The organism is Pseudomonas baetica, assembly GCF_019733355.1.
GTDB lineage: Bacteria > Pseudomonadota > Gammaproteobacteria > Pseudomonadales > Pseudomonadaceae > Aquipseudomonas > Aquipseudomonas baetica_A.
In genome coordinates this window covers 57,672-173,014 of sequence record NZ_JAIHLQ010000011.1, presented here as the reverse complement: position 1 = coordinate 173,014, position 115,343 = coordinate 57,672, and the positions used below count along the sequence as shown (strand labels likewise).

General features: G+C 59.6%; 98 protein-coding genes, 1 tRNA gene and 1 pseudogene (2 of these 100 cut by a window edge). 48 read left to right on the top strand and 52 right to left on the bottom strand.

Annotation, left to right across the window (positions count from 1 at the left end):
* The 3 genes from K5E40_RS12775 to K5E40_RS12765 form a co-directional block, all read right to left on the bottom strand.
* Nucleotides 1-42 carry the beginning of a 2OG-Fe dioxygenase family protein gene (locus tag K5E40_RS12775; RefSeq protein ID WP_221731058.1) on the bottom strand. It extends 705 nt beyond the left edge of the window, so 42 of the gene's 747 nt are visible here — the first part of the coding sequence; the start codon lies at nt 40-42; the stop codon falls past the left edge of the window.
* Between the two features lie 231 nt (nt 43-273).
* The gene (locus K5E40_RS12770; protein WP_221731057.1) at nt 274-1,560 is read right to left on the bottom strand and encodes an OprD family porin; all 1,287 of its coding nucleotides are present in this window, start codon (nt 1,558-1,560) and stop codon (nt 274-276) included.
* A 297-nt stretch (nt 1,561-1,857) separates the two neighbouring features.
* Nucleotides 1,858-2,526: a DsbA family protein gene (locus tag K5E40_RS12765; protein WP_221731056.1), complete on the bottom strand. Its 669-nt coding sequence runs from the start codon at nt 2,524-2,526 to the stop codon at nt 1,858-1,860.
* A gap of 256 nt (nt 2,527-2,782) precedes the next feature.
* Here K5E40_RS12765 and K5E40_RS12760 point away from each other — a divergent pair, with 256 nt between their 5' ends.
* Nucleotides 2,783-4,876: a TonB-dependent siderophore receptor gene (locus tag K5E40_RS12760; RefSeq protein WP_221731055.1), complete on the top strand. Its 2,094-nt coding sequence runs from the start codon at nt 2,783-2,785 to the stop codon at nt 4,874-4,876.
* Nucleotides 4,877-5,061: 185 nt separating this feature from the next.
* Here K5E40_RS12760 and K5E40_RS12755 read toward each other — a convergent pair whose 3' ends face one another.
* The 4 genes from K5E40_RS12755 to K5E40_RS12740 form a co-directional block, all read right to left on the bottom strand.
* Nucleotides 5,062-5,274, bottom strand: coding sequence for a hypothetical protein (locus tag K5E40_RS12755; protein WP_221731054.1), 213 nt, complete (start codon nt 5,272-5,274; stop codon nt 5,062-5,064).
* A gap of 245 nt (nt 5,275-5,519) precedes the next feature.
* Entirely contained in the window at nt 5,520-6,626 is a 1,107-nt protein-coding gene (aguA, locus tag K5E40_RS12750; RefSeq protein ID WP_221731053.1) for an agmatine deiminase, read from the bottom strand.
* A 5-nt stretch (nt 6,627-6,631) separates the two neighbouring features.
* On the bottom strand, nt 6,632-7,510 hold the full coding sequence (gene aguB / locus K5E40_RS12745; RefSeq protein ID WP_221731052.1) for an N-carbamoylputrescine amidase: 879 nt from the start codon (nt 7,508-7,510) through the stop codon (nt 6,632-6,634).
* Nucleotides 7,511-7,812: 302 nt separating this feature from the next.
* Nucleotides 7,813-10,725 carry an aminotransferase gene (locus K5E40_RS12740; RefSeq protein ID WP_221731051.1) on the bottom strand — a complete coding sequence of 971 codons (2,913 nt, stop codon included), beginning with the start codon at nt 10,723-10,725 and terminating at the stop codon, nt 7,813-7,815.
* Nucleotides 10,726-10,872: 147 nt separating this feature from the next.
* Between K5E40_RS12740 and rfbC the strand changes: the two genes are divergently transcribed.
* Genes rfbC through K5E40_RS12720 form a run of 4 tightly spaced genes read left to right on the top strand, consistent with a single transcriptional unit; the run spans nt 10,873 to nt 15,103 of the window.
* Nucleotides 10,873-11,418 (top strand): dTDP-4-dehydrorhamnose 3,5-epimerase, encoded by a 546-nt coding sequence (rfbC, locus tag K5E40_RS12735; protein WP_221731050.1) that lies wholly within the window; start codon nt 10,873-10,875, stop codon nt 11,416-11,418.
* A 42-nt stretch (nt 11,419-11,460) separates the two neighbouring features.
* Entirely contained in the window at nt 11,461-13,269 is a 1,809-nt protein-coding gene (locus K5E40_RS12730) for an ATP-binding protein (RefSeq protein WP_221731049.1), read from the top strand.
* Nucleotides 13,266-14,651, top strand: coding sequence for a sigma-54 dependent transcriptional regulator (locus K5E40_RS12725; protein WP_221731048.1), 1,386 nt, complete (start codon nt 13,266-13,268; stop codon nt 14,649-14,651). The genes K5E40_RS12730 and K5E40_RS12725 overlap by 4 nt, the downstream gene beginning before the upstream one ends.
* Nucleotides 14,648-15,103 (top strand): thioesterase domain-containing protein, encoded by a 456-nt coding sequence (locus tag K5E40_RS12720; protein WP_221731047.1) that lies wholly within the window; start codon nt 14,648-14,650, stop codon nt 15,101-15,103. Before K5E40_RS12725 ends, K5E40_RS12720 begins: the two co-directional genes overlap by 4 nt.
* A 64-nt stretch (nt 15,104-15,167) precedes the next feature.
* Here the strand turns inward: K5E40_RS12720 and cysQ are convergent, their stop codons facing one another.
* Together cysQ and nudE are read right to left on the bottom strand one after the other, a co-directional pair.
* Nucleotides 15,168-15,995, bottom strand: a complete 828-nt coding sequence (cysQ, locus tag K5E40_RS12715) for a 3'(2'),5'-bisphosphate nucleotidase CysQ (protein WP_221731071.1) — start codon at nt 15,993-15,995, stop codon at nt 15,168-15,170.
* Between the two features lie 11 nt (nt 15,996-16,006).
* Complete coding sequence (gene nudE, locus K5E40_RS12710) at nt 16,007-16,573, bottom strand: ADP compounds hydrolase NudE (protein ID WP_221731046.1); 567 nt, start codon at nt 16,571-16,573, stop codon at nt 16,007-16,009.
* 88 nt (nt 16,574-16,661) lie between these two features.
* On the opposite strand from nudE, the gene yrfG reads away from it, so the two are divergent.
* Nucleotides 16,662-17,324, top strand: coding sequence for a GMP/IMP nucleotidase (gene yrfG, locus K5E40_RS12705; RefSeq protein WP_221731045.1), 663 nt, complete (start codon nt 16,662-16,664; stop codon nt 17,322-17,324).
* A 94-nt stretch (nt 17,325-17,418) separates the two neighbouring features.
* Here the strand turns inward: yrfG and lysM are convergent, their stop codons facing one another.
* Nucleotides 17,419-17,868: a peptidoglycan-binding protein LysM gene (lysM, locus tag K5E40_RS12700; RefSeq protein ID WP_221731044.1), complete on the bottom strand. Its 450-nt coding sequence runs from the start codon at nt 17,866-17,868 to the stop codon at nt 17,419-17,421.
* 143 nt (nt 17,869-18,011) lie between these two features.
* Between lysM and K5E40_RS12695 the strand changes: the two genes are divergently transcribed.
* From K5E40_RS12695 to K5E40_RS12680, 4 genes are all read left to right on the top strand, one after another.
* Nucleotides 18,012-18,899 (top strand): LysR family transcriptional regulator, encoded by an 888-nt coding sequence (locus K5E40_RS12695; RefSeq protein ID WP_221731043.1) that lies wholly within the window; start codon nt 18,012-18,014, stop codon nt 18,897-18,899.
* 92 nt (nt 18,900-18,991) lie between these two features.
* A complete protein-coding gene (gene fdhD, locus K5E40_RS12690; RefSeq protein ID WP_221731042.1) occupies nt 18,992-19,831 on the top strand; it encodes a formate dehydrogenase accessory sulfurtransferase FdhD in 840 nt (279 codons plus the stop codon).
* Complete coding sequence (locus K5E40_RS12685; protein ID WP_221731041.1) at nt 19,828-22,176, top strand: FdhF/YdeP family oxidoreductase; 2,349 nt, start codon at nt 19,828-19,830, stop codon at nt 22,174-22,176. Before fdhD ends, K5E40_RS12685 begins: the two co-directional genes overlap by 4 nt.
* Nucleotides 22,177-22,503: 327 nt before the next feature.
* The gene (locus K5E40_RS12680; protein ID WP_221731040.1) at nt 22,504-22,986 is read left to right on the top strand and encodes a glycine zipper domain-containing protein; all 483 of its coding nucleotides are present in this window, start codon (nt 22,504-22,506) and stop codon (nt 22,984-22,986) included.
* Nucleotides 22,987-23,053: 67 nt separating this feature from the next.
* Here the strand turns inward: K5E40_RS12680 and K5E40_RS12675 are convergent, their stop codons facing one another.
* From K5E40_RS12675 to K5E40_RS12660, 4 genes are all read right to left on the bottom strand, one after another.
* Entirely contained in the window at nt 23,054-23,473 is a 420-nt protein-coding gene (locus tag K5E40_RS12675) for a thioesterase family protein (protein ID WP_221731039.1), read from the bottom strand.
* A gap of 104 nt (nt 23,474-23,577) precedes the next feature.
* Nucleotides 23,578-24,801 (bottom strand): 3-hydroxyacyl-CoA dehydrogenase, encoded by a 1,224-nt coding sequence (locus K5E40_RS12670; protein ID WP_221731038.1) that lies wholly within the window; start codon nt 24,799-24,801, stop codon nt 23,578-23,580.
* A 167-nt stretch (nt 24,802-24,968) separates the two neighbouring features.
* Nucleotides 24,969-26,903 (bottom strand): ATP-dependent DNA helicase RecQ, encoded by a 1,935-nt coding sequence (locus K5E40_RS12665; RefSeq protein WP_221731037.1) that lies wholly within the window; start codon nt 26,901-26,903, stop codon nt 24,969-24,971.
* Nucleotides 26,904-27,066: 163 nt separating this feature from the next.
* Nucleotides 27,067-27,570: a polysaccharide deacetylase gene (locus K5E40_RS12660; RefSeq protein WP_221731036.1), complete on the bottom strand. Its 504-nt coding sequence runs from the start codon at nt 27,568-27,570 to the stop codon at nt 27,067-27,069.
* Between the two features lie 293 nt (nt 27,571-27,863).
* On the opposite strand from K5E40_RS12660, the gene K5E40_RS12655 reads away from it, so the two are divergent.
* From K5E40_RS12655 to K5E40_RS35010, 6 genes and pseudogenes are all read left to right on the top strand, one after another.
* Nucleotides 27,864-28,151: a hypothetical protein gene (locus K5E40_RS12655; RefSeq protein WP_221731035.1), complete on the top strand. Its 288-nt coding sequence runs from the start codon at nt 27,864-27,866 to the stop codon at nt 28,149-28,151.
* A 96-nt stretch (nt 28,152-28,247) separates the two neighbouring features.
* Nucleotides 28,248-29,375 (top strand): hypothetical protein, encoded by a 1,128-nt coding sequence (locus K5E40_RS12650; protein WP_221731034.1) that lies wholly within the window; start codon nt 28,248-28,250, stop codon nt 29,373-29,375.
* Between the two features lie 354 nt (nt 29,376-29,729).
* Nucleotides 29,730-30,029 carry a hypothetical protein gene (locus K5E40_RS12645; protein WP_221731033.1) on the top strand — a complete coding sequence of 100 codons (300 nt, stop codon included), beginning with the start codon at nt 29,730-29,732 and terminating at the stop codon, nt 30,027-30,029.
* A gap of 154 nt (nt 30,030-30,183) precedes the next feature.
* On the top strand, nt 30,184-30,627 hold the full coding sequence (locus tag K5E40_RS12640; protein ID WP_221731032.1) for a hypothetical protein: 444 nt from the start codon (nt 30,184-30,186) through the stop codon (nt 30,625-30,627).
* Entirely contained in the window at nt 30,627-30,899 is a 273-nt protein-coding gene (locus K5E40_RS12635) for a type II toxin-antitoxin system RelE/ParE family toxin (protein ID WP_221731031.1), read from the top strand. The genes K5E40_RS12640 and K5E40_RS12635 overlap by 1 nt, the downstream gene beginning before the upstream one ends.
* Nucleotides 30,900-30,999: 100 nt before the next feature.
* Nucleotides 31,000-31,122: pseudogene (locus K5E40_RS35010) on the top strand (XRE family transcriptional regulator); the annotation flags it as partial.
* A 42-nt stretch (nt 31,123-31,164) separates the two neighbouring features.
* On the opposite strand, the gene K5E40_RS12630 reads toward K5E40_RS35010, so the two are convergent.
* Complete coding sequence (locus K5E40_RS12630; RefSeq protein WP_221731030.1) at nt 31,165-32,706, bottom strand: phosphoenolpyruvate carboxykinase; 1,542 nt, start codon at nt 32,704-32,706, stop codon at nt 31,165-31,167.
* A gap of 181 nt (nt 32,707-32,887) precedes the next feature.
* Complete coding sequence (hslO, locus tag K5E40_RS12625) at nt 32,888-33,790, bottom strand: Hsp33 family molecular chaperone HslO (protein WP_221731029.1); 903 nt, start codon at nt 33,788-33,790, stop codon at nt 32,888-32,890.
* Nucleotides 33,791-33,895: 105 nt separating this feature from the next.
* On the opposite strand from hslO, the gene K5E40_RS12620 reads away from it, so the two are divergent.
* Nucleotides 33,896-34,696 carry a phosphatase PAP2 family protein gene (locus tag K5E40_RS12620; protein WP_221731028.1) on the top strand — a complete coding sequence of 267 codons (801 nt, stop codon included), beginning with the start codon at nt 33,896-33,898 and terminating at the stop codon, nt 34,694-34,696.
* Between the two features lie 158 nt (nt 34,697-34,854).
* Here K5E40_RS12620 and K5E40_RS12615 read toward each other — a convergent pair whose 3' ends face one another.
* Nucleotides 34,855-35,262, bottom strand: coding sequence for an RNA-binding S4 domain-containing protein (locus tag K5E40_RS12615; protein WP_221731027.1), 408 nt, complete (start codon nt 35,260-35,262; stop codon nt 34,855-34,857).
* Between the two features lie 249 nt (nt 35,263-35,511).
* Between K5E40_RS12615 and K5E40_RS12610 the strand changes: the two genes are divergently transcribed.
* Nucleotides 35,512-35,958: an ATP-dependent zinc protease gene (locus K5E40_RS12610; RefSeq protein WP_221731070.1), complete on the top strand. Its 447-nt coding sequence runs from the start codon at nt 35,512-35,514 to the stop codon at nt 35,956-35,958.
* On the top strand, nt 35,955-36,860 hold the full coding sequence (gene rimK / locus K5E40_RS12605; RefSeq protein ID WP_221731026.1) for a 30S ribosomal protein S6--L-glutamate ligase: 906 nt from the start codon (nt 35,955-35,957) through the stop codon (nt 36,858-36,860). Before K5E40_RS12610 ends, rimK begins: the two co-directional genes overlap by 4 nt.
* Before the next feature lie 149 nt (nt 36,861-37,009).
* On the opposite strand, the gene K5E40_RS12600 is transcribed toward rimK, so the two are convergent.
* Nucleotides 37,010-38,323 (bottom strand): ATP-binding protein, encoded by a 1,314-nt coding sequence (locus tag K5E40_RS12600; RefSeq protein WP_221731025.1) that lies wholly within the window; start codon nt 38,321-38,323, stop codon nt 37,010-37,012.
* 114 nt (nt 38,324-38,437) lie between these two features.
* Nucleotides 38,438-39,178: a two-component system response regulator OmpR gene (gene ompR / locus K5E40_RS12595; RefSeq protein WP_221731024.1), complete on the bottom strand. Its 741-nt coding sequence runs from the start codon at nt 39,176-39,178 to the stop codon at nt 38,438-38,440.
* Between the two features lie 358 nt (nt 39,179-39,536).
* On the opposite strand from ompR, the gene K5E40_RS12590 reads away from it, so the two are divergent.
* From K5E40_RS12590 to gshA, 3 genes are all read left to right on the top strand, one after another.
* Nucleotides 39,537-41,861 carry a Tex family protein gene (locus K5E40_RS12590; protein ID WP_221731023.1) on the top strand — a complete coding sequence of 775 codons (2,325 nt, stop codon included), beginning with the start codon at nt 39,537-39,539 and terminating at the stop codon, nt 41,859-41,861.
* A complete protein-coding gene (locus tag K5E40_RS12585; RefSeq protein WP_052032737.1) occupies nt 41,861-42,244 on the top strand; it encodes a PaaI family thioesterase in 384 nt (127 codons plus the stop codon). Before K5E40_RS12590 ends, K5E40_RS12585 begins: the two co-directional genes overlap by 1 nt.
* A gap of 270 nt (nt 42,245-42,514) precedes the next feature.
* Nucleotides 42,515-44,098, top strand: a complete 1,584-nt coding sequence (gene gshA / locus K5E40_RS12580) for a glutamate--cysteine ligase (RefSeq protein WP_221731022.1) — start codon at nt 42,515-42,517, stop codon at nt 44,096-44,098.
* Nucleotides 44,099-44,149: 51 nt separating this feature from the next.
* On the opposite strand, the gene mgrA is transcribed toward gshA, so the two are convergent.
* The 3 genes from mgrA to epsC form a co-directional block, all read right to left on the bottom strand.
* Nucleotides 44,150-45,187, bottom strand: coding sequence for an L-glyceraldehyde 3-phosphate reductase (mgrA, locus tag K5E40_RS12575; protein WP_221731021.1), 1,038 nt, complete (start codon nt 45,185-45,187; stop codon nt 44,150-44,152).
* 379 nt (nt 45,188-45,566) lie between these two features.
* Complete coding sequence (betT, locus tag K5E40_RS12570; protein ID WP_221731069.1) at nt 45,567-47,528, bottom strand: choline transporter BetT; 1,962 nt, start codon at nt 47,526-47,528, stop codon at nt 45,567-45,569.
* Between the two features lie 385 nt (nt 47,529-47,913).
* Nucleotides 47,914-48,840 carry a serine O-acetyltransferase EpsC gene (gene epsC, locus K5E40_RS12565; protein WP_221731020.1) on the bottom strand — a complete coding sequence of 309 codons (927 nt, stop codon included), beginning with the start codon at nt 48,838-48,840 and terminating at the stop codon, nt 47,914-47,916.
* Nucleotides 48,841-49,030: 190 nt separating this feature from the next.
* Here epsC and K5E40_RS12560 point away from each other — a divergent pair, with 190 nt between their 5' ends.
* From K5E40_RS12560 to K5E40_RS12510, 11 genes are all read left to right on the top strand, one after another.
* Nucleotides 49,031-50,023, top strand: a complete 993-nt coding sequence (locus tag K5E40_RS12560; protein ID WP_221731019.1) for a D-cysteine desulfhydrase — start codon at nt 49,031-49,033, stop codon at nt 50,021-50,023.
* A 236-nt stretch (nt 50,024-50,259) separates the two neighbouring features.
* On the top strand, nt 50,260-51,060 hold the full coding sequence (tcyJ, locus tag K5E40_RS12555; protein WP_221731018.1) for a cystine ABC transporter substrate-binding protein: 801 nt from the start codon (nt 50,260-50,262) through the stop codon (nt 51,058-51,060).
* Entirely contained in the window at nt 51,060-51,725 is a 666-nt protein-coding gene (gene tcyL, locus K5E40_RS12550) for a cystine ABC transporter permease (RefSeq protein ID WP_221731017.1), read from the top strand. The genes tcyJ and tcyL overlap by 1 nt, the downstream gene beginning before the upstream one ends.
* A gap of 4 nt (nt 51,726-51,729) precedes the next feature.
* On the top strand, nt 51,730-52,479 hold the full coding sequence (gene tcyN / locus K5E40_RS12545) for an L-cystine ABC transporter ATP-binding protein TcyN (RefSeq protein WP_221731016.1): 750 nt from the start codon (nt 51,730-51,732) through the stop codon (nt 52,477-52,479).
* A gap of 471 nt (nt 52,480-52,950) precedes the next feature.
* Entirely contained in the window at nt 52,951-53,715 is a 765-nt protein-coding gene (locus K5E40_RS12540; protein WP_221731015.1) for a hypothetical protein, read from the top strand.
* Nucleotides 53,716-53,982: 267 nt separating this feature from the next.
* Nucleotides 53,983-55,224, top strand: a complete 1,242-nt coding sequence (locus K5E40_RS12535) for an SfnB family sulfur acquisition oxidoreductase (RefSeq protein ID WP_221731014.1) — start codon at nt 53,983-53,985, stop codon at nt 55,222-55,224.
* Between the two features lie 36 nt (nt 55,225-55,260).
* The gene (locus tag K5E40_RS12530) at nt 55,261-56,454 is read left to right on the top strand and encodes an SfnB family sulfur acquisition oxidoreductase (RefSeq protein ID WP_221731013.1); all 1,194 of its coding nucleotides are present in this window, start codon (nt 55,261-55,263) and stop codon (nt 56,452-56,454) included.
* The gene (locus K5E40_RS12525; RefSeq protein ID WP_221731012.1) at nt 56,454-57,812 is read left to right on the top strand and encodes an LLM class flavin-dependent oxidoreductase; all 1,359 of its coding nucleotides are present in this window, start codon (nt 56,454-56,456) and stop codon (nt 57,810-57,812) included. Before K5E40_RS12530 ends, K5E40_RS12525 begins: the two co-directional genes overlap by 1 nt.
* Nucleotides 57,813-57,937: 125 nt before the next feature.
* A complete protein-coding gene (locus K5E40_RS12520; RefSeq protein ID WP_221731011.1) occupies nt 57,938-58,747 on the top strand; it encodes a MetQ/NlpA family ABC transporter substrate-binding protein in 810 nt (269 codons plus the stop codon).
* Between the two features lie 2 nt (nt 58,748-58,749).
* Complete coding sequence (locus K5E40_RS12515) at nt 58,750-59,874, top strand: methionine ABC transporter ATP-binding protein (protein ID WP_221731010.1); 1,125 nt, start codon at nt 58,750-58,752, stop codon at nt 59,872-59,874.
* On the top strand, nt 59,864-60,508 hold the full coding sequence (locus tag K5E40_RS12510) for a methionine ABC transporter permease (protein ID WP_221731009.1): 645 nt from the start codon (nt 59,864-59,866) through the stop codon (nt 60,506-60,508). The genes K5E40_RS12515 and K5E40_RS12510 overlap by 11 nt, the downstream gene beginning before the upstream one ends.
* A gap of 94 nt (nt 60,509-60,602) precedes the next feature.
* On the opposite strand, the gene K5E40_RS12505 is transcribed toward K5E40_RS12510, so the two are convergent.
* The 3 genes from K5E40_RS12505 to K5E40_RS12495 form a co-directional block, all read right to left on the bottom strand.
* Entirely contained in the window at nt 60,603-63,422 is a 2,820-nt protein-coding gene (locus K5E40_RS12505) for an RHS repeat domain-containing protein (RefSeq protein WP_221731008.1), read from the bottom strand.
* 216 nt (nt 63,423-63,638) lie between these two features.
* Nucleotides 63,639-66,446 carry an RHS repeat domain-containing protein gene (locus K5E40_RS12500; protein WP_221731007.1) on the bottom strand — a complete coding sequence of 936 codons (2,808 nt, stop codon included), beginning with the start codon at nt 66,444-66,446 and terminating at the stop codon, nt 63,639-63,641.
* A 104-nt stretch (nt 66,447-66,550) separates the two neighbouring features.
* Complete coding sequence (locus K5E40_RS12495; RefSeq protein WP_260455750.1) at nt 66,551-67,876, bottom strand: hypothetical protein; 1,326 nt, start codon at nt 67,874-67,876, stop codon at nt 66,551-66,553.
* 526 nt (nt 67,877-68,402) lie between these two features.
* On the opposite strand from K5E40_RS12495, the gene K5E40_RS12490 reads away from it, so the two are divergent.
* A complete protein-coding gene (locus K5E40_RS12490; RefSeq protein WP_221731006.1) occupies nt 68,403-68,762 on the top strand; it encodes a DUF6124 family protein in 360 nt (119 codons plus the stop codon).
* A gap of 161 nt (nt 68,763-68,923) precedes the next feature.
* Nucleotides 68,924-69,550 carry a bifunctional 2-polyprenyl-6-hydroxyphenol methylase/3-demethylubiquinol 3-O-methyltransferase UbiG gene (locus K5E40_RS12485; RefSeq protein WP_221731005.1) on the top strand — a complete coding sequence of 209 codons (627 nt, stop codon included), beginning with the start codon at nt 68,924-68,926 and terminating at the stop codon, nt 69,548-69,550.
* A 1-nt stretch (nt 69,551) separates the two neighbouring features.
* On the opposite strand, the gene K5E40_RS12480 is transcribed toward K5E40_RS12485, so the two are convergent.
* From K5E40_RS12480 to K5E40_RS12465, 4 genes are all read right to left on the bottom strand, one after another.
* Nucleotides 69,552-71,804, bottom strand: coding sequence for a glycoside hydrolase (locus K5E40_RS12480; RefSeq protein ID WP_221731004.1), 2,253 nt, complete (start codon nt 71,802-71,804; stop codon nt 69,552-69,554).
* Nucleotides 71,805-71,893: 89 nt separating this feature from the next.
* Nucleotides 71,894-74,959: an efflux RND transporter permease subunit gene (locus K5E40_RS12475; protein WP_221731003.1), complete on the bottom strand. Its 3,066-nt coding sequence runs from the start codon at nt 74,957-74,959 to the stop codon at nt 71,894-71,896.
* Nucleotides 74,956-76,020, bottom strand: a complete 1,065-nt coding sequence (locus K5E40_RS12470; protein ID WP_221731002.1) for an efflux RND transporter periplasmic adaptor subunit — start codon at nt 76,018-76,020, stop codon at nt 74,956-74,958. Before K5E40_RS12470 ends, K5E40_RS12475 begins: the two co-directional genes overlap by 4 nt.
* Nucleotides 76,017-77,120, bottom strand: a complete 1,104-nt coding sequence (locus K5E40_RS12465; protein ID WP_221731001.1) for an efflux RND transporter periplasmic adaptor subunit — start codon at nt 77,118-77,120, stop codon at nt 76,017-76,019. The genes K5E40_RS12470 and K5E40_RS12465 overlap by 4 nt, the downstream gene beginning before the upstream one ends.
* Nucleotides 77,121-77,274: 154 nt before the next feature.
* On the opposite strand from K5E40_RS12465, the gene K5E40_RS12460 reads away from it, so the two are divergent.
* The gene (locus K5E40_RS12460) at nt 77,275-78,435 is read left to right on the top strand and encodes an AAA family ATPase (protein ID WP_221731000.1); all 1,161 of its coding nucleotides are present in this window, start codon (nt 77,275-77,277) and stop codon (nt 78,433-78,435) included.
* A gap of 392 nt (nt 78,436-78,827) precedes the next feature.
* Here K5E40_RS12460 and K5E40_RS12455 read toward each other — a convergent pair whose 3' ends face one another.
* The 4 genes from K5E40_RS12455 to K5E40_RS12440 form a co-directional block, all read right to left on the bottom strand.
* Nucleotides 78,828-79,625: a MetQ/NlpA family ABC transporter substrate-binding protein gene (locus tag K5E40_RS12455; RefSeq protein WP_221730999.1), complete on the bottom strand. Its 798-nt coding sequence runs from the start codon at nt 79,623-79,625 to the stop codon at nt 78,828-78,830.
* Nucleotides 79,626-79,793: 168 nt separating this feature from the next.
* Nucleotides 79,794-80,726: a sigma 54-interacting transcriptional regulator gene (locus tag K5E40_RS12450; RefSeq protein ID WP_221730998.1), complete on the bottom strand. Its 933-nt coding sequence runs from the start codon at nt 80,724-80,726 to the stop codon at nt 79,794-79,796.
* A 56-nt stretch (nt 80,727-80,782) separates the two neighbouring features.
* Nucleotides 80,783-81,364: an alpha/beta hydrolase gene (locus K5E40_RS12445; protein ID WP_221730997.1), complete on the bottom strand. Its 582-nt coding sequence runs from the start codon at nt 81,362-81,364 to the stop codon at nt 80,783-80,785.
* Nucleotides 81,365-82,103: 739 nt separating this feature from the next.
* The gene (locus tag K5E40_RS12440; protein WP_221730996.1) at nt 82,104-83,174 is read right to left on the bottom strand and encodes a fatty acid desaturase; all 1,071 of its coding nucleotides are present in this window, start codon (nt 83,172-83,174) and stop codon (nt 82,104-82,106) included.
* Nucleotides 83,175-83,274: 100 nt separating this feature from the next.
* Here K5E40_RS12440 and K5E40_RS12435 point away from each other — a divergent pair, with 100 nt between their 5' ends.
* On the top strand, nt 83,275-84,279 hold the full coding sequence (locus K5E40_RS12435; RefSeq protein ID WP_221730995.1) for an AraC family transcriptional regulator: 1,005 nt from the start codon (nt 83,275-83,277) through the stop codon (nt 84,277-84,279).
* A 126-nt stretch (nt 84,280-84,405) separates the two neighbouring features.
* Here the strand turns inward: K5E40_RS12435 and K5E40_RS12430 are convergent, their stop codons facing one another.
* Both K5E40_RS12430 and K5E40_RS12425 read right to left on the bottom strand, forming a co-directional pair.
* Nucleotides 84,406-85,791 (bottom strand): heavy metal sensor histidine kinase, encoded by a 1,386-nt coding sequence (locus K5E40_RS12430; RefSeq protein WP_221730994.1) that lies wholly within the window; start codon nt 85,789-85,791, stop codon nt 84,406-84,408.
* Complete coding sequence (locus K5E40_RS12425; RefSeq protein WP_008080043.1) at nt 85,781-86,461, bottom strand: heavy metal response regulator transcription factor; 681 nt, start codon at nt 86,459-86,461, stop codon at nt 85,781-85,783. Before K5E40_RS12425 ends, K5E40_RS12430 begins: the two co-directional genes overlap by 11 nt.
* A 136-nt stretch (nt 86,462-86,597) precedes the next feature.
* Here K5E40_RS12425 and K5E40_RS12420 point away from each other — a divergent pair, with 136 nt between their 5' ends.
* Nucleotides 86,598-87,083 carry a heme-binding protein gene (locus K5E40_RS12420; protein ID WP_221730993.1) on the top strand — a complete coding sequence of 162 codons (486 nt, stop codon included), beginning with the start codon at nt 86,598-86,600 and terminating at the stop codon, nt 87,081-87,083.
* Between the two features lie 11 nt (nt 87,084-87,094).
* The gene (uraH, locus tag K5E40_RS12415; protein ID WP_221730992.1) at nt 87,095-87,505 is read left to right on the top strand and encodes a hydroxyisourate hydrolase; all 411 of its coding nucleotides are present in this window, start codon (nt 87,095-87,097) and stop codon (nt 87,503-87,505) included.
* A 127-nt stretch (nt 87,506-87,632) separates the two neighbouring features.
* Here uraH and K5E40_RS12410 read toward each other — a convergent pair whose 3' ends face one another.
* Nucleotides 87,633-88,310 (bottom strand): Crp/Fnr family transcriptional regulator, encoded by a 678-nt coding sequence (locus K5E40_RS12410; RefSeq protein WP_221730991.1) that lies wholly within the window; start codon nt 88,308-88,310, stop codon nt 87,633-87,635.
* Nucleotides 88,311-88,393: 83 nt separating this feature from the next.
* Between K5E40_RS12410 and K5E40_RS12405 the strand changes: the two genes are divergently transcribed.
* A complete protein-coding gene (locus K5E40_RS12405; RefSeq protein WP_221730990.1) occupies nt 88,394-88,918 on the top strand; it encodes a DUF962 domain-containing protein in 525 nt (174 codons plus the stop codon).
* 95 nt (nt 88,919-89,013) lie between these two features.
* On the opposite strand, the gene K5E40_RS12400 is transcribed toward K5E40_RS12405, so the two are convergent.
* From K5E40_RS12400 to dibA, 6 genes are all read right to left on the bottom strand, one after another.
* Nucleotides 89,014-90,003 (bottom strand): sulfate/molybdate ABC transporter ATP-binding protein, encoded by a 990-nt coding sequence (locus tag K5E40_RS12400; protein ID WP_221730989.1) that lies wholly within the window; start codon nt 90,001-90,003, stop codon nt 89,014-89,016.
* Between the two features lie 3 nt (nt 90,004-90,006).
* Nucleotides 90,007-90,879 carry a sulfate ABC transporter permease subunit CysW gene (cysW, locus tag K5E40_RS12395; protein WP_221730988.1) on the bottom strand — a complete coding sequence of 291 codons (873 nt, stop codon included), beginning with the start codon at nt 90,877-90,879 and terminating at the stop codon, nt 90,007-90,009.
* Between the two features lie 12 nt (nt 90,880-90,891).
* Nucleotides 90,892-91,710: a sulfate ABC transporter permease subunit CysT gene (gene cysT / locus K5E40_RS12390; RefSeq protein WP_221730987.1), complete on the bottom strand. Its 819-nt coding sequence runs from the start codon at nt 91,708-91,710 to the stop codon at nt 90,892-90,894.
* A 156-nt stretch (nt 91,711-91,866) separates the two neighbouring features.
* On the bottom strand, nt 91,867-92,880 hold the full coding sequence (locus K5E40_RS12385) for a sulfate ABC transporter substrate-binding protein (protein WP_221730986.1): 1,014 nt from the start codon (nt 92,878-92,880) through the stop codon (nt 91,867-91,869).
* A gap of 75 nt (nt 92,881-92,955) precedes the next feature.
* A complete protein-coding gene (oscA, locus tag K5E40_RS12380) occupies nt 92,956-93,138 on the bottom strand; it encodes a sulfur starvation response protein OscA (RefSeq protein WP_041477433.1) in 183 nt (60 codons plus the stop codon).
* 218 nt (nt 93,139-93,356) lie between these two features.
* Nucleotides 93,357-95,276, bottom strand: a complete 1,920-nt coding sequence (dibA, locus tag K5E40_RS12375) for a phosphodiesterase DibA (protein WP_221730985.1) — start codon at nt 95,274-95,276, stop codon at nt 93,357-93,359.
* A 146-nt stretch (nt 95,277-95,422) separates the two neighbouring features.
* On the opposite strand from dibA, the gene desA reads away from it, so the two are divergent.
* Nucleotides 95,423-96,607, top strand: coding sequence for a delta-9 fatty acid desaturase DesA (gene desA / locus K5E40_RS12370; RefSeq protein WP_221730984.1), 1,185 nt, complete (start codon nt 95,423-95,425; stop codon nt 96,605-96,607).
* Between the two features lie 144 nt (nt 96,608-96,751).
* The gene (locus tag K5E40_RS12365) at nt 96,752-97,741 is read left to right on the top strand and encodes a sensor domain-containing diguanylate cyclase (RefSeq protein WP_221730983.1); all 990 of its coding nucleotides are present in this window, start codon (nt 96,752-96,754) and stop codon (nt 97,739-97,741) included.
* A 41-nt stretch (nt 97,742-97,782) separates the two neighbouring features.
* On the opposite strand, the gene K5E40_RS12360 is transcribed toward K5E40_RS12365, so the two are convergent.
* From K5E40_RS12360 to gabD, 3 genes are all read right to left on the bottom strand, one after another.
* Entirely contained in the window at nt 97,783-98,994 is a 1,212-nt protein-coding gene (locus K5E40_RS12360; RefSeq protein ID WP_221730982.1) for a response regulator, read from the bottom strand.
* Between the two features lie 141 nt (nt 98,995-99,135).
* Nucleotides 99,136-100,413 carry a 4-aminobutyrate--2-oxoglutarate transaminase gene (gene gabT / locus K5E40_RS12355; RefSeq protein WP_221730981.1) on the bottom strand — a complete coding sequence of 426 codons (1,278 nt, stop codon included), beginning with the start codon at nt 100,411-100,413 and terminating at the stop codon, nt 99,136-99,138.
* Nucleotides 100,414-100,598: 185 nt separating this feature from the next.
* Nucleotides 100,599-102,041: an NADP-dependent succinate-semialdehyde dehydrogenase gene (gabD, locus tag K5E40_RS12350; protein ID WP_221730980.1), complete on the bottom strand. Its 1,443-nt coding sequence runs from the start codon at nt 102,039-102,041 to the stop codon at nt 100,599-100,601.
* Nucleotides 102,042-102,483: 442 nt separating this feature from the next.
* On the opposite strand from gabD, the gene K5E40_RS12345 reads away from it, so the two are divergent.
* Nucleotides 102,484-102,560 (top strand) — tRNA-Arg (locus K5E40_RS12345).
* Nucleotides 102,561-102,765: 205 nt separating this feature from the next.
* Here K5E40_RS12345 and K5E40_RS12340 read toward each other — a convergent pair.
* The 7 genes from K5E40_RS12340 to K5E40_RS12310 all read right to left on the bottom strand — a co-directional run bounded on the left by K5E40_RS12340 (nt 102,766) and on the right by K5E40_RS12310 (nt 110,239).
* Entirely contained in the window at nt 102,766-103,038 is a 273-nt protein-coding gene (locus tag K5E40_RS12340) for a hypothetical protein (RefSeq protein ID WP_221730979.1), read from the bottom strand.
* Between the two features lie 20 nt (nt 103,039-103,058).
* Entirely contained in the window at nt 103,059-103,628 is a 570-nt protein-coding gene (locus tag K5E40_RS12335; protein ID WP_221730978.1) for a hypothetical protein, read from the bottom strand.
* Nucleotides 103,625-104,206 (bottom strand): RNA polymerase sigma factor, encoded by a 582-nt coding sequence (locus tag K5E40_RS12330; protein ID WP_221731067.1) that lies wholly within the window; start codon nt 104,204-104,206, stop codon nt 103,625-103,627. Before K5E40_RS12330 ends, K5E40_RS12335 begins: the two co-directional genes overlap by 4 nt.
* A 29-nt stretch (nt 104,207-104,235) precedes the next feature.
* Nucleotides 104,236-105,915 carry a VWA domain-containing protein gene (locus K5E40_RS12325; RefSeq protein ID WP_221730977.1) on the bottom strand — a complete coding sequence of 560 codons (1,680 nt, stop codon included), beginning with the start codon at nt 105,913-105,915 and terminating at the stop codon, nt 104,236-104,238.
* Nucleotides 105,916-106,044: 129 nt separating this feature from the next.
* Entirely contained in the window at nt 106,045-107,403 is a 1,359-nt protein-coding gene (locus K5E40_RS12320; protein ID WP_221730976.1) for an OprD family outer membrane porin, read from the bottom strand.
* 76 nt (nt 107,404-107,479) lie between these two features.
* Complete coding sequence (locus K5E40_RS12315; RefSeq protein ID WP_221730975.1) at nt 107,480-108,874, bottom strand: amidase; 1,395 nt, start codon at nt 108,872-108,874, stop codon at nt 107,480-107,482.
* Between the two features lie 51 nt (nt 108,875-108,925).
* Nucleotides 108,926-110,239: an MFS transporter gene (locus K5E40_RS12310; RefSeq protein WP_221730974.1), complete on the bottom strand. Its 1,314-nt coding sequence runs from the start codon at nt 110,237-110,239 to the stop codon at nt 108,926-108,928.
* 237 nt (nt 110,240-110,476) lie between these two features.
* On the opposite strand from K5E40_RS12310, the gene K5E40_RS12305 reads away from it, so the two are divergent.
* From K5E40_RS12305 to K5E40_RS12285, 5 genes are all read left to right on the top strand, one after another.
* Nucleotides 110,477-111,406, top strand: coding sequence for an asparagine synthetase A (locus tag K5E40_RS12305; RefSeq protein WP_221730973.1), 930 nt, complete (start codon nt 110,477-110,479; stop codon nt 111,404-111,406).
* Between the two features lie 65 nt (nt 111,407-111,471).
* Nucleotides 111,472-112,542 (top strand): LLM class flavin-dependent oxidoreductase, encoded by a 1,071-nt coding sequence (locus tag K5E40_RS12300; protein WP_221730972.1) that lies wholly within the window; start codon nt 111,472-111,474, stop codon nt 112,540-112,542.
* The gene (locus K5E40_RS12295) at nt 112,535-113,776 is read left to right on the top strand and encodes an MFS transporter (protein WP_260455749.1); all 1,242 of its coding nucleotides are present in this window, start codon (nt 112,535-112,537) and stop codon (nt 113,774-113,776) included. Before K5E40_RS12300 ends, K5E40_RS12295 begins: the two co-directional genes overlap by 8 nt.
* Nucleotides 113,773-114,228: a cobalamin B12-binding domain-containing protein gene (locus K5E40_RS12290; protein ID WP_221730971.1), complete on the top strand. Its 456-nt coding sequence runs from the start codon at nt 113,773-113,775 to the stop codon at nt 114,226-114,228. The genes K5E40_RS12295 and K5E40_RS12290 overlap by 4 nt, the downstream gene beginning before the upstream one ends.
* A 44-nt stretch (nt 114,229-114,272) precedes the next feature.
* Nucleotides 114,273-115,343: the 5' portion of an acetyl-CoA carboxylase biotin carboxylase subunit family protein gene (locus K5E40_RS12285; protein WP_221730970.1), read on the top strand. 168 nt of this gene lie beyond the right edge of the window; only the first 1,071 of its 1,239 coding nucleotides appear in the window; the start codon lies at nt 114,273-114,275; its stop codon lies beyond the right edge, outside the window.

Here is a 115,343-nt window from a genome sequence, read left to right as displayed (position 1 = left end):
GCGCCGTAGCGATTCGCCCACTTCTCTGTTCAAAACGATCATTACCAAATTCTCCGCTGCGTTGAGCGGCCTAATCTATTAGGTGGAGAATTTGCGTCCATGAGAAAGAATTTCAGGCATTTAAAGCCCTGTTTGAAACGAAGTTTGAAGTGGCTGAAAAACAACTTTCACATGACAAAAACACGGGTTTTTTCTGGTTTTCACCGGAAAACAGTCGAAAAAAAACCCCGACCAGTCGGGGTTTTTCTCAGATGTATTACACCTGTTCGATCATCAGAAGATGTTGATCGGGTAATCGACGAATACACGCACTTCGTTGCCGCTGACGTTGTACTCGCTGGATTTTTGCGAAACACGCAGGATCGAGCTGCGCAGTTTCACGCTCAGGTCTTTGGCCGGGCCGCTTTGCACGACGTACTTGAACTGGTTGAAGATTTCGCGCTCGGTGCCGCCTTCACTGGTGGAGGTGGTGATGTTATCGCCACGCACGTACGCGAAGTTGTAGCTCAGACCCGGTACGCCGAAGGCGCCGAAGTCCAGGCCGTAGCCCAGTTGCCAGCTGCGTTCGTCTTCAGCGTTGAAGTCCGACCAGTAGGAGTTGGCCAGGTAGATGGTGTTGCCGCCGTCGCCGACGCGACCCTGACCTCTCTGATAACCGCCGTAGGCGTAGCCCAGGTTGCTGTCGCCGGTGGAGCGCTGGTGCGCCACGGTGAACGAGTGCGGGCCAGTGGCGAAGGTGGCTGCCAGGCTCCAGATCTTGTTGTCGTCACCGGTTACACCGTTTTCGCGGACATAAGAGTTGTCCAGCTTTGTGCGATAACCGTTGAAGTCCAGGGTCAGGGACTGATCCTTGTCGATCGGGAACACGTAGTTGGCGTTCACGTATTGTTTCTTCAATACGTCTTCGACGTCGGAAGCGTACAGCGCTGCCTTGAACTGTTCGGTGAACTGGTAGCTACCGCCCAGTACGTTGATCGATTTCAGACCACCGCTGTCACGGCCTTCAGCGCTCTTGCGCGATTCGGCGGTGAAACGACCGGCGTTCAGCTCCAGGCCTTTGATCTCTTTAGAGGTGATCAAGGTACCGGTGTAGCTTTCCGGCAGCAGACGCGAGTTGTCGTAGTTCAACACCGGCAGGGCCGGCATCTGGTCACCGTAGGTCAGTACGGTGTTGGACACGCGGAATTTGACCGCTGCACCAAACTTGGACAGATCGTCAGCCGCGTTGCCGCTGTCGCCCTGTTTGAAAAAGTCGATACCACCGGCGCCGCTGCGGCCCTTGCCGCCGTCCAGACGCAGTGCGTACAGACCGAAGGCGTCAACGCCAACACCGACGGTGCCTTGGGTGAAACCGGACGAGAACGTACCGATGGCCGCTTGGCCCCACTCGGCTTTGTCTTTGTTACCGTCTTTGTAATCACGATTGATGTAGGCATTGCGCAGCAGCACTTTGAGGCTGCTGTCTTCTTGAAAACCCTTGGATTCGGCCTGGTCGTTAGCCATGGCCGAAGTGGCGCTCAACATCCCCAGAGCGATCAGGCTGATTCGCTTGTTCAACATTTTGTTTTCCTTATTACGGGTTGAAACGCACTGTGTCGAACGGCTGAAACGGCGCTCATGCGCTCTTTTTTCACCCCGAAACAAAAAGGCCCGCCCACGACAAAGTCGTGTCGGGCCTTCTTATTATTTTTGAGTCATGGCGGTTGGCCACAGGCGTTGGGGCGAATCCTATCCGCGCCCGGAACAATGTGTCAATTTCAAGAATCGTCTTTAAATAGGCAAAAATCGTCTAAGAAACGTAAATTTTCCGCTGACTGGTTGCTCGGAAATGCCCACAGCCAGTGAATCCCGCGTGTATCAGGCGCAACCGTCCAGTCCACAGAAGGCTGAAGACTCGCCAACCCCTTCGCTGCCAATGACCTCACCCAACCATTGGGCAAAGGCCTGCGGCTTGCCCAGCCAAGGACTGATGTCGATGAGCGTGAATTGACCGTCCTTTTCCAACGCAAAAGTCGGAAATCCCTGCCCTCCCAGTTGGGCCAACAAACCACGAGTGGCTTTTATGTGGTGCTCGGTATCAGCCGATTTAACCGTGGCCTGAAAGGTTTCCCCGACGTATCCCATCTGCTGCGCCAGTTCCAGGAGAACTGATTGCTCGGCAATTCGCCGCCCCTCCACGTAATGCGCTGTCTGCAACCGCCCGAGCATCTGCAAACCACGCGCGTCGATGGCCTCAGCGGCCATGACGGCCGCAATCGGTGGCGTCGAATCGAAAACGGCGGTGTGATCGCGCAGCAAACCTTCGAAATACGCCTCGCCAAACGGCTGCCCGGTGTATTCGGCGATGCGCCGGTCGTGGGGCATGACGTAATTGCGCAACTGTGGCGTCACGCGCTGGCGGTTGGTGCCGCTCATCATGCCGCCCGCATGGGCGATTACCGGCAAAACGTGTTGCGCCGCTTGCACCAGCGGTTTGGCGCCGTAACACCAACCGCACAACGGGTCATAAATGTAGTGAAGGATCATCAGAGCGCTCCGGCAGGAAAGTGGGAAAAATCGATGCCGGCAGACTAGTGCTCAAGCTGTTGCAGAAAAACGCCGGAATGGCTTTCACACTGTTTCGTGAATCGGGCGAATGGTGCAAACGATCGGGTGTATCCAGATAGACATAAATTGAAACAATCAGACCAAGGAACTTCTTCGGAATAATTAACGGAAGCAAATGCAAAGCATTACCATTCGCGCGCTCGATATTCTTCCCACCTTTCGGATGCGCTTTTCAATGCCTGCCCCGTTTCGTCTTACGCCCGTAACCCTTGGGCTTTGTGCTTTCCTGTCCAGCGGTTTTGCCTACTCGGCGACTGAACTGCCCGCCACCGCCATCAGCGCTGAAGCGCAAGCGGATGACCCGCGCGTCACCATCAGCAACACCGCGACCCGCACATCGACGCCGGTGCGCTATGTGCCGCAGGCCATCGACTCGATCAAAACCTCGAACGTCGCCCACTACGGCACCAACGACATCGGCGACGCCTTGAGTGGCATGCCCAACGTCAGCAGCAGCGCCGATACCCGTTTCGACAGTTTGCGCATTCGCGGCTTCGACGCCAGCAACGATTTCTATCTGGATGGCATTCGTGACGACAGCCAGTACAAGCGCGACCTGCACAACGTCGAACGGGTTGAAGTGCTCAAAGGCCCGGCCGCCGTGCTGTACGGCCGAGGCAGCCAAGGCGGGATCGTCAACCGGGTGAGCAAAATGCCGGAGCCCGGCCGCCGCTCGACCATCGAAGCCCAGGGCGGCAGCGAGGATCTGCGCAGTTTGTACGCCGACCTCAGCGCCGACCCGAGCGAGAACATCAGCCTGCGCCTGAACATGGGCAACATGGATGAAAACAGTTTCCGCGACGGCGTCAGCGGTAACCGTCAACTGTTCGCGCCGTCGATGAGCTGGCAACTGACACCCGACCTGAACTGGCTGGTGCAGTACGAATACAGCCGCTACAACCGCACGCCGGATCGCGGCATTCCGGGGGTAAACGGACGTCCGGCGGATGTGGGCCGCGACACGACTTATGGCAACGAACACGACTTCATCGACGACAAGACGCAGTCCTTGCGTTCAAAACTCACTTACGAACTCAACGACAACTGGCAACTGCGCCAGACCCTCGGTGTGTTCAAACTCGACAGTGATTTCGACAACACCTACCTCACCGGATATACGCCTGCGACCAACAAGGTCACGCGCCAGCACTGGCAGCAGGACCTGACGACTCGCAACGTCTACAACAACCTGGAACTGGAAGGCGCGTTCGACACGTTCGGCCTGGAGCATCGCCTGCTCACGGGTATCGAAACCGGCAGTCAGCGCCGCGATCCAAAGCTGTATAACGCGGCCACCGGCCGGACGCCGGGCGCGCAAGCTGTGCCAGCGCTTGATCTGTTCAACCCCAATCGCGACCTGCGCCACACCGGCGCGATGCAGCTCTCAAGCAGTAGCCACACCGAAGTCGAAAGCCGCGCGGTGTACGTGCAGGATCAACTGCGCCTGAACGATCAGTGGCAAGTGCTTGCCGGCCTGCGCTACGACACCTTCGATATCGAGTCGACCAACAAACTCAGGAACATGTCCGAAGACCGCGACAGCCACAGCACCAGCCCGCGCGTGGGTCTGGTCTGGACGCCGCTGCACAATCATTCCTTCTACGCCTCGTGGTCCAAGACCTTCTCGCCAGTGGGCGGCGGTCTGATCGGCATCACGCCGGGCGCAGCCGGTAACAGCAACGACTTGAGCCCTGAGCTGACCAAGCAGAAAGAAATCGGCGTGAAGAGTGACTGGCTCGATGACCGTTTGAGCACCACCCTGGCGATCTATGACCTGGAGCTCTACAACCGCCGCACCACCGATCCGAACGATCCGACCCTGACCATCATGACCGGCGTTCAGCGCTCACGCGGGATTGAGCTCACCGGCACCGGCAAAATCATCGGCAACTGGTATGTGCGCGGTGGCGTCGGTGTGCAGGATGCAATCATCGAGAAGGACAACAATGGCCTGGAAGGCAAGCGCATCAACAACGTGGCCAAGCGCAACGCCAGCCTGTTCCTGACCTGGAAACCGGAGATGGGCTGGTACGGAGAAACCGGTCTGACCCTGGTTGGCCAGCGCTATGCCGACAACGCCAACACCACCGTGCTGCCAGGCTATGGCCGCTGGGATGCGCTGGTCGGCTATCGCTTGAAGGACTGGGATTTGCGCGCGGCGCTGAACAACATCACTGATCGCGAGTATTACGCCTCGGCCACCAGCCAATATCAAATCCAGCCGGGAGCGCCGCGTAGCGTGGTGATGACGGGCACCTACAGCTTCTAACTCACCGCAAAAACCTGTGGGAGGGGGCTTGCTCCCGAAGGCGTCCGGTCAGTCGACATCTCCGTTAACTGACCCACCGCATTCGGGAGCAAGCCCCCCCAGTCAGTGTTCACACTGGATTTTGCAACGCCCATAAAAAAGCGCCGCCATCCCGGCAGCGCTTTTACCCATCGCTGTTGTTTTTCTTATCCTTGCATCACAGCCCACAACGCATCCAGTTCTGCTTCGCTGAACAGGTCAGCGGGGTAACGCTCGATCATCATCCGGCGCGGATCAGCTTCCCTGATCTGACGCGTTCCATTGGATTTCAACCAGTGCGCGACTACCTGGAGCGATTTGCCGTTTACGGCCATGGGGCGCAAAGTTCGTGCTCTGACTATGTTCACTTCGGCGTTCATTTCGGCGCTCTCCCCCCGTTAATGAGCGGCTAAGTTATCCAAGGTTTATGACAGAACTGTTGAAGTTCTCCTCCCTCCCTAGTACTCAAGTTTCAATACAAGAGCTATGCCAATGTTTCGCACTTGTCGACAAGCGGATACAAAGAAGCCCGCCGTCCAGCAGGGACGCGGGCTTCTTTGTCTATCGGGCAAGCGAATCGTCGCCCCGCTGATTGTTCAATCAACTCAAGCTGTTACGACTCAACTCACTCTTTGTGCGGCGCTGGCTGCTGTTGGGTAAGGCAGTGAATATTGCCGCCACCCAGTAACAGTTCGCGGCCCGGCACCATCACCACTTCGTGCTGCGGGAACAGGTTCTGCAGGATTTCCCTGGCCGGGCCGTCCATCGGATCGTCGAAGCTCGGCGCGATGATGCCGCCGTTGACGATCAGGAAATTCACGTAAGAACCCGCCAGACGCACGCTCGGGTTGCGCTCTTGCGTGCCGTCCACCGGATCAACGCCAGCGCACTCTTCTTCGGTGGCAAACAGCGGCCCCGGAATCGGCATTTTGTGCACCGTGAACGGGCGTCCCTTGGCGTCGATGCTGTTTTGCAGCACGTTCATCGCCGCCTGGCAGCGTGGGTAATTCGGATCCTGTGGATCGTCGGTCCACGCCAGCAGCACTTCGCCCGGACGCACGTAGCAGCAGAAGTTATCCACATGGCCGTCGGTTTCGTCGTTGAACAAACCGTCCGGCAGCCAGATGATTTTATCCACAGCCAGGTTGGCGCTGAGCACCGCTTCGATTTCTTCGCGGCTCAGGTGCGGGTTGCGATTGCGGTTGAGCAGGCATTCTTCGGTAGTGATCAGCGTGCGTTCGCCATCGACGTGAATCGAACCGCCCTCGAGCACAAAACCCTCGGTGCGGTAACGCGGACTGCGCTCGATCTCAAGGATCTTGCCGCCGACCTGTGAGTCGCGGTTCCACGGCGAGTACAAGCCGCCGTCAAAGCCGCCCCAGGCGTTGAAGTCCCAGTTCACGCCGCGCACTTCGCCGCTGTTGTTGATGACGAACGTCGGGCCGCTGTCGCGTACCCAAGCATCATCGCTGGACATCTCGACCACGCGGATATTCGGCACGTCCAGACGCGCACGGGCGTTTTCGTACTGGCCGGCAGAAACGGCCACGGTCACCGGCTCGAAACGGGCAATGGCTTTAGCCACTGCCGCGTGTGCGGCTTGCGCCGGTTTGCCGCCCAGACGCCAGTTGTCCGGGCGCTCGGGCCAGATCATCCAGGTCTGAGTCTGGGGTGCCCACTCGGCCGGCATGTGGAAGCCGTCGGCGCGCGGGGTACTTTTCAATGTGGTCATCGGGATCAGGACTCCAGGGAACCGTCGAGGGTTTTCAACGCGCCGTACAGATTCGGCCGGCGGTCGCGGAATGAACCCCACGCGCTGCGAATATGTTCGAGCTCGTCGAGGTTGAAAGTGTGCACAAGAATACCTTCTTCGGTTTTATTCAGCTCCTGCACTTTTTCGCCGAACGGGTTGGCAATGAACGATGAGCCGTAGAACGTGATGTCGTAGCCGTCCTGTTCTTCGTGGCCGATGCGGTTGCTGGCGATCAGCGGCATCAGGTTGGCGCCGGCATGACCCTGCTGCACGCGCTGCCAGTGATCGCGGGACGAAATGCTCTTGTCGTGCGGCTCGCTGCCGATGGCGGTCGGGTAGAACAGGATTTCCGCGCCTTGCAGGGCCATCGCCCGCGCCGCTTCCGGGAACCACTGATCCCAGCAGATGCCCACGCCGATTTTCGCGTAACGGGTGTTCCACACCTTGAAGCCGGTATCGCCCGGGTTGAAGTAGTACTTCTCGTGGTAGCCCGGGCCGTCCGGAATGTGGCTTTTACGATAAATCCCGAGGTTGCTGCCGTCGGCGTCGATGATCGCAATGCTGTTGAAACGCGCGCGCCCGGCCAACTCGTAGAAGCTGATCGGCAATACAACCTGCAACTCTTTGGCGACTTTGCGGAAATGCTTGATCGCGACGTTTTCTTCAACCGTCGTGGCCAGTTGCAGATAGTCCGGGTTGGGCTTCTGACAGAAGTACGGTGCCTCGAACAATTCCTGGATCAGGATGATCTGCGCGCCTTGGGCGGCCGCTTCGCGCACCAGCCTTTCAGCGGTTTCAAGGTTGGCTTCCAGATCCCACGAACAGGCCATCTGAGTGGCGGCGACGGTAACGATACGGCTCATGAATCATCTCCGGGCAAAGGCTTTGACGGTCGAGGATTCGACCGAAGAGAAAAAACGCGCGCACCGGACAAAAATCGCCATGCCGGAGCAATGGCGACTTTATAGCCGATAAATATCGGCTTTTGAAGCTACAAAAATGTATTTCGTCTGATTTTAAAGACTTAATACCGATACAAATCGAATTAAAACCACCAAACGAAAGGTGTGGGGCTTGCTCGCGAAAGCAGTGTGTCAGTCACTTTGGATGTCGACTGAAGCACCGCTTTCGCGAGCAAGCCCGCTCCCACAGGGGTTCGTGGGTTTTACAAGCCTTCGGTGAGCACCCGGTCGAGCATGTCGACAAAGAAGTCCACACTGCGCCGCGGCGTCACCATCGGCGGTTTGATCTTGAGGATGTTCAGGTCATCGCCGGTCGGCTGCATGAAAATCCCCAGTTCGCGCAGACGATCACACAGCAACGAGGTCTCTTCGGTCGCAGGCTCCAGCGTCTCGCGGTTGCGGATCAACTCCAGCCCCAGATAGAACCCCGAACCATGCACGGCGCCGACCAGCGGATGTTTATCGATCAAGGCTTCGAGCCGCGCCTTGAAGTGGCCGCCCACCACTTGGGCGTTCTCCCAGAGTTTTTCTTCCTCCATCACATCCAGCACGGCCATGCCGATCTGGCAGCTCACCGGACTGCCACCGGCCGACGAGAAGAAGTAACCCTCAGCCTCCAGCGCCTCGGCGATTTCCCGGCGAGTGATCACCGCGCCCAGTGGCTGGCCATTGCCCATGCCTTTGGCCATGACGATGATGTCCGGCACCACTCCTTGCTCTTCGAAGCCCCAAAAGAAATGGCCCATGCGCCCGTAACCGACCTGCACTTCATCGGCGATGCACACGCCACCCTGTGCGCGGACCCGCGCGTACACCTGCTGCAGATACCCCGGCGGCAGCGAGATGCCACCGGCATTGCCGTACACCGGTTCGCAGATGAACCCGGCCAGTTGGCGTTTCTGCTCGGCGATTTTCGCCAAGTGATGTTCGACGCTGCGCACGTAGTCAGGTGCCGAATCGAGGCCACGGAACTCGCCGCGATAGATGTTCGGTGCAGTCACCGGATGCACCCAGTCCGGGCGGCTTTCGAGGGCTTTGGGGTTGTCGGCGATCGAGGTCGACACCGCATCGGCACCCACCGTCCAGCCGTGGTAGGCCTCCAGCACGCTGATAATGTCGCGACCGCCGCTGTAAGCCCAAGCCAGGCGGATCGCCAGGTCATTGGCCTCGCTGCCACTGTTGACCAGAAACACCCGATCCATGCCCTCCGGCGCCAGCTTCAGCAAGCGCTCGGAAAACTCGGCGACCGCCGCATAGTTGAAGCGTGAGTTGGTATTGAGGAGCGACCATTGACGGGCAGCGACCGCCGCCATGCGCGGATGGCCGTGACCGAGCACTGCCACGTTGTTGAGCATGTCGAGATAGGAACGGCCCTGCATGTCGATCAGGTGGTTGCGCCAGCCGCGCTCGATGCGCGGCGGATCGACGTAATAGTGTTTTTGTGTACGGGCGAAACTGGCATCGCGGCGTTCAAGCAGGGTCTTGGCGTCCAGCTCTGGCTCGGCATCGCAGGCCAGCCCCAATAACCCCGCAGGAGACGGGCACAACGCTTGCCACGCGGCGGCGCGCGATGGCGTACAGAAGAGCGGCGCATTCAGTTGCGCACCGCGATTCAGTTGCACGATCAACGGCCCGCTGACCGCGCCCAGCACCTGACCTTTGACCAGCGCTGCGCCGCTGTGCAGCGAAGGCGTCACGCCCCACAAGCGCACGCTGAGCTGTGGGCCGTCGAGTTGCAGCACGCCATCTGCGTGCTGATGAACCACACCGGCAAACGGCGACTCCACGGGTGTGCCAGTGGGCACGCGCAATTCGACGTGCAGCGCGAACGTGTCCGGTTCTTCAGCGCTGTCCGGCCGGGTGCGCGACAAACGGTATTGGCCATAACGGCTCGCCGCCAAACCATGGGCCGCCGCCGCGTCGTTCAACAGACGCTGATCGATGCCGTCCTGCTCCCAACTCCCAGCCTCGAAATGCGCGCTCAAAACGCCGAGATCGATCAACGCAAATTCGCGCCCGACCAGATTCGGCAGCAACGGTACAAATCCTTCGCTGTTGATCGCCGGCAACGGCTGACCGACGGCGCTGAGAATCGCCGCTTCCATCAGTGCCAGCGGCACCGAGGTGGCCACGCGGAAGATTTCCCACTCATGGGTCAGGTTGTCGCGGCTGTAGGCGTTGCCCGGATCGATGCTGACCTGCTGCTCGCCACTGAGCACCAGCACCGCCGCCCGAGCGACGATCAACGGCCACAAGGCTTGCAGTTCTTCGTGTTGCAGCGGATTGACCGCGTGATAGGCCTGAACCGCCGGCAGAATGACAAACGGATCGCCACCGGCGTGATGCAGCAACGCCGCACAGGTCACCGACAAATCGGTGATGCGCCAGGTGCGGACCAGATCGCCAAAATCGATCACCCCCTGCAACTGCCAATGACGCTGGGCGTCGCGTGCCCACACCGCGTTGTCATCGGTGATGTCCATGTGGATCGCCTGCACCGGCAGCTTGTCTGCCAGCGGCTGCAAACGGCGCTCGGCCTGTTCGGCGGCGTCGGCGATCAACGTGCGCTGCTGATCGTCCCTGATCACTGGCAGCAAATGGCCGATCAAAGCGCTGGCATGGCGCGCGTCCCACTGCAACGTGCGTTCCAGGCCCGGATGGTCGAAGCCTGCCAGCGCCAGGTCCATCTCGCCACAAAGCCTGCCAAACCCGGCGACCACTTCATGGCCGAGGTGATCGAGATGCGTGAGCGGCTGGCCTTCGATGTAATCCAGCAGCCGCACATGCACCGCTTCGCCGTCGACATCCAGCGTCAGCAAGTCCTGACCGTTATGGGCGGCAATCACCCGGGGCACGTTCACATCGCAGTGCTCGGCCAGATATTTCAGGCCGGCGTGCTGGGCTTGCAGCTCCACAAGGGCGTAATCGCCCCGGCAGATTTTCATGACAAACCGCCCGCGCTCAGTGTCGATGCGGTAATTGAGATCCTGTTGGCTGCCGAGGGCCTGCAACGTGCCGCTGAGCCCGTAGTGCTCGGCCAGCCATTGCAGGGCCTGCGCCTGCGAAACCTGCGGGCTGGGCAAACTGGCGCGATGAATCAACGTGGCGAGCGACATGAAACGACCCCTGGAATTTTATTAGGCGCCTATATCGCCACCGCAGCAGAGGATGCGCAACCCCTCATCGTGGTTATTCAAGCGCTCGCATCCGCCGGCACTTTGCGCAAGAATGTCGGCCATTCACATCTGCCTATGGAAATTCTCATGAATGTCATCACCACCGATCTGCCCGGTGTTCTGATCATCGAACCCAAGGTGTTCGGTGACGAGCGCGGTTTCTTCTACGAGAGTTTCAACGCCAAGGCGTTCCAGGACGCCACCGGTCTGGACACCCAATTCGTCCAAGACAACCACTCGCGCTCGCAAAAAGGCGTGCTGCGTGGCCTGCATTACCAACTGCAAAACACCCAAGGCAAACTGGTTCGCGTCACGGTCGGTGAAGTGCTCGATGTGGCCGTGGACATCCGCCGCAGCTCGCCGCACTTCGGCAAGTCGGTAGCGGTGCGCCTGTCGGCTGAAAACCATCGTCAGCTCTGGGTGCCGGAAGGTTTCGCCCATGGTTTCGTGGTGCTGAGCGAGTTCGCCGAGTTCCTCTACAAGACCACCAACTACTACGATCCTTCTTCCGAACGCAGCATTCGCTGGGACGACCCTGCTCTGGGCATCGACTGGCAACTGGACGAGGCGCCGAAACTGTCCGCCAAGGATCAGGCAGCAGCGCTACTCAAGGACGCTGACGTCTTTTCCTGAGGCCGGGCATAATGCGCCTGTTCACACAGGCGCATCCGGCACATGAAACCATCTCTCCCCCGCAGACCCCGCTGGCGCAGCCTCGCCCTTCTGGCCCTGTGCCTGGCGCCGCTGCTGTGGCCGCTGGAGCATCTGGCTGAGCGCTATTACCGCAGCGAACTGGCCGGCCAGAACCGCCAGACCCTCGACCTGTACGTCGCCAACCTGCTGGGCACCCTGCACCGCTACGAAGTAATGCCGCAGATACTCGGCCAACTGCCGGCCCTGCGCGCTGTGCTCGGAGCGCCAGACGATGGGGTCACCCAAGGCAACGCCAACCGTCTGTTGAAAAACATCAGTGCGCAGACCGGTGCCGAAGTCATGTACCTGATGGACACAACCGGGAAGACGCTGGCCGCGTCGAACTGGGACAAGCACGACAGCTTTGTCGGCCGTAATTTTTCCTTCCGCCCCTATTTCAGCGAAGCCATGGCCGGACGTCTCGGACGCTTCTTCGGTCTGGGCACCACATCGGCCAAGCGCGGCTACTTCTTCGCCGCCGCCGTGCGCGATGGCGAGAGAATCCTGGGGGTGCTGGTGATCAAGGTCGATCTCGATCACACCGAAAGCCTGTGGGGCAAAACCCCGGAACAACTGTTGGTGACCGACCACAACGGCGTGGTCATCCTCACGTCGCGCCCGGAATGGCGCTTCCGCTCGACCCGCGCGTTGAGCGATGCCGAACGTGCCGCCATCACCGCGATCCAGCCCTACCCGACCCGAGAACCGCGCCCGCTTAACCTCAGCCCCACCGCTTGGCTGATCCAGACTCACGACATCGCCGAAACCGGCTGGAGCGTCAGCATCCTCGCCCCGCGTACCCTGATCGACCGCCCGGTGCGCACGGTGGTGGCCATTGGCGGCGCCACGCTGTTGGTGTTGATGCTGTTGCTCGGTCTGATGATGCAGCGCCGTCGCCACTATCTGGAGCGCATCGCGTTTGAAGCCAAGGCGCGGCTTGAGCTGGAAGGTCGCGTCGCCGAACGCACCAGCGATCTGGAAGGCCTCAACCGTCGTTTGAAGCAGGAAGTGCTGGAGCGGGAAACGGCCCAGCAGGAACTGGTACGTGCCCAGGACGATCTGGTCCAGGCCGGCAAACTGTCGGCGCTGGGCACGATGTCGGCGAGCATCAGCCACGAACTCAACCAACCGTTGGCGGCCATTCGCAGCTACGCCGAAAACGCCGAAGTGCTGCTTGATCATCAACGCACCGACGACGCACGCGGCAATCTCAAACTGATCAGTGAGCTGACCGGGCGCATGGCCTCGATCATCGCGCACCTGCGCGCCTTCGCCCGTCGCGACCGCCACGCGCCGGAAAGCGTGGCCCTGCAACCGGCGCTGGACGATGCGCTGGCCTTGCTGGCCAAACGTCGGCGCAGCATGGAGGTTGAGCTGATCCGCGACCTGCCCGCCGCCACGTTGTGGGTCGAGGCCGGGGAAACGCGCTTGCGTCAGGTGCTCGGCAACCTGCTGGCCAACGCCCTCGATGCCCTCACCGAAAAAGGCCCGCCACGCAAATTGTGGCTGAGTGCCGAATCCACCGCCGAGGGCGTCAATCTGTACATTCGCGACAACGGCCCGGGGTTCTGCATGGAAGCCCTCGGCCGCGCCAGCGAGCCCTTCTACACCACCAAGACCCGCACTCAGGGCTTGGGGCTGGGCTTGGCGATCTGTGAAACCCTGATGCGCGCCTTCGGTGGTGAACTGTCGTTCGCCAACCACAAGCAAGGTGGCGCCTTGATAACCCTGCGCCTGCGCGCCGGCGCGCCCGGGGTCAGCCTGCAACCGTCCGAGGATCGAAGTGCATGACCATCGACAATCGCATTCAGGTGGTGTTGATCGACGACGATCCGCACCTGCGTCAGGCCCTTGGCCAGACGCTGGATCTGGCGGGGCTCAAAATCCTGCCGCTGTCCGAAGCCAAAGGTTTGGCCGCACAACTGGAGCGCGACTGGCCGGGCGTTGTCGTCAGCGACATTCGTATGCCCGGCATGGATGGTCTGGAATTGTTGAGCGAGTTGCACGACCAAGACCCGGAATTGCCCGTGCTGCTGATCACCGGCCACGGCGACGTGCCACTGGCGGTGCAAGCGATGCGCGCCGGCGCGTATGACTTCCTCGAAAAACCCTTCGCCAGCGACGCCCTGCTCGACAGCGTGCGCCGTGCCTTGGCCCTGCGCCGACTGGTGCTGGACAACCGCAGCCTGCGTCTGGCCCTCAGCGACCGCAACGAGTTGAGTGCGCGTCTGGTCGGCCAGTCAAAGCCGATGCTGCGCTTGCGTGAACAGATCGGTGCATTGGCGGCGACCAAGGCTGACGTGTTGATCCTCGGCGAAACCGGCGCTGGCAAAGAAGTCGTCGCCCGTGCGCTGCACGACTTGTCGAGCCGCCGTAACGGCCCGTTCGTGGCAATCAACGCTGGGGCATTGGCCGAGTCCGTGGTGGAAAGTGAACTGTTCGGCCACGAACCCGGGGCCTTCACCGGCGCGCAAAAACGCCGGATCGGCAAGTTCGAATTCGCCAACGGCGGCACGCTGTTCCTCGATGAAATCGAAAGCATGAGCATGGACGTGCAGGTCAAACTGCTGCGCATGTTGCAGGAGCGCGTAGTCGAGCGCCTGGGTGGCAATCAACTGATCCCGCTGGACATCCGCGTCATCGCCGCGACCAAGGAGGACCTGCGCCAAGCCGCTGATCAGGGCCGCTTCCGCGCCGACTTGTATTACCGCCTCAACGTCGCGCCGCTGCGCATTCCACCGCTGCGCGAGCGTGGCGAAGACGCTCTGGTGCTGTTCCAGCACTACGCCGATGAAGCCAGCGCTCGCCACGGTTTGCCGCCCCACGAACTGCAACCGCCACACCGCGCCTTGCTGCTGCGCCACACCTGGCCTGGCAACGTGCGTGAACTGCAAAATGCCGCCGAGCGTTTCGCTCTCGGTCTTGAACTGGCGCTGGATAACACGGGCGTCGAGGGCAGCGGCACGACCGTGGAAGTCATCAGTGGCGGACTCAGCGAGCAAGTGGAAAACTTCGAGAAATCGTTGATTGCCGCCGAACTGGCGCGCTCCCACAGCTCGGTGCGCAGCCTCGCCGAAGCCCTCGGCGTTCCACGCAAGACCTTGCACGACAAGCTGCGCAAACACGGCTTGAGTTTTGCCGACAGTGGCGCCCAAGGAGACGAAACCGAATGAACCGTGACAGCCGCTATCTGCAATCGGTCCTGCATCACGACATTCCCCTGACCCAGGCGATGGGCCTCAAAGTGCTCGACTGGCAGGCGCAGCAATTGAGCCTGCATTTGCCGCTGGACGCCAACGTCAACCACAAGAGCACCATGTTCGGCGGCAGCCTCTACTGCGGCGCGGTGTTGGCCGGGTGGGGCTGGTTGCATTTGCGGCTGAAGGAAGAAGGGATCGAGGACGGGCACATCGTCATTCAGCAAGGGCAGATCAGTTATCCGCTGCCAGTGACGGGGGACGCCACCGCGATCTGCCTGGCGCCGGATGCGGCGGTGTGGAAGAAATTTCTGGCGATGTATCAGCGTTATGGCCGGGCGCGATTGACCTTGAATACGCGGATCGTCAATGCCGGCAGTGATGAGGATGCGGTGACATTTAGCGGGCAGTACGTCCTGCACCGCTAACCCTCAGGAACTCACCCAGCGTTTGTGGCGAGGAAGGGACTCGCCACAATGGTTCATTCACCGCTCAGGAACGGGCGAGTTCCAGCAACCGGGTACGCCACGCCGCCTTCGCCGGCAGTGCCAGAAACGACGTATTGAGCAGCGATTCCCGCGCCGGATAACAGAACGCCTCACCCTGCAAGTCCAGCACCTCACCGCCCGCGCCTTCGAGCACGCCCTGCGCCGCCGCCGTGTCCCATTGCGAAGTCGGCGCCAGGCGCGGATAGCAATCCGCCGCGCCCTCGGCCAACAGGCAGAACTTCAACGAACTGCCGATATTGGCCAATTGCAGCTCACCCAGACTGGCGCTCAACCCGGCCAGCAAGCGTTCCTGCTCGGGACTCGAATGCCGGCGGCTGGCCACCACCGTGAACGCCTCACCCGGGGCTGGCACATCACGCACCTGAATCGAAACCGGCGTACCGCCCTTGTCACAACGCCAGGCACCGAGCCCGGCACCGCCGACATAGAAACGACCGTTGGTTGGCATCGACACCACGCCAAACACCACCCGACCGTTGTCGATCAGCGCAATGTTGACGGTAAATTCTTCACTGCCGCTGATGAACTCTTTGGTGCCATCGAGCGGGTCCACCAGCCACCAGCGCTGCCACCCGGCGCGAACGCTTTGCGCGATGTCGGCGTCCTCTTCGGACAATACCGGGATGCTTGGATCGAGCGCCTTCAGCCCGGCGACGATCAGGTGGTGTGCGGCCAGGTCGGCCGCCGTAACCGGCGAATCATCCGACTTGGCGGTGACTTCAACACCTGATCGCCAAAACGGCAAAATCGCCTCACCGGCCTGCAATGCCAACTCGACCACCGGCGCCATCAACGGATGGGGAAAATTCATCGACACTTCACTCATGATTGAAAGGATCCACGCTGGGTCAGCAGGTCACGGGCCAGATACAGCGCGGCCAGAGCGCGGCCCTCGGAAAACTGCGGATTCATTGCCAATGCCGACAACTCGCGCAGATTGACCTTGTCGACCCGCATCAGCTCGGGCTCGTCGCCCTCAAGCCGCTCCTCGTAAAGATCAGTGGCCAGCACCACTTGAATCTTCTGGCTCATGTAACCGGGCGACAGCGACAACTCGGTCAGATGTTCCAGTTGCCGCGCGCCAAAACCGGCCTCTTCCTTGAGCTCACGCTCGGCCGCCGCCAGCACATCTTCGCCCGGCTCGATCAAACCTTTGGGCAAAGACAATTCGTATTCATCAGTACCGCCGCAATACTCCTCGACCAACACCGCGTGTTCGGCGTCGAGCATGGCCACGATCATCACCGCGCCGTAACCCGCGCCCTTGCCGACCAGCCGCTCATAAGTGCGCTCCACGCCATTGGAAAAACGCAACTTCAGTTCTTCGACGCAAAACAGGCGACTGGTGGCGACGATCTCGCGGGCGAGTACGGTGGGTTTCTGGCGCATGCAAAGCTCCTTGGCGTGAACGCGCTACTATAACGCGGCTTTCCCGATTGTTTACGTCGGATATCTTTCTACCGCTCGAGACGTTGCCATGCCTTCTTTACCGTGGTCTGACATCGATACCGTTCTGCTGGACATGGACGGCACGTTGCTGGATCTGCACTTCGACAACCATTTCTGGCTGGAACACCTGCCCCAACGCTACGCCGAACTGCACGGCGTGAGCCGCGCCATGGCCGAGATGGAGTTGCAGCCGCTGTTTGAGCGACATGCCGGCCAGTTGCAGTGGTATTGCCTGGATTTCTGGAGTGCCGAGCTGAAACTGTCGGTGCGTGAACTGAAACAGGAAACCGCGCACTTGATCGCCCTGCGCCCGGATGCCGATACCTTTCTGGCGGCGATAAAGCAGGCGGGAAAACGGGTGATCATGATCACCAACGCGCACCGCGATTCGTTGTCGCTGAAACTGGAACGGATCGAACTGGCGCCGTACTTCGAGCGGCTGATCAGCTCGCACGATTACGGTTACCCCAAGGAAAATCCGCAGTTCTGGGACGCCTTGCAGGCCGATATCGGCTTTGATCCGGCGCGCAGCCTGTTTATCGACGACACCTTGCCGATCCTGCGCAGTGCGCGTGATTTCGGCGTGACGCATTTACTGGCGGTGAAGGAACCAGACAGCCGCAAGGGGCCTAAGGACACCGCTGAGTTTGCGGCGGTCGAGGACTACCGCGATTTGATTGCAGGGCTCTAGAACGGGTCGTCTGCTTCGCGAGTTCAAGCCCGCTGCCACATTGGAATACGTTCCTCTGTGGGCGCGGGCTTGCTCGCGAAAGCGGCCTTGAGTCTTACTCAGGAATACGCAGTACCTGCCCCGGATAGATCTTGTCCGGGTGTTTGAGCTGAGGCTTGTTCGCCTCGAAAATCTTGTTGAACTTGCTGGCATCGCCGTACACGTTTTTGGAAATCGCGCTCAGCGTGTCACCCTTCTCGACGGTGACAAATTTCGCGGCGGTTGCAACACCACCGGTCACGGTGATCTGGTCGTCTACGCCGCTGACACCGACAACGTTGCCCAGTGCGAGCAGAATTTTTTCTTTTTCCTCCTGGCTGGCCGCTTCACCCGTGGCAATGACTTTCTCGCCTTCAACCTTGACCTGAATCTTCGACGTGTCGATTCCGGTCAGCGCGTCCTGCACATGCTTGGTCAGCGCCTCACCGTTGGCTTGGGCCTTGTCCGGCGTGAGCGCATCAAGGATTTTTTCACCGGCATCTTTCAAAAAGCTGAATAGGCTCATCGTGTTTCACTCCATGGAATAAAAGGGGTCAGACGTCAAAGCCTAGACCACCTTAGCCAAATACGGTTCCACGCCGACCAATGACCCACCCCAGCCACAAGCGTTAGAATCGTCCACCCCTGCCAACACCCTTCGGAGCGAAGATGGACATCAAGCAACTGAAATTCCTCATCGCCCTCGACGAAACCCGCCACTTCGGCCAGGCCGCCGCGCGTTGCCACATCACCCAGCCGACCCTGTCGATGCGTCTGCGCAGCCTTGAAGAAGAACTCGATTTGCCGCTGGTCAACCGGGGGCAACGCTTCGAAGGCTTCACCGCGCCGGGGGAGCGCGTGCTGGCGTGGGCGCGCACGGTGCTGGCGGCTTATGACGGCTTGCAGGCGGAAGCGGCGGCCTGTCGCGGCAACCTCATCGGTACGTTGCGTTTAGGCATCGTGCCGCTGTCGAGCTTCGATCCACTGCCGCTGATGCAGCGTTTGCACAGTGCGCACCCGAACCTGCGTTTCGAAATGTCGGCGTTGAGTTCCGAGCAGATCCTCGAACAATTGGCGAACAACCGTATCGACCTTGGCGTGTCCTATCTCGATCGTCTGGATAATGAGCGTTTCGAATCCCTGGCCTTCAGCGAAACCCACATGGGCCTGCTCTACGATCAGCGCTCCTTCACCTTCGGCGAAGCGCCGTTGAGTTGGGAGGCGTTGATCGAACTGCCGTTGGGGATGCTCACCAGCGGCATGCATTTCCGCCAGTCCATCGACCACAACTTCCACAGTCGGAACCTGACCCCGCAGCCGTTGTTGCAAACCGACGCCGTGCATCAATTGTTACAAGCGGTGCACGGCGGGTTTTGCTGCGCGATCATGCCGCTCGACGCCGGCCTGGAAAAACTCACCGACCACCTGCGCCTGCAACCGATCGAAAGCGCCCAGACCCTCGCCCCGCTGGGCCTGATCATGCGACGAGGCGCCCCGCGATCGGCGCTGGCAGAAGCCTGTTTCGCGCTGTATCAGAAATCACCAAGCGACTCTTGATCGACGTCATCTATCGGTAGATCGAAAGTAGCGATTAGACGCGACATCTTGCCGCGCCTAGTCTTAGCGTTGATCAATCCGTTGGTGATGCCATGAACGCCAAGCGCCCAGCCTGCGCGGCGCCTGCACTCGAAACGCCCGCGCCCGCAGCCAGCCAGACCTACAGCTACAGCGATCTGCCCCTACAGGAATCGGCCAGCACCGCGCTGGCCGAGGAAGTGGCGTTGGCGATTGCCTACAACGGCATCAGCCAGGCAGTCATGCTAGTGACGCCGACCGACCTTGAGGACTTCATCGTCGGTTTCAGCCTCGGCAGCGGCATCATCGAAGACGCCAACGACATTTATGACCTGAAACTGACCGGCGCTGGTTCTGCGCAATATGCACAGGTGACCATCGCCAACCGCGCCTTCTGGAACCTCAAGCAACAGCGGCGCCAGTTGGCCGGCACCAGTGGTTGCGGCCTGTGCGGCGTCGAAGCGGTGGAACAGGCGCTGCCTGACCTGAAGATCTTGCCCGGCGCGCCCTTGCCACCCATCGCCAGGCTTGACGGTTTGCGCCAGCGCATCGGCGCCTTCCAGCCGCTGGGTCAGCACTGCGGTGCGGTGCATGCGGCGGTGTTCATGAACGCCAGCGGCGAGTTGCTGCTCGGTCGCGAAGACATCGGCCGGCACAACGCCCTCGACAAACTGATCGGTGGCTTGATCCGCCAGCAGATACCCACCGAGGGCGGTCTGGCGATTGTCACCAGCCGTTGCAGCCTCGAATTGATCCAGAAAGTTTTGCGCGCCGGCATCCAGACCCTGGTCAGCCTGTCCGCGCCTACGGGCCTTGCCGTGCAATGGGCCCGTCGGCACAACCTCAATCTCATCCACCTGCCGCAGAAAAGTGCGCCGCGGGTGTATAGCCCCGCGATGGAGAATCAAGCGTGAGCCAACATCATCAAGCCGACCAGAAACCTGTCCCGCGCTACAAGCCCTATAAAGGCGCTGCCGGCGGCTGGGGTGCCCTGATCAGTGTGGCCCAGGCCTGGTTGACCAGCGACAACGCGCTGAAAAACCTGCGCATGATGCTCAAGACCAACCAGAACGGCGGCTTCGACTGCCCGGGTTGCGCCTGGGGTGATTCGCCGGAAAGCGGGATGGTCAAGTTCTGCGAGAACGGCGCCAAAGCGGTGAACTGGGAAGCGACCAAGCGTCGCGTGGATGCCAAGTTCTTCGCCAAACACAGCGTGACTTCGCTGCTGGAACAGAGCGATTACTGGCTTGAGTATCAGGGCCGCCTGACCGAGCCGATGGTCTACGACGCCCAGACCGATCGCTACAAATCGATCAGTTGGGACGACGCCTACGCGCTCATCGCCAAACACCTGCAAAATCTGCCAAGCCCGGATCTGGCCGAGTTCTACACCTCGGGTCGCGCGAGTAACGAAGCCGCCTACTTGTATCAGTTGTTCGTGCGTGCCTTTGGCACCAACAATTTCCCTGACTGCTCGAACATGTGCCACGAAGCCAGCGGCGTGGCATTGGCGCAGAGTGTCGGCGTCGGCAAAGGCACCGTGACCTTCGATGACTTCGAACACGCCGACGCGATTTTCGTTTGGGGCCAGAACCCCGGCACCAACCATCCACGGATGCTCGAACCCCTGCGTGAAGCGGTGAAACGCGGCGCGCAAGTGGTGTGCATCAACCCGCTGAAAGAGCGCGGTCTGGAACGTTTCCAACACCCGCAGCACCCGATCGAAATGCTCACCAACGGCGACAAGCCGACCAACACCGCGTACTTCCGTCCGGCCTTGGGCGGTGACATGGCGGTGCTGCGCGGCATGGCCAAGTTCCTGCTGCAATGGGAGCGCGACGCGCAGAAGGCTGGCGCGCCTGCAGTGTTCGATCACGACTTCCTCAATGCACACAGCGCCAACGTGCTGGAATACCTGGGCGTTGTCGACGACACGCCGTGGGAGCAGATCGTCGAGCAGTCCGGTCTGACCCTGGTCGAGATCGAGCAAGCGGCGCGCATGTACGCCAAAGGCAAGAACGTGATCATGTGCTGGGCGATGGGCATCACCCAGCATCGTCATTCGGTGCCGACCATCCAGGAAATCGCCAACCTGATGCTGCTGCGCGGCAACATCGGCAAACCCGGCGCAGGCCTGTGCCCGGTGCGCGGTCACAGTAACGTGCAGGGCGACCGCACGATGGGCATCAACGAGCGCCCGCCCGTGGCGTTCCTCGACTCCCTTGAGCGGCGTTTCCAGTTCAAGGTGCCGCGTGAAAACGGGCACAACGTGGTCGAGGCGATCCATGCCATGGCCGAAGGTCGCGCCAAGGTCTTTATCGGTCTGGGCGGCAACTTCGCCCAAGCCACACCGGACAGCCCTCGCACGTTCGCGGCGCTGAGCAATTGCGACCTGACCGTGCAGATCAGCACCAAACTCAACCGCAGCCATTTGGCCCACGGTAAAGACGCGCTGATCCTGCCGTGCCTGGGCCGCACCGACATCGACATCCAGACCGAAGGCCCACAAGCCGTCACCGTGGAAGACTCGTTCAGCATGGTTCACGCCTCTAACGGCCAATTGCAGCCGCTGTCGAACCAGATGCGCTCGGAACCGTCGATCATTGCCGGTATCGCCGCTGCCACGCTGGGCAGTAAACCGGTGGACTGGAACTGGCTGGTGGCCGATTACGGACGCATTCGCGATCTGATCGCCGACACCATCCCGAACTTCAAAGACTTCAATGAGAAGATCAAAAACCCGGGCGGCTTCTACCTCGGTAACAGCGCCGGAGCACGTAAGTGGAGCACCCCGTCGGGCCGCGCCAATTTCCGCGCCAACATGCTGCCCAAGGATCTGGTCCACGAACGCACCCGCGCCACCGGGCAACTGCCGGATCTGATCCTGCAATCGATGCGCTCCCACGATCAGTACAACACCACGATTTATGGTCTCGACGACCGTTATCGCGGGGTGAAAGGCCAGCGCGACGTGCTGTTCGTCAACGAAGCCGACATCATTCGCCTGGGCTTCCGGCCGGGGCAGAAGGCCGACATCGTTTCGATCTGGGACGATGGTCGTGAGCGTCGGGTGAAGGGCTTTACGCTGCTGGCGTTTGATATTCCGGCCGGCCAGGCCGCCGCGTATTACCCGGAAGTGAATCCGCTGGTGCCGCTGGAAAGCACTGGGGATGGCAGCCATACGCCGACGTCGAAGTTCATTGCGATTCGCTTGGAAGCGGCGAGCGAGACCGGGCTGATCATGGCCAAGTCGGCTTGATACGGTGCCTGTTCCGGCCTCTTCGCGAGCAAGCTCGCTCCCACATTGGAATGCATTTCAATGTGGGAGCAGGCTTGCTCGAGAACGCGTCGGTTCAGTCAATGCACTTCTTAAGCTCAAACACTTTTCCACCGCCGAAAAAAAAGGCCGCTTTTTCACAAAAGCGGCCAGTCCGAAGTAGGTAAAGACCGGCGAAAATCGGTTAAGTTCCGCAGTTAAAACAGTAACTTGCACAATTGCATACAAGTCGTGTTACTCGTCGGATTTAGATTGTCACGCTCGTGACAGAGCCTCAGGATCGCGCCGTCATCCCTTTGAGGCTCACCTATGAAGTTCTCCTCGATTCTCTTGTTGTCCCTTGGCCTGGTCAGTGGCTTCGCGTCTGCTGGCGGCACCACCGAAGCAGGTGTGGGCGGCGCATTGGGCGGGGTTCTTGGCTCGGTCGTCGGTCAGTCGTTAGGCGGCAATACAGGTTCCACCATTGGCGCGGCCCTGGGCGGCGCGGGTGGTAGCGCCGTTGGCGCAAACAAACACAGCCGTGGCGAAGCGGCCATCGGTGGCGCGCTGGGCGCAGCCGGCGGTAACGTGGTCGGCCGCAGCGTGGGCGGCTCCACCGGCAGCCTGATTGGCGCCGCAGCGGGTGGCGGTGCCGGTGGCGCGCTGGGCAACTACATGGGCAACAGTAGCAACGACGATGGTCGTCATTACGATCGCGGTCGTGATCGTGACCGTGGTTACTATCGCGACCGTCATCCAGGTCGCGGCCATGCCTACGGCCACCGCAAACACCACAAGTACTATCGCGACTGAGGCCTGAATACCTCGTTGGCCGGTAAAGCAAAAATCGCAGCCCCAGTGCTGCGATTTTTTTTGCTTGTCACCTCACCAGATATTCCAGCGCCTGGCGTAATTGCACCGGGATCGGCACTGGCTGATTGCTCGCCCGATCAACAAACACATGCACGAAACGCCCGGCCGCACACGCCTCGCTTTCGCCGACCTTGAACACTGCCAATTCGTATTGCACCGAACTGTTGCCCAGTTTGCCCACCCGCAGACCGATCTCGATCAAGTCCGGGAAAGCGATGGAAGCAAAGTAGTCACACGCCGAACTGACCACAAAGCCCACCACCTCACCGTCATGGATATCCAGCCCACCGACCTGAATCAGGTAAGTGTTCACGGCAGTGTCGAAGAAGCTGTAATAGGTGACGTTGTTGACGTGGCCGTAGGCGTCGTTGTCGTGCCAGCGCGTGGTGATGGGTTGGAAATGCGGGTAGTCGGTGCGTTGGTTCATGCGTAGTTCTCGTATTGATCGACCTCACGCTGACAGTGAGGACGACCACTATACCTGTGGCAGCGGGCTTGCCTGCGAAGGCGCCAGTAATGGCGCCACATCATTCAACGGTCGGCAAAACCCTTCCCCTGCGCTGCCAACTCACCGATCAACCGCGCCGGTTTCCACTGATCGCCCTGCCGTGTCTCCAGCGCCAGCAAGCGCTGATGAATATCCGCCAGCCCTTGCCGATCCGCCCAGGCCATAGGCCCGCCCTTGTCCGCCGGGAAGCCATAGCCGTTCAGATAGACCAGATCAATGTCATGCGCCGACTCGGCAATGCCTTCCTGCAGAATCTTTGCCCCTTCGTTGACCAGCGCGAGCAAACACCGCTCAAGAATCTCTTCCGAGCCGATGTCACGACGCTGGAAACCCAATGCTTCACTGACCCGCAACACCAACGCATCGACCTCGGGATCATGCTCAGCCTGACGACTGCCCGGCTCGTAGTGGTAATAACCGTTGCCGGATTTCTGACCAAACCGGCCCATCTCGCACAAGCGATTATCCACCTGAACTTGCGGAGCATCCTGGCCCTTGCCGGCCAACTCACGCGCACGCCACTCCAGATCGATACCGACCACGTCGTACATGCGAAACGGCCCCATGGCAAAACCAAAGCCCTGCAAGGCTGCGTCGACCTGCTGTGGGTAAGCCCCTTCCAGCAACATCTTGCGTGCTTCAAGCACATACGGATGGAGCATGCGATTGCCGATAAAACCGTGGCAGTTGCCCGATACCACACTGACCTTGCCCATGCGCTCGCCCAGCGCCAGCGCGGCGTGCAGCACGGCGGGTGAAGTCTTCGCGCCACGGACGATTTCAAGCAGTTTCATGATGTGCGCCGGACTGAAGAAATGCAGGCCCAGGACTTGCTCAGGGCGACGGGTGGCGGCAGCAATCGCATCGATATCCAGCGCCGACGTATTACTCGCCAGCAGCGCTTCGGGCTTAAGCAGGCCATCGAGTTCGCGAAAAATCTTCTGCTTCAGCTCAAGGTTTTCGTACACCGCTTCGATCACCAGATCGACATTGCGGACCGCCGTGTAATCCGCCGCCGCACTGACCCGGGCGAGCCGCGCATCTGCCTCAGCCTGATCAATGCGCCCCTGACGCACGTTGTGTGCGTAAGTGTCCGCCACCGTGGCGAGCGCCTGCTCAAGCATCTGTGGATTGTTGTCGACCCACTGCACCGTCACCCCAGCGTTGGCCAGGCACATGACAATGCCGCGCCCCATGGTCCCCGCACCGATCACGGCAGCCTGCTCAATACCGAATGTCTGGCTCATGTTGTTCTCTTGTTGGCGATCCAAAGACTGGTCTCACCATAGTCAGCCAGCGACGGTTTTTGAAGTTTATTACCGTGATGATCGACATTCAGCGGATGGATGCAGCTCTGCTCGATCACAACAATCCCTGTGGAAGCGAGCAGGCTCGCTCCCACAGAACTCTCGGTTCAGTCGAGCAAGTGATTGTCGGCCCAGCCTCGCACCTCAGCGAAGGGATACTCCTCCAACGCCGCATACCCGGAAATCGTCCGCGCCTTGAGCTTGGTGAACAGCGGCACGCTGATCCCGCACAGAAACCGCGTCAGTCGTTCGGCCGTCGGCGCATGGCCCGTGTGCTGCTCATGCTTGTGGATAAAATCACCGCACAGAGCCGCAAAACTTTTATCCACAAGCGCAGGCAGTTCCGGTGGCGCCGGCAACCGGGCAATGTGCCCATGGCACACCGAACAATGCCCACAGCGCTCAGGGGCATTGTGATCGCCGAAGTACTCCGCCAGGCGATAACCCAGGCAGCGTTCGGTAGCGAACACATCAAGCATGGCGTGAATCCGCGCGACTTCGGTTTGCTCGTGGCGAGTGAAAACATCGTGCAACTCTGCACTCAGAACGTCGCTGTCGAAGTCACTTTGCAACAAACTGTAGACCTCGGTCATCTGCTTGCTCTCAAGCTCGACCCAGCGCTTTTCCTGGAAGTAATCCAGCGCCTTCACCACCCGATTACGCTCGGCCGAATACTGCGTATACATCGCCTCGAAATCCACCGTAGCCCAGGTTCGCGCCCGACTTGAGGTGTGGATGATCGCCGCGACGAAATCCCGGCGTTCGCCCTCGAAACGCTCAAGCAACGCCTCGGGCTCCAGCAGGTATTTGACACGGTATTCGGCGTAATAGGCGTAACGCGGTGCGATCAAGCCACGCAACTCCAATTGCACCAGCAAAGTCTTCAGGGGCAACGCACGGATGTTGCTGTGATCTGCCAATGGCCCGAGCAGAAACTCCCACTGCCCTTGCGGTGCCGAAGCTTTCAATTCATCGAGTACATAACGAACGCCTTCGCGTTCCGGCGTGTCGCCGTAGACGAAGTTTTCCAGCACATTGAGGCTGTCGCGATTGGCCAGCACCAGACAGTCCGAAGGCTGCCCGTCACGCCCGGCGCGGCCGATTTCCTGGCTGTAGTTTTCGATGGATTTGGGCAGGTCGAAGTGCACCACATTGCGGATATCACTTTTATCGATGCCCATGCCGAAGGCGATGGTCGCGACGATGCAATTGGACTGCCCGGCCATGAAGCGTTTCTGGATACCTTCACGCTTATCGTGGGGCAGACCGGCATGATAGGCCTCAGCCTGAATACCGTTGCGTTCAAGGTGTTCAGCGATGTGTTCGGCGGTTTTCTGCAAGGTCACATAAACGATACTCGGCTGGCCCGGACGCTCGGCCATCCACTCCACCAGACGCCGGCGCTTGTCCTGCCCACGCACCGGTTCCACCAGCAAATTGAGATTGGGCCGGTAGAAACCGGTGGTCACCACATCGTCAGCGGCAATGGCAAATTTTGCCTGCATGTCGGCGATGACTTTCGGCGTGGCGGTGGCGGTCAGCAGCAAGGCTTGCGGGATATTGAACTGGCGCTGGTAGTCCGGCAGTTTGAGGTAGTCGGGGCGAAAATTGTGGCCCCACTCCGAGATGCAGTGCGCCTCATCCACCACCAGCAAAGAGATCGGCACCTGCTGCAGGAAATTGCGGAAGCGCTCGTTTTTCAGACGCTCGACCGAAATCATCAGAATCTTCAATTCACCCGAACGGGCGCGGGCCATCACGTCATTGGCATCATCTCGACTCTGCGCCGAGTCGATGCTGCCCGCCGAAATGCCGTGGCGCTGCAGGAACGCCAATTGATCCTGCATCAGCGCCAACAGCGGCGAAACCACCAGGGTCAGATTCGGCAGCATCAGCGCCGATAATTGATAGCAAAGGGACTTGCCGGAACCGGTGGGAAAGATCGCCGCCGCCGAGCGCCCGGCCAGCACCGCGCTGATGGCGGCCTCTTGTCCGGGTCGAAACTGTGGATAACCAAAAACCTGTTCCAGGGTGTTGTGCATTCGCTGTCACTCCTTTGACCGCTGCCATGCCAACAGCCTAGCGGGCGATCGCAGCGAGTCGAGAAAAGGTCGGGGGCCAAATCGATACGGAATGATACAGCGAAAGGCGCGCACAGCTCAGTGCCCGGGAGGCGGCCCGCCCAAGCAACACGAAATCCAGAACTCAGGGCCGCAACACCGCCACGCGCAACTGCTCGTTCAACATTTGCTCATGCACATCCAGGCTCTTGCTCGCCCACAGCGCATGGGCCGGGCTGATGTCTCCGGTGAACGCCGCCGCCAGTTGGCGCAGATCGGAGATGCTACGCACCTGTGGACAAAAGGGTTGCCCGTCACAGTCCTGACTGGCGTTGCGATAGGTGCTCAGCAAACGATCCCAGAGATCGTTGCGCACTTGCCTGATCGACTTGAGCTGCACTTGCGGCACGCCCAGCCGTTGCTTCAAACCCGACTCGTCCAGCGCTTCGCTGGCGAGCAAGGCTTTGCCGAACATCAGCACTTCGGCGCGAGAGGCCGTGTCGACATTCGCCTGGTTGGTCAGTGCACCCGGCCAACCGGTTCGATCCAGATGATCCAGTACCAGTGCGTTGCCAATATCAGCTGCCAATGTCAAACGGTAGCCAATAGCCCACAGCAATATGATCAAGGCCATTCGTAGCCACTGCATACCTAATTCCCTTTAAGCGTGTATCGGACGTTTGGAAACGTCCCACAGATTCTGGCGCGCACAATACAGATGTTTACCCAGAAGTGCCTGATAAAGCCGTGGGAAATTTCCCATATAAGGGTTTTGCCTTAAAAAGGTCATGAAAACATGTAGGGCAAATACCTGATCCCCCGGAAAACCCCCTACAAACGCTGTCCATCCTGGCCGTCTTGTCCCGCTGCGCAACACCCTCCTATAGTGGCCGGCGCGACTGAATCTCGCCGTAGCGACTTCTCAAAGGACAGACTTCATCCATGAACTCACTGCATCCACCCATCAACCGCTATCGCCGCTTGAAAACCACCTACAGCGACAATCCGGTGCTGGTTATCGACACTGACGCCAGCCATGAAGACTTGCTCAATGCCGCTCAACAAAGACTGTGCGCCGCCAACAATCTGCTGGAAACGCTTTACTGCATGTGTTTTCAACAAGCGGATGTCAAAGACATTCCCAACATCGTCAATGCGCTTTATTTATTGACTCAGGATGGTTGCGAACTACTGGAAGTGGCGAAATTCAAAGTCAATAATAAAAACTAAAAAACAACACGCAACAAACTTGGCAACAACCCACTGCTTCACCACAAAAATGAACCGCACTAGATTGATTGCTCTTCCATTAAAAGAGCAACAAACATGACGACTTTAACTGTCTTTTTTTGCGGTACTGGCTCCACCAGATTTGATACGAACAATCCGAACTACTGGAACGGCGAACTGGTTTCCACGCTTGCTTCGCACCACAGCGGCCGGGAGTTTGCCGAATGGGTCGTCGTCGACGGCCCGGGCACCAGCAATTTGCAGGCCGATGAACTGTTTACCGAGTCCGGCGATTACAACCTGAGCGGTACGCTGCTCGGAAAAGGTTGGGAGGAGAACGTCCAACATGCCGTGAACATTATCAAAGGCAAATGCGACTGGCAGCGTGAACAACTGACCGAAGCAGAATACAACCGACTGAAAGCTGCCGGCATTCCCATCGAAGACGTAAAAATCGAAGGCTCGTGGATGTGGCGAAAATATAACTACGGAGAGCGAAGCGTTACTCAGCAAACGTTACAGGAACAAATCATCAAGACGTACCGTAAGGACGGTGTCATTCCCACTCAAGTCAACCTGGTGGGATGGAGTCGCGGCGGCGTCAGTTGCCACATGTTGGCCAACGCCTTGTACGCCGACGACGCACTGAAGAACATTCCGGTCAAGATCTTCGCCATTGACCCGGTTCCGGGCATCGGCAATTTTCAGGAACACCGGGTGAAACTCAATGCCAACGTCAAAGAATATGTCGGCTTTTATGCCCGGAACGAGCGCTCCAAAGGCTTCAGTTGCGTCATCCCGCAAACCGCCACTGGCACCAAAACCAGCGTTTTCCCGATGCCCGGCCGCCACGCCACACTGGTGGGCAACGCCGCCGCTGACGGCGACAGCGGCCCTAACGTGCTGGCCGAACCCGGCCTGATCGTCCGCCACTTCGCCGAAGTGTGCCTCCAGCGCTGGGGCACGCCGCTGAGCAAAACCCTGAACCTGAGCGACACTGACCTGCGCCAGCACACCGACGCCATCGTCAGGGCCGCCGCGAAATACCAGGCCATGGAAAAGTGTTCGTACACCTACTTCACCGAATTGGACCAAGACGAACGTTATGTGTCGCTGGGTAGCAAAGGTGTGCCGTTTTCAGCGGTGAAAGGTTCGATTTACACACCCGAAACCGGGCTGACGACCAGTGTGCTGGATGAGGCGGCGTACAAGAATCTTGGTTGACGGTGAGCGAGCGAAAAAACCTACAGCAATCTCTTATCTGATCTTCGTCCCGTTCCTACAAGTCTGGACCCCGTTGCCGCCTATCGGCGCTTGGTAGTTCAAACCTATAGTCGTGACTGTCGCTGTCAAATCAGCGGTTCGGGCTTGGTCACCCGTATGAGTTGTGCACTCGCACTCGTTGTACGCTGCTGGCGCTTTTTGTGTCGGCACGCTTTATGGCGGCTGAGCTCGGGACGCCTTCGGGCGTACCGGTTGTGAGTGCCTCACTGGTTGACCAACCCGAACGCAGTCCGCCACCTATCGCTTGGTCACGGTGGGCGCGGATTCTCATGACATATTTCGAGGCCAAACATAATGAACGCATGGAACCCGCTCGCCCCCGATCGCTACCGCCCACTCGAATCCAACCTCACCGACACCAAGCCCCTGATCATCGAAACTGCGGCCCACCCGCACGACATCCTCGAATGCGCCGTCCAGCGCCTGCGCGCCTCCAGCGACCTGCTTAAAACCCACTACTGCCTCAGCTTCAAACAAACCGACGTCGAAGACATCGCCCACATCACCCACGCCCTCTATCTGCTGACGCAGGATGGCTGTGGTCTGCTGCAAGTCGCGCAGCAGCAAATGCTCAATTGGAAAGCGCCAGTCTGAAAAATCTCAGGCAGGTGCGCTCCCAATAAGTGGCGCCTGCCTCACCAAAGAACATCGATGCGGGACACCCGGCGTCCAGTGCAGGAGTTGAATTTTGCAAACTACTATTGATTGCGTACGATGGCAGCCATTGTTCAGCAAAGAGTTCGCCGTCATGACCACTGAAACCATCGATCACAGCACCCTGACGCGCCTGATTGAAAACGGTTCGGTCAGCAGCACACGTATCATCGCCAAGCCTGGTGGCTGGTCGATTCAAATTCATCAGGGAAGCAAAGCAAGTTCGCTCGCAGCGCAACGCAGTGGTCAGGTGCGCTTGTTCAAACGCCTTGAAACATTAGTGGCCTATTTGCAAGAACTGGGTATCACTCACTTCAATGTGGATGCATCCAGCTATGACCCGCTGCAAATGAAAACCTACACACGTCCTGATCGCGCCGAAGCAATGAAGCAAGCTCATGAGGCGGCGGCGTATGAAGAGTGGTTCAAGCGGCAGGTGCAAATCAGCATTGATGATCCAAGACCCAGCGTGAGCGATGAAGACGCTCGACGAATATTTGCTGCCAAGCGCGATGCCCTGCGTCAACGCGTGCGTTGATGAGGTTGATCTGGCGCCAAGAGGCGCTTGATGACCGAGACCGAATAATGGACCGCATTAGTCAAGACAATCCTGAAGCGGCTGCGGATCTCGACGAGGTGTTTGAATCAAAAGGGGAAGTCGCCCGAAAGCGCCCGACCTTATACAGAAGGGGCAGAGTTGAAGGCACACGAGAAATCGTCGCAGCTTCCAACTATGTCATCGTCTACACGATCAAAGATGAATGTGTGGAGGTGCTTCGAATAATGCATGCCCGACAACAATGGCCGTGAGAACTCGAAGAGTCGACAGGGCAAACGCAGCCGGCGGATCGACCAGCCAAGTGCAATTATTCTGGCGTTATCACTACCCAAGTGAAGGAATACTAACGTTATGGCTAGAAAAACTGCGGCTCTGCTTCCTAAAACTGCACGACTCCTGAAGGACCTTGGCGAACGCTTGAAACTGGCTCGGTTACGCAGGAGGCTGACGGCCAAACAACTCGCACAAAAAAGCCGCCCCTAAAGGGCGGCTTTTTCATTCACCACAAACCAACGCTTACAACTTAGGCCCAGCAGCCTTGATCGCGTCGCTCACTTCGAACTTCTTGAAGTTCTCGATGAACAGACCGGCCAGTGCCTTGGCAGCCTCGTCGTACGCAGCCTTGTCAGCCCAGGTGTTGCGTGGGTTGAGCAGGTTGGTTTCAACGCCCGGTACGGCCAGTGGCACGTCGAGGTTGATGGTGTCCAGGTGTTCGGTGGCCGCACCGATCAGTGCGCCGCTCTGGATGGCGGCGATCACTGCGCGGGTGGTCGGGATGTTGAAGCGTTTGCCAACGCCGTAGCCACCGCCGGTCCAGCCGGTGTTGACCAGGTAGACCTTGGAGCCGAAGCCGCGGATGCGCTTGATCAGCAGCTCTGCGTATTCGCCGGCCGGGCGCGGGAAGAACGGTGCGCCGAAGCAGGTGGAGAAGGTCGACTTGATGCCGCTGCCCGAACCCATTTCAGTCGAGCCCACCAGTGCGGTGTAGCCGGACAGGAAGTGGTAGGCCGCTTGCTCTTCGTTGAGGATCGACACTGGCGGCAGCACGCCGGTCAGGTCGCAGGTCAGGAAGATCACAGCGTTTGGCTCGCCACCGAGGTTGTGCTCGGAGCGCTTGGCAACGTGCTCCAGCGGGTACGCGGCGCGGCTGTTCTGGGTCAGGCTGACATCGGCGTAGTCGGCGTGCTTGGCATCGTCGATGACGACGTTTTCCAGGACTGCGCCGTGCTTGATGGCTTTCCAGATGACCGGCTCGTTCTTCTCGGACAAGTCGATGCATTTGGCGTAGCAGCCGCCTTCGATGTTGAAGACAACGCCTTCGCCCCAGCCATGTTCGTCGTCACCGATCAGGTAACGGCTTTCGTCGGCCGACAGGGTGGTTTTACCGGTGCCCGACAGACCGAAGAACAGGGTCACGTCGCCTTCTTCGCCGATGTTGGCAGCGCAGTGCATTGGCAGCACGTCAGCGGCCGGCAGCAGGAAGTTCTGCACGGAGAACATGGCTTTCTTCATTTCACCGGCGTAACGCATGCCGGCGATCAGCACTTTCTTCTGGGCGAAGTTGAGGATCACGCAACCGTCGGAGTTGGTGCCGTCACGCTCAGGCACGCACTCGAAGTTGGCCACGTTAAGCACTTGCCACTCGTCACGGCCAGCCGGGTTGTACTGGGCCGGGTTGATGAACAGGCAACGACCGAACAGGTTCTGCCAGGCAGTCTGGGTGGTCATTTTCACGGCCAGGTAGTGATCTTCGGCCGCGCCTACATGCACATGGGAAACAAAGTGCTCTTGCGCGTTGTTGAACGCCTCGACGCGAGCCCACAAGGCATCGAACTTGTCGGCCGGGAACTTGCGGTTGATCGGGCCCCAGGCGATAGCGGCCTGGGTGGAAGGCTCTTCAACGATGAAACGGTCGACTGGCGAACGGCCGGTACGATGACCGGTGCGAACAACCAGAGCGCCGGTATCGGCAAGCTCGCCTTCACCGCGGTTCAGGGCTTCTTTTACCAGATCATCAACACTCAGATCGGTGTACACGGCGTTATTGGCTTGCGTCATGAGGTTCCCCGTCGGCCAGTGGCCGAGTGTGCTCCAAACGTTTTGTAGTAGAAAGTTGCGCACTACTACCGCGAAAAAAGTGGGCCGGATTATGCCAGAAAAGCCCAAAAAGAGTAGGGTCCTCCCGTCGTAACGGCGAAATTCCGTCGTTGAGCAGTGAATTTACCTGCGCTGAACCGTTTTAGTGCCGGGTATCTGACGGCGTGTCGACGCCCGCACCAGCGAACAATTGAGCGATGTCGGCCGCATCGAACAAGTAGCGTTCGTTGCAGAACTGGCAATCGATCTCGACGTTGCCGCCCTGTTCGGCAACCAGCGCCTGCGCATCTTCCAGACCCAGACTGACCAGCGCATTGCCCGAGCGTTCACGCGAGCAGCTGCAACGGAAACGCAGCTTCTGCACGTCGAACAGGCGCACTTGCTCTTCATGGTAGAGACGATGAAGCACGGTTTCGTTGTCCAGGCTCAACAATTCATCGGCGGTCAGCGTGCTGGCCAGCGCGGTGATGTGCTGCCAACTGGCCGCGCGGTCTTCTTCGTCTTTCAGGCGGTCGGCCGGCAGTTGCTGCAGCAGCAGACCCCGGGCGCGGCGGCCGTCGGCGAACAATTTGAAGCGGGTGCCGACCTGTTGCGACATGACGAAATAATTGGTGAAGCAATCGGACAGGGTTTCGCCGTCGAGATCGACGATGCCCTGATAGCGCTGGCCAACCGTCGGGTCGACAGTCAGGGCCAGCACACCCTTTGGCATGAGGTCGCTGAGGGTCGCATCGGCGGCAATCTGATCGGCGTGGTAGCGCGCCAGTCCTCGGATCTCGCGCTCGCTGGAGCATTCGATCATCAGCATCGGGATCGGGCCTTCGGAACGCGCTTGCAGAATCAGCAAACCGTCGAACTTCAGGGTGCCCACCAGCAAAGAGGCCGCCGCCATCAATTCGCCCAGCAATTGCGCGACCGGCTCGGGGTATGGGTGTTTGGCGAGGACTTCGGCGTAACTGCGCTCAAGCGCCACCAGTTCGCCGCGGGTGTCGCTGTCATCGAAGATGAAGCGTTGGGTGAAATCGGTATCCGTTAGATCGGTCATAGGTCTGGGTATCTGAAAGTGATGACAAAATGATTACAAAGAATGAAAATTTGCGCTTCTTGGCACCCATTTTGGTGCCGACTGCTAAGCCATGGGAGGCATTTTATGAACAATCCGGGTTTGTTCCAATCAAGGTGGAACCTCGGCCGGCTGGTTCTGTGCAACGCGGTGCCGTTAGCGCTACTGGCTTTCTGGTTATGGCCTACGGGTAACTCGTTGTGTGTGATTTTCGACGAGTGGCTGTTCCGCTCGCTCAATGCACCACTGGCCAGCAACCCCATATGGCTCCACATCTGGGCAATTGCAAGTATGCGTCCGTTCGACATCGTCGTCGGGCTGATTCTGCTGATGCTGCTGATCAAGGGCGACTGGGTGTTCAAGGCGATTGATGTACGCCGTGCTTTTTTCGGTTTTTTATCGATCCTGCTGTTGATGGTGGTGATCCGCACGCTGTTTTCCAAGTTCGCCGATTTCATGGACTGGCAGCACAGCAGTCCGTCGATGGTGCTTGAAGGCGCGGTGCACCTCAGCGATTACTTCCCGCATCTGGAAAAGACCTGGGAGCTGAAAGATCGCTCGAGCCAGAGCTTCCCGGGTGACCATGCTTCGGTGTTGCTGATCTGGGCATTGTTCATGGGGGTGTTCAGCCGCACGATCGGCCAGTTCCTGACGATCTGGGGCCTGGCGGTGCTGTTCATGTTGCCGCGGCTGGTGGCCGGGGCGCATTGGGGTCAGGACGATTACATCGGCGGCGTGTTGCTGGCGGTGTTGGCGTTGGGCTGGGGCTACTACACGCCATTTGCGTATCACGCCGCGAATTTCTGGCTGAAAGTGACGGCGCCGATCTTCAGTTTGCTGGGCAAGCTGCCGTTGGTTTCGCGGATGAGTGTGATGCGTAGCGCCTGATATCGCGGCGTCCATGGCGAGTGCTGCGCACTCGATTCGCGAGCAAGCTCGCTCCCACAGGGATCTTCAGTGAACATTCATTTGTGAACACCAGATATACCTGTGGGAGCGTGGCTTGCCCGCGATGACGCCAGCACTGGCAACACCAAGTTTCGGCTCTAATCGTCGTTGCTATTACCCCGAAACTTGAACAGATCCCGCCGCTGTTTCTTGCTCGGCTTGCCGTCGGTACTCACACCCAGCGCACCGGCCTTGCGCATCGCCGCAGCCGCTTCGCGCTTGGCGATACTCGCCTCGGTCTCCGCATACAGCGTTTGCGCTTCGGGCGCGCCACGACGCACGACAGACAGAGCCTCGACCCTCACTATGCGCACTTCAAAACCAGTGCGAATCTCAAATTCGTCGCCAATGCGTGGCTCTTTGCCAGGCTTGCAGCGCTCGCCTCGACAATGCACCTTGCCACTCTCGATCGCTGCTTTGGCCAAGGCACGGGTTTTGTAAAAACGCGCGGCCCATAGCCACTTATCGAGACGGACCTTGTCGTCCTCTTCGTTTTTTTGTGCCATGGAATGTCCTCATTCTGAAATATTGGTGAACTGTACTACCGTTTCTGTCGTGCCATGAATGACCCCATCCCGGATTACAATGCGCACATTCCGGCGCCTGCTTCAGACGCTGGTAATCCGGGCTGTAGATATCTGTCGCCTTTTAACCATTATTCTGCGTGAATACCGCAAATCCGGCCTCTGCGGGCTGAGCGGTTGTCACGGTTGAGCATTTTTTTGAAGACATTTGACCATTTGACCGTTGTCGGTCTGCGCGAGTGGGTGGCGCTCCCTGATTTGGGAGTCGCGGGCCTGCGGGCAAAAATCGACACCGGTGCCAGCACCTCCAGCCTGCACGCCACTGACATCGAGCCGTTCGAACGCGACGGCGCGAAGTGGGTGCGCTTCACTGCGCACCTGGGCACGGTGGTGCAGTTGCGTCACCGGCGTTGCGAAGCGCCTTTGGTTGCGCGCAAAACCATTAAAAGCTCCAACGGTCAGGCTCAGGTGCGCTATGTGATCAGCACCACCCTGGCCCTCGGTGATCGGGTCTGGTCAGTCGAGTTCACCCTCGCTTGCCGTAAGTCCATGCGTTATCGCCTGCTGCTCGGCTCCAAAGCCCTGATTGACGGCCAACTGGTGGTAAATCCGGGCATCAAATATGTACAAGACAAGCCGGTGTTCCCGGTATCTACCTCCTCCACAGGTGTTGCATGAAGATCGCTGTGCTGTCGCGGAACCCGCGTCTGTATTCCACCCGTCGCCTGGTCGAAGCCGGCACCGAGCGCGGGCATGAAATGGTGGTGATCGACACCTTGCGCGCCTATATGAACATCGCCAGCCACAAGCCGCAGATCCACTATCGCGGCAAACCGCTGGAAGGTTTCGATGCGGTGATTCCACGGATCGGCGCATCGGTAACGTTCTATGGCTGCGCGGTGTTGCGCCAGTTCGAAATGATGGGCGTGTTCCCGCTCAATGAATCGGTGGCCATCGCCCGTTCGCGGGACAAATTGCGCTCGCTGCAACTGCTATCGCGTCGGGGCATCGGCTTGCCGGTGACCGGATTCGCTCACTCACCGGATGACATTCCGGACCTGATCGACATGGTCGACGGTGCTCCGCTGGTGATCAAAGTGCTGGAAGGCACTCAGGGCATTGGTGTGGTGCTATGTGAAACCGCGACGGCGGCGGAGTCGGTGATCGAAGCGTTCATGGGCCTGAAGCAGAACATCATGGTCCAGGAATACATCAAGGAGGCTGGCGGTGCGGACATCCGCTGTTTCGTGGTCGGCGACAAGGTGATCGCGGCCATGAAGCGCCAGGCCAAACCGGGCGAGTTCCGCTCCAACCTGCATCGTGGCGGCAGCGCCAGCCTGATCAAGATCACCCCGGAAGAACGCATGACAGCGCTGCGGGCGGCCAAGGTCATGGGCCTGGCGGTGGCGGGGGTGGATATCCTGCGTTCCAATCACGGGCCGCTGGTGATGGAAGTGAACTCGTCGCCGGGGCTTGAAGGGATCGAGACCACCACCGGGAAGAATGTGGCGGGGATCATCATTGAGCATCTTGAGAAGAATGGCGGGCCGAATATGACCCGAACCAAAGGCAAGGGCTAAACCCGGAAATATGTGGCGGCTGAGAGGCCGCCTTCGCGAGCAAGCCCGCTCCCATAATGTCCGTGTCGTACACAAATCATGTGAACATCGCGGCCCCTGTGGGAGCTTGCCCGCGAAGGGGCCATCAGCCTCACCCTAGATGTCAGTGTTTAAACAGCATCCCGAGGCAACATCAACCCCAACGGCAACCTTACCCGCGCCTCCAGTCCACCCCCGGACCGATTACGCAATTCCACATTGCCGCCATGCATCGAAGCGATCCGCTTCACGATCGCCAACCCCAACCCGGTGCCTTTGCCGCCACGAGCGCGGTCACCACGGGTGAACGGGTTGAAGATCGCCTCAAGCTCCGAAGGATCAATCCCCGCCCCACGGTCCATCACACTCAGCACCACATACGGGGCACTGGTGTCGCCGGACACATACGCGGCGACTTCAACGCCGCTGCCGGCATGATTCAAGGCGTTGCCAATCAGGTTGTTCAACAAGCGTTTCATTGAAACCCGGCGCAGCGGAAACGGCTGGATCGGTTCCAGACGCAGCCGAACCTTCTCTTCACTCTGGTTGTACGGCGCCACGACTTCACGTACCAGATCGCTGAGATCCACCTCCTCCACAGACTCGTCCCGACCATCGCGAATGAACGCCAGGAACTGGTCGAGAATCGCGTCCATGTCCTCGATGTCGCGCACCATGTCGTCGGTCAGGTCGTTACGGTCGCCCATCAATTCAAGCGACAGCCGCAACCGGGTCAACGGCGTGCGCAAATCGTGGGAAACCCCAGCCAGCATCAACTCGCGCTCACGTCCGGCCTGTTCGACGTCCTCGGCCATCTGGTTGAAGGCGCGATAGACCTCGGTCATCTCGCTTGGCGTGTCGCTGATCGGCAGGCGCACGCTGCGGCCCTGACCGAGTTGCCGGGCGGCATACACCAGTCGCTTCAAGGGTTGGTTAAGCTGGCTGACGAAAATCCATGCCGACGCGGTCGACAGCAAACCAATGGCGAGGAACCAGCCGAGGACGTTCCAGATTTTCTGGCCACGCAATGGATGCGGGTACAGTGGGACTTTCAGCCAGCCATCGCCCAGGCTCGGTGCACGGACCCAGAGCGCCGGCGGTGAGTGCATGCGTAATCGCACCTCCGTGTCGGGGCCCAGCTCGGTCTGCATCTGCCGCTGATAAATTTCGCTATAAGGCCAATGTTGTTCGCCTTCCGGCACACCCGCCCCGACCACCCTGATCAGGGGCACCTTATCGGCGATCTTCGCGCGGTTTTCTTCGTCTGCGGCCCAATAGGCGCGCAGCGTCAGAGCGACGCCGTGGCTGTATTGGCGATCCACCAGCACGTCCTCGTTCATCAACAGATAAACCAGGGTCAGCGCCTTGGAAAACAGCACGACAATAAGCACCAGCCAGAGGGTGCGGGAGAAAAAACTTTGGGGAAACCAGACGGGGGTTTTCATCTTTAACCGCTACACACTTGCAGGAGCGAGCAATGCTCGCATATTGCGGATTGCGAGTCTGTGAGATTGGTCATTCGACTCGCCCCCGACAGACTCGCTCCTACAAATCACCGATCACTTGGTGGCGGTGCCATCCGGTACAAACACATAGCCCACGCCCCAGACAGTCTGGATGTAGCGCGGTTTGGACGCATCGGGCTCGATCATCCGGCGCAGACGGGAAATCTGCACATCGATGGAACGCTCGAGGGCATCCCACTCGCGGCCACGGGCCAGGTTCATCAGTTTGTCGCGGGTCAGTGGCTGACGCGCGTTCATGACGAGGGCCTTGAGTACCGCAAACTCACCGGTGGTGAGCATGTGTACTTCGTCGCCGCGCTTCAGTTCGCGAGTGGCCAGCGACAACACGTAATCACCGAAGGTGACGTTTTCGTCTTCGCTGCCCGGTGCGCCCGGTACCGGTGCGGCCTGACGGCGCAGCACTGCTTTGACCCGGGCCATCAGCTCGTCCGGGTTGAACGGCTTGGCCAAATAGTCGTCGGCACCCAGTTCCAGGCCCTTGATGCGGCTCATCTCATCGCCCTTGGCGGTGAGCATGATGATCGGAATCTGGTTGTTTGCCGCCCGCAGACGGCGGCAGGCGGTCAGACCGTCTTCGCCAGGCAGCATCAGGTCGAGGACGACCAGATTGAAAACTTCACGCGAGAGCAGACGATCCATCTGCTCGGTGTTCGGTACGGTACGGGCACGATAGCCCTTGCTGACGAAAAAGCGTTCCAGCAGGCTACTCAGCCCTGGATCGTCGTCAACGATAAGAATTTTTTCGCCTTCAGCAGGTTGTGCAGTGCTGCTCATTGGATGCTCCTTTTAGCTCGGCGCGCATTATGGCTTAGCTGCCGTTATACGCACCGTGTGCATTGTTAGCAGATTTTTCCTTCACTGCCAGAAAACCGGGGTTTATGCCTACAGACTGCAACGCCCCCGAATGACAGAACGCTGGTTATAATGCGCGGCGTTTTGTGCCAGGCAACGTCTGAATCGTTACCGGAGTTGGCCGGGCTTTTTTCCCGGTGGCCGCAGTAATTGTTCGATTTCACGGGTCAATGGGGTGCCTTTTGACCCAGGCAGCGGCAATCCTCTAGCCGTTCAACCAGACTCCGGGCCTTTGTTTCCGTGCCTGCGAGCCTGCTTTCACACTATGTCAGGTGGTTTTATGGACAGCATCAACAGCCGCATCGCCGAGGAACTCGGTGTACGCCCACAACAGGTCGAAGCGGCCGTCGCGCTACTCGATGAAGGCTCTACCGTTCCCTTCATCGCCCGTTACCGGAAAGAAGTGACCGGCAGCCTTGATGACACGCAGTTGCGTCATCTGGAAGAGCGTTTGCGCTACCTGCGAGAACTCGACGAACGGCGCATCAGCATCCTCGCCAGCATCGAGGAGCAAGGCAAACTTACCCCTGCCCTTGAACGCGATATCAAACTCGCCGACACCAAGACCCGCCTCGAAGACTTGTACCTGCCGTACAAGCAAAAGCGCCGCACCAAGGGCCAGATTGCCCTGGAAGCCGGCCTTGGCGACTTGGCTGACGGGCTGTTCAACGACCCGAATCTTGCTCCGGAAACCGAAGCCGCACGCTTCGTCGACGCCGAAAAAGGCGTGGCCGATGTGAAGGCTGCGTTGGAAGGCGCCAAATACATCCTGATGGAACGCTTCGCCGAAAACGCCAGCCTGCTGGAAAAACTGCGTAGCTACCTCAAACAGGAAGCAACCCTCAGTGCCCGCGTAATTGCCGGCAAGGAAGAAGAAGGCGCCAAGTTCCGCGACTACTTCGAACACGACGAGCCGCTCAAAAGCATGCCGTCGCACCGCGCACTGGCGATTTTCCGTGGCCGCAACGAAGGCATCCTCAGTTCCGCACTGAAGGTCGGCGACGAACTGCCGGGCGCCATGCACCCGTGCGAAGGCATGATCGGCCAGCAGTTCGGCATCCAGAATCAGAACCGTCCGGCCGACAAATGGCTCGGCGAAGTGGTGCGCTGGACCTGGAAGGTCAAGCTCTACACCCACCTGGAAACCGACCTGCTGGGCGAGTTGCGCGACGGCGCCGAAACCGAGGCGATCAACGTGTTCGCCCACAACCTGCACGACCTGCTGCTGGCGGCACCGGCCGGCCCGCGTGCGACCCTGGGTCTCGACCCGGGCCTGCGTACCGGTTGCAAGGTGGCCGTGGTCGACTCTACCGGCAAGCTGCTGGATCACGCCACGGTTTACCCGCACGTTCCACACAACAAGTGGGATCAGACCATCGCCATTCTGGCAGCCCTGTGCGCCAAGCACTCGGTTGACCTGATCGCCATCGGCAACGGCACCGCCAGCCGCGAAACCGACAAACTGGCGATCGAATTGATCAAAAAATATCCAGCCATGAAGATGACCAAGGTCATGGTCTCCGAGGCCGGCGCATCGGTGTACTCGGCGTCGGAACTGGCAGCCAAGGAATTCCCCGATCTGGACGTGTCGATCCGTGGCGCGGTGTCCATCGCCCGTCGTTTGCAGGATCCACTGGCCGAGCTGGTGAAAATCGATCCGAAATCCATCGGTGTCGGCCAGTACCAGCACGACGTGTCTCAACTGAAGCTGGCGCGCGGTCTGGACGCTGTGGTCGAGGACTGCGTGAACGCCGTCGGTGTCGACGTCAACACCGCTTCCGTGGCGCTGCTGGCACGGATCTCTGGCCTCAACGCCACACTGGCGCAGAACATCGTGGCGCACCGCGACGAACACGGCGCATTCAAAACCCGTGCAGCGCTGAAGAAAGTCGCGCGTCTGGGCGAAAAAACCTTCGAACAGGCCGCCGGTTTCTTGCGCGTGATGAACGGCGACAACCCGCTGGATTCCTCGGCGGTTCACCCGGAGGCCTATCCACTGGTGCAGCGTATTGCCGCTGAAACCGACCGCGACATCCGCTCGCTGATCGGCGACGCCGGGTTCCTCAAGCGTCTGGATCCGAAGAAGTTCACCGACGAGACCTTCGGTCTGCCGACCGTGACCGACATCCTCCAGGAACTGGAAAAACCGGGCCGCGACCCGCGTCCCGAGTTCAAGACTGCCGAGTTCCAGGAAGGCGTCGAAGACCTCAAAGACTTGCAACTGGGGATGATCCTCGAAGGCGTCGTCACCAACGTGACCGCGTTCGGTGCCTTCGTCGACATCGGCGTGCATCAGGACGGTCTGGTGCACATCTCGGCGCTGTCGGAGAAGTTCATCAAGGATCCGCGTGAAGCGGTGAAGGCCGGTGACGTGGTGAAAGTGAAGGTCATGGAAGTCGACATTCCGCGCAAACGCGTGGGCCTGTCGATGCGCATGGGCGACACCCCGGGCGAGAAGATTGATGGCGCCCGTGGCTCGCGTCCGGGCTCGGCGCAACGCCAGCCGTCAAACAATGCGCCACGCAAGGAAACCGCAACAGCGGCGCCCGTGAACAATGCGATGGCCTCGCTGTTCGCCAACGCCAAGCAGTTGAAGAAACGCTGATGGACATTCCGGCCGGGCTCGTCGAGAGCGCGTTTTTCAAGCTGTTGGGCTGCCGCCTGCACAGCCTGGAAACCGGGGTGGCGCAAGTCGCCCTGGTGCTGGAACCGGAACTGCGCAATCGCGGCGGCAAATTGCACGGTGGCGCGCTGTTCAGTCTGGTCGACATCGCCATGGGGCTGGCCTGTTCCAGCACCCACGGTTTCGATCAGCAGAGCGCGACCATCGAATGCAAGATCAACTATATCCGCGCCGTTTCCGACGGCGAGGTGCTGTGCACGGCGCGGGTCATCCACCCGGGCCGCCGCACGCTGGTGGTCGAAGCCGACGTGATGCAGGGCGACAAACTGGTCGCAAAAGCGCAAGGCACGTTCGCTGTCCTGTAGATGTTGTTCATCATTTTGAGTTAATTTCGGCGCAGCGAATCCTGTGGGAGCGAGCCTGCTCGCGAAGACAGTGTGTCAGTCGACGGTGATTTAGGCTGAAATACCCTCTTCGCGAGCAGGCTCGCTCCCACAGGGATTGTGCAGTTCTTGACTGACCGGCAAATGGCCTGCCGCTATAAAACCAGGCGAAAACGCCAGTTTCAACTTCACCCTTGTAGACCGTCTTGCCCACCCCCATATTGGGGCGACTGACGCGTGAAGGAATCCAAATTGAGCGAACTTCTCAACCGCCGCCTGGCTCTGCTCGGCGAGCGCGCTAACCTCTCTCTGCTCGAACAGTGCCTCCACGGTATCGAACGTGAATGCCTGCGCGTGACCAGCGAAGGTCGTCTTGCGCAAACGCCGCACCCCGAAGCCTTGGGTTCCGCGCTGACCAACGAAAAAATCACCACCGACTATTCCGAGTCGCTGCTGGAGTTCATCACGCCCGCCCTGCCCGACCCGGCAGACACACTGGCGAGCCTGGACAGGATTCACCGTTTTGCCTACAGCAAACTCGGCAACGAGTACCTGTGGAGTCCATCGATGCCGTGCCCATTGCCGGCCGAGGAAGACATCCCGATCGCCTATTACGGCACGTCCAACATTGGTCAACTCAAGTACGTCTACCGCAAGGGCCTGGCCCTGCGGTACGGCAAGACCATGCAGTGCATCGCCGGGATTCACTACAACTTTTCCCTCCCGGAAAAACTCTGGCCGTTGCTGCGCGAAACCGAGGGTTTTGTGGGCACCGACCGGGATTTCCAGTCGTCGTCCTATATCGCGCTGATCCGCAACTTCCGGCGCTACAGTTGGTTGCTGATGTACCTGTTCGGCGCCTCACCGGCGCTCGACGCGGGCTTCCTGCGCGGTCGTTCGCACCAGTTGGAACAGCTCGATCCAGACACGCTCTACCTGCCGTACGCCACCAGCCTGCGCATGAGCGACCTCGGTTACCAGAGCAACGCCCAGGCCGGCCTGACGCCGTGCTACAACGATCTGACGAGCTACACCGACAGCCTGCGCAAGGCCGTGGCCACGCCGTACGCACCGTACGTGGAAGTCGGCACGCACAAGGATGGTGAGTGGGTTCAGTTGAACACCAACATCCTGCAGATCGAAAACGAGTACTACTCCAACATCCGCCCAAAACGTGTGACCTACAGCGGCGAGCGGCCGATTCAGGCACTGGTGGCCCGTGGCATTCAGTACGTCGAAGTGCGCTGTCTGGACATCAACCCGTTCCTGCCGATGGGCATCGACCTCACTGAATCACGCTTCATTGATGCGTTCCTGCTGTATTGCGCACTCAACGACAGCCCACTGCTGACCAACACCAGTTGCAGCAACGCGACGTCGAACTTCCTCAGCGTGGTCAAGGAAGGTCGCCGTCCGGGTCTGCAATTGCAGCGCGATGGTGAGCCGGTCGAGATGAAGGCATGGGCGGTAGAGTTGCTGGAAAAAATTGCCCCACTCGCTACGCTGCTCGATCAGAGCCATGGCGGCGATGCCCACAGCAAGGCACTGGATGCGCAACTGGCGAAAGTCCGCGACCCGTCGCTAACGCCCTCGGCCCAAGTGCTGACGGCGATGGCCGAGCACAAGGAAAGCTTCGCGCAGTTCTCCCTGCGTCAGAGTCAGGCACATGCCGAGTTTTTCCGCAGCGAGTCGTTGACGGCTGACGAGCAGGCGAAGTTTGAGGAACTGGCGCGTTCTTCTCTGGCGGCTCAGGCTGAGCTGGAGCAGAACGAGGTGGGCGATTTCGATGTGTTTGTCGGGTCGTATCAGGCGAGCATTCTGGCGATCAGTCACTGAAGACCCCTCCCCCAAGCCTCTCCCTTAGGGAAGGCTTGGGTTGAAGGTTGCTCACTCCGCCGTCGAAGGCTTCTCCCAAAGATTGATCCCACCCTCCTGGGCAAACCGATCAATCTCCGCCAGTTCCTCAGCGCTAAAGCTCAAATTCTTCAACGCCCCGACGTTCTCGATAATCTGCTCCGGCCGGCTCGCGCCGATCAGTGCCGAGGTCACCCGTGAATCACGCAGCGTCCAGGCCAGTGCCAGTTGCGCCAGGCTCTGGCCGCGACGCTTGGCGATCTCGTTCAGCGCTCGTACATGGGCAATGTTTGCCTCGGACAAATGCGAAGCCTGCAGCGAACCACCGCCCGGACGATTGACCCGCGCATCCGCCGGCACCCCGTTGAGGTATTTGTCGGTCAGCAGACCTTGCGCCAACGGCGTGAAGGCGATGACGCCAGTGCCGAGTTCATCAGTGGTGTCGAGCAGGTCTTTTTCCACCCAGCGGTTGAGCAGGTTGTATGCCGGTTGGTGAATCAGCAGCGGCACTTTCCACTCTTTGAGCAGCGCGGCGATCTCGCGGGTTTTCACCCCGGAGTACGACGAGATGCCGATGTACAACGCCTTGCCCTGTTGCACCGCAGTGGCGAGGGCGCTGGCGGTTTCTTCCAGTGGGGTGTCCGGGTCGAAGCGGTGCGAATAGAAGATATCCACATAGTCCAGACCGAGGCGTTGCAGGCTCTGGTCGAGGCTGGCCAGCACATATTTACGCGAGCCACCGCCCTGGCCGTAAGGGCCGGGCCACATGTCCCAACCGGCCTTGCTGGAGATGATCAACTCATCGCGGTATTGCTTGAAGTCTTCGCGCAGCAGGCGGCCGAAGTTGATCTCGGCGCTGCCGTACGGCGGGCCGTAGTTGTTGGCCAGGTCGAAGTGGTTGATCCCCAGGTCGAACGCAGTGCGCAACAGGGCGCGCTGGGTGTCGATCGGCGTGCTGTCGCCGAAGTTGTGCCACAGGCCCAGCGATAGCGCCGGCAGCACCAGACCGCTGCGCCCGACGCGGCGGTAAGGGATGGACTCATAGCGGTTTTCGGCAGCGGTGTAAGTCATCGAATCCTCTCTTGTTTGATTAACAACGAATGGAGGGTGAAACCAAACCTGTGGCACCCATTGGGAAGTTGCCCAGCATACGCCCAAGCAAGGCGACGCCAACCACGGAGTCGACCAATTGCTGAAACGTTTCACATTTCCACACCGGGATCATCAAGCGCGAGAGCACCGAATGGCGATAGCGAATACTGGGGGTTAAGACAGTTGCTCCCACACTGTAGGGCGATTGACGCAAACCCTCTGGGAGCGGGCTCGCGAAGGCGAGCATAACCGTCCATGAATATCCACCCTGCACACCCCAATCATCCTCTTCTTTGGCCTGATCCTGGCAGGGTGTTCGAGCACCGAGTCTTGATCCGACTCGGCGCTCGACCCACGATCAACGCACCAGATGCAGGAACTGCATGTGCCGTTCGTACTGGTCGAGGATGTCGTTGATGATCTGCTCTTTGGTGTAGCCGACCAGATCGTAGTCCTGACTGCCCTCGCTCAGGTGCACTTCGGCGCGGTAGTAGCGGCGGTTGTTGAGCTGCTTGGAGCCCATGCCACCCCGGGCGAATGATGGCGTGAAGTAGCCGCGCATCTGCACTTGGTAGATGAACGCATGCTGCTCGCCGTGGCCGATTTCCAGACTGATGTTGTCGTGCGCGGGATCCGGCTGGGTCACCACGTTCAGACCTTTCTCAACAAATACCGCCGTCACTTCTTCAATCGCCGGGCGCACGGTGGTGTCCATGAAACGGTACACCTCATCGCGCGAAGGGAAGTGCACGGCCTGACTCAGGCGCTGACGCCAGCCCCCTGTGCCACGCCGCGAGCCGGACACCGGCGCCAGCGAGTGCAGTTGCGCGATCTGCTTTTGCGACTCCAGATAAAACGCCTTGTGCAGGCCCCACATCATCAGAAGCAGGATCAGCGAGAACGGCAACGAGGTCAGCACCACCGCCGACTTCAGTGCATCGATGCTGCCGGAGAATAACAGCGAACTGGTGATCAGCGCCGTCATCACGCCCCAGAACACCCGCAGCCATTTCGGCCCGTCTTCGTCTGGGTTGCCGCCCTTGGCCGACAGTGTCGAGAGCACCACGGTACCGGAGTCGGCTGAGGTGACGAAGAACACGAAGCTGATGAACACCGTCACAGCAATGACGGTTTTGCTCCACGGGTAAGTTTCCAGCAACAGGTAAATGGTCATCGACGGGTTGTCGAGGGCCGACATGCCGAGCGCGCTCATGCCGTGATTGAGCACCTGATCGAGGGCGCTGTTGCCGAAGATCGACATCCACGCCAAGGTGAAGCCGAGCGGGATCAGCAGCACGCCGAAGACGAACTCACGAATGGTACGGCCGCGGGAAATCCGTGCGATGAACAAGCCCACGAATGGCGACCATGCGATCCACCAGGCCCAGTAGAACACCGTCCAGCCGCCGAGCCAGTCGCTCGGTTTGTCATAGGCGTAGAGGTCAAAACTCTTCATCGGCAAGGCGCCGAGGTAGTCGCCCACGTTCTGGATCAAGGTATTGAGCAGATGTTGGGTGGGGCCGGCGAACAGCACGAACAGCAGCAGCGCGCAGGCCAACAGCATGTTGATGTCGGACATCACCCGCACGCCCTTATCCACACCGGCGACAGCCACGATGATCGCCGCGCCCATCATCAGGGTGATCAAACCGACCTGAATCCACTGGGTGTGCGCGATGCCGAACAAGTAGTCCAGACCCGAGTTCAGGTGCAGCACACCAAAGCCCATGTCGGCGCCGAGACCGAACACGGTGGCGATGATGCCGAAGCCATCCACCGCGTAACCGATGGGACCATTGATACGTTTGCCGATCAGTGGATACAGCGCCGAACGCAGGGCCAGCGGCAGGTTGTGACGATAGGCAAAGTAGGCCAGCGCCATGCCGACGAAGGCGAACACACCCCAGCCGTGCAAGCCCCAGTGCAGAAACAGAATCTGCATCGCCTGGCGCGCCGCGTCCGCCGTGCCGGCCTCGCCTTGCGGCGGTTGCAGCATGTGGGTCAACGGTTCAGACACGCAGAAGAAAAACAGCGTGATGCTGATCCCGGCAGCGAACAGCATGCCGGCCCAGGACAGGTAACTGAATTCGGGTTCGTCGTGGTCGGCACCGAGTTTGATCTTGCCGTAGCCGGATAACGCGGTGACCACCACGAAGACCAGATACAGGCTCATCGCGAGCATGTAGTACCAGCCGACCGTGTTGGCTGCCCAGTTCTGCGCTGCCAGCAGCCAGGCACCGGCTTGTTGTGGCATGGCGATGACCACGAGACCAAACAGCAGAATGACCGTCGCGGCAAAGTAGAACACCGGCGGATTCATGCGTACCAGGCCGCTGGCGGGAGTTGAAGATGCACTCATGAAACACGCACCTCGATGGATTGAGACGTGGCTGAAATGATCGGACTCAGCAAAGGCAAGCCTCCTGTTGTGAGCGGGCAGCGAACCACCGGTTTAACTTGATTGAACGTTCAAGTAAAACATGGATAGGACGCTAAGGACTAATCGTACGGCCAGCCGGTAGTGTTCCTACGCTAGCTCAAGGAGAGGTATGACGTGGGGTTGGGGAGATTCGTTCAGTGGAGAATTGGCGCAGGGACATTATCTGGATTCACCCCGAAATCCATTCGCGAGCACGCCCACTCATTCCAAATGTGGGAGCGGGCTTGCTCGCGAAGAGGCTGGATGCCGCAACAAAAATCAGAAGCTACTTCTGCGTCCCGTCATCATGCTGCAAATTGGCCTGGGTCAAATTGCACCCCGCCGGCACGCTGCGGGTCAGCCACACATTGCCGCCGATGGTCGACCCCTTGCCGATGGTGATCCGCCCAAGAATCGTCGCCCCGGCATAAATCACCACGTCGTCCTCGACAATAGGATGGCGTGGATGGCCCTTCTGCAACTGCCCGTCTTCATCGGCCGGGAAGCGCTTGGCGCCTAACGTTACCGCCTGATAGATCCGCACACGCTCACCAATGATCGCCGTCTCGCCAATCACCACACCCGTGCCGTGATCAATAAAGAAACTACGACCGATCTGCGCGCCCGGATGGATATCAATGCCGGTGGCCGAGTGCGCAATTTCTGCGCTGATCCGCGCCAGCAACGGCAGCCCTGCACGATACAAATGGTGGGCGAGACGATGGTGGATCACCGCCAGAATCCCCGGATAGCACAGCAGCACTTCATCCACACTGCGCGCCGCCGGATCGCCGTGATAAGCCGCCAGCACATCGGTGTCGAGCAACGTGCGCAAGCCCGGCAATGCCAGGGCGAAATCCTGAACGATCCGAATCGCCCGCGCTTCGACTTCGGTGTCAGCCTGAGCGCTGTGGCGGGCGACATAACGCAGTTCCAGACGTGTCTGGGCGAGCAACGCATTCAGCGCGACATCAAGGGTATGGCCGACGTAGAAGTCTTCGCTTTCCTCACGCAAATCCACCGGCCCCAGACGCATCGGGAACAATGCGCCACACAGCGCTTCAAGAATCTGCGCCATCGCGGCGCGGGACGGCAATTCGCGGCCGCCCTGTTCGCCGGATGCCCGGCCGTTCTGGGCGCGCCACTGATCCCGTGCGCTGCGCAGTTGACCGACGATGGTCTGCAATTGCCAATGACTGGAACGCTCGCTCACGGTAAAGACTCCTCACGGGCGGCCGGAGTGTCTGGCCGCATCAACGGCGACTACTTTACGGCATGGCTGTGAGGGCGAATTAAGAACCGATAGTGCTGGACTCAGTCCATTTGGCTATAAGTCATTCGCGGTTGCCCCTGCAAAAGCGCGTGCCTATAGTCCCTTCATCTTTCTCCGCCAGTACGCAACCATGATTAAACAACAGCTGGATCGCTTTACTCGCCTGGAACTGCTTGGCCAACCGACCCCACTGGAAAAACTTGAGCGCCTGTCCACCTGGCTCGGCCGCGACGTGTACATCAAACGCGATGACCTGACGCCACTGGCCATGGGCGGCAACAAGCTGCGCAAACTCGAGTACCTCGCCGCCGACGCCCTCGCCCAGGGCGCCGATACGCTGATCACCGCCGGTGCGCTGCAATCGAACCACGTTCGCCAGACGGCGGCGCTGGCCGCCAAACTCGGCCTGAGTTGCGTGGCGCTGCTGGAAAATCCGCTGGGCACCGAAGACAGCAACTACACCGGCAATGGCAATCGCTTGCTGCTGGATCTGTTCGACACCAAGGTCGAGCTGGTCGACAACCTCGACAACGCCGACGAACAACTCGCCGCCCTCGCCGTGCGTCTGCGCAGCAACGGAAAAAAACCGTATCTGGTGCCGATTGGCGGCTCCAACGCCCTCGGCGCATTGGGTTATGTGCGTGCCGGGCTTGAGCTGGCCGAGCAGATCAAGGACACCGGGCTCGACTTCGCTGCCGTGGTACTGGCGTCGGGTAGCGCCGGGACCCACAGCGGCCTGGCGCTGGCGTTGAGTGAGGCGTTGCCGCAATTGCCGGTGATCGGCGTGACCGTGTCGCGCACTGAAGAAGATCAGCGCCCGAAAGTGCAGGGGCTGGCGCAACGTACTGCTGAGCTGCTCGGTGTTGAGCTGCCGGCCAGCTTCAAGGTCGAGTTGTGGGACGAATATTTCGGCCCGCGTTATGGCGAACCCAATGCCGGGACGCTGGCAGCGGTTAAGTTACTGGCGAGTCAGGAAGCGGTGTTGCTCGACCCGGTATACACCGGCAAGGCCATGGCCGGGTTGCTCGATGGCATCGGCCGGCAGCGCTTCGAAGAAGGCCCGATCATCTTCCTGCATACCGGCGGGGCGCCGGCGTTGTTTGCCTACAAGGATTTCTTGTAAGCGGAAGACGAGACCGTTCCCACGCAGAGCGTGGGAAGGTTTTTATATTCAAATAAGGAATATCAATTTAAATATTAAGTATTTTCAAGTCTAACGAAGTCGTCATATAGTCTCGCCGCAGGCGAATTTCGCGCGAGACGCTTAAGCTGCTTTAAGGCAGGATAGCGCTGTCGTCCAATTCCCGAATTCGCCAACTTTCCTTAAGCGTCTTCCATAAGAAAACACAGGGGCTTGTCATGAATTTTTCCGCACTACGTCGCAATCTGCTGGTCGGTTCGCTGGGCCTGGCGCTGAGCGCCGGTCTGATCAGCCAAGCGGTTGCCGGTGAGCAACTGCAACAGATCAAGGACAAAGGCGTAATCAACGTCGGCCTGGAAGGCACTTACCCACCGTTCAGCTTCGTCGATGCCGACGGCAAGCTGTCCGGTTTCGAAGTCGAGCTCTCCGAAGCGCTGGCGCAGAAACTGGGCGTCAAAGCCAAGATTCAGCCGACCAAGTGGGACGGTATTCTCGCGGCTCTGGAATCCAAGCGCCTGGACATAGTGGTCAACCAAGTGACCATCTCCGAGGACCGCAAGAAGAAGTATGACTTCTCCGAACCGTACACCATCTCCGGGATTCAGGCGTTGGTGCTCAAAAGCAAAGAAGCCGCGCTGAACATCAAGACCGCTGCTGACCTGTCCGGCAAGAAAGTCGGCGTAGGTCTGGGCACCAACTACGAACAGTGGGTTCGCGCCAACGTGCCTGGCGCTGACGTGCGCACCTACGATGATGATCCGACCAAGTTCGCCGACCTGAACAACGGCCGTACCGACGCTATCCTGATCGACCGCCTGGCCGCGCTTGAATACGCCAAGAAAGCCCCGAAAACCGTGGCGGCCGGTCAAGCGTTCTCCCGTCAGGAGTCCGGCATTGCCTTGCGTAAAGGTGAACCGGAACTGCTGGCTGCCGTGAACAAAGCCCTCGACGAGCTGCGTGCCGACGGCACTCTGGCCAAGATCTCGGAAAAATACTTCCAAGCTGACGTCACTCAATAATGGAAGAAGCTTTCCAACTCGCACTCGACTCCGCGCCCTTCCTGCTCAAGGGCGCGTACTACACGGTCGTCCTCAGCCTTGGCGGGATGTTTTTCGGCCTGCTGCTGGGCTTTGGCCTGGCGTTGATGCGTCTGTCGCGGTTCAAATCTGTCAACTGGCTGGCCCGCATCTACGTGTCGTTCTTTCGCGGCACGCCGTTGCTGGTGCAACTGTTCGTGATCTATTACGGCTTGCCGCAAATAGGTCTGGAACTCGACCCGCTGCCGGCCGCGCTGATCGGCTTCTCGCTGAACATGGCCGCTTACGCCTGTGAAATCCTGCGCGCGGCGATCGGTTCGATCGAACGTGGCCAGTGGGAAGCTGCGGCGAGTATCGGTATGACCCGCGCGCAGACTTTGCGCCGGGCCATCCTGCCACAAGCGATGCGAACGGCATTGCCGCCGTTGGGCAACAGCTTCATTTCGCTGGTCAAGGACACCGCGCTGGCCGCCACTATCCAGGTGCCGGAACTGTTCCGTCAGGCGCAGTTGATCACCGCCCGGACTTTCGAAGTCTTCACCATGTATCTTGCCGCCGCACTGATCTACTGGATTCTGGCCACAGTGCTCTCGCACTTGCAGAACAAGTTGGAAGAGCGGGTCAATCGGCACGACCAGGAGTCCTGACCCCATGATTGTCGTGGAAAAACTGACCAAGCAATTCAAGCATCAAGTCGTGCTCAACGGCATCGATCTTGAGGTCAAGGAAGGCGAGGTCGTGGCAATCATCGGCCCCAGCGGCTCGGGTAAAACCACGTTCCTGCGCTGCCTGAACTTCCTTGAACAACCCACCAGCGGCCGGATCAAGGTCGGCGATATCGAAATCGATACCCGCCGCCCGCTGAACCAGCAGCAAAGCCTGGTGCGCAATCTGCGCCAGCATGTGGGTTTCGTGTTCCAGAACTTCAACCTGTTCCCCCATCGCACCGCCCTGGAAAACGTCATCGAAGGCCCGGTCGTGGTCAAGAAGATGCCGCGCGAGCAGGCCATTGCCCTGGGCATGAAACTGTTGGCCAAGGTCGGCCTAGCCGGTAAGGAAGACGCTTATCCGCGTCGTCTCTCCGGTGGGCAGCAACAGCGCGTGGCGATTGCCCGGGCGCTGGCAATGGAGCCGGAAGTGATCCTGTTCGACGAGCCGACGTCGGCCCTTGATCCGGAACTGGTGGGCGAAGTACTGGCGACTATCCGCGGCCTCGCCGAGGAGAAACGCACCATGGTCATCGTGACCCACGAAATGGGCTTCGCCCGCGACGTGGCCAACCGCGTGGTGTTTTTCGACAAAGGCGTGATCGTCGAACAAGGTGAAGCCAAGGCGTTGTTTGCCGATCCCAAAGAAGAGCGCACTCAACAGTTTCTCAGCAAGTTTTTGAATCACACCTGAAAACTTTTGCTGGGCGAGACGTCAACTTCCACGGATGGAAGTTACCTTTTCCGCGATATAAAACACGCCTGAATATATACAACCTGCCTACAACTGATGCGGTACATATATAGGTTCTGCAACCGCTCATACGTGTATAAAATCCGCCCCGCCTTTCATCACAGCTACCAAATAACGCTGCGCCAAAACTGGCAAAAAGCCCGGAGTTCTGTGGTCTAGTTCGCCATACACCCTAGGCACACGGCCTCAACAACGTAGGAACATTCTGATTAATTCGTAATTCTTTGATTAACTAACGCCGTCTATTGACACCCCTTCCCGCACACTCTTATCTAGTCGCCAACCGGCGCTACTTAGTTAAATCAACCTGCATTAACTTGAACATCAGTTCACCGCTTTATTGCTTGTTGATTCACGCCTTTTGTTCTTTCAGAAACGGACTTCGCTGCAAGGCTTCAAGGAGAGAAATCGATGACTCGCACTTCGCATACCCCCGAACTGGCAGCGCCGACCCTGGCGTCAGCGCAAAAAAACGGCATCAATCTGGCCGCAGCCGCTCATCTGTTGATCGAGGTGTCGCCCTACCCCGACATGGACTGTGGCGACCTGATCGAACTGTTCTGGAACAAATGCTATGTCGCCTCCAAGGTGCTGACGACCGAGGACGTTGGCGCGACAGTCAACCTGCGGGTGCCGGAGAGTTTTATTGCCAATGGCACCGCCCGCATCCACTACCGGGTGATGCAGGTCGGCCAAGGCCCGGCGCTGTCGGCGGCAAGCCGCGTGCAGGTCAAGCTCGATTGCCCGGGCGGCCAACCGTCGGCATTGTGCGGTGACGAAAACCAGCAACTGGCGCCGGTGACGATCCCTGACACCATTCGCCGCCAAGGCGTGAATCCGAACCAGATCAAACGCGGTGTGCCGCTGACCATCGAGCCTTACGCGAACATGGCCGAGGATGACGCCATTACTTTGCGCTGGGGTGATGTACGCATGGATCTGGCGCCCATCACGGCAGCGGATGTCGGCCTGCCGATTCAGGTCTGGGTGCCGCCGGCAGTGATTGTCGAAGCCGGCGAGGATCTGCGCCTGGACGTGACCTATTGCATCCTCGACCGGGTCGGCAACAACTCGCGCTGGGCGCCGCCAAGGGCGCTGAAGATCGGTTGCGTGAATCCTTATCTGAAAGTGCCGTTGAAGCCAACATGCAAGGCGGCTGAATCCCACAAAGAGTAAAGCCCGATGCGGGGTGAGGAGCCATGGCCCCTCACCGCAAAACGCTTGAGCATCCAGACCATCACGCCTTCATATGCATATTCCTAAAAGTTAGTTTATTTAATTTTTATACACGCTTAGGGTATATGAACCGGACCACCGGACATTCTTTCGTTCGCCGCACTTCGCGGCGTTATTCATGAGATGTGAGGTAGGTCGTATGGTCCGGAACACAATCACCCCAGTGCAGATCGCCAGGGCATTGCGTGCAGCCAGGGAGTGGCACTGATGTCCAGTCTGGCAGACGCAAACGTCCAGTCTGATCTGGACATCGCCCCCTTGTTGTTGCCCGCACAAGTCTTGCGCAACGACGCCCAAGCCATCGAGGCCGCGCATGAGCTGGCGCAAGTCGCGCTCGTGCAAGCCGCCAAGCGTGACCGTCAGCGCCAGTTGCCGTGGTCACCAATCGAACAGTTCACCCGCAGCGGCCTGGGCAGTATTGCCATCCCGCGCCAGTACGGTGGCCCGCAGGTTTCGTTCGTCACACTGGCCGAAGTGTTCGCGATCATTTCCGCCGCCGACCCGGCGTTGGGACAGATCCCGCAGAACCAGTTCGGCATCATCCATCTGCTGCTCGGCAGTGCCACCGATGCGCAAAAACAACAGCTGTTCCAGAGTGTTCTCGAAGGCTGGCGCATCGGCAATGGCGGCCCTGAGCGTGGCACCAAAAACACCCTCGAATTGAAAGCGCGAATCACCGCCGACGGCGACGATTACCTGCTCAATGGCCAGAAGTTCTATTCCACTGGCGCGCTGTTTGCGCACTGGGTCGCGGTCAAAGCGCTGAACGATGATGGCAAGCAAGTGCTGGCTTTCGTTCGCCGTGGCACGCCAGGTCTGCGCATTATTGATGACTGGTCGGGCTTCGGTCAGCGCACCACCGCCAGCGGCACAATCGTGCTGAACAACGTGCGCATCGAAGCGGGTCTTGTCGTTGATAACTGGAAGATCAACGAAACCCCAAACACCCAAGGCGCAGTCTCGCAATTGATTCAGGCGGCGATCGACGCCGGCATTGCCCGTGGCGCTATCGACGACGCCATCGAATTCGTCAAAACCCGTTCGCGACCATGGATCGACGCCAAGGTCGAACGCGCCAGCGATGACCTCTACGTGATCGCCGACATCGGCAAACTGAAAATCGAACTGCACGCCGCCCAAGCGTTGCTGCGCAAGGCCGGGCAAGTGCTCGATCAAGTGCACGCCGCGCCGATAACGGCCGAGTCCGCCGCCCGCGCTTCAATTGCCGTGGCCGAAGCGAAAGTGCTGACCACCGAAATCTCGCTGCTGGCCAGCGAAAAGCTCTTCGAACTGGCCGGCAGCCGCGCGACCCTCGCCGAATTCAACCTCGACCGTCACTGGCGCAATGCCCGGGTGCACACCCTGCACGACCCGGTGCGCTGGAAATATCACGCGGTCGGCGCCTATCGCCTGAACGGCACGTTGCCGGCTCGTCATTCCTGGATTTAACGACCGCACACTTTCTCAAGAGCCTTGGAGAAACCTATGCCTTTTTCTCATCCCGTCGCGGTCATCACCAGCGATGAGCAAGCCCTGATCATCGCCAGCGACCTGGCCGAAGATTTCAAACGCGACAGCGCCGTGCGGGACCGTGAGCGGCGACTGCCGCTGCCGGAACTCGACGTGTTTTCCCGCTCCGGCCTGTGGGGCATCAGCGTGCCGAAAGAATACGGCGGCGCCGGTGTGTGCAACGTGACGCTGGCCAAAGTCATCGCCCTGATCGCTCAGGCAGACGGCTCTCTCGGGCAGATTCCGCAGAACCATTTCTACGCCCTCGAAGTGCTGCGAGTGAACGGCTGCCACGAACAGAAACAACGCTTGTACGCCGAGGTTTTAGCCGGTCAGCGCTTCGGCAATGCGCTGGCGGAACTGGGCACCAAAACCGCCCACCATCGCGTCAGCAGCCTCAAGCGTGAAGGCGATGGCTATCGCATCAATGGCCGCAAGTTCTATGCGACCGGCGCGATTTACGCGCAACGCATCCCGACGTCCGTCGTCGATGAAAACGGCGTGCAGCAACTGGCCTTCGTCCCTCGCGACAGCCAAGGCCTGAGCGTGATCGACGACTGGAGCGGCTTCGGCCAGCGCACCACCGGCAGCGGTTCGGTGCGCTTCGAAGACGTGTATGTCGCCGCCGAAGACGTGATCCCGTTCCAGAGCGCCTTCGAACGTCCGACCACCGTCGGTCCGCTGGCGCAGATTCTTCACGCCGCTATCGACACCGGCATCGCCCGCGCCGCTTACGAAGATGCGTTGCACTTTGTGCGTAGCAAGACGCGCCCATGGATCGACGCCGGCAACGACAACGCCACCGAAGACCCGCTGACGTTGAAGAGCTTCGGCCACTTGAGCATTCGCCTGCACGCCACCGAGGCGCTGCTGGAACGCGCCGGTGAATTCCTCGACAAGGCTCAGGCCCAGACCAACGCCGAAACGGTCGCGGCCGCCTCGATTGCCGTCGCCGAAGCACGGGCGATCAGCACAGAAATCTCCCTCGCCGCCGGCAGCACCTTGTTCGAACTGGCCGGCAGTCAGGCCACCCTGATCGAGCACGGTCTCGACCGCCACTGGCGCAACGCCCGCGTGCATACCCTGCACGACCCGGTGCGCTGGAAGTACCACGCAGTGGGCAATTACTACCTCAACGATGAAAACCCGCCACTGCGGGGGACCCTCTGATGACTGCAGCGAAAAAGAAGATCCTGCTCAATGCGTTCAACATGAACTGCATCGGCCACATCAACCACGGTTTGTGGACGCATCCGCGCGATACCTCAACGCGCTACAACACCATTGAATACTGGACCGAACTGGCGCAGTTGCTGGAGCGCGGACTGTTTGACGGCTTGTTCATCGCCGACATCGTCGGCGTGTACGACGTCTATCAAGGCTCGGTGGATGTCACCCTGAAAGAGTCGATCCAGTTGCCGGTCAACGATCCGTTGCTGCTGGTATCGGCGATGGCGGCGGTCACCAAAAACCTCGGTTTCGGCCTGACCGCCAACCTCACCTATGAGCCGCCGTATCTGTTCGCCCGACGCCTGTCGACACTCGATCATTTGAGCCGTGGTCGCGTCGGTTGGAACATCGTCACCGGTTACCTCGACAGCGCCGCAAAAGCCATGGGCCTGCGCGAGCAGGTCGAGCATGACCGTCGTTACGATCAGGCCGACGAGTACCTGGAAGTCCTCTACAAACTCTGGGAAGGCAGTTGGGAAAACGGCGCGGTACTCAATGATCGCGAGCAGCGGATCTACGCCCAACCGGAGAAAGTGCACAAGGTCGAGCACAAGGGCGAGTTCTATCAGGTCGAGGGTTATCACCTCTGCGAGCCGTCGCCGCAACGCACGCCGGTGCTGTTTCAGGCGGGCAGTTCCGAGCGTGGATTGTTGTTCGCCGGGCGCCATGCCGAGTGCGTGTTCATCAGCGGCCAGAACAAACCGTCGACCAAGGTGCAAGTGGACAAGGTCCGCGCCAGTGCCGTCGAGGCCGGGCGCAATCCCGAAGACATCAAGGTGTTCATGGGCCTCAACGTCATCGTCGGCGAAACCGAAGAAGCGGCGTGGGCCAAGCACGCCGAGTACCTGAGCTACGCCAGTGCCGAGGCTGGGGTGGCACATTTTTCGGCGTCCACCGGCGTCGACTTTTCCCGGTACGCGATCGACGAACCGATCCAGTACGTGAAGAGCAACGCCATTCAGTCCGCGACCAAGACCCTGCAAAACAACGACTGGACCCGGCGCAAATTGCTCGACCAGCACGCCCTCGGTGGCCGCTACATCACCGTGGTCGGCTCGCCTGCGCAAGTGGCGGATGAGCTGCAATCGTGGATCACCGAAACCGGGTTGGACGGCTTCAACCTGACCCGCCTCGTCACCCCTGAAAGTTATGTCGATTTCATTGAGTTGGTGATCCCGGAGTTGCAGCGACGCGGGTCGTACAAGACCGCGTATGACCACGGCAGCCTGCGGGAAAAACTGTTTCACGGAGCGGCGCAGTTGCCTGAGCAACACATCGGATCTTCGTACCGCCGCTAAAAGCTTCGCTGGCAAGCCAGCTCCCACAAGGGTCTGTGGCGTTCACAAAACCTGTGGGAGCTGGCTTGCCAGCGATGAGGCCCGACCAGACACCACACACTTCATGCACTGACTGGAAAACCACCATGACCCAGAAACTTCTGTCCCACCCAGTCAAAGCACTGGCCCTGGCCCTCGGCCTGTTCAGCTCGGCGGTCTTCGCCGCTGACGCCCCGCTGAAAATCGGCACCACCGCCGCCTTCACCATTCCCCTGGAAGCCGCCGTCGAAGAGGCCTCCAAACAAGGTCTGACCGTTGAATTGGTGGAGTTCACCGACTGGATCGCGCCCAATGTCAGCCTCGCCGCCGGCGACATCGACGTGAATTACTTCCAGCACATCCCGTTCCTCGAAAACGCCAAAGCCGCTGCCGGTTTTGATCTGGTGCCGTTCGCCCCGGGGATCATCAACAACGTCGGTCTCTACTCGAAGAAATACAAAAGCTTCGACGAGTTGCCCGAAGGCGCCAGCGTCGCCATCGCCAACGACCCGATCAACAGCGGGCGCGGCCTGCAACTGCTGGCCAAGGCGGGGTTGATCACGCTGAAACCGGGCGTCGGCTACAAGGCCACCGAAGACGACATCGTCGCCAATCCAAAGAACATCAAAATCCTTCAGGTCGAAGCCGTGCAACTGGTGCGCGCCTATGACGACGCCGATCTGGTGCAGGGCTACCCGGCCTATATTCGTCTGGCCAAGACCTTCGATGCCGGCTCCGCATTGCTGTTCGACGGCCTCGATCACAAGGAATACGTGATCCAGTTCGTGATCCAGCCGAAGAGCAAAACCGATCCACGCCTGATCAAATTCGTCGACATTTACCAGCACTCGCCAGCGGTTCGCGCGGCGCTGGATAAGGCCCACGGCAAGCTGTATCAGGCCGGTTGGGAAAGCTGAGCATGACGACTGCAATTCAACGGCGACTGGAGGTTCCAGAGCCACAGCACTTTGCTGAACGCACCGAACTGCATCCCGACTTGAACCGCGCCCATGTGCGTTTCATTGGCCTCGGTAAAACCTACAACGGCCGACAAGGCCCGGTCGCCGCCCTGCAAGGCATCGATCTGGCCATCCAGCGCGGCGAGGTGTTCGGCATCATTGGCCGTAGCGGCGCGGGCAAGTCGTCACTGATCCGCACGATCAATCGTCTGGAACAACCGACCTCGGGCCGGGTGCTGATCGATCAGGTGGACATCGGCGAATTCGACGAGGACCGTCTGGTCGCCCTGCGCCGTCGGATCGGCATGATCTTCCAGCACTTCAATCTGATGCCAGCCAAAACCGTTTGGCAGAACGTCGAACTGCCGCTGAAAGTGGCTGGGGTGCCGAAAGAACAGCGCGAGAAAAAGGTTCGCGAACTGCTTGAACTGGTCGGTCTGCAAGCCAAACACAAGGCCTATCCGGCACAGCTTTCCGGCGGCCAGAAACAGCGCGTCGGCATCGCCCGCGCCTTGGTTCACGACCCGGACATTCTGCTCTGCGACGAAGCCACTTCGGCACTCGACCCGGAGACCACGCAGTCGATCCTCGGCCTGCTGCGCGAGATCAATAAACGTCTGGGCCTGACCATCGTGCTGATCACTCATGGGATGGCGGTGATCCGCGAAATCTGCGACCGCGTCGTGGTGCTGGAGCACGGGCGGATCGTCGAGCAAGGCCCGGTCTGGGAAGTGTTCGGCGACCCGCAGCACGCGGTCAGCCAGACGTTGCTCGCACCGCTGCAACACGCTTTGCCACAAGAATTGCAGAGCCGATTGCACACGCTACCGCCCTCGCCGGGAGCCGCTGTGGTGCTGCGTTTGCAGTTCACTGGGGCGGCCGGCGATGAGCCGGACCTGGCGGCTTTGTTCGCCGCACTCGAAGGCCGGGTGAAATTGCTTCAGGGCGGTGTGGAACGGATTCAGGGCCACGCGCTGGGGCAACTGCTGCTGTCCGTCAGTGGATCATCGCTGAGCACCGAGCAGTTGCGTCAACGCGCGAGTGATTGGGCGCAACGGGTGGAGGTGTCGGGTTATGTGGTTTGAACGCTTGCTACAGGGGTTGATCGACACGTTTGTGATGGTCGGTGTGTCGTCGCTGATCGCCCTGCTGGTGGGGATTCCCATGGCGGTGATTCTGGTCACCAGCGACAAGGGCGGGATCTACCAGGCGCCGGTGCTGAATCGCGCATTGGGCGCATTCGTGAACCTGTTCCGCTCGATCCCGTTTCTGATCCTGATGGTCGCGCTGATTCCGTTTACCCGGTTGATCGTCGGCACCACCTACGGCGTGTGGGCGGCGGTGGTGCCGCTGACGATTGCGGCGACGCCGTTCTTTGCGCGGATTGCCGAAGTCAGCCTGCGCGAAGTCGATCACGGTCTGATCGAAGCCGCGCAAGCCATGGGCTGCCGGCGCTGGCACATCGTCTGGCATGTGCTGTTGCCCGAAGCGCTGCCGGGAATTGTCGGCGGCTTCACCATCACCTTGGTGACGATGATCAACTCCTCGGCCATGGCCGGGGCGATTGGTGCCGGTGGCCTGGGCGACATTGCTTATCGCTACGGCTATCAGCGTTTTGACAGCCAGATCATGTTGACCGTGATTGTGTTGCTGGTGGCGTTGGTGGCGGTGATTCAGCTGGGTGGCGATCGGTTGGCGCGGGGGTTGAACAAGCGTTGAGTGGGTTGTTCTTGTTCATTGTGGCTTGGGGTACACCCCCCAAGTCACTCAACCTTTTGTTGGAGTGTAGCTATCGAGTCACCCGCATCGAATTTCAACCATAAAGCAAATTGTTGAATAAATTGTTATCTTCCTGCCTGGATCGATACAGATCACTCATACTTTTTGCTGCGAAAACAAGACTATCCGCGTTATTAGCCGCCATTTCCGCACGCAGATGAGGAGCCTGATTAAACATTTCAATCGACGTTTCAAGATCCAATATATCCGGCATCCCCATATAGTTACCAACCGACGTAATGAAATCACGATGAGACGCCGTGTACTGCTGTAAAAAAACAAGATTCAAACCGCCGTGCATGATGGCTTCGGACAGACCTCGAGCGGGCAAATCATATTGCATCACTGGGTAATTCAAAAGCTCCGGCGAATTAGAGTTCAGGTAGAAGTTATCTACCGCACCAGGCCCGACCGCTCTAACCCGGTTAACCCTGTTCAAGTGCATTAATTCATGCCCCAACACCATACCCGAGCTGCCATTAACTCTGTCTAGATTAATAGCAATACGCCCATAAAAATCGTCAGGTCTAACCTCTGCACTTGAGTGCCTCGCTGTTCCTGGGCCCGCTATAAAAACTAAAAACTTTCCTCTCGCCGCTGGCCTACTGTAGGCATTAGCCAGCTCCCTTCCACGCGTCCAAATTCCCGGAAGCCTGCTTTCTACCGCGCTGTATTGCGGACCAAAGTAACTCTGCAAGATTCCTGAAGTTTCTGCATACCCTTGCGTTAACACATAAGTTGCCTCTGCGAAAACCTGCTCCACTTCAGCCAACTGCGAGCTTATTACAGACGCTTGGTCCATAGGAAACGCATCAAGTCCTCGTGCAACAATCAGTTTCTCCGAGTCGATGAGTGCCGTTTCCACAGAATCATCTTTACCTTCGTAAAAAAACCTCCCATCCACGTCTTTCCTAGCGACAGGATTATTTGCAACAAAACAGAAAATGTTCAAACCATTGATTTCTCCAGCTGGATCCGGACTAATCCAGCGCTGCAACCATGGTGCGTAATACCGATGTCCATAGTAATAGAGCCCGGTCGCATCCTTCTCCTTGCCCGAATAACGAATGGTTTTGTCATTCGCCACCCATGCACTTTTACCCGCCCAGCACGCCGTACCGCCAAAGGGATAATAGTGTTCCTGCGTTAGCACAGTCGCTTGTTCATTCAGTTCCAATGTGCTGGAACCGAGATGATCGCTGAGGCTGTACCTCTGTTGGTCGACGTAATTACCTTCGGGCCAGTGCAACACTCGAACGCTGCAACGTCCGGCTTCGACGCGGACGACATGGCGTACTTCGCCACTGGCCTGTCGATGGATTTCCAGGCCAGGGAGATAACGGATTTCACTGTGCAAAGTCCGGCGATTGGATTGGCTGAAAATTGCCTTGCGCAGCCGATGGCCTGGTCGGTCATAGGCATACGACTCATAGTCGTCAGCTTCGCCCTCGCGTTTGACCAACGTCACCTGACTCAACTGATTGCGGACGTCCCAGAGCATAGCCTGTCCGCGTTGCAGCTCCAGTTGATTGCCGCAGTCATCAAAGCCCAGCGTTATTTGTGGCTCTCCCGGCAAAGTACCGTCATCCCGTTGCCCCAAACTCCGATTGCTGTGCGCGGAGGTGAACATCGAAAACCCCGGCGCACCACTGTGGTGTCGGGTGATCAGGTTGCCCGCCGTGTCGTAGTCGAATGTCTGGGTGTAGTTGCGCCGTTGATTAGGGTCCAGTGGTGTGGGCAGCAGATCCGGTAACGCCGGGCCATGGCTCGGCTGACTGACTTCCCAGCCCTTGGCCTCAACCAGTTGATACAGGCTGTCATAGCGATAACGGCTGATCGGCTCGATGCGCTGGTGATTGAAGTACGTGACGGCCTGGGTTTTATCTTCCAGGCTGACGATGTTGCCCACCGGATCGTAGGCGTAGTGCACATTCTGCAATGGAGATTGCTCGCCGAGACCGGCGATCAGGCTGAGCAACCGGCCGTCATCAGGGCTGTATTCAGCGCGGCTGACGACGCCGTTTCCGGCGGCCTCTCGTTCGATCTGTTCTTGAGCGTTGTATTGGATATCACTGACCAAGCACTTGGCTTGCATGGTTTCACCGGCCTGCAGCAGCCAGGTCGCGGAAAGTTTGCCCGCCACGTTGTAGTGGCAGGCCTGACTATTGTTCATTGCGTCGGTCTGACGTTGCAGTTCGCCCGTCGGGTAGAAAGCGTGACGGGTCATGTACGACTTTTCTTCAAGATATTCGTCACGGACGTCGGGGTCGGTGGGCCAGTCAGGCAGGTCGAGCGCTGTCAGAAAACGCCGGGATTCGGTCAGCTCGGCACCGGTCAGACCGTAGTCGTTGATGATGCGGTTACCGGCCGGATCGTCATGGCGGATCAGGCGACCGCACTGGTTGTGCTGCGCGAACGCATCGCCGGCAGCGGCATAGGTCAATCGCTCGACCACATGAGATGGCTCGCCACGGGCCTGCTCCTTCAGTGCCACCGGACGCTGCTGTTCGTCGAATTCGGTGTGACGCTGGCTACCTCGTGCATCCCAGAACGAACAGATCAAACCCGCCTGGTTCAGCAAACTCAACTGCCAACCCGCATCGACACTGTCCGTCAGCAAGGCCTGACCGCTCAGCCCATAAGCCGTGGCCAGATTCGGTTTCGGCGCCGTTCCCCACAATCGCGGATCCCACGACGCCACCTGACGTCCAGCCGCATCGAACATTTGCCGAGTGATACGAGCATCGATGCCGGGCTGGTCCGGATGTCGGCAATAGCCAATGCTGCGCAGAATCATCGATCGAGGATCGATGACAGACAGCGTCGGCGTGGCAGTGTCGTGGTGAACAATCATGGTCGGCGGCGTCCGTCATACACATGCGTGAAGACTGAGCGCTTTTGGCTCGCTCCGATACTGTAAGAACTAACAGGTACAGACTCGGCGCCGCCGAATTCAACTCAAAGATCCTCGATCAGGCTGTCGAGCCATGCATATTCAGTTTTCCTTCGATGATTGGTGCCGGTGGCTTGGGAGCTCAAGCCACAAGACGTAGGCAAACAGATTGCTGATTCAACCTACAACACGCACAGGAATGGCATTTTTTTTCAAAAACTGTCGAGTGCTTTGCTGACTGACCACACTGTCCATATCTTGCTGATTCTGAAAAACCAGATCGGTCATATTTTTCCAACTGACGGCGCTATGGGCTTGCCACTCCACATATTCGGGAGGTGACAAGAGACCTTCGTCACTTCCCTCAATAACCCTGTTTAACACTCTCCAAGTCTCAAGTTCCATGTCGTGGAACAAGGGATACAAATTATCAAATGAAGCCAGGTGATTGATTGATGGCTTCAGATCAAAACTATCAACGCCAGTCAACGTCATGTATTGGCGGGACTCATCCGGCAAATAGAATGCCGCCGAGCCATATGCCGATGCTCCTCCAGCGCTGGCTAGGTTCTCAGAAAGCTTCAATGCTCCGTACACAGGTCGCATCTCTCCACTGAATTTTGGATGATCCACAGATCCATACTCTTTGATAATCCTGGAGGGAGAGTGCGCATAGTCGTACATACCCATTTCAAATCCATCTCGCATTTCAGAAGTAAACCCGGGTTCCAATCCCCGCTGCCACATATTTTCGACAACAGTACCCCGTAATTCATTAAGACCTTCGACCGCGAAGTTGATCGTGGGTGTGGCGTTGGCAATAACGCCCACAGCCGCCTCAAGCAATTCTTCGGCAGCGCCCGCGTTGTTTACCCTTGCCAGTTTTTTCAGTCGAACGATGGCAAAGCTTTTGTCCGTCTCTTTGCGGGCCATTATGCTGGGCAGCAAATGCTGTTTGAAGTGAGTTTTTTTAGCTGACTCTGCTTTACTTTCACCTCTTAAAAATTCACTGAGTCCGCGCACCGTTCCTCGCTCGTCAGTGAAAATGACTGGATTGTTCCCTACCATTTTAAATAAGTTAAGGCCGTCAATTTCCCCCAAGGGATCGGCACTGACCCACTGCTGCAACCATGGCGCGTAATACCGATGTCCATAGTAATAGAGCCCGGTCGCATCCCTCTCCTTGCCCGAATAACGAATGGTTTTGTACTTCGCCACCCATGCACTTTTACCCACCCAGCAGGCCGTCCCGCCGAAGGGGTAATAGTGTTCCTGACTCAAGACTCCCGCATCATCATCCAATTCCAGCGTGCTGGAACCCAGGTGATCACTCAGACTGAAGCGCAGTTGATCGCGTTCAGCGCCATCGGGCCAATGCAGCATTCGCACTTGATTACGCCCAGCATCGACACTGATCACATGCCGTTCTTTTCCGTTCGTTTCGCGATGAATCTCAATGCCCGGCAGATAACGCACCTCTGATATCAGGAGTTGCCCGGATGCTTGACTGAAGTACGTTTTACGCAATCGATGACCGGGGCGGTCATAGACATACCGTTCGTAGTCGTCAGCTTCGCCCTCGCGTTTGACCAACGTCACCTGACTCAACTGATTGCGGACGTCCCAGAGCATAGCCTGTCCGCGTTGTAGCTCCAGTTGATTGCCACAGTCATCAAAGCCCAGCGTTATTTGTGGCTCTCCCGGCAAAGTACCGTCATCCCGTTGCCCCAAACTCCGATTGCTGTGCGCGGAGGTGAACATCGAAAACCCCGGCGCACCACTGTGGTGTCGGGTGATCAGGTTGCCCGCCGTGTCGTAGTCGAATGTCTGGGTGTAGTTGCGCCGTTGATTAGGGTCCAGTGGTGTGGGCAGCAGATCCGGTAACGCCGGGCCATGGCTCGGCTGACTGACTTCCCAGCCCTTGGCCTCAACCAGTTGATACAGGCTGTCGTAGCGATAACGGCTGATCGGCTCGATGCGCTGGTGATTGAAGTACGTGACGGCCTGGGTTTTATCTTCCAGGCTGACGATGTTGCCCACCGGATCGTAGGCGTAGTGCACATTCTGCAATGGAGATTGCTCGCCGAGACCGGCGATCAGGCTGAGCAACCGGCCGTCATCAGGGCTGTATTCAGCGCGGCTGACGACGCCGTTTCCGGCGGTCTCACGTTCGATCTGTTCTTGAGCGTTGTATTGGATATCACTGAACAGACACTGCGACGGCTTACCTTCACCGGCCAGTAGAAGCCAGGTCGCGGAGGGTTTGCCCGATACGTTGTAATGAACGGTTTGGGTATTGTTCATTGCGTCGGTCTGACGTTGCAGTTCGCCCGTCGGGTAGAAAGCGTGACGGGTTATGTACGACTTTTCTTCAAGATATTCGTCACGGACGTCGGGCTCGGTGGGCCAGTCAGGCAGGTCGAGCGCTGTCAGAAAACGCCGGGATTCGGTCAGCTCGGCACCAGTCAGACCGTAGTCGTTGATGATGCGGTTACCGGCCGGATCGTCATGGCGGATCAGGCGACCGCACTGGTTGTGCTGCGCAAACGCATCGCCGGCAGCGGCATAGGTCAATCGCTCGACCACACGAGATGGCTCGCCACGGGCCTGCTCCTTCAGTGCCACCGGACGCTGCTGTTCGTCGAATTCGGTGTGACGCTGGCTACCTCGTGCATCCCAGAACGAACAGGTCAAACCCGCCTGGTTCAGCAAACTCAACTGCCAACCCGCATCGACACTGTCCGTCAGCAAGGCCTGACCGCTCAGCCCATAAGCCGTGGCCAGATTCGGTTTCGGCGCCGTTTCCCACAATCGCGGATCCCACGACGCCACCTGACGTCCAGCCGCATCGAACATTTGCCGAGTAATGCGCGGGTCGATGCCGAGCTGTTCCGGATGTCGGCAATAGCCAATGCTGCGCAGAATCATCGATCGAGGATCGATGACAGACAGCGTCGGCGTGGCAGTGTCGTGGTGAACAATCATGGTCGGCGGCGTCCGTCATACACATGCGTGAAGACTGAGCGCTTTTGGCTCGCTCCGATACTGTAAGAAGTAACAGGTACAGACTCGGCGCCGCCGAATTCAACTCAAAGATCCTCGATCAGGCTGTCGAGCCATGCATATTCAGTTTTGCTTCGATGCAACTCTTGCATGCTCTTTGTCGCGCAGATAATGCTTTCAGCATTATTGGCGGCCATGTGCGCGCGCATCTGCGGGTTTGCATTGAACAGATCAACGGCCGTCTGAAGATCCGGAACGTTGCGCATTCCCAGGTAATGGCTGACCCCAGACAGGAACTCACTGTGGTCGCTCATAAAGACGTTCAAATATTCGACTGTCAGTCCACCGCGCATGATGACCTCGGAAACACCGCGCTCCGGAACGTCGTAAACGGTTAGCGGCTCCGACTTCAGAAAACCGCGCGCTTCGACGCCCAGGTAGAAATAATCCGCCGCGTTGGGCCCGATGGCCGCGAACCGATCGATTCTGTTGGTGTGCAACATTTCATGGCCCAGCGTCAGGCTCAACGCCCCGGCACGCAGGTATTTGCGATTGATGAACACCCGGCCATGAAAATCACCTTTGTACATCCAGGCCAAGTGATTGCCGGCAGTATCAACCCCGAGGAATTTATCCTCCCCCCAAAACCCTTGATACTCTTTGGAAAGTGCCAATCCTCGCGAGACGCACTCGGAGAATCGCGGCGAAACGGTTTTGTGGTCGGTCCCAAAGTAGCTTTCGTAGACTGCATCGGCTTCCTGGTATTTCAGCGCGATTGCCCGACTGGCATCAGAGAACGTGCTTTGGACCACTCGCAACTCCGAGCGAATGATTGCTGCCTGCTCCGCAGGAAATTGCCCCAACCCACGCGCCACCAGAGTGGTGCCCGAGTCGAGTCCGAGCTCAAACACGTCATCCTTGCCGGTATGAATGCGGTCGCGTTCGAGTTTCCAGGTTTTGCTTTGCGGATCGAAAAACAGTACCGGTCCCGAGGGCTCCAGTTCCGACAACAGGGTCGCTCGATACTCATCGGTCATTCGGTCTCGCCTGACCTGGACGATCTTGCCGGGAGCGATATCGACGTACAGCCGCCCCTTGACCACCCTGAAGCCTTGAGCATTGGCCACAGCCAGTTTTTCCGGAGGTTTCAACACATAGTGCTCTAGTGTTTTAACCTCGGGGTGGATAGGCAAAATCTCGGCAGACAGCAACGGTGTAACAGTGACTGCCGGGACCGACGCGTCAGGGTCGCGGACAACCTCCACCTGTGCTTGCTCCGCATCAGGGCGAAAAATCTTTATCGCAGGCCCATCGCCGCCCAGTGGGTTGCCGGGTCTTCTGCGGGGTGAGTCTACGTCTGCCGGGCTACGGGTGGTCGGCGAGGTCGTAGCGGGTTTGCGAACAATGCTCATGAAAAAATCCTTTTTTCTAAGTGAATCTCCCCTGAAAAAAACCGGGCAGACATCGCGACAGTCGTCTATCGCGCAGGCGTCATTACATCCCGAAGCGGACAACGCGGTGCGGTACATATGTATTGCACAGACGTCGGGGTTTTATGCTTCGCCGTGAGTAGCGATTCACACCGAAAAGGGAAAATTTCGTACAGGAAAATCAGAGAGCCTACAGGCCTGTTCGCTTTCCTTTGCAGGACATTTCCTAGATCATTCCGAGCGCTTGCGCCTGCCAAATCCGATGGCTAGTCTCGGCCCGTCACTGCTCATCAGTGATCGGGTTTAGTCGCCCGGATCCTACCGGGCGCACAGCGCCACCTTGTCTCAGTTGATTTCTCCTGCCTGATCGTAATGGTGGCTGTGCGCAGGGCACCTTCGGGTGCGCCGGGTAGCCTGGTGACCGGTCGACTAACCTGCGTGCAGCCGCCACCCCTGCTCGTTTAGTCGCGAACTTGGTTGACTCCAATCATCACTAGGAGTTGTACCTATGAAAAAAATCGTTCCCGACCCACCTGCAGAAAAAACCACCGAAACCGAACCCTCCAGCGAGCAGTTCAAAGACCGCTCCGCGCTGTACCGCGCCATCGACTTCTACCTCACCGGCAAGCAACCCTCCCCGCCTGATGAACTGCGCTTCTACAACGTCAGCGAAGACGTCAGTTTCGAAGACGCCCAGCTCTATCTCGCGGACCTTCTGCGCTGTGCTTCCGTTTCGGCGTATCAGTGTGGCGATCATCTGAAAGGCGCGGACCGGGCCATGGTGTTTTCGGTCTGGCATTTGCTGGAGATTGCCAAGACGATGGTGGATCGTTCGATTGATTGTCTGGGGATGAAACCTTCTGGCTGAAGTACTTTGTCGCCAGTAAAACCGCTTTCGCGAGCAGGCTCGCTCCCACAGTTGGAATGCGTTCCTCTGTGGGAGCCAGCCTGCTGGCGATGGGTTGCGCAGCAGCCCCCAGCCTGATGGCGTATATTCGCCAAACCTCCATCGCCCCACGCAGCCCAGCCATGAAGCAGACGCCCTCCGACCTCCAACAGATCACCGCCGCCACCCTCGGTCACTACAACTCGGTGGCTGAAGACTTTCGCGAAGGCACGCGCGATCACGATGTCAGCCAGAACATTGATGCGCTGTTGCGGCACATTCAGGGTGCCGCGCCGTTCACCATTCTGGATTTCGGCTGCGGCCCGGGGCGTGACTTGCAGACGTTCACACGTTTGGGCCACGTCGCGGTCGGGCTGGATGGCTCGCAGGAATTTGCGCGCATGGCCCGCGAGGACAGCGGTTGCGAGGTCTTGCAGCAGGATTTTTTGAAACTCGATCTGCCTTCAGAGCGCTTTGACGGTGTTTTCGCCAACGCCGTGCTCTTTCATGTGCCCTTGCAGGAGTTGCCACGGGTATTGCAGCAGTTGCGCGACACCCTGAAACCGGGTGGCGTGCTGTTCAGCTCCAATCCACGCGGGGATAACAGCGAGGGCTGGAACGGGCCGCGGTATGGCGCGTATCACGACCTTGAGGCGTGGCACCGGTTGCTCACCACTGCCGGGTTTGTCGAACTGGAACATTACTTCCGCCCCGCAGGGCTGCCACGCGAGCAACAACCCTGGCTGGCCAGCGTCTGGCGCAAGGCCTGAGTCAGGGAGCAGCCTGCACCCGGTAGTGGCTAACGGCGCCGTCGGGCGTCAACACCGTGATGCTCTCGCCGGGCAAGGTCTGCCCCTGCACTTCTCGCGCCGCCTGATCAAAATTGGCCAGCAGTCGAGTGCCGTCTTCAAATGAAGTCTGCTGCACCTGCCGATCCTCGCTCAGCCATTGGAAACCGGTGAGTGCCTGAGTGGCCAGCCGCTCATGCAGCGGGCGGAAAAACGCATCCTGCCGCGCAATCAAAGGTAAGCGCTGCGCCAGCGTCGCCGCACTCAGGTGATACAGCGGCGGCACGTTGTAGAGCAATTGCGTGAGTTCGTTTTCTACCCGCACGTTGCTCAGCTTCAGGCTGTCGAACAACCAGTGATGCGTGGTGATGACCGAGCCGTGAAACACCGCTTGGTACAGTGGCAAACGGCTGGCCGGATCAAAGTGAATACGTCGGTATGGCGCTTTAATCGGCACCGGTTTGAAGAACACCATCGGCTGCTCGGGCGGATACCATTGGCCGGTGAAGTATTCGGAGTCGCGGTTCTTGCTCATGTCGACATCGCCCCATCCGATCACGGGCGTCTGCATACCATGGGCGAACAACACGCCCTGCGCCGTCGTCGCGTTGCCGTCCTCGGAACCGCTGGGCAGTTGCAGCGCTTCATTGATCCAGCGTGATGCCTGGACGTTACCTTCAGCGTTTTGCGCCTGGGTCATCGTCGAGCCCGGCCGATAGCTGTCGAACACCATGCCCGTGGCATAGGCGTCGAGGAACCAGCTGTTGAAACCAGCGGCAGCGCTGACCGCTTTGACTCGCTGCTCCAGCAACGGGCGCACGCAACGAGGATCGGTGTAATGGCCCGACTGCTGAAAGCCGGTTTTCGGCTCACCACTTTCCAGCACGATGGCGCAGTCCACGTTGGCTTTGTCCCCCAGGTGCGCCGTCGTCCAGTCCGGGTTCTCGTCACGGCTCAGCGCCGTCTCGTAGGAGTCATACGGCGCCATCAGATACCCCGCCGCCACGCCAGCGCGAACCACCTCCGGATGCCAGAGTCCACCCTCCCAGCCTTCGCCGAGCCCCAGCCACAGGCGTGTCAGCCCGGCACTCTGCAAGCGTTTGACGGTATCGAGCGATAAGGTACTGCCCCAACGCTTAGGGTCGTCCGTCAAGGCGTCAACAAACTCAGCGGCCAACTGCGCACGCAGCGCAGCGTAACCGTCGACCAGCGCTTGCATGTCGGGCTCCGCGCGGGCCTGCCAGGTTTTGCGCGCCTGCGTAGCCAGCGCTCGGTTGAGACCGCGCAGCAGGACGGTTTGCGGGTAGCGATTGACCACCGTTTGGGTGGCGAGCAGTTGCGATGCCTCACGATCCATCCCGGCGCGCAGCGCGCTGGCGAGCTCGCCCTGGCCGCGTAACTTGCCGAGCAGTGCCGGCCAGTCGCGCACATCCTTTGACCCCAGCAGATCATTGCCCCACAGGTAGACATGACTGGCACCCAACAACTTGTTGGCCTGCGGGGTTTTCTCAAGTTTGCTGGTCAGGGTTTCGTAGCGCCCGTTATCGATCAGCCATTGCCGGTAGCGCTTGGCCCCCGCCAACGGCTCGGCCGCGCCCAGGTACAGGCTGAAGGTCAGCGGCGTTGAAGGTGCGAGTGCAGTGAATTGGTGCCGCGCCGCCAATGCCAGCGTGTCGCCGTCAGCGCTGAACAGCAGTTGATTGTTGTAGGGGTTGGTCAGCAACCAGTTGAGGCTGAAACCATCATGCTCAACGCCCCACAGCGGCAGGCTCAGGTCCTGGGTCGTGTTGAATTCGCCCTGCCCCAGCAAAAACTGTCGCCACACCGGATCAGCCCGGGGCACGTAATGTCCTTCGGCCAGTGGCCAGATCAGGCCTTTGCCCATGGCGCTGCCGGGTTGGCGCAGGAACTCCAGTTCGGCGGGTTCGCGCGCGGTGATCGAGAAGGAGAGGTCACGCTGATCGAGTTCTACGCTGAGCGACCAGGCGCCATCGTCCCATTGCCAATCGAGGCGATTGCCGCGTCTGACCAACTGACTGACCTTGTGCGCTTGCACGCCTGTCGAGGCCTGCACGGTCGCGCTGTTGGCCGGGGTGACCCGTAACGCGAGCGTCGCCGGGTCGATCTGCACCCGCCACAGCGGGTTTTCCAGAAACGTCTCGGCCAGCGATGAGGGCGACAGGCACAGGCCGGCCATCAACAGCAGTTGGCGCAGCCAGCAAGCGACAGTCGACATCGGGTGTCCTCCTCCAAATGGAGGAGGGACGGTAACGCAATAAATCACGGTTGTAAGTCAGACCGTTCCCAAAGCTGTAACAGGCGCACTCAATGGGCCGATGTTGAAGCGTCTTTGTTCGGCTCGTGAATCTTGTACCAGGCCACATACAGCGCCGGCAGAAACAGCAGCGTCAACAACGTCGCCACGACGATCCCGCCGATCATCGCGTACGCCATCGGCCCCCAGAACACTTCCCGAGCGATCGGGATCATGCCCATGCTCGCCGCCGCCGCCGTCAACAGAATTGGCCGGCGTCGATGCTCGGTCGCTTCCACCACCGCATCCCACGGCGCGTAGCCTTTGCTCTCGTACTCATCGATTTGCGTCACGAGGATCACCGAGTTGCGGATGATGATGCCGATCAGCGCGAGAATCCCAAGGATCGCCACGAAGCCCATCGGCGTACCGGTCGGCACCAGCGCCAGCACCACGCCGATCAGCCCAAGCGGCGCGACACTGGCCACCAGAAACATCTTCTGCACGCTGTGCAACTGGATCATCAGGAAGGTTGCCATCAGGAACAGCATCAGCGGCAGAACCTTGGCAATCGGCCCCTGAGCTTTGCCGCTTTCTTCGACCGTACCGCCAGTGGCGACCTTGTAGCCCACCGGCAGTTTGTCGGCGAAGGCATCAATCGACGGTTTGAGCAGTTTCACCAGATCGGTCGGCTGGATGTCGTCGCGCACCGACGCCTTGATGGTGATGGTCGGCAATCGGTCGCGACGCCACACCAGCGGTTGTTCCAGCTCATAACGCACCGTGGCGAATGCCAATAGCGGAATCGACGCGCCGTTGGGCGTGACGATCTGCAGGTTTTGCAGGGTTTCTGGCGTGCCCCGCTCGGAGTCCACCGCACGACCGACGACGTTGATCAGGTAGATATCATCATCGACCTGGGTCAATGGCGAGCCGCTGACGATGCTGTTCATCACGTTCGCCACGTCTTCGGACGACAGCCCGAGTTGGCGGGCCTTGTCCTGGGCGATGTCGATGCGCAGGACTTTGCCCGGCTCGTTCCAGTCATAAATGATCTCGCCGATGTGCGCGTTCTTGTCCAGCTCGGTGGCCAGGTCGATGGCGTGCTTGCGCACCTGATCGATGTCTTTGCCGCTGACCCGGTACTGGATCGGACGCCCGACCGGCGGGCCCATTTCCAGTGCCTGGACATAACTGCCGATGCCGACGAAATCTTTGCGCAAGCGCTCACGCAAACGTTGACTCAAGGCCTCGCGTGATTCGAAGTTTTTGCTGACGATCACCAGTTGTGCGTAGTACGGGTTTTGCAATTGCTGATCGAGCGGCAGATAGAAGCGGATCGCACCCTGACCGATATAAGTGCTCCAGCGCACGATGTCCGGATCACCCTTGAGGGTTTCTTCCAGTTTGTCGACGACCTTGCGGGTCTCGTTGATCGAGGCGTTTTGCGGCAGGTTCAAGTCGACCAGAATTTCCGGCCGATCCGACGAGGGAAAGAACTGGTTCTGCACAAACCGCATGCAGAACACCGACAGCGCGAACAACAGCACAGTGATGCCGATCGCCCACCAGCGGTTGCGCATGCACCACAGCAAACCACCGTTGAAAGCCCGCCCGATGCGCCCGGGCTCGGCCTGATGGGGCTTCACATTGGCGCTAAGAATGTGGACACCGATGACCGGCGCGAACAACACCGCCACCACCCACGACACCAGCATCGCCACTGCAATCACCGCAAACAGGGTGAAGGTGTATTCACCGGCCGAACTGGCGTTGAGGCCGATCGGCACAAACCCGGCCACGGTCACCAGCGTACCGGTGAGCATCGGGAACGCCGTCGAGGTGTAGGCGAACGTGGCGGCCTGCTCCTTGGTTTCGCCCATTTCCAGGCGCGTGACCATCATCTCCACGGTGATCATCGCATCGTCCACCAGCAGGCCGAGGGCAATGATCAGTGCGCCGAGGGAGATCCGCTGCATGGTGATGCCGCTGTATTCCATGAACACAAACACCATCGCCAGCACCAGCGGAATCGAACACGCCACCACCAGACCGGCGCGCACGCCGAGGCTGATGAAGCTCACGACCAAGACGATGATCACCGCTTCGAACAAGGCGCTGGTGAAACCGCCGACCGCCTCTTCCACCACCACGGCCTGATCGGACACGGTGTGAACGCCGACACCGACCGGCAAATCAGCCGTGAGCTGATTGATGCGCTCGTGCAGGGCCTTGCCGAAGGCCTGAACGTTGCCGCCCTTCTGCATGGCAATGGCCAGACCGATGGCCGGTTTGCCGTTGAAGCGGAACTCGGGCGTGGCCGGGTCGACGTAACCGCGACTGATGTCGGCGATGTCGGCCAGACGGTAGAAGCGGTCATTGAGCTTGAGATTCACCTCGGCCAGGTCTTTCTCCGAGGCGAACTGCCCTGAGGTCCGCACGGAAATCCGCTCAGGCCCGGCTTCGATCACCCCTGCCGGGGTCACGGCGTTCTGCGATTGCAGGCTCTGCACAACCTGACGCTGATCGATGCCCAGCGCCGCGAGTTTGCGCGTGGAGAAATTCAGGTAGATCACTTCATCCTGCTGACCCACCATCTCGATCTTGCCCAGCCCCGGCACATCACGGATCTCGGCCCGGGCCTGTTCCACGTAGTCGCGCAACTGGCGCATCGTCAGGCCGTCGGTGGTAAACGCATACACCGAGCCGTAGACGTCACCGAACTCGTCGTTGAATCCGGGCCCTTGAATGCCTTTGGGAAACTGGCCGCGAATATCGTCGACTTTCTTGCGCACCTGGTACCAGATTTGCGGAATGTCCTTGGCACTGGTGGTGTCGCGCAGGTACACGTAGACCGTTGATTCACCGGGCCTCGTGTAGCTTTTCACGTAGTCGAGGGAGTCGAGTTCTTCGAGTTTTTTCTCGATACGGTCGGTGACCTGCTTGAGGGTTTCCTCTTGGGTCGCGCCCGGCCATTTGGTCTGGATCACCATGGTCTTGATGGTGAATGAAGGGTCTTCTTCACGCCCCAGATTGAAGTACGAGAACACCCCCATGAGTAATCCGACGAACATCAGATACCAGACGAAAGACTGATGCTTGATGGCCCATTCGGAGAGGTTGAAAGAGCCTTTCATTGACTGTCCTCGTCAAGATTCACGGATTGTCCGGGTTTGAGGCTGTTGACGCCGGCGCTGACCACTTGCTCACCATTCTTCACACCGCCAGCCAGCACCACGGCGCCGTCGGTGCGGCTGATAACGCTGACGTCGCGAGGGCTGACGGTTTTGCTTTGGGTGTCGATCACCCAGACGCGCGATTGGCCATCGACATCCTGTATCGCCGTGGCGGGCAATTCGATGCGTGGTTTGATCGCCGAACTGAGGGTCACGCTGATCGCCGTGCCGAGACGCAAACCGCTCGGAGTATCCGCCAGCGTCAAACGTGCGCGGCGGGTGCGCGTAGCGCTTTGTGCCTGAGGCTCGATTTCGCGCAGGGTCGCTGTGGCGTTGATGCTCGGGTCGAGTTGCGCGGCGACCAGAAACACCACGTCGCGGGGGATCTGATCGACCAGGGTGTCGGGCAGGTCGATCACCGCTTCCTTGATATCGGGCTGCGCCAGGGTCACCACTTGCTGGCCGGCCGTCACCACTTGCCCAGCCTCGGCGTTCCACGCGGTGACCACGGCTTTGTGATCGGAGCGTAACTGGGTGTAGCCGAGTTGATCCTTGCTCTGATTGACCGCCGCCTGCGCCTGCTCCAGCGAAGCCTGGGTGGTTTTCAGATCAGTATTGGCGATGTCCAGTTGCGCTTGCGCGCCGACCCCGCGATCAAACAGTGCTTGCTGACGCCGAGCGTTGGCCTGAGCGTTGATCAATTGCGCCCGGACCTGTGCCAGATCGCCCTGGGCTGAACGCAATTGGTTCTGCTGGTCGGAGGGGTCGAGGGTAGCGAGCAGCGTGCCCTTTTCGACTTCGGCGCCGACATCGACGTTACGGCTGGCGATGCGCCCGCCCACGCGAAAACCGGTATTGCTCTCGTAACGCGCCTGAATGCTGCCAGCAAAACGCCCAAGGGTTTCCTCGTTCACCGCTTGAACCTTGATCGACAGCACCGGACGCACCGGTTCCGGCGGCGGCTCGCTTTTCGAGCACGCGGCCAACAACGCCGCCATGCACAACAGCCCCTGACGTTTCATGGCTGTGCTCCCGGCTGCAGATCCTTGTAGGTGTTTTCAGCAATCTCGACTTTGATGCCCGGATGCAACAACTGCCCGCCGGCCACAATGACTTTCTCGCCGCCCTTGAGGCCGTCGCTGATGATGACTTTGCCGGTCAGGTATCGGCCGACCGTGACCGTGTGCAATTGCGCTTCACCTTGGTCGTCGACCATCCACACCGCCGGTTCACTGACTTTTTTCGTCAGCGCCGACCACGGCAGTTCCACCGCCGACGTGCCACTGCCCTTGGCAGTAGCGCTGACCACCGAGCCGAGTTGCATGCCCGGCGGCAGGCTGTCGAGGGTGACTTTGACCTGCACCGTGCCGGACTGCGCCGACACCGCCGGCGTAATTTCGCGCACGGTACCGGTGGTTTTGATCGCCGGGTTATCCAGCAGGCTGACCACAATCGAACGATCCGAAGGACGCTCGGCCAGTAGCGACTCGTACACGTTGAACACCGCATCACGAGCACCGTCGCGGGCCAGCGTGAAGATCGGCGCAGTCGCCTGAACCACTTGGCCGACTTCGGCCTGACGCTCGGTGATGATGCCCGGTGCATCGGCAATCAATGAGGTATAGCTGAGTTGATCTTTGGCATTGGCCAATTGCGCCTGCGCTGCGCTCAACGCACTTTGGCTACTGCGCAATGCTGCCTGCGCGGAATCGTATTCGCTCTGACTGGTGTAACCCTTGGGCAACAGTTTTTGCTGACGCACGAACGCGGCAGCCGTCTGCTTGACCCGCGCCTGTTCGGCGGTCACTTGCGCCTGGGCGGAGTCGACATTGGTCTGCAAATCCTTGGGATCGAGTTTGGCCAACACTTGTTTGGCGCTGACGCGGTCAACGACATCGACCATGCGCTGGATGATCTTGCCACCGACCCGGAACGACAACTCGGCCTTCACCCGCGCCTGCACGTCACCGGTGAGGGTCACGGCGGCGGCGTATTCAGCGGGTTTCACCACTTGCACAAAGACCCGTGGCAAGTAGTCCTCAGGCGCTTCTTTCTTGCCGCAAGCGGTCAACAACGCGAACAGGCCCAGCATGACTGCTGTTTTCAATCCGGGACTCGCCATGCAGACTCCTTCCTGTGTACGAACGTGCAAGTGACGATACGACTGTGAGCTTAGAACAGGGTTCCGCGTCTGTATGCCCGATCCCTATACTCCCTGCGGTCGTTCACGGGGTGCATTCCCACGCCGAGCGCCGGAACGATCAATGAGGAGCCCCATGCTCAAGACCCTCGCGGTGGCCAATTACCGCTCAATCAATAAATTGGTGATCCCGCTGGGCCGTCTGAACCTGATCACCGGCCCCAACGGCAGCGGCAAATCCAATCTCTATCGGGCCTTGCGTCTGTTGGCGGAGACCGCTCAGGGTGGCGTGGTCAATGCGCTGGCCCGCGAAGGCGGACTGGACTCAACCTTCTGGGCCGGACCGGAAACCATCAGCCGGCGCATGCGCAACGGCGAAGTGGCGATCGAGCCGACGGTGCGCCAGGGCGTGAAGCGTCTGCGCCTGGGCTTTGCCGGGGAGGATTTCAGTTATTCGATTGCCCTCGGTTTGCCTGCGCCAACCCACTCCTGTTTCTCGCTTGATCCAGAAATCAAAAAGGAATGCATCTGGGCCGGGCCACTGTACCGGCCGGCCAGCCTACTGGTGGATCGCGACGGCCCGATGATCCGCGCCCGCGAAGGCCGCCGCTGGGACGTGCTGGCGCAACACACACCGAATTTCGACAGCCTGTTCGATCAGGTCGGCAACTTGCGCAGCTCTCCGGAAGTGTTCCAGATGCGCGAATTCATTCGGCGCTGGCGCTTTTATGACCACTTTCGCAGCGATGCCGACGCCCCGGCGCGCCAGCCACAACTGGGCACGCGCACGCCGGTGTTGCATCACGATGGCCGGGATCTGGCGGCGGCGTTGCAGACCATCGTCGAAATCGGTGATCCCGAAGCGCTGCGCACCGCCATCAGCGATGCGTTTCCCGGCGCACGGCTCAACATCGCTCCGTTGGCGGGAGGACGTTTCGCCATCGAGTTTTATCAGGAAGGGTTGTTGCGACCGCTGTCGGCGGCGGAGTTGTCGGACGGAACGTTGCGCTATCTGCTGCTGGTCGCGGCATTGCTGACACCGCGACCGCCGTCACTGATGGTGCTCAACGAACCGGAAACCAGCCTGCACCCGGATCTCTTACCGGCGTTGGCACGCTTGATTATTCGTGCCTCTGAGCAGTCTCAGGTGTGGGTGGTGTCCCATGCGCGGCGGTTGATTTCGGCGTTGCAGCAAGACCCGGAGTGCAACTGCATCGTGCTGGAAAAGACGCTGGGCCAGACCGGGATTGTCGGGCAGCGGGTGTTGGATGAGCCGGCGTGGAATTGGCCTGACTGATGCTGATCCCCACGCGAACGGTTTTACGTGTTGGCGGAGAACAAATAAGAAGGCTATTTTTCCTTTCGCTGTAGGAAGGATCTTTTTTTCAAGAAAGGCCTCCAAGGACGAACAGCTTTTGGCCAGACTCCCCGGCCCAACCATCACAAGGAAGAGAATATGGCTGACTTAAAAGTACCGCAGCGCCTGGATCCGCAGGACATCGTGAAATTGCTGGTGGCGTTGCGAAGGGCATTGAAGGCACAGGCGGCCTGAGATCACGGTCAACAGCAACGTCACCCAGCCCTCTCACAGTAAGAGAGGAAACTGACCACACAAAAACGCCGATGACTATTTCTAGCCATCGGCGTTTCCATATCCAAACCCTGGAAGGGGTTTGCTGAATCGTCCAATCAGAACGCCGGCAGTACCGCGCCGTTGTACTTCTTCTCGATGAACGCTTTGACTTGCGGGCTGGTCAGGGCAGCGGCCAGTTTCTTGATGGCGTCGCTGTTCTTGTTGTCCTCACGGGCCACCAGGAAGTTCACGTAAGGCGAGTCTGCGCCTTCGATCACCAGGGCGTCCTTGGTCGGGTTCAACTTGGCTTCCAACGCATAGTTGGTGTTGATCATGTCCAGATCAACTTCGCTCAGAACGCGCGGCAGCATGGCCGACTCCAGTTCCTTGAACTTGAAGTTATGCGGGTTCTTGGCGATGTCTTTTGGGGTCGCCAGGGCGTTTTTCGGGTCTTTCAGTTCGATCAGGCCAGCCTTCTGCAGCAGGATCAGTGCACGGCCACTGTTGCTGCCTTCGTTCGGGATGGCGATGGTCGCGCCGTCAGGCAGCTCAGCCAGGGTTTTGTATTTGCTCGAATAGCCACCGAACGGTTCAACGTGAACACCTTGCACGGTTACCAGGTACTTGGACTTGTCGTCTTTGTATTTGCCGGCGTTGAAGCTGTCCAGATAAGGCTTGGTCTGGAAGTAGTTGGCGTCCAGGCGCTTCTCGCCCACTTGCACGTTTGGCTGCACATAGTCGGTGAAGACTTTGATTTCCAGATCCACACCTTCTTTGGCGAGGGTCGGTTTGATCAGCTCAAGAATTTCAGCGTGCGGGACCGGCGTCGCAGCCACCACCAGTTTCTCGCCGGCCTGAGCCAGGGAAGCCGTCAGAGCAGCCGCCAATGCGGTAAACAACAGAACCTTTTTCATGCAGTGTCCTTATCGAAAATCACGGTCGTCATCGACGACGGCATCTAATACCGGTGCCAGTGAAGTGCTATCGCTGGCGTGAAGCGGACAATACCGGGATTTTTTATTCCCGGACAATAACGTTTATTCAGCTTCATATTCCATTTTGTTCATACAGAGCAAAATGGCTCAAAGCCTCTCACTTAGGCTAATCAGCCACTCTTTCAATGCCTTGCGCTCGGCCACACTGCCGCCAATGTTGATTTGTGCCACCAGCCTTTCGATCTGAAGCTGCGGCCCAGACGCCTCGATCAGGTTCAGGTGCTGCGGCAAAATCTCGTCGCCGGTGCTCACCAGCAAGGCAAAGTGAATGACGTTTTCCAACTCACGGGTGTTGCCCGGCCAATTGTGTTGCTCAAGCACGTGCTGCGCCGCTTCGCTGATCAACGGCACCGGCAGACCCAGTCGCTGGCTGTAAATGCCAAGAAAATATTCAGCCAGCGGCAGAATGTCGCCAATGCGTTCGCGCAGCGCCGGCAATGCCAACTGCCCCTCGCTGAGGTAGTGATAGAGCCGCTCGTGGAATTTACCGGCGGCCACCGCTTGTGCCAGATCGATGCTGGTCGCGGCCACCAGGCGCACATCCACCGAGCCTGGCTGATGCGCACCGACGCGGGTGACTTCGTGGTTTTCCAGCGCGGCAAGCAATTTGATCTGGATCGGCAACGGCAAGTCGCCGATTTCATCGAGGTACAAGGTGCCGCCATTGGCCGAACCGAACCAGCCTGCGCGACTGCTGGCCGAACCGCTGTAACTGCCGGCAGCGTAGCCGAACAGTTCAGCATCGGCGTAGGTCGGGCTGATCGCGCCGCAATTGACCGACACGAACAAGCCGCTGCGATCACTGGCGCGGTGGATGTGCCGGGCAAGCAACTCCTTGCCCGTTCCGGTCTCACCGCGAATCAACACTGAAATTGAACGCGGGGCTAACTGCTCAAGCGCCTCACGCAATTGGCGCGAGCGCGGATCGACGAACACCAACGCCTTGGCGCGAATGCTCAGGGGGCTTTTTTCCGCATCGGGAAAGGTCAGCAATGGCTGACCGAACGTTTCAACACTCATGGCTGACTCCCGCCCACAACCGCCAGGAGACGGGGGCGTTGAAAGAAACAGAAAAATCAGGCGCGACGTCGAGCGTTTTGTTCCATGCGGGTTTGCAGGCGATAGAGATAGGCAAAGCCCTGCTCCCAACGCTGATGCCCGGACTTCACATTGATATGCCCGGCGCCAGCGAGAATCCCCGCCTCGGCGCCCCAGTTACGCGCCAGTTCCAGGGCTCGTGGCGTACTGACGGCAGCGTCGTTGTCGGAGCTGACGACCTGGCTTGGGAACGGCAGCAGATCGGTTGGAATCGGCGCGAAGTTACGCAGCGCCGGCGCGCAGGTCGCACGCTCGACATCGGCCGGGGCGACCAGCAACGCACCGCGCACCTGACGCAGGTATTGCAGCGGCGCAGTGGCTGCCCAGTGGGCAACGGTGATGCAGCCCAGGCTGTGCGCGATGAGGATGACGGGCGTGCTGTCGGCAGCAATCGCCTCGGCCAGTGCGCCAACCCAGTCCTCGCGGCGCGGAGTCAGCCAGTCGGCCTGTTCCACCCGTGCGCTGTTGGGCAGGCTGTTCTGCCAGTGGGTCTGCCAATGATCTTCTGGCGATCCTTGCCAGCCCGGCACAATCAGGTAGCGAATTGATTCGTTGTGCATGGGGGAGTTCTCCTGCGTGTCTGTTGCTGACCGAGTATAGGGAGGGATTTATATCCGCTAAGGAATAATAAGCTATTTATTAATACCTATATCGAATATCAAATAGAAAATGGGTCGGCGCGAGCACATAAAAAAGGGCCGCACCCTGCCAAGGAGACGGCCCCGGAAAATCAAAAATTCTTTTACCGCGCAGTGATCACCAACAATCGGGTGATCCGCGTCCCGTGCGGCTTCGCTGTCGCTCGAGTGAAGATGCCAGCCACGCCATGATCCCTCCCACTGTGTAAACGTTTCGCGCGAATTTGGTTTCGGTTTTATGAATCTTGAATTTGATTGGCCCCTTGACCGAGCCGTTTTGGACGATATCTACATTATTGATTGACGCACTCTCCCCGCCAGCACGGATCTGCGGGCCACACTCAGAGACGGTCTACACTCCAGTCAGCGTCATCGCCTTCATCGTTGAGCACGGTGATAAACCATGATGTTTGCACCTGCTTCGCAAAAAACCCGTACCGCAAACATACCACGCCTTGTACAGTACGAAATCGACTCTAAAACCAACCTTGGCGCGCGCCTTCGAAGCCAGAAAAGGCAAGTAAACACTGACATTCAGCCGCTTCAGGACAGTCTCAACCTTTCGCCCAGCAGTACGATTGAGTGTAATCCGCCCTCAAATCGGCCCGACTTCCAGGATCAGTCCCCTCTCCCTCTGGGAGAGGCTTAGCGACAGCAACTGTCAGGCCTCCACCGCCTCACCCGACACCACAACCTCATCCTTGCGAACAAACCGATTGGCCCGCCCGAACGTTCCGAAATCATTGAACCGCACGCCCATCTCACGCATCACTTTGTGCGCCACTGGCACGGTCATCTGACGAATGTAGAACGGCTCCTTCACCACAAAATGGTGAATCCCGTGACTGCTGCCGAAGTTGAAGCAGAACGCCTGCAACGGCCACAACCACCACGGGTTCAACACCTGACATTGCTGCAGCACATTGCCCGACTCGATATCACCGTAGTAATGCATGTTCGAACTGATGAAGTGCAGGCAAAACGTGCGCAATACATTCGGGCCGATGATCACCACGGCGGCGATATCAATCACCTGCATCACGGACAACGTGGTCGCCGACCATTCAATCGGCGACCCCATCAGGTAGGCGATGCCATTGGCCGCATGAAAGCCGAGAAACACATACCAGGCGCCCCAATGCACCAGCGCCAGCGGCGCATAGACCTTCAGCGTGCGTTTGAGGATGCTGAATTTATGCGCCCAGGTTTTCGCCCGCAGCAGGCGGATGAACGCCGACATCACGTTGTCGCCCACCATCAGCAACCGCGCAAACCCCCACGGCTCGCCGTTGGTGATCGCCCGTTCTTCCATGTCGGTTTCAGTGCCAGACACCTTGTGGTGATTGAGGTGCAGATGTCGGCGAATCCACGGGTTGATGGTGCTCGGCCGCGCCAGCCACACCAGGCCCATCATCAGGTTGTGCGGCACGCGTTGCTTGCGGAAATACATGCTGTGGATCAGGTCGTGCTCAAGCTCATGGGTGAGCGAGGCGAAAAACGCGTTGAGCAGCAGACACACCCACCAGGCCATGTGGCCGGTGATGTACAGCGCCGCTGAACCGATCATTGCAGCCAGTGCCAAGGCCAGAATGCCCGCCCCAAGTGCATCCTGATGCTTGAGAAGCGGGTAACGCTCACGCAGTTCGACGCCCTTGGCCAGCACCACTTGGCGAATATGCGCTGATCGCTGGGCAGCATTGTGTCGCTGGGGACTTGCAGAAGTACCGTCCATGCTTCCATCCTCTGGTCATTGATACTCGCATCCTGCCCTGCGCCGCTTGCGAACGTGGTAGCCGTGCACGCCAACCTGTTGACCGGAAGCGCCAATCAGCATGAAGGAACCGACCTCCCTCGCCAGTTGGACCCGTGCCTTGCGCAAGCAACTCGATGCGCTGGGGCTGGACAGCGCTGACCTGTGCCAACAGGCCGGGCTTGATCCACAGTTGATGGACGACCCTAACGCGCGCTACCCACTGTCCGGCACCACACGCCTGTGGGAGATCGCGGTGCAGGTCAGCGGTGACACGGCGATTGGTTTGCGGGTGTCGCGGTTCGTCAGCCCGACCACCTTCCACGCGCTCGGTTATGCGCTGGTCGCCAGTGGCAGTTTGCGCGAGGTATTCGAACGGATCGTGCGCTATCACCCGGTGGTCAGCGATGCACTGGAACTGGATCTGCGCCGCAGCGACGACCGCTATCTGTTCCGCCTGAAAGTACCGCCAGGCAATCCCGCGCCGGCCTTCGAAGCCATCGACGCGTTTGCCGCCATCTATGTGCGCACCTGCCGCAATCGCCTGGGGCGTGACTACGCACCGCTGGCGGTGTACTTGCGCCGCCCGGAGCCGGCCGACGCGCATCAATGGCACAAAGTCTTCCGCGCCCCCGTGCATTTCTCATCCGCCGAAGATCGCCTGGAGTTCGCCCTCGCCGACTTCGACAGCCACCTGGACGACGCCAACCCGGAACTGGCCGAACACAACGAAGCGGTACTCAAACGCACCATGGCCCAGCTTCAGCCGCTGACCTGGGAACGCAAGGTGCGCGACGCCATCGAGGAGCAACTGCCCGAAGGCGAACCTGGCGCCGAACGCATCGCCCAGGCCTTGCACCTGAGCTTGCGCAGCCTGCAACGGCATCTGGCGGATGAGGGTTGCCGCTTCGATACGCTGCTCAACGAGAGCCGCGAGAATCTTGCACTGCAGCATTTGCGTGATCCGCAGTGTTCATTGAGCGAGATCAGTTACCTGCTCGGCTTCGCCGACACCAGCAGCTTCAGCCGCGCGTTCAAACGCTGGACGGGGCTGACGCCGGGGCAGTTTCGGGATGGGTTGCGCTGAGCGATATTTTTATTGGATTCACTGGCCTCTTCGCGGGCAAGCCCGCTCCCACAGGGTCTTGAGTGTACAAAAAACTGTGCCACTCCTTGACCACGGTGGGAGCGGGATTGCCCGCGAAGGCGTCAGTCAGATCACCACAAAGCCCAGCTCAAACACCGTGCCCGTCGCATCACTACTGACCCGCACCTGCCCGCCATGCAATTGCATGATCGATTGCACAATCGCCAGCCCTAATCCGCCCGAATCACCCGGCTCGGCGCGGGCCGGGTCGACGCGGTAGAAGCGGTCGAACAGTTTGCCCAGATGCTCAGAGGCGATGGCCGGCCCCTGGTTGTGAACCTGTAACCAGCACCAGCCCGGCTCATCGCGACGGCGCAGGCTGATCGAGGTGCCGGGATCGGCATGCCGCACCGCATTGGCCAGCAGGTTGCCGAGGGCACGTTGCAGCAGTTGTTGATCGGCGTGCAGTTCGCCGTGCAATTGGTTTTCCAGCAGCAGGCTGCGGTCATCGGCCAAGGCTTCGAAGTATTCACACAGTTCGCTGCCGACGCCGTGCAGCTCCAGCGTACGCCGCTCGAGCGCTCGCTCGGCCTGTTCGGCCCGGGCGAGGAACATCAGGTTTTCGGCCATGCGTTTGAGCCGTTCGAACTCTTCCATATTCGAGGCCAGCACTTCCTGATACTCCGATGCGCTGCGCGAGTGATTCAACGCCTGACCGTTGCTCGCCAGCAATGTGTGCAGCGGTGTACGGATCTCGTGGGCAAGATCGGCGGAAAACTGCGACAAGCGCTGCACGCTGTCCTCCAGACGCGCCAGCATGCCGTTGAGCGCCTGTACCGGTTCGAGCAGTTCGGCGGGCGTACCGGCGGCGGGCAAACGTTGATCGAGGCTGCGCAGATCAATGCCGCGTAACGCTTCGCTCAATTGTCGTAACGGTTGCAGGCCCCGGCGCAGCAAGAGCAATCCCAAAGCGAAGGCCAGCACGGCACCGAGGCCGACCGCCAGATACAAACACAAGCGATAGCTGGCGAGCATCTGTTCGCGCTCACTCAGCACCTTACCGGCGATCACCGTGAGTGACTCGCCGTTGGGCCCTTGAGCTTCGCCGGACAACAGGGCCAGTTCGGCGCCGTCCGGTGCTTGCCAGGTCAGCACGTCGTGGCGTTGCGGGGTTTGCCCACGGGCGATTGCGTTGATCGGCGGCAAATCGCGCTGACGCGGGTTGATGGCGATCACATTCGAGCCATCGGCGCGGCGCACCAGCAAGAGGCTGTCGAGATTGCCGAGCATGTTCTGGTACAGGCGCGGCCGTGCCTGCAAAGCGTCGAGGCTGTCACTGTCGGCGAGCAAGGCGCGCACTTGCTCCAGGCGCCCGAGCAAGGCCAAGTCATCGCGGTAGGCGATTTGCGCGGCGAGCGAGCGGTAGAGGAACACGCCAATCGCGCTCAGCACCAAAGCGCAGACCAAGGCGAACGCCAGCGCCAGGCGCCAGGCGATCGACCTAGAGCGCATCGTCAGGTGCTTCCAGCTGATAGCCGACCCCGCGCACGGTGTGGATCAGCTTCGGCATATACGGATCATCGACTTTCGCACGCAGACGACGCACCGCGACTTCAACCATGTTGGTGTCGCTGTCGAAATTCAGGTTCCACACCTGCGAGGCGATGAGCGTGCGCGACAGCACTTCGCCCTGGCGACTGGCGAGCAGTTGCAGCAGGGCGAATTCCTTGTTGGTCAGGGCGATCCGCTGGCCGCCACGACTGACCCGTCGGCGCAGCACGTCGATCTCCAGATCGGCAATGCTGTACGACTCGGCTTCGCGCATCGGCCCGCGTCGCAGCAGCGTGCGCACCCGCGCGAGCAGTTCGGCGAAGGCGAAGGGTTTGAGCAAGTAATCGTCGGCGCCCAGTTCGAGGCCGCGCACGCGGTCTTCGATGGCGTCCTTGGCGGTGAGGAACAACACCGGCGTGGCACCGCGCTGACGGATCAGTTGCAGCAATTGCCAGCCATTGAGGCCCGGCAGCATCACGTCGAGGATGATCAGGTCGTATTCCTGCTGCTCGATGAAGTAGCGCCCATCGAGGCCATTGAGCGCCACGTCCACGGCAAAACCCGACTCGCCCAGCCCCTTGGCAAGGAAATTCGCGGTTTTGGCTTCATCTTCTACGACCAGCAAACGCATGGCACACCTCGATTGATCAGGCACACAGGCTAGGCGCCTTCGGCGGCGTTGCCCATTACAAACTTGTAATCAGACTGACGAGGTTCTGACGAAGACGGGCGGATAAGGTGGCGACCTTCGCTTTCGGAGCCTGTCCATGACCATCAAATACCTTGTAGCGAGCCTGGCCATCGGCCTCAGCGGCAGCGTTTTCGCTGCCCCAGAACTGCCGCGTCACGCCGACCTCGACCTGAAAACCGCACGCCTGCTGGCCGATACGGCGCAGAGCAATTGCACCGGCACGGTGTCGGTCCTCGACCGCGGCGGCAATGTGTTGGTGACGATGCGTGGCGACGGCGTCGGCCCACACAACACTGCTGCCAGCCAGCGCAAGGCCTACACGGCGCTGTCGACCAAAACCCCAACCCGGCTGTTCGCTGAACGCGCTCGCAGCAACCCGCAAACCGCCAATCTCAATACCCTCGACGAACTGCTGCTACTGGGCGGCGGCATTGCGCTGTTCGCCGGTGATGAGTTGGTCGGCGCCATGGGCGTGGCCGGTTCTGGCGGTGGCGAGCAAGACGAAACCTGTGCAATCCGCGCCGCCGACAAGGCCGGCCTGTCCATTACCCGCCCCCAATAAGGAGCTTCATCATGACCACTTTGCGCATGACGTTCGCCGCCCTCGGCCTCAGTGCGTTTTCCAGCCTGGCTTTGGCCGCTGGCAACCCATTGAGCGTCCACGTACTCAATCTGGAAAACGGCCTGCCCTCACCGGGTGTCAACGTGACGCTGGAAAAACACGTCGGCCAGAACTGGCAACCGTTGGCCGAAGGCACCACCAACGAACAGGGGCGCATCGCCGAACTGTTCCCGGCCAAGCAACCTTTTGAAGCGGGCGAGTACCGGGTGGTGTTCAAGACCGGTGAGTATTTCAAGCAGACCCAACACGAGACGTTCTTCCCGGAGATTCCGGTGATCTTTGAAGTGAAGCAGACTGACCAGCACTACCACATCCCGTTGCTGCTGAGCCCTTACGGCTTCTCGACCTATCGCGGCTCCTGAAATCAACACAGATCAAAAATGTGGCAGCGGGCTTGCTCGCGAAGGCGTCGGTTCAGTCGAAATCTCAGTTGAATGACCCACCGCTTTCGCGAGCAGGCTCGCTCCCACAGGGGGGCTCAGGTGTTCGTCAGATTGTGGCGAGGGCGCGTAATCGCACGGCGTCGAGAATTTCGATCTCGCCATACCCCAAGCCAATAATCCCCTGCCCCTGCAAGTCCTTGAGAATCTGATTGGTGGTCTGCCGCGACAGCGACAGCATTGATGCCAACTGCTCCTGCGGCAGTTGCAGCACGCGGCGTGGTGCATCAATCTCGCCGTAGCCCTCGGCGATCATCAGTAAACGATGCGCCAGTCGTGCCGGGGCCGGCAGCAGGCTCAGTTGTTCGAGATTGATAAAGGCCAAGCGTAGTTTGTGACTCATCAGCAACGCCAGATGCCGCCAGTACACAGGGTGTTCATCGAGCAGTTTCAGCAGCGTCGCCTGCGGAATATTCAGCAACGTACACGGCCCGACGGCATAGGCGTCATGGGTGCGCGGCTGGCCGTCGAACAAACAGATTTCGCCGAACCAGTGCGGCGCTTCCACCAGGCTCAGCAGCGCCTCCTTACCCTGTTCACTCACCGCGCCGATACGCACGGCGCCATCGAGCACCGCGTACAAACCGCACGGTGGATCGCCACGCTGGAACAAGCGTTGCCCCGCCGCTAGCCGCCGCTCCCGGGCCGCCGCCAGCAGACTATCCTGAAAAGACACAGGCAAATGACTGAACCATTGCCCGGTCAGCAGCCGTGAACGCATATCCATGAAAACTCCTGATTGTCGGCTGCCTGACAGAGCGAACGCTGAACCCCGGGGCATGATGCGATCACCCTACAGGAGGAACAACAATGAAAAGCCTCGTCGATCACCTGAGTCAATACGCCGCCTACCACCGTGACCCACGCAATATTGCCAGCCACTTTATCGGCATTCCGCTGATTGTGGTGGCGGTGGCGGTTTTGCTGTCGCGTCCGGAATGGTCGCTGGGCGGGTTGTGGATATCTCCAGCGGTTGTAGTGGCGCTGGCGTCGGCGTGGTTTTACCTGCGTCTGGAAGTGAAGCTTGGGGTGTTGATGACTGTACTGATGGGCTTATCCGTCTGGGCAGGGCACGCCTTGGCGCAGCAGAGCACCCTGATCTGGCTGAGCAGCGGTTTGGCGATGTTTGTGATCGGCTGGGTGATCCAGTTTGTCGGGCACCACTACGAAGGCCGCAAACCGGCGTTTGTCGATGACGTTTCGGGGCTGATTGTCGGGCCGCTGTTTGTGGTGGCTGAGTTGGCGTTCTTGCTCGGGATGCGCCAGGAATTGAAAGAGCAGATTGAGGCGCGGGCGGGGGTGGTGCGGGTCAACCCGAATCGTGCGGCGGTGTAGACCGCATTCGCGAGCAGGCTCGCTCCCACATTTGGAATGTATTTCCCTGTGGGAGCGAGCTTGCTCCGGGCGGCGATCCGACGAAGCTTTTACTTTTAGAGGTTGCCGATTTTCTGCCAGACCTTCGGCTTGAAGAACAGGGTTTCACCTTTGGCCAGCCCCGTCAGGCTGTCGTGATCCTTCACCACTTCGGCTTCGATCAGATCCGTCTGCCCCTCAACCTTCAGCGTCACCCGCGTGGTCGCACCCAACGGCCGGATATCGCGGACTTCGGCGGCGTGATGATCCTCCAACTCATGCCGCGACAGCGACACTTCATGCGGACGGAACAGCACGTGATTGTCATCGCCCAAGTGCAAACGGTTCGAATCACCCAAGAAGTGATAGACGAAATCGCTGGCCGGGTTTTCGTAAACGTCGCCTGGTGAGCCGATCTGCTCGATCACGCCTTTGTTCATCACCACGATGCGGTCGGCGACTTCCATCGCTTCTTCCTGGTCGTGGGTCACGAACACCGACGTCAGGTTGATGTCTTCGTGCAGACGCGCGAGCCAGCGACGCAACTCTTTACGCACTTTGGCGTCGAGGGCACCGAAGGGCTCATCCAGCAACAGCACTTTGGGCTCCACCGCCAGCGCACGGGCCAAAGCAATACGCTGACGCTGACCACCGGAGAGTTGCTCCGGGTAACGATCCGACAACCAATCCAGTTGCACCATGTTCAGCAATTCGTGAACTTTGGTCGCGATCTGGCTTTCGCTCGGGCGCTGGTTTTTCGGTTTCATGCGCAGGCCGAACGCGACGTTGTCGAACACCGTCATGTGGCGGAACAAGGCGTAATGCTGAAACACGAAACCGACGTTGCGATCCCGCACGTCGTGGCCGGAAACGTCTTCACCGTGAAAGACGATGTTGCCCTGATCCGGGGTTTCCAGACCGGCAATAATGCGCAGCAAGGTGGTTTTGCCACAGCCGGATGGGCCGAGCAGCGCCACCAGTTCACCGCTTTGAATGTCCAGGCTGATGTTGTCCAGCGCCTTGAACGCATTGAAATTCTTGCTGACGTTACGAACTTCGATCGACATGAATTATTCCTCCGCGGCGCTGGCGCGCAGGCGGTTGATACGGTTTTCGCTCCACTGCTTGGCCAGCAGGATGAAGAGCGCCAGGATCAGCAACAGGCTCGCCACAGCAAACGCGGCCACATGGTTGTATTCGTTGTAGAGGATCTCGACGTGCAGCGGCAAGGTGTTGGTCACCCCGCGAATGTGCCCGGAAACCACCGACACCGCACCGAACTCACCCATGGCCCGCGCCGTACACAACACCACGCCATAGATCAGGCCCCACTTGATGTTGGGCACCGTGACGTGCCAGAACATCTGCCAGCCATTGGCGCCGAGCAGACGCGCGGCTTCCTCTTCCTGCGTGCCTTGTTCCTGCATCAACGGAATCAGCTCACGGGCCACGAAGGGCACCGTGACGAAAATCGTCGCCAGCACGATGCCCGGCAACGCAAAGACGATCTGAATGTCGTGATCCTGCAGCCACGGCCCGAACAAGCCTTGAGCGCCGAACATCAGCACGTAGACCAGACCGGCAATGACCGGCGACACCGAGAACGGCAGGTCGATCAGCGTCACCAGTATGCTTTTTCCGCGGAACGAGTATTTGCTCACGCACCACGCCGCGCTGACGCCGAATACAAGGTTGAGCGGCACGCAAATCAGCACAGCGAACACGGTGAGCTTCAGTGCCGACAGCGCATCCGGTTCAAAGATCGCGGTAAAGAAAGCGCCGAGACCATTCTTCAAGCCTTGGGACACCACGATGAACAGCGGCAACAGCAGAAACAGAGTGAAAACCAACCAGCCGAGGCCGATCAGGATTCTGCGCGAAGTGGCACTGCCACGGCGCCCTGCGTTGGCCGAAGAGGCGGCGGCAATAGACGATTGGGACATGTTCGCGCCTCCTTATGGGGTTTCGATGCGCCGCTGCAGCAAGTTGATCAGCAGCAACAGGACAAAGGACACCACCAGCATCAAAACGCCGATGGCCGTGGCGCCGGTGTAATCGTATTGGTCGAGTTTGACCATGATCAGCAGCGGCAAAATCTCGGTTTTCATCGGCATGTTGCCGGCGATGAAAATCACCGAACCGTACTCGCCGACGCCACGGGCAAAAGCCAGGGCAAAACCGGTGAGCCAGGCGGGCAGCAGTGCCGGCACCAGAATGTAACGGAACACCTGCAACGGCTTCGCCCCCAGACACGCGGCGGCTTCTTCGACTTCACGGGGAATATCGGCCAGCACCGGTTGCACCGTGCGCACCACGAACGGCAGGGTCACGAAGGTCAGCGCCAGGGTGATGCCCAGCGGGGTGTAGGCGATCTTGAAACCCAGGTCTGTAGCGAACTGCCCGACCAGACCGGTCGGCGCGTACAGCGCGGTCAAGGCGATACCCGCCACCGCCGTCGGCAGGGCAAATGGCAGATCGATCATCGCGTCGATGACCTTGCGCCCCGGGAAGGTGTAGCGCACCAGCACCCAGGCCAGCAGCGTGCCGATGATGCCGTTGATGATCGCGGCACACAGCGCGGTACCGAAGCTCAGCTTCAGGGCGGCCAGCACCCGCGGCGCGGAGATGATCGTCCAGAACTGATCCCAGGTGAGTTGAGCGGCGTGGACGAACATCGCCGCCAGCGGGATAAGCACAATCAGGCTGAGGTACACCAAGGTGTAACCCAGCGTCAGCCCGAAGCCGGGTATGACGGGGGAGATACGACGCGACATAAAAGTCCTTGGTTAAAAACGCATCAATGTGAGAGCGAGCCTGCTCGCGAAGAGGCCATTTCAGTCAACATTTAGGTCGTCTGACACACCGCCTTCGCGAGCAAGCTCGCTCCCACATGGTTTCGTGCCTGGGCATCAGGCTTATTGTGGGTCAGATTACTGCGCCTGATAAATCTGGTCGAACACGCCACCGTCGTTGAAGAATTTCGGCTGTGCGGTTTTCCAGCCGCCGAAGTCCTTGTCGATGGTCACCAGTTCCAGTGTCGGGAACTGCTTGGCATATTTGGCGGCGACATCCTTGTCACGCGGACGGTAGAAGTTCTTCGCGGCGATTTCCTGGCCGGCCGGGCTGTACAGGTGTTTGAGATAGGCTTCGGCGATCTGCGCATTGCCCTTCTTCTCGGCGTTCTTGTCGACTACGGCCACGGGCGGTTCGGCGAGGATCGAGAGTGAAGGCACGACGATGTCGAACTTGTCCGCGCCGCCCTCTTCTTTCAGCGCCAGGAACGCTTCGTTTTCCCAGGCCAGCAACACATCACCCTGACCATTGTTGACGAAGGTAATGGTCGAGCCGCGAGCGCCGGTATCGAGAATCGGCACATGCTTGAACAGGGTCTGTACGTACTCCTTGGCTTTGGCTTCATCACCGCCGTTGGCTTTCAGGCCGTAGGCCCAGGCGGCGAGGAAGTTCCAGCGCGCACCGCCGGAGGTTTTCGGGTTCGGAGTGATCACCGAGACATCACTCTTGACCAGGTCGTCCCAGTCCTTGATGCCTTTGGGGTTGCCCTTGCGCACCAGGAACACGATGGTCGAGGTGTACGGCGTGCTCGCTTCCGGCAGACGCTTCTGCCAGTCGGCCGGCAGGGTTTTGCCGAGTTTGGCGATTTCGTCGATGTCACCGGCCAGGGCCAGGGTCACGACATCGGCACGCAGACCGTCGATCACCCCACGGGCCTGCTTGCCCGAGCCGCCGTGGGATTGCTGGATTTTCACCGTGTCGCCGGCATGATCCTGCTGCCAGAACTGGATGAATTCGGCGTTGTAGTCCTGATACAGCTCACGCGTCGGGTCATACGACACATTGAGCAGTTCGTAATCCTTGGCAACCGCGGAACCGGCAAACACAGCACTGGCCACGGCGGCCAACGCGTAACGACGAATCGACGACATGGTGAAAGCTCCTGGAATTCTGGGTGATGGCTTTTTCTTATGAATATCTGCAATCGAGTTGCCGGTCGGGATCTTTTAGCCCGGCTGCTTGCCCGGCTGCTGCAAGCGGAATTTCTCTTTGCGTTCGATCTGGACCACTTGAGCGTTGTGCACAGTGATCTCCACTGCGCCAAATCGCAGATCGCGCAGAGCACTCTGGATCTCACGCAAAATGGTGGCTTCGTCCTGACCGTCAACGCTACGCAGGGATGCGCTCATGGTGCTGCTCCTTTGAAGGGGATTGGCCTGGCAGCGGGGGGCACTGCGTTGGCGTGGGAGCAATATAAGAGAGGCATTGTTATTCTTAAAAATACTATTTAAGAATTTTTATATAACCAAAAAGAATTATGTATGCAGACAAGAGGTTGCACGCCGATCCCAGCCTTCGGCAGCTCACAGGGCCTGCGGAACTGCCGAAGGCTGCGATCTGTTGATCTTCAACCGATCAATGGCGCTCGCGACCAATCGATCTCCGGCGCCGGTACCGGCCGTCCAAACCAGTAACCCTGCCCCAGATTGCACTCCTGCTCCAACAGAAACGCCGCCTGCTCAACCTGTTCGATGCCCTCGGCGTGCACCTGCATGCCCATGCTGCGGGCCAGCGCGATGATCACCCGGACAATCGCCACATCATGTTCGTCCCACGGCAATCCGGCGACGAACCCCTGATCGATCTTGAGTTTCTGCACCGGCAAGCGCTTGAGCCGCAACAGCGATGAATAGCCGGTGCCGAAATCATCAATGGCCAAGCGAATGCCCAATTCACGCAAGCGATGCATCTGCTCCAGCGCCACTTCCGGGTCGTCCATCACCGCACTTTCGGTGACCTCCAGTTCCAGATAGGCCGGGTCCAGACCGGTGTCATGCAGCACCTGCGCCACCTGCTGATACAACTCGCGTCGAGCAAACAGCCGCGACGAGACGTTCACTGCAACAAACGCCAGCAGCACCCCGGCTTTCAGCCATTGGCACATCTGCCGGCAAGCCTGCTGCATGACCCACGCGTCGATCTCGGCGATCAACCCGGTGCGCTCGGCAATCGGGATGAATTCGGCCGGCGACACCAGGCCGCGCTGCGGATGCTGCCAACGCACCAAGGCTTCAACGCCGATCAGGCGACTGGTTTTCAGGTCATGCACCGGTTGGTAGTAGACCCGCAGCTCCTGCTGCTCCAGCGCTCGGCGCAATTCGAAAGCGATTTCGACCCGTCGCTGGGCGTGGGCCGTCAGTTCTTCGGTGTACAAGGCGTAACCGTTGCGCCCGTTGCTCTTGGCCTTGAACAGCGCGGCGTCGGCATTGCGCAGCAACTGTTCGGCGCTCAGCGCATCGCTGGGAAACAGGCTGATGCCGACACTGGCATTGATGAACAACTCATGACCGTCGATGCAAAACGGCTCTTTGAGCGCGTCGAGAATGCGCTGGGCCAACGCCGCTGCCTGCACCAGTTGTGGACAACATTCGGCCAGCACCGCGAACTCATCGCCTCCGAGTCGCGCCAGGGTGATGCCGGGACCGAACAAGTCCTGCAACCGTGCAGCCACGGCCTTGAGCAGTCGATCACCGACGTTGTGACCGAGGCTGTCGTTGATCATCTTGAAGTGATCCAGATCGAGCATCAGCAGCGCGCAGCCGCGTTTTTGGATCTGCGCCGAGGCCAGCGCCTGTTCGGCGCGGTCGCTGAACAGCAGGCGATTGGGCAGATCGGTCAGCGGGTCGTGGTGAGCGAGGTGCTTGAGTTCATGCTCGGAGTGCTTGATCGCACTGATGTCGGAGAACACCGCCACATAGTGGCTGAGCCGCCCCTGATCATCGTGTATGACGCGGATGGTTTGCCACTGCGGATAGATTTCGCCGCTTTTACGGCGGTTCCAGATCTCACCGCTCCACTCCCCCTCCGACGCCAGCGTGGCGAACATCGCCTGATAGAAACCTGGCGGATGATGGCCAGACTTGAACAGGCTTGGCTGCTGACCCAGAACTTCTTCGCCTTGGTAGCCGGTAATCTCGATGAACGCACGATTGACGTGCACGATCAGCCCGCGATGGTTGGTGACCAACACGCCTTCACGCGTGCAATCGAACACAGCCGCCGCCTGCCGAAGGCGTTCGCGATCAGCATGGCGCTCGCGCAAACGCGCGCCAATCCCCAGAAACGCGCACAAACGCGCCCGCGCCAGAAAGATCAGCCCGGCGCTGACCACCGCCAATACATAACCGTTGATCAGTTGCCAACGGGCAAGATCGACGGCGTTAGCGAAGAAATTGTTTAATAAATAACCAGCACCCTGCAGCCAGACGACTGCAACTACAAGATAGAGCAGCGCTGCACGCAAGGCATCGCGATAAGTGGCAGACATTCGGCCGTCCATGTCCCTACAAAAAGGTTGGGATTATAGGTCAAGAAACATCCAGCGACTCTTATCTGAAAGGGTGACTGGTTTTATCTGTGTGCTTGGTGATAATGCAACGGCTGTTTTTATCTTTATCGAGGGCCCTATAGCCTATGTGGTACGAAGGTTTTCTTGGTTTGTCGGCCTGGTCACTGGTCGCCGTCACCCTGCTCATGACCCATGTGACAATTGTCGCCGTCACGGTCTATCTGCACCGTTACTCCGCCCATCGCTCGCTGGAGCTGAATGCCGGGCTCAAACACTTTTTCCGCTTCTGGCTGTGGCTGACCACGGCGCAGAACACCCGCGAATGGACCGCCATTCACCGTAAACACCACGCCAAGTGCGAAACCGAAGATGACCCGCACAGCCCGGTCATCAAAGGTCTGTCCACTGTGCTGCGCACCGGCGCCGAGCTGTATCGCGCCGAAGCGCAAAACCCTGAGACCCTGCGCATTTACGGCAAAAACTGCCCCGAAGACTGGATCGAGCGCAACGTCTACAGCCGCTATCCGCTGCTGGGCGTGGCCATCATGGGCGTCATCGACCTGCTGCTGTTCGGCACCATCGGCATCACCATCTGGGCGATCCAGATGATGTGGATCCCGGTGTGGGCTGCCGGCGTGATCAACGGCCTGGGCCATGCCGTCGGCTACCGCAACTTCGAATGCCGCGACGCGGCGACCAATCTGGTGCCGTGGGGCATCCTGATCGGCGGCGAAGAACTGCATAACAACCATCACACCTACCCCAACTCGGCCAAGCTGTCGGTGAAGAAGTGGGAGTTCGACCTCGGCTGGGCCTGGATCAAAGTCTTCAGCTTCCTGCGTCTGGCCAAGGTGCAACGTGTCGCGCCGATTGCTCACCGTGTCGAAGGCAAGGGCAACCTGGACATGGACACCGCCATGGCGATCCTCAACAACCGCTTCCAGATCATGGCCCAGTACCGCAAGCTGGTCATCGGCCCGCTGGTCAAGCAAGAGCTGGCCAAGGTCGATCATTCGGTGCGTCACCAGTTCCACCGCGCCAAGCGTCTGCTCTCGCGGGAAACCAGCCTGCTGGAAGATCGCCATCATGTGCGCATCCAGACCATGCTCGAACACAGCCAGGCACTGAAGGTAATTTACGAAAAACGTCTGGCCTTGCAGCAGATCTGGGTCAAGACCAGTGCAAATGGCCACGACATGCTCGCCGCCATCAAGGAATGGATTCACGAGGCCGAGGCCAGTGGCATACATTCCCTGCGCGAATTCGCCGACCAGTTGAAAACCTACTCGCTGCGCCCTGCAGCGGTCTGAGACCGTTGATCGGTGCGTCCGGACTCCCGGGCGCACCCATCGGAACTTAGCACGCAATCCCCTATCTCAAAGACACTTCGCCACCCCGGCGGGCCGTACTGTGGTCGTTGTCGAATTCCGGCACGCCCTTTGAGATCTGTGCCGATGGTCAACAACAACCAAAAAGACTCATCCCTCCCGCAATGGCCCGAGGCCGCGCAAACCCTCATGGCGTTGATGCACGCCCAAGGCGAAGTCGCCCGCCTGAGCGAGCGCGAGCAACTGTTCAGCGCCCTGCTGGTCAGCGTCAATGCCGTGCTGTGGGCCTTCGACTGGGAAACCCGGCAGGTGCTGTACGTCAGCCCCGCCTATGAACGAATTTTCGGCCGCTCCGCCGGCCTCCTGCTCGCCGACTACAACCAGTGGCGCGACAGCATCTACCCCGATGATCTGGACTACGCCGAACGCAGCCTCGCCGACGTCCTGCACAAAGGCGCCGTGGAAGATCGCGAATACCGGATCATTGCCGCCGACGGCCAAGTTCGCTGGATCAGCGATAAATGCTTCATCAATCGTCAGGACGAACCCGGACAACCGGTGGTGATTGTCGGTATCGCCGAGGACATCACCGATAAAAAGCAGATGGAAACCGAGCTGCAACGCTTGGCCACTACCGACGTGCTGACCCAAAGCAGCAATCGGCGCCACTTCTTCGAATGCGCCAATCGCGAATTCGAAGAGGCGCGCCTGCAAGGTTCGCCACTGGCATTCCTGCTGCTGGATATCGATGACTTCAAAGTGATCAACGACAGCTACGGCCATCCCGAGGGTGACAATGTGCTGCAACGGATCGCCGAGTGCGGTCGCGGATCGCTGCGACGAGGGGATCTGTTCGGGCGCATTGGTGGGGAAGAGTTTGCCGCCGTGTTCCCTGGCTGCGCGCCAGACATGGCAATGCAAGTGGCCGAGCGGCTGCAACGAGAGATTCAACGCTTGAATTTCAACCACAACGGCCAGACGTTCGGCATTACGGTGAGCCAGGGCCTGACCAGCCTCAACGAAGGCGATGACAGCCTCGACAGCCTGTTCGCCCGTGCGGATGCAGCGATGTACGAAGCCAAACGCCAGGGCAAAAACCGGATTATCTCTGCCTGACAACACAAAACAAAACAACTGTGGGTTTGTGAAAACTCCAGTTATTTGCGCATCCGCATCAATTCCGGCAGCCCGATCTTGAGCAACCGCGCCGTGCGGCTCTTCGCCAGTTCCTCAACACCTTCATGCTCCGTCAGGCGAGCCATCTGCGCCGCCATGTTCATCACCAGCGCCTCGCGGGAATACACCCCGCCGCCGAGCTGGTAGACAGAAGCAATCAGCTCACGCAACTCCAGCGGCAAACGCCAGCGTGTACGCAGCGCCGAACCATACGCCGCGCCAAACTCGGCCAGCGCGTCGCCGACTTCCTCACACTCATCCAGCTCCCCGCCAGCCTGCTTCCACTCCTGCAAACAGCGCAGCAACGCCAGATCGCCCAAACGATGCAACATGCCGGCGCAATAGCAGCGCTCCTGATCCAGATCGAGCAAGCGCGCCAGGGTGCGAGCGTACTCCGCAGTGTGCAGCGACAACCCCCAGTAACGCTCGGCATAGTCCGCCAGACACGGATCGCTGAGCCTGGCGCTGCGCTTGAGCGCCAACCCCAGAATCAGGTTCATGCTTTGCCCAGTGCCCAGCCGATGCAGCGCCTGCGCCAACGTCTGCACCGGTGCACCGTGGTGCTGCGCCGCGCTGTTGGCTGCGGCGATCAGTACGGCGGTGATCTGTGGGTCGATGCGGATTTCCTCTTCCAGCAGCTTCAGGTCCAGCCCATTGGGATTGAGGCTGCGTTTGACCGCCACCTGCACATCGGTCATCAGCGGGGCGCCGTCAGTCTGCTCGCGGCGCCGCTCAAGGAACACCGACAAGGTCATGCCCGGCGCGAGTGCCGGCACTTCGCAGAACACTTCCTCACCGGCATTGAGCAACAAACCTTGCAGACGCTCCGTCAGGCTTTCCATGTTCAGGGGTTTGGTCAGGTACGCCGTCGGCGCCAGCGGAAGGGCTTCGCGCACGCTCGCGCTGTCGTTGCGGCTGCTCATCAGAATGAACGGCAGCGGCGGATTGCGTTTGCGCTGGCGCACGCTGCGCAACACGCTCAAGCCATCGACACCGGGCAGCTCCCAATCGACGATGGCCAGGTCATAGGGCACTTCGCTGAGCAGCGAGAGGGCTTGCTGGCCGTCGGCACACAGATCCAGCCGCGCATCGCAGCGCACGTTCAACAGCACTTGTTTGAGCAGGTCACGAGACCACGGGTCGGCCTCGGCAATCAGCACTCGGGGTACGGCGGGTAAATCAACGGCAGTCATGCGCGCTCTCCCTTGCAATGCCTGAACCTTAGCCAATACGGGCTGTTCGATACAGCGCTAAACCTGATGATGTGATTCCAGAGACGAAAAAAAACCCGCCGAAGCGGGTTTTTTGTCTATCCAGTCAAACAGCGCCCGACCTTACAGCTCGGAGAAGCACTCTTCGATGATCGCCAGACCTTTGTCCAGTTGCTCATCCGGCGAGGTCAGCGGTACGAGTACGCGCAGAACGTTGCCGTAGGTGCCGCAGGACAGCAGGATCAGACCCTTGTCGCGAGCCTTGGCCACAACGGACGCCACAGCGGCAGCGTTCGGCTTGTGGCTGTCGCCGTTTTCGAACAGCTCGACGGCGATCATTGCGCCCAGGGCGCGGACTTCGCCGATGACCGGGTACTTGGCCTGGATGGCTTTGAGGCCAGTGACCAGTCGCTCGCCGACAGCCTTGCAGCGATCCAGCAGTTTTTCTTCTTCGAAGACTTCCATCACCGCCAGAGCCGCCGCGCAAGCGATCGGGCTACCGGCGTAAGTGCCGCCCAGGCCGCCTGGAGCGATGGCGTCCATGTATTCGGCCTTGCCGCACACACCGGCCAACGGGAAACCACCAGCGATGGATTTGGCGAAAGTGGTCAGGTCGGCAGCAACGCCCATCTGTTCCATGGCAAAGAACGTACCGGTGCGGCCAGCGCCGGTCTGCACTTCGTCAGCGATCAACAGAATGCCGTGCTGGTCGCACAGTGCGCGCAGACGCTTCATGAACTCTTTAGGCGCGACGTAGAAACCGCCTTCACCCTGAACCGGCTCGATGATGATGGCAGCGATGTCACGCGGCTCAGCGTCGTTCTTGAAGATGCGCTCGATGGAAGCGATCGAATCGTCGATGCTCACGCCGTGCAGTTCGTTAGGGTACAGCGCGCGGAAGATGCCGCCTGGCATCAGGCCCATGCCGGCCGAGTAAGGCACGACCTTACCGGTCAGGCCCAGGGTCATCATGGTGCGACCGTGGTAAGCGCCGGTGAAGGCGATCACGCCGGCACGGCCAGTGGCGGCACGGGCGATTTTCACGGCGTTTTCCACCGCTTCAGAACCGGTGGTGACCAGCAGGGTTTTCTTGTCGAAATCACCTGGCACCTTGGCGTTGATTTTTTCGCACAGCTCAACGTACGGCTCGTAGGCCAGCACCTGGAAGCAGGTGTGGGTCAGCTTGTTCAGCTGTTCGGTCACGGCCGCGATGATTTTCGGGTGCACGTGGCCAGTGTTCAGTACAGCGATACCGCCAGCGAAGTCGATGAATTCACGACCTTCAACGTCCGTCACGGTAGCGTTCTTCGCGGATTCGGCGAAGATCGGGTGAATCTGGCCAACACCACGAGGTACGGCAGCGGTACGGCGGGCCATCAGTTCAGCGTTAGTCTTGCTCATTACAGTCCTCATTCGCCGCTCATCGGGCGGCGCGGTTCAAGGATTAAGCGGGAGGAAGCGACGGTGGCAGCATGCGATGATCGACTGCCACGGCGTTCCCGGCCGCAGAGAAAATTCCGGTTTGAAACGACGCAAAGGGACAGCGCTCTCGTGCCCTTTGCGTTTGCAGCAATCCCTTTCTCGGCTTAAATGCCCAGGCAGAGGTATTTGATTTCCAGGTAATCTTCGATGCCGTACTTGGAGCCTTCACGGCCCAGGCCCGACGCCTTGATGCCGCCGAATGGCGCGACTTCGTTGGAGATCAGCCCGGTGTTGACGCCGACCATGCCGTATTCCAGGGCTTCCGCCACACGGAACACACGGCCCAGGTCACGAGCGTAGAAGTAAGAGGCCAGACCGAACTCGGTGTCGTTGGACATCGCGATCACTTCGGCTTCATCTTTGAAGCGGAACAGCGGCGCCAGCGGACCGAACGTTTCTTCCTTGGCGACCGCTGCGTCTTTCGGCACGTTGGTCAGGATGGTCGGCTCGAAGAAGTTGCCTTCCATTGGCTTGCCGCCGGCCAATACGGTTGCGCCTTTGGCTACAGCGTCAGCGATGTGCTCTTGCACCTTGGCCACGGCTTTTTCGTCGATCAGCGGGCCAGTGGTGGTGCCGTCTTCCAGACCGTTGCCGATCTTCAGTTTGGCCACGGCCACTTTCAGCTTCTCGGCGAAGGCGTCGTAGACCGAATCCTGAATGTACAGACGGTTGGCGCAGACGCAGGTCTGACCGTTGTTGCGGTACTTGGAAATGATCGCGCCTTCGACGGCCTTATCCAGATCCGCGTCGTCGAACACGATGAATGGCGCGTTGCCGCCCAGTTCCAGCGAGACTTTCTTGATGTCCTTGGCGCATTCGGCCATCAGTTGACGACCGATTTCGGTCGAACCGGTGAAGGACAGCTTGCGCACGATCGGGTTGCTGGTCAGCTCGCTGCCGATGTCGCCGGCGCTGCCGGAAACAACGCTGAACACGCCCGCAGGAATGCCGGCACGCTGGGCCAGTTCAGCCAGTGCGAATGCGGAGAAAGGGGTTTGCGAAGCAGGCTTGAGCACCATGGTGCAACCGGCAGCCAGCGCCGGGCCGGCCTTACGGGTGATCATCGCGGCCGGGAAGTTCCACGGGGTAATGGCTGCGGTCACGCCGATTGGCTGCTTGATCACGATCAGGCGTTTGTCCGGCTGGTGGCCCGGAATCACGTCACCGTAGATGCGCTTGGCTTCTTCGGCGAACCACTCGATGAACGAAGCGGCGTAAACGATTTCGCCCTTGGCTTCAGCCAGCGGCTTGCCCTGCTCGAGGGTCATCAGGCGAGCGAGGTCGTCCTGGTTCTCGATCATCAGCTCGAACCAGCGACGCAGTTTGCCGGCACGCTCTTTGGCGGTCAGTGCACGCCAGGCCGGCAGCGCTTTATCAGCGGCTTCAATGGCGCGGCGGGTTTCGGCAGCGCCCATCTTCGGCACGGTACCGAGAATTTCGCCGGTGGCCGGGTTGTTGACCTTGATCGTCTGACCGTTGTCCGCATCGACCCAAGCGCCATCAATGAAGGCTTGCTGGCGGAACAACAGGGTGTCTTTAAGCTGCATGTCGGCTTTCCTTAACAGCACCGCGGCCTGCGCGGAGCAAATTATGATTGTAGAAAGGCGCCTCGCAAGGCTGCCGTCAGGGAAATCAGTGACCGGGTGAGGCGCATCAATCGTGCACGACTCGAAACACCTGCGCTTCAACGCCCAGTCAACGAGCGTTTGAAATCTCAAACGGATCGTAGGAGCAAAGGGTTTAAAGGACAATAGGGCGTTCGAAAAAAAGAACAAAAACGGCGTGTTTGTGAAGTTTTTCAGATCAACGAGCAAAACGCCCCCACCGCAGGAAAACCATAGAACACCCCCGTCAAAGCGCCAAGCGAGGGTTTTGCAGGACGTTACCGCTTTATGGAATACAGCGACTCCAGCCGACACGCGCACTGACAATACGCCCCAAAACCCAGCATGGACGCCCTGACCCGACCTAGGTATGATGTCGCCCGCTGCACCAGTAGCTCAGCTGGATAGAGTACTGCCCTCCGAAGGCAGTGGTCGTGGGTTCGAATCCCGCCTGGTGCACCACGAATAGAAATGAAAAAGCCCCGGACTGTTGTGGTCCGGGGCTTTTTTGTGGGCGTTGGCTTTTCGGGTGAATAATTCCAGCTTTTTGATCAATGAAGCCTCGGCCGGGCGGGCAGTTGTCAACTTAGAGTTGACAACTGCCTTCAAACGCAACGACCAAAAGCCATGAGTTGCTGGGTTTCACCGAGCATCCAAACTTCAACCATCACTCCGTCGTCCAATCAAACTCGTCGTAATCCTCATCCTCGTCCTCTTCCTCCCCAACCTCCTCTTCAAAAACGTCCTCTTCCTCGGGCACATCCTCTTCCTGCTGGCTCAGCAGAAATTCCTTACGCGCTTCGGTAATCGCGCGGCGCATCTCTTCGCCCTTTTGCGGGCAGTTGAGGAGTTGGGCGATGCGGTCGATTTTTGGTGCCACGGTGTTCTCCAGCGATTCAGCTATGGCCCGATATTGCGCGTTTTTGCGGGGCAATGCCAAATGGCTGGGCGAACAGGCGGTCAGTTCTGCTGGATTTGCTTGAGCCGGGCGTCGAGGTCGGCGTTCGGGTAGCGTTTGTGCAGGTGGTTGAACAGGGTGTCGGCCGCTTGTGATTGGCCGGATTCGCGCAGGCGCAGGACTTCGCGCAGTTGTTCGTCGACGCCGTTGGCGGGGGCGGCGGCGCGTTTGCTGAGTTTGGCTTCGTCGGCTTGGATAGCCTCGCTTTGCATCGGCGCGGCCATTTCTGCCATGGGTGCGGGGGCGGACAATGCTTCAGGCGCTTGTTTGCGTGCCATTGACGCAGCCGGTTTGGGCGCCGGGGCGAAGTCGAATGGCGGCTGTGGTCCGGGGACGCGTTGCACCAGTGACAGCATCAGGGCCACGCCGACGAGACTGGCGAATGCGACTTGCCAGCGTGGTTTACGGCAGGCGTCGAGCCAGCGTTGCCACAGGCCTGGCTTTGGTGCCGAGACTTCGTGGTGGGCAGCCTTGAGGATGAACGCGTCGAGGTGCGCGGGCGGTTCAGCATTGTGCTGTTCGCGAACATGTTTGATCACAGGATCTTCGGGTGTCTGGCGGGCGTCAGTCATGTCAGTACCTCCTCGGCCAGCAGCCGACGCAGTTTTTGCTGGGCGTAGCGCAAGCGGCTCTTGACGGTTTCCAGCGGTGTTTCGGTGAGGCTGGCGATTTGCGCCAGGTCGAGGTCGCCGTGAGCGCGTAGCAGGAACACTTCGCGCTGATCGGCGGGCAGGGTTTGCAGGGCGTTTTCCAGGCGTTGGCTGTCGCGGCTGAGGCTCAGCAGTTGTTCGGGGTCGGTCGCCTCGTCACTGACAGCGTGGGTTTGCTCATCGTAACTGTCGTGCAGCGGTTGCTGGGCGCCGTGCTTGCGCCAGTGATCGATCAGGCGATTGCGGGCGATCTGGAACAGCCATGTACGAAAGGTCGCCCGTCCTTGTGGCTGACTGGCGCTGCGGATCAGGCTCAACCAGGTTTCCTGAAACACTTCGTCGGCCAGTTCGGGTTTGCCGCTCAAGCCGAGCAGGAACCGATACAACGCTTGGCGATGGCGGGCGTACAAGATCTCGAACGCCGCGCCGTCGCCCTCGCGGTAGCGCACCAGCAACGCTTCATCGCTGCTGGCGGTTGAGCTGTCTGGCGAAGCAAACAGCTGACTGATGAAGCCTTTCAGGCGACTCACTATTCAATCCGTCGCTCAGTGGGCTGCGCACTCGATGCGGTTGTGTGGCGCAGGCTCTGCGCCAGTTCGACCAGTTGCACGAACTCATTGCGCAGGCCAAAACGATCGTCACCCCGGGCACCACGGGCCAGCGCGTCGGTGTCCTTGAGGTTGAAATCGCCGGTGTAGCGACCGTCCTTGAGTTGCTGGGAAAACGCAGCAACCGCCGCCGCAAAGCGCAGGTCTTCGCTGGCCGGTGCAACCTGATTGGCAATCGGCCGCTCGATCAGCAGACTTTTCCCACCTTCGGGCTGTTGATATCGCACACGCAGCATCGCCAATTCTCCGTTCTTCTGCGCAACAACCGCACTCGATTGACCATAGCGCAGTGGCTCCAGCCAGCCCTTCTCGCCTGCCGGAACAATTTCGTACAGCGCGGTCACCGTGTGTCCTGCGCCGATTTCGCCTGCATCGACTTTGTCATTGCTGAAATCCTCACGCTTGAGTGCACGGTTTTCGTAGCCGAGCAGGCGATATTCACTGACCTGCGCCGGGTTGAACTCCACCTGCAATTTGACGTTTTTCGCCACGACGGCAAGGGTCGAGGCGAGTTGATCGACCAATACTTTGCGTGCTTCACGCAGGTTGTCGATGTAGGCGTAGTTGCCATCGCCAGCGTCCGCCAGTTGTTCCATCAGGTGTTCATTGTAGTTATCCACACCAAAACCCAGGGTGGTCAGGGAAATTCCGGTTTTACGTTTATCCACAGCCATTTGTTTAAGGCTGTCGAAGTCGCTGACGCCGACGTTGAAATCACCGTCGGTGGCCAGCAGGATTCGGTTGATGCCTTTGGGGATGAACGCCTGTTGGGCCATTTGATAGGCCAGTTCGATGCCCGACGCACCAGCGGTCGAACCGCCGGCGGTCAATTGCTCGATGGCGTTACGAATCTTGGCTTTTTCCCGCCCGGAAGTGGGTTCAAGCACCACGCGGGCGTCGCCGGCATACACGACCAGCGACACCCTGTCCTGCTCGCGCAATTGATCGACCAGCAGTTTCAGTGTGCTTTTGACCATCGGCAGGCCTTCGCGGCGATCCATCGAGCCGGACACGTCCACCAAAAACACCAGATTGGCCGGGGCCAGTTCTGCCACGGCGCGGTCGGAAGCCTTGATACCGATGCGCAGCAAGCGAGTGTGCGGGTTCCATGGCGACGCCGCCAGTTCGGTGGTCACGCCAAACGGCGAGCCGTCGCTGGGCAAGGCGTAGTCATAAGGGAAGTAATTGACCATTTCCTCCAGCCGCACCGCGCCTTCCGGCGGCAGGCGTCCCTGATTGAGCAAGCGACGGACATTGGCATAGGCGCCCGTGTCGACGTCGGCGCTGAAGGTCGAGACCGGGGTTTGGGCCACGCTGTGGATGGGGTTGTCGGCCAGCGTTTGATATTGCTCACGCGGCTCGTCGCGATAGCCTTGTGGATAACTTTCCCGCGCGGGCATCGCTGCGAAACTGGCAATCGGTGCAGGGCGAACACTGCGCTTGGCCTGCGCACTGTCGGCCAGCATCGCCTCCTGTTGAACCGATGGCTGGGCCGGCGCGGGGACAGCAACGGATTGCGGGTTGGAGGAAACACCGCAACCGGCGATGGACAACAGCACGCTGACCGCAGCAGGTCGCAGAAAAGGCAGGGAACGGGACATGGGGGCTGACCTCGGGATGAAATTGATCATTCATCCACTGAGACGGGCAGTCCGTTGCGTTCGGGTTAACGCCGTTGAAATATTTCTGCTGTGGATAACGCCGCAGACTACGCAGCGTTCTCGGCGCATTCAAAACAGGCTGAGCGGTACATTCGCCACCAGACGGAACTCGTCGTAACTGCCGTCGATCTGCCCGCCACTCGCGCGGTGGTTATAGACGATACTGCGCAGCGCCGTATTTTTCAGGGTGCCGGACTGCACCACGTAGGCGAGCATCAAGCCATTTTCGTTGTGCTTGGCACCGTCCAGCCCGCGCACGTTGTAGCCGGTGTTGCGTCCGTCGCGGTCGCCGCTGTAGTGGGTGCCATCGATGCCCCAGCCCTTGGCGTGCCACAGGCTGGCGGTCAGGCCCGGCACGCCGTAGCTGGCGAGGTCGAAGTCATAGCGCAGTTGCCAGGATTTTTCGTTCGGACCGTTGTAGTCCGAGTACAGCGAGTTAGCCATGTAGTTGCCTGTGGACTCCCACACGTAGTCGAAATATTCGTTGCCGAACACCTGCTGCCACGCCGTAGTCAGAGCGTGCGCGCCATGGGCGGCGGTGATTGCCAGGCTGTAGGCGTGGTTGTCGATGAAGCCCAGGTTTTGTTCACCCTGATCGCGTGTGCGGTAGTAGTTGAGGCTGGTTTTCAGCGCGAGGTTGGCGCGATCCCCCGTTACGTGAGTCGCGCCCAGATAGTATTGCTGCCACATGTCCTCGAACCGCGAGCCGTAAGCGCTCAATGTCAGACCGTAGGGCGCTTTGGCTGTCGCGCCGAGATAGCTGATACGTGAACCGCTGTAGGCGCGATTGCCGAAGGTGGTGGTCAGGCGTTCGCTGCCAGTGCCGGTACGCGGGATGGCGCGCTCGAAGCTGCCCGCTTGCAGCGCCAGCCAGTCGAGTTCGTTGCTGTTCAGGCCAATGCCCTGAAAGGTTGACGGCAAGGCACGGTTGTCCTTGTAGCGCAGGATCGGGTTTTCCGTGAGCATCCGCCCGGCCTTGAGTTCGGTGCTCGACACTCGCAGTTTCACGTCGCCGACACCCAGACGACTCCAGCTCGGGACCGCGTCGCCATCGCTGTCGACCAGCACCCGGTCACCGCCATTGGCCACCGCACCGTGCCCACGCTCAAGGGTCACTGCGCTGAACAGCGAGGCATCGACACCGAAGCCCACCCAACCTTCGGTGTAGCCCGAGATGTAATTGAGCATCGCGGTCTGCACCCAGGTGTCGCGCTGGCGTGTGGGCTGTGCGACGCCGGCCTTTTTGATCACCAGGTGGGTACTGCGCTGGGTGTGCTGGTTGGAATAGTAGTGGCGCAAATTCAGGTTGAGGTGGCTGCCATCGATCAGACCTATCGCCTGATCCTGCGCTGTGACGGGGTCACCGGCACAAGCGGGCTGGGCGATGAGCAGCATTGGCAGCAACGCCCGACGTACATGTGATTGCATGGAAAAAGGCCTTTAAAAAAGAGTGCACGCAGCCTAAGCGTCTGGCGCTTGAGCGGCCTACGGGCACGGCCAGGGATCAGTGGGGTGGCGCAGACGGCCAGTGTTTGATCGGGCCGCGCCAGCCTTCGTAAGCCTTGGCGCACTGCAACAACCATTGATCGGCAAACCGCGGTGCAACCATTTGCAGGCCGATCGGCATACCCGCTGATGTGAACCCGCAGTTGATCGACAAGGCCGGTTGCTCGCCCATATTCCATGGCAGCGTGAACACGATGTGTTCAAAAGGCTGGCGCGGGTCATTGCCGGGCGAGGGCCATTCAGCGGGAAAGCTGCTGACCTGATTGGTCGGCGACAACAGCAAGTCGACGTCGCCGAACAACTGCGCGCAGCGACGACGGATTTCAAAGGTCTGATTGAAACCTTCAACCGCATGCACCGCGCTCATCTCGGCCGCCGGTGCCGCCCAGTCCTGAATGTAGGGCAAGACGTTGTCGCGTTGCGCCGTGCTCAAGCTTTGCAGTTGCGACAGCTGGCGGGCGCGCCAGAAATCATCGAGGCCGTCGAGCAATTGTCGATCCATCAGCGACCCGATCAAGTGCACCTGCGCGCCATGCGCCTCGAACATTCGCGCGGCATCTCGCACCGCTTCACAGACTTCATGTTCAGGCTGGAAGCCGCAGCCGGGGTCGAGCATCAGCCCGATGCGTAGACCCTGCATCGACGGTGTTTGCAGGTTCCAGTCCAGCGCTTGCGCCGGCAGGCTGGTGGCGTCGCGCGCATCCGGTAACGCCAGATAACGCATCATCAGCGCGCAATCATCCACGGTGCGGGTCATCGGCCCCGCGCAACGGCCGGTGTAATACGGATCAATCGGGATCCGTCCAAGCGTTGGCTTGAACCCCACCAACCCACACCAGCCGGCCGGCAAGCGTACCGAGCCGCCGATGTCGGTGCCGACATGCAGCGGACCATAACCCGCCGCCGCCGCAGCCGCCGCGCCGGAACTCGAGCCGCCGGGGTTTTGCGTGGTGTCCCACGGGTTGCGCGTGATGCCATGGAAACTCGACAACCCCGACGACAGCATGCCGAAATCCGGCACCGTGGTTTTGCCCAGAATGATCGCCCCGGCTTCACGCAAACGCGCGGCCGGCGGCGCGTCGGCAGTCGCCGCGATCAACGTCGTGGCGCGCGAACCTTGGGGGATGCAATCGCCCTCAGTGGCGATCAATTCCTTGAGTGTCACCGGGATGCCGTCGAGCATGCCGCGCGGGGTTCCACGACTCCAGCGTTCAGTCGACGCGCGCGCCTGATCGAGTACGCGCTGCGGATCGAACGCGTACAGCGCATTGATGCTCGGTTCCCAGCGCTCGATGTGCGCCAGCAGGTGATCGTAGTAGTCCAGCGGCGACAACTTACCGCTGGCAAACAAGGCCAGCAGTTGTGCCGCCGACAAGTCATGTAAATCAGTCATCCAATAGCCGTCCGTGCAAAACCATAGTGCGCAGGCTGCAAAATGTCTGCCTTAGCGCTCGGCAACCAGCGTCTGACTGGTTTGAGCCGTATCGCGCCCACCGAAATATGCGGCGCAGGCGACGCCCACCGCGCCCATCACCAGGCTGTACGCCACACACACCCACGGGCTCCACGGCATCAGCCCGATCAACAACAGCGGCGTGGTGCTCGCCCACAGTGCATAGGCAATGTTGTAGGTAAACGAAATGCCCGAGACGCGGATGTGTGCGGGAAACAGGCTAACCATCACCGACGGCACTGCGCCAACCACACCACAACCCAATCCCGCCAGCGCATACGCCAGCCCCAGCCACGCACCGCCACTGATCAGGCAGCCATAAAGCAAGGCCACGCCGACCGGCAGCAGCACGCTGTACAACATGACCGTGCGCCAGGCGCCGAGCCGGTCGACGATCAACCCGGCCAGCACACAACCGATATTCAGGAAGACAATACCGAGGCTGCTCAGGGCGAATGTATGGCTGGGGCTCATGCCGAAGCTTTTTTGCATGACCGTCGGGGTGATCACCACCAGCACCACCACTGCCGACGTCAGCACGCAGGTCAGAATCATCGCCGGCAACAACATGTGCCGATGCTCGCGCATCACGGTGCGCAACGGCAGTTCGGCGTCAGCCTCACGGCGCGCCTGCAAAGCCATGAACACCGGCGTCTCGCTCAGCCAGCGACGCAGCCAGACACCGATCACGCCGAACAGTCCGCCGAGCAGGAACGGAAAGCGCCACGCGTAATCGAGAATTTCCGCGGGAGTGAACACTTGCGCCAGCAGGGTCGCGGTCAGCGCTCCGAGCAAATAGCCAAAGGTCAGTCCGGCTTGCAGGAAACCCAGCGCATAACCGCGATGACCGGCCGGCGCGTGCTCGGCGACGAACACCCAGGCACTCGGCACTTCCCCACCGACTGCGGCGCCTTGCAACACACGCAGCAGCAACAGCAGCAACGGTGCGAAGTAACCAATCTGAGCGTAGGTCGGCATGATGCCAATGAGCAGGCAGGGCAACGCCATCATCAAGATGCTCAGGCTGAACACGCGCTTGCGCCCCAGCTGATCGGCGAAGTGCGCCATCAGAATTCCGCCGAGCGGTCGTGCCAGATAGCCAGTGACAAAAATGCCGAAGCTTTGCAGCAATCTCAGCCACTGCGGCATCTCTGGCGGAAAGAACAGCTGACTGAGGGTCAGTGCGAAAAACACGAAGATAATGAAGTCGTAGATTTCCAGTGCACCACCCAGGGCTGCGAGGCCCAGGGTCTTGTAGTCAGACCTGGAAAACCGATGGGATCGCGAACCGGTCAGGGCAGTCATGGGCAAACTCTGAGTAGACAGATAGAGAAAACGACGCCTGCCAACAGGGCCCGAACGAACGGCCCCCCAAGTGCGCCAACTGATCAATTTCAACAGCGCGACATCGTCCACGCAAAAGGTCATGTAAACAACCAAACCGAGGCTCTGTGTTGCTTTTTAGCCAAAATCTGTACATTGAGTTTTCTTCCGATTAAACAATAATCAGGCCTCCCTAACTCCCTGAATATCTGGTCAATCATGGAAGAAATTACAAGTAACTTCGCCGATTTTGCTAATCCTGACATAGAATCCATTGCCATCGTCCGAGGACGTGTCCTACAGGCGTTACAACAGTATTTGCTTGAGCGTGACTTCAAACAGTTGATGCCGATTCTGATGTCGCCCATCACAGATCCGCTGAATCACGCGGTGTATCCCGCTGAACTTCAATATGAAGAACGGCGCCTGAAACTGACCGCCAGCATGATCTTCCACAAGCAGTTGGCATTGACCGCCAAAGGCCACGACAAGATCTTTATCGTGGCGCCGAACATCCGCCTGGAAAAGGCCGAGATCAAGGATTCGGAAAACCATTTGCTGGAGTTCTCGCAATTCGATTTCGAGATCCGCGACGGTGACATGCATCAGGTCATGGCCCTTATTGAAGGCCTGATAAAGCATGTGTTCGCCGAGGTCACTCAGCACTGCGCCGCCGAACTGTCCCAACTCGGCCGCCAACTGCCGCATTTCGCCACAGCGTTCCCGATCTACAGCTCCGACGCGTTGCGCGCCGAACATGGCGACGACTTCGAGAAGATCATGTCGGCCAAAGCGCACACGCCGTTTTTCGTCACCAACTACCGTCGCGAGTTCTACGATCGCGAAACCCCGGGCAAGCGCGGCACGTACAACAACTATGACCTGATCTATCCCGATGGCTATGGCGAAGCCCTGTCCGGCGCGGAGCGTGAGTTCGAATACGAGCAGATCGTCTACCGCATGAACGAGCTGTCGATGGACCTGCAGCCGTTCGCCAACTACCTGGAAGTCGCCCGGCGCGGCTTGCTGCACCCGAGCGCCGGTGGCGGTCTGGGCATCGAGCGTCTGCTCAAGTTCATCTGTGGCAAGCGACGCATCCGAGATGTAGCGCTGTTCGACCGCACGGTCGGTACCCGCTTCCTGTTCTGATCCGGACCTGACTCTCACAGCCTGCTCCGCTGCCGCGGCGGCAGGCTTGGCCATGGAGAAACATAATGTCTGCACTGCGTATTCACTGGTGCTCACCGCTCGATAGCGGTCAGCAAAAGGCCTCGGAAAAATACGACACCGGCGCCCTCGACTTTGCCGGGATCGTCGATTTCGCCAAGGAAGCCGATGAGCTGGGCATCGACTCGCTGTTGATGGGCATCAGCTACCACATGCCCGATCCGCTGCCGATGATTGGCGCGCTGGTGCGTGAGACCGATCGCGTCAAATTCATTCTGGCTTACCGTCCGGGGCTGGTGCCGCCGACCCTGTTCACGCAGATCGTCAACACCGTGTCGTGGATGTCGGACAAGCGTATCTCGCTGAATCTGGTCGCCGGCATTTCCCCGGACGAACAAGCCTATTACGGCGACTTCGTGGCGCACGACGGACGCTATGAGCGCACCGGCGAATTCCTCGACATCCTCAATCGGTTCTGGAGCGGCGAATCACCGCTGACCTACCACGGCAAGCACTACCGCATCGAAAAAGCCCAGCTCGGGTTGCCGTTCAAGGATGCCGAGCGTCCGCGTATTTATCTCAGCGGCGCCTCGGACGTTGCCCAGCAGATCGTCATCCAGCACAGCGATTGCTGGCTGCGTTACGGCGATACACCGCAAGGAATTGCCGAGGCCGCCCGCACGGTTTTGCAGTCCGGTTGCTCGGTGGGAATTCGCATGCACGTACTCGCCCGCGAAACCCGCGCCGAAGCGCTGGCGGCGGTCGAGAGCATGATGGAAAACCCGGACGAACAGCATCGCGAATGGGTGCGTGAGTTCGTCGGACGCTGCGATTCGGAAGCGGTGAAAACCTCGTTCCGCCTTGCCGACAAAGCTGAACACGACTGGCTGTCGCCGATGCTCTGGTCGGGTGCCGTGGCCTATCGTGGCGGTCCGGCATTGTGCGTGGTCGGCAGCTATCAGGAAGTCGCCGAATACTTGTTCGAGTACAAAAAAGTCGGCGTCAGCGAGTTCATTTTCTCTGGCTGGCCAACCCGCGACGAAATGCGCCGTTTCTGCAAATACGTGCTGCCTTATCTGCGCGAGCTGGAAACCGTCTGGGACCGCGAGCATGCATGACATCAACGACGCTGCACGCAATAGCGCGATTCGTTGGTTCGGTGCCGGGTTGCTGTGTGCCTTGCTGGCGGAGCAGACCGTGCTGTTTGCCGTGCCGTTGATGATTTTCCAGCTCACTGGCAACGTGCGCTATTCCGGCGTGGCGTTTGCGCTGGAGTGGCTGCCGGCACTGATTGCCTATCCGTTCGCCGGGTTGCTGGCTGACCGGTTTGGTGGGCGCCTGCTGTTTCGCGGCGCCAATACTGCGCGGGGACTGAGCCTCGCCGTGACACTGGGGATCTGCTGGTATCAGCCGCAATGGATGATCTGGGCGTTGATCGGCAACGGCATCGTATTGTCGGTGCTAATGGCGCCGGTGCGCATGGCGGTTGAAAAAAGCGTGCCGCTGATCGCCGGCCCTGAACGCCTCGCTCACTGTCAGTCGCTGGTGCAGAACATGGAGCTGCTGGCCATGGCACTGGGCCCGGCACTCGCCGCCGGGTTGGCGATGTATGCCGACAAGCGCTGGCTGCTGGGGCTGGCGGCAGTCGCACTGTGTGCTGCGGCGCTGTTCTGGACAGGTTTGCCGACGGCGCGCTCCGTCAGTCGCCCGACCAGCGTGTTCAAGGATCTCGCGCTCGGCTGGCGCCTGTTGCTTGGCAACCCGCCAGTGCTGTCGCTGGCCGGGCTGAATTTCAGCATCAATCTGGCATTCGCTGCCGTGCTCAGCGCCAACGCGTTCGTCATCAGCGGCGTGTTCAGCGCCGCCGACGGCGTGTTTGGTCTGATGAATGCAGGGGCCGGCGCGCTGGGTCTGTTGAACTTCATTCTGGTGCCGCGACTGTTGGCGCGCATGTCGATTTATCGACTCGGTGCACTGGGTTTTGCCTTGCTGTGCCTGGGCCTGATCTGCATGGGCGTGGCCAGCGGTGTGTTGCTGTATGCCCTGAGTTTCCTGCTGGCAATGGCCGGATGCGCACTGTTCAACGTGTTCAACCGTACGCAGCGGATCAAGGCGATCGAGAGCGCTCATCTGGGCAAAGTCATGGGGCCGTTTTATCTGGTCAACCTGCTCTCTTATCCCCTGGGTGGTTTGCTCACCGCCAGCGTCGGCCACGTCTACGGCGTGCAGGTGCTGATTCTGGTGCTGGCACTCGTGCTGACCGTGCCCGGCACGCTGCTGTTCATTTTAACCACCCGGCGCTTTCGCCTCGCCCTCGAAGGTCCATCGCTCGCCATGGAGGCATCCCAATGAAAACTCGGCCTCACTGCCTGCTCGCCACCGTCGAGTCTGACTCGCACATGTGGAATCTGGTGTACCTGCAACTGTGGCTGGGCGAGCACGGCTTGAACGTGAAGAACCTCGGCAGTTGCACGCCGATGGACACAGTGCTCAGTGCATTGCAACAGCGCCGCACGCAGTTGCTGGTGGTCAGCAGCGTGAATGGCCACGGTTACTCCCAGGGTCTGGAGCTGATCCGCAAGGTGCGCCAACTGCACCCGCAACTGGCCTGCGTGATCGGCGGCAAGCTGACCACTTCCGAAAATGAAACCCTGGCAGTCCGGCAAGCCTTGATCGATGCCGGTTACAACCAGGTGTTCGTCGGCCCCGACGCTATCGACACCTTCAGCCGCTATCTGGGCTCGCTGCACGCGCAGCCCGACGCTGACTCCGTACTCGCCGACAGTGTGACGTCCTGGGGCTGACCCTCCGGCCACGACTGACTTCACTCATTCAAAGGATTACCACGATGCACATCGTAATCGTCAACCGCTGGCCGCGCTTTCGTGATGGGCGCCGCTGGGACAACGAACTGACTCGCTACGAAGATTTCTTCGACCATCAACAACACCGGATCAGCTACGTGGTCGATGCACTCGGGGCCGACGGCGTACTCGCTCCGGCGCAGCATATCGCTCATCAGGTGCAGGTCGCTGACGTCAACCAATACGAGCAACTGCTCGGCGCGGTGCAGGAAGTCATCGAACGCGTCGGCCCCGTCGATCAGTTGATTGCCCTGTCCGAGTTCACCCTGGAAATCGCCGCGCGCGTGCGCCAGACCCTGAACATTCCCGGACACGGCCCGGATGAAGTGGCGGTTTACCGCGACAAGGCACGCATGAAGGAAATCCTGCAAAACCATGGCCTGCCGGTGCCTCCGTTTGCGCGTTGCGAGTCGGTGCAACAGGCCGTGGATTTTGCCCGGGAAATCGGTTTCCCGCTGATCGTAAAACCAGTGGACGGCGCCGCGAGCATGGGCGTGGAGAAAGTCGAAAACGAGATTGAACTGCGCACGCTGCTCAATAGCATCGACCTGTCGCGCTATGAGATCGAAGGCTTCATGCACGGCCAGACCTACCACATCGACGGCTTCGTCGATGTCGACGGCAGCGTGCCGTTTCAGGTGGTGTCGCGTTACATCAACAGTTGCCTGGATTTCGCCAAGGCGCAGCCACTGGGCTCGGTGATCGTCCAGGCATCGGCCCTGCGTACGCGCATCGAGGCTTTCAGCCAACAGATCATGCGTGCCCTCGATCTGCGCTGCACGGCGTTCCACCTGGAAATTTTCGTCGAACCGAACGACTCGCTGGTGTTCCTCGAAATCGGTGCGCGGGTCGGCGGCAGCGAAGTCCCGCACCTGATCAACAAAGTGTTCGGAGTCAATCTCTACGAGCATTGGCTGCGCCGCCTCGCCGGCGATCAAGTGCCGGTGCCCGCCGTCAGCCACGACCCGAGCGGCGGCTGGCTGGTGATCCCGAAACCCGCTGCCCTGCCGTGCCGGGTAGTGCAAGCCGATTCGTTGCGCGAAACCGTGCCCAAT

Excerpts from the sequence above, each read along its gene's own strand:
- K5E40_RS12645 (WP_221731033.1), top strand. The coding sequence starts at position 29,730 with ATGAACGCATGGAACCCGCTCGCCCCCGATCGCTACCGCCCACTCGAA.
- uraH (WP_221730992.1), top strand. The coding sequence starts at position 87,095 with ATGACCACTTTGCGCATGACGTTCGCCGCCCTCGGCCTCAGTGCGTTT.
- K5E40_RS12530 (WP_221731013.1), top strand. The coding sequence starts at position 55,261 with ATGCCTTTTTCTCATCCCGTCGCGGTCATCACCAGCGATGAGCAAGCC.
- K5E40_RS12405 (WP_221730990.1), top strand. The coding sequence starts at position 88,394 with ATGAAAAGCCTCGTCGATCACCTGAGTCAATACGCCGCCTACCACCGT.
- K5E40_RS12765 (WP_221731056.1), bottom strand. The coding sequence starts at position 2,526 with ATGATCCTTCACTACATTTATGACCCGTTGTGCGGTTGGTGTTACGGC.
- K5E40_RS12310 (WP_221730974.1), bottom strand. The coding sequence starts at position 110,239 with ATGACTGCCCTGACCGGTTCGCGATCCCATCGGTTTTCCAGGTCTGAC.
- K5E40_RS12320 (WP_221730976.1), bottom strand. The coding sequence starts at position 107,403 with ATGCAATCACATGTACGTCGGGCGTTGCTGCCAATGCTGCTCATCGCC.
- betT (WP_221731069.1), bottom strand. The coding sequence starts at position 47,528 with ATGAATCCGCCGGTGTTCTACTTTGCCGCGACGGTCATTCTGCTGTTT.
- K5E40_RS12540 (WP_221731015.1), top strand. The coding sequence starts at position 52,951 with ATGACTCGCACTTCGCATACCCCCGAACTGGCAGCGCCGACCCTGGCG.
- K5E40_RS12365 (WP_221730983.1), top strand. The coding sequence starts at position 96,752 with ATGGTCAACAACAACCAAAAAGACTCATCCCTCCCGCAATGGCCCGAG.
- tcyN (WP_221731016.1), top strand. The coding sequence starts at position 51,730 with ATGATTGTCGTGGAAAAACTGACCAAGCAATTCAAGCATCAAGTCGTG.
- K5E40_RS12490 (WP_221731006.1), top strand. The coding sequence starts at position 68,403 with ATGAAAAAAATCGTTCCCGACCCACCTGCAGAAAAAACCACCGAAACC.
- K5E40_RS12460 (WP_221731000.1), top strand. The coding sequence starts at position 77,275 with ATGCTCAAGACCCTCGCGGTGGCCAATTACCGCTCAATCAATAAATTG.
- K5E40_RS12675 (WP_221731039.1), bottom strand. The coding sequence starts at position 23,473 with ATGAACCAACGCACCGACTACCCGCATTTCCAACCCATCACCACGCGC.
- tcyJ (WP_221731018.1), top strand. The coding sequence starts at position 50,260 with ATGAATTTTTCCGCACTACGTCGCAATCTGCTGGTCGGTTCGCTGGGC.
- K5E40_RS12650 (WP_221731034.1), top strand. The coding sequence starts at position 28,248 with ATGACGACTTTAACTGTCTTTTTTTGCGGTACTGGCTCCACCAGATTT.
- K5E40_RS12620 (WP_221731028.1), top strand. The coding sequence starts at position 33,896 with ATGAACAATCCGGGTTTGTTCCAATCAAGGTGGAACCTCGGCCGGCTG.
- aguB (WP_221731052.1), bottom strand. The coding sequence starts at position 7,510 with ATGAGCCGTATCGTTACCGTCGCCGCCACTCAGATGGCCTGTTCGTGG.
- cysT (WP_221730987.1), bottom strand. The coding sequence starts at position 91,710 with ATGTCGCGTCGTATCTCCCCCGTCATACCCGGCTTCGGGCTGACGCTG.
- K5E40_RS12660 (WP_221731036.1), bottom strand. The coding sequence starts at position 27,570 with ATGCAGTGGCTACGAATGGCCTTGATCATATTGCTGTGGGCTATTGGC.
- K5E40_RS12525 (WP_221731012.1), top strand. The coding sequence starts at position 56,454 with ATGACTGCAGCGAAAAAGAAGATCCTGCTCAATGCGTTCAACATGAAC.
- K5E40_RS12440 (WP_221730996.1), bottom strand. The coding sequence starts at position 83,174 with ATGGACGGTACTTCTGCAAGTCCCCAGCGACACAATGCTGCCCAGCGA.
- K5E40_RS12725 (WP_221731048.1), top strand. The coding sequence starts at position 13,266 with ATGACCATCGACAATCGCATTCAGGTGGTGTTGATCGACGACGATCCG.
- rfbC (WP_221731050.1), top strand. The coding sequence starts at position 10,873 with ATGAATGTCATCACCACCGATCTGCCCGGTGTTCTGATCATCGAACCC.
- cysQ (WP_221731071.1), bottom strand. The coding sequence starts at position 15,995 with ATGAATTTTCCCCATCCGTTGATGGCGCCGGTGGTCGAGTTGGCATTG.
- K5E40_RS12465 (WP_221731001.1), bottom strand. The coding sequence starts at position 77,120 with ATGGCGAGTCCCGGATTGAAAACAGCAGTCATGCTGGGCCTGTTCGCG.
- K5E40_RS12450 (WP_221730998.1), bottom strand. The coding sequence starts at position 80,726 with ATGAGTGTTGAAACGTTCGGTCAGCCATTGCTGACCTTTCCCGATGCG.
- K5E40_RS12630 (WP_221731030.1), bottom strand. The coding sequence starts at position 32,706 with ATGACGCAAGCCAATAACGCCGTGTACACCGATCTGAGTGTTGATGAT.
- K5E40_RS12325 (WP_221730977.1), bottom strand. The coding sequence starts at position 105,915 with ATGTCCCGTTCCCTGCCTTTTCTGCGACCTGCTGCGGTCAGCGTGCTG.
- K5E40_RS12755 (WP_221731054.1), bottom strand. The coding sequence starts at position 5,274 with ATGAACGCCGAAGTGAACATAGTCAGAGCACGAACTTTGCGCCCCATG.
- K5E40_RS12695 (WP_221731043.1), top strand. The coding sequence starts at position 18,012 with ATGGACATCAAGCAACTGAAATTCCTCATCGCCCTCGACGAAACCCGC.
- K5E40_RS12740 (WP_221731051.1), bottom strand. The coding sequence starts at position 10,725 with ATGTCGCTCGCCACGTTGATTCATCGCGCCAGTTTGCCCAGCCCGCAG.
- K5E40_RS12730 (WP_221731049.1), top strand. The coding sequence starts at position 11,461 with ATGAAACCATCTCTCCCCCGCAGACCCCGCTGGCGCAGCCTCGCCCTT.
- K5E40_RS12655 (WP_221731035.1), top strand. The coding sequence starts at position 27,864 with ATGAACTCACTGCATCCACCCATCAACCGCTATCGCCGCTTGAAAACC.
- K5E40_RS12770 (WP_221731057.1), bottom strand. The coding sequence starts at position 1,560 with ATGTTGAACAAGCGAATCAGCCTGATCGCTCTGGGGATGTTGAGCGCC.
- K5E40_RS12680 (WP_221731040.1), top strand. The coding sequence starts at position 22,504 with ATGAAGTTCTCCTCGATTCTCTTGTTGTCCCTTGGCCTGGTCAGTGGC.
- aguA (WP_221731053.1), bottom strand. The coding sequence starts at position 6,626 with ATGACCACATTGAAAAGTACCCCGCGCGCCGACGGCTTCCACATGCCG.
- K5E40_RS12720 (WP_221731047.1), top strand. The coding sequence starts at position 14,648 with ATGAACCGTGACAGCCGCTATCTGCAATCGGTCCTGCATCACGACATT.
- K5E40_RS12290 (WP_221730971.1), top strand. The coding sequence starts at position 113,773 with ATGAAAACTCGGCCTCACTGCCTGCTCGCCACCGTCGAGTCTGACTCG.
- yrfG (WP_221731045.1), top strand. The coding sequence starts at position 16,662 with ATGCCTTCTTTACCGTGGTCTGACATCGATACCGTTCTGCTGGACATG.
- dibA (WP_221730985.1), bottom strand. The coding sequence starts at position 95,276 with ATGTCTGCCACTTATCGCGATGCCTTGCGTGCAGCGCTGCTCTATCTT.
- gabD (WP_221730980.1), bottom strand. The coding sequence starts at position 102,041 with ATGCAGCTTAAAGACACCCTGTTGTTCCGCCAGCAAGCCTTCATTGAT.
- desA (WP_221730984.1), top strand. The coding sequence starts at position 95,423 with ATGTGGTACGAAGGTTTTCTTGGTTTGTCGGCCTGGTCACTGGTCGCC.
- tcyL (WP_221731017.1), top strand. The coding sequence starts at position 51,060 with ATGGAAGAAGCTTTCCAACTCGCACTCGACTCCGCGCCCTTCCTGCTC.
- K5E40_RS12505 (WP_221731008.1), bottom strand. The coding sequence starts at position 63,422 with ATGATTGTTCACCACGACACTGCCACGCCGACGCTGTCTGTCATCGAT.
- gabT (WP_221730981.1), bottom strand. The coding sequence starts at position 100,413 with ATGAGCAAGACTAACGCTGAACTGATGGCCCGCCGTACCGCTGCCGTA.
- K5E40_RS12495 (WP_260455750.1), bottom strand. The coding sequence starts at position 67,876 with ATGAGCATTGTTCGCAAACCCGCTACGACCTCGCCGACCACCCGTAGC.
- K5E40_RS12670 (WP_221731038.1), bottom strand. The coding sequence starts at position 24,801 with ATGAGCCAGACATTCGGTATTGAGCAGGCTGCCGTGATCGGTGCGGGG.
- K5E40_RS12640 (WP_221731032.1), top strand. The coding sequence starts at position 30,184 with ATGACCACTGAAACCATCGATCACAGCACCCTGACGCGCCTGATTGAA.
- K5E40_RS12410 (WP_221730991.1), bottom strand. The coding sequence starts at position 88,310 with ATGGATATGCGTTCACGGCTGCTGACCGGGCAATGGTTCAGTCATTTG.
- K5E40_RS12590 (WP_221731023.1), top strand. The coding sequence starts at position 39,537 with ATGGACAGCATCAACAGCCGCATCGCCGAGGAACTCGGTGTACGCCCA.
- cysW (WP_221730988.1), bottom strand. The coding sequence starts at position 90,879 with ATGTCCCAATCGTCTATTGCCGCCGCCTCTTCGGCCAACGCAGGGCGC.
- K5E40_RS12485 (WP_221731005.1), top strand. The coding sequence starts at position 68,924 with ATGAAGCAGACGCCCTCCGACCTCCAACAGATCACCGCCGCCACCCTC.
- K5E40_RS12430 (WP_221730994.1), bottom strand. The coding sequence starts at position 85,791 with ATGCGCTCTAGGTCGATCGCCTGGCGCCTGGCGCTGGCGTTCGCCTTG.
- K5E40_RS12760 (WP_221731055.1), top strand. The coding sequence starts at position 2,783 with ATGCCTGCCCCGTTTCGTCTTACGCCCGTAACCCTTGGGCTTTGTGCT.
- K5E40_RS12360 (WP_221730982.1), bottom strand. The coding sequence starts at position 98,994 with ATGACTGCCGTTGATTTACCCGCCGTACCCCGAGTGCTGATTGCCGAG.
- K5E40_RS12510 (WP_221731009.1), top strand. The coding sequence starts at position 59,864 with ATGTGGTTTGAACGCTTGCTACAGGGGTTGATCGACACGTTTGTGATG.
- K5E40_RS12520 (WP_221731011.1), top strand. The coding sequence starts at position 57,938 with ATGACCCAGAAACTTCTGTCCCACCCAGTCAAAGCACTGGCCCTGGCC.
- K5E40_RS12560 (WP_221731019.1), top strand. The coding sequence starts at position 49,031 with ATGATTAAACAACAGCTGGATCGCTTTACTCGCCTGGAACTGCTTGGC.
- mgrA (WP_221731021.1), bottom strand. The coding sequence starts at position 45,187 with ATGACTTACACCGCTGCCGAAAACCGCTATGAGTCCATCCCTTACCGC.
- hslO (WP_221731029.1), bottom strand. The coding sequence starts at position 33,790 with ATGACCGATCTAACGGATACCGATTTCACCCAACGCTTCATCTTCGAT.
- K5E40_RS12295 (WP_260455749.1), top strand. The coding sequence starts at position 112,535 with ATGCATGACATCAACGACGCTGCACGCAATAGCGCGATTCGTTGGTTC.
- K5E40_RS12435 (WP_221730995.1), top strand. The coding sequence starts at position 83,275 with ATGAAGGAACCGACCTCCCTCGCCAGTTGGACCCGTGCCTTGCGCAAG.
- lysM (WP_221731044.1), bottom strand. The coding sequence starts at position 17,868 with ATGAGCCTATTCAGCTTTTTGAAAGATGCCGGTGAAAAAATCCTTGAT.
- nudE (WP_221731046.1), bottom strand. The coding sequence starts at position 16,573 with ATGCGCCAGAAACCCACCGTACTCGCCCGCGAGATCGTCGCCACCAGT.
- K5E40_RS12420 (WP_221730993.1), top strand. The coding sequence starts at position 86,598 with ATGACCATCAAATACCTTGTAGCGAGCCTGGCCATCGGCCTCAGCGGC.
- K5E40_RS12635 (WP_221731031.1), top strand. The coding sequence starts at position 30,627 with ATGAGGTTGATCTGGCGCCAAGAGGCGCTTGATGACCGAGACCGAATA.
- K5E40_RS12445 (WP_221730997.1), bottom strand. The coding sequence starts at position 81,364 with ATGCACAACGAATCAATTCGCTACCTGATTGTGCCGGGCTGGCAAGGA.
- K5E40_RS12470 (WP_221731002.1), bottom strand. The coding sequence starts at position 76,020 with ATGAAACGTCAGGGGCTGTTGTGCATGGCGGCGTTGTTGGCCGCGTGC.
- K5E40_RS12585 (WP_052032737.1), top strand. The coding sequence starts at position 41,861 with ATGGACATTCCGGCCGGGCTCGTCGAGAGCGCGTTTTTCAAGCTGTTG.
- K5E40_RS12515 (WP_221731010.1), top strand. The coding sequence starts at position 58,750 with ATGACGACTGCAATTCAACGGCGACTGGAGGTTCCAGAGCCACAGCAC.
- K5E40_RS12475 (WP_221731003.1), bottom strand. The coding sequence starts at position 74,959 with ATGAAAGGCTCTTTCAACCTCTCCGAATGGGCCATCAAGCATCAGTCT.
- K5E40_RS12665 (WP_221731037.1), bottom strand. The coding sequence starts at position 26,903 with ATGCACAACACCCTGGAACAGGTTTTTGGTTATCCACAGTTTCGACCC.
- K5E40_RS12300 (WP_221730972.1), top strand. The coding sequence starts at position 111,472 with ATGTCTGCACTGCGTATTCACTGGTGCTCACCGCTCGATAGCGGTCAG.
- rimK (WP_221731026.1), top strand. The coding sequence starts at position 35,955 with ATGAAGATCGCTGTGCTGTCGCGGAACCCGCGTCTGTATTCCACCCGT.
- K5E40_RS12315 (WP_221730975.1), bottom strand. The coding sequence starts at position 108,874 with ATGACTGATTTACATGACTTGTCGGCGGCACAACTGCTGGCCTTGTTT.
- K5E40_RS12400 (WP_221730989.1), bottom strand. The coding sequence starts at position 90,003 with ATGTCGATCGAAGTTCGTAACGTCAGCAAGAATTTCAATGCGTTCAAG.
- K5E40_RS12500 (WP_221731007.1), bottom strand. The coding sequence starts at position 66,446 with ATGATTGTTCACCACGACACTGCCACGCCGACGCTGTCTGTCATCGAT.
- ompR (WP_221731024.1), bottom strand. The coding sequence starts at position 39,178 with ATGAGCAGCACTGCACAACCTGCTGAAGGCGAAAAAATTCTTATCGTT.
- K5E40_RS12335 (WP_221730978.1), bottom strand. The coding sequence starts at position 103,628 with ATGACTGACGCCCGCCAGACACCCGAAGATCCTGTGATCAAACATGTT.
- oscA (WP_041477433.1), bottom strand. The coding sequence starts at position 93,138 with ATGAGCGCATCCCTGCGTAGCGTTGACGGTCAGGACGAAGCCACCATT.
- K5E40_RS12480 (WP_221731004.1), bottom strand. The coding sequence starts at position 71,804 with ATGTCGACTGTCGCTTGCTGGCTGCGCCAACTGCTGTTGATGGCCGGC.
- K5E40_RS12385 (WP_221730986.1), bottom strand. The coding sequence starts at position 92,880 with ATGTCGTCGATTCGTCGTTACGCGTTGGCCGCCGTGGCCAGTGCTGTG.
- fdhD (WP_221731042.1), top strand. The coding sequence starts at position 18,992 with ATGAACGCCAAGCGCCCAGCCTGCGCGGCGCCTGCACTCGAAACGCCC.
- K5E40_RS12305 (WP_221730973.1), top strand. The coding sequence starts at position 110,477 with ATGGAAGAAATTACAAGTAACTTCGCCGATTTTGCTAATCCTGACATA.
- K5E40_RS12535 (WP_221731014.1), top strand. The coding sequence starts at position 53,983 with ATGTCCAGTCTGGCAGACGCAAACGTCCAGTCTGATCTGGACATCGCC.
- K5E40_RS12615 (WP_221731027.1), bottom strand. The coding sequence starts at position 35,262 with ATGGCACAAAAAAACGAAGAGGACGACAAGGTCCGTCTCGATAAGTGG.
- K5E40_RS12455 (WP_221730999.1), bottom strand. The coding sequence starts at position 79,625 with ATGAAAAAGGTTCTGTTGTTTACCGCATTGGCGGCTGCTCTGACGGCT.
- K5E40_RS12425 (WP_008080043.1), bottom strand. The coding sequence starts at position 86,461 with ATGCGTTTGCTGGTCGTAGAAGATGAAGCCAAAACCGCGAATTTCCTT.
- K5E40_RS12600 (WP_221731025.1), bottom strand. The coding sequence starts at position 38,323 with ATGAAAACCCCCGTCTGGTTTCCCCAAAGTTTTTTCTCCCGCACCCTC.